The sequence below is a fragment of the Halomonas almeriensis genome (assembly GCF_030409235.1).
GTDB lineage: Bacteria > Pseudomonadota > Gammaproteobacteria > Pseudomonadales > Halomonadaceae > Halomonas > Halomonas almeriensis.
Window position 1 is genome coordinate 1 of sequence record NZ_JAUFPO010000011.1, and the last position, 111,509, is coordinate 111,509.

Here is a 111,509-nt window from a genome sequence, read left to right on the forward strand (position 1 = left end):
CGTCCGACCATGGCAAGCCAGACCATCGAGGTCACCGAGCCCGAGGTGACCGTCAGCGCCCCTGACAATGCGCTTGCCGGGGCGAGCGTCGATATCAGCTGGACCGGCACCGTGGATCCCCACGACTACGTCACCATCGTGCCCATGGGCGCCGACGCGGGGACGCGCCGGGATTACTTCCGCGTCGGCAAGTCGGACGCCACCAAGAGCCTGCGGGCCCCTGCGGAGACCGGCCTCTACGAGGTCCGCTACGTTCTCACCAAGGGCGATCGTCCGACCATGGCAAGCACGCAGGTCGAGGTGCTGGCCGAGGACGCGGCGCTGGAAAAGGGGGCCAGCATCGACGCGCCGGAAACGGCGGCGCCGGGCGAAACGATCGAGGTAAGCTGGAGCGTGGATAGCGAAAGCGCCGATCAGCGGATCACGCTGGCGCGCGGCAACCAGGCGATCTTCACCTGGATCGAGGCGCTCAAGACCGGCGACGGCCCACCGGTGCGGATCACCCTGCCCGAAACGGCGGGCGTCTACGAACTGCGCTTCCTGGACGTGTCGAGCCAGGCCGTTCTGGCGCGCAGGGTTATCAAGGTTAAGTGAGAAAATGGATGAGGGGTCCGGCCCCTCACCCATCATCCGCGACGCCGGGTCTGTCGGGTCCCGTGTGATTGACTACCCGCTTGGTGAATAACTGGCTCTTCGTCGTTGGGTGTGGAATTCGCTCCCTGACCTGGGCCAGGATACGACCTCCACTTGGACAGGAGGCATGGCATGGACGGCACCCAGATTCTGACCCTCGGCCTGGGCCTGGAAGCGCCCTGGATCCTCAAGAACCAACACCTAGATACCTCCTTGTCACCCCACCGCCTGGATCTCTATGTCGAGGCCGAGCGGGGAAGCCTCTACCCCTGTCCGGAGTGCGGCAAGGCCTGCCCGGCTCATGACTTCGCCGACAAGACTTGGCGGCACCTGAACTTCTTCCAGCACCTCTGCTACCTGCATGCGCGGGTGCCTCGGACCAAGTGCCCCGAGCATGGCGTCAAGCGCATCGAGGTGCCCTGGGCACGGCCCGGCAGCGACTTCACCCTGTTGTTCGAGCAGGCCGCCATGTCACTGGTCAAGGAGATGCCGGTGCTGGCCGTCTCCCGGCAACTGGAAGTCTCTGACAAGCGCTTGTGGCGCATCGTGCACCACTACGTCGGCCGCATGCTGGGTGAGCTGGACTTGTCCCGCGTAGCCCGTCGGAGTGGATGAGACCGCATCTCGGCGTGGTCAGCGCTATGTCACGGTGTTTCTCGATATGCAGCGCAAGCAGGAGCCGGTGCTCTTCGCCGTACCCGGGCATGGTAAGGCCGCCATAAAGGCCTTCAGCGCCTTCCTGACGAAACATGGCGGCGACCCGGGTAACGTGGTCGAGGTGGTCTGCGACATGTCTCAGGCCTTCCTGAGCGGCGTAGCCGAGCACCTACTCAACGCCGAAGTGACGGTCGACTGGTTTCACATCGTGCAGACCTTCACCAAGGCGCTGGACGAGGTTCGCAAGAAGGAGCGCCGGGAGAAGGGTCACCCCAAAGCCCTTCGTTGGGCCGTCTTGAAGAATCTGGATAACGGCAACCAGACGGCCAAGCAACTGGCCGCCCTGCAAGAGCTAGTGGCCGATCGAGGCGCCACTGCCGATGCCTGGGTGATCAAGGAAAAGCTGCGCTGGATCCAGAAGGCTGCGACGCCTCGTGCTGCCCGATGGCGCATCACAAATTATCTCAAGGTGATGCGGGAGGCGGTCACCGACCAGCCACTGCTCAAGCCCATGGCGAAGGCTCTGACCACGCTTGAGCGGCATGCCGAGCAGGTCGTGAGGCGCTGGATATCGGGACTGACCAACGCGCGCCTGGAAATCATGAACGGGCTCTTCCAGGCGGCTAGTTCACGCGCACGTGGCTACCGGAACGAGGCCAACTTCATCGCCATGATCTACCTGATTGGGAGCCCCGTGGGGCGCCTGCTGGATCAAGCCAAATCCACATGAAACGTCTAAGAACCCAAGATCACGCCCGGCGAATGGGAGCGACGGCGCGGCCTCCGCCTGCGCTTCGTCTACCGTCGCCGCGGCCCGAGCCTGCTCGTCGCCGACCGCGCCCGGATCAACAAGCGCGGCCAGGCGTTCAGCGGGCTTTCGCGGCGCCACGGTCCCGCTTCACCCTCGCGCGCGAAGACCGGCCGCAACCAGGGTTCGAGCGTCCACAAACGCTCCGGGGGAGCGTTTGCAGCGAAGAACGCGCCGATCTTCCTGCTGGTCCCGCAGGTCAAGCTGCCGAAGCGGCTGAATCTGGACCGGGACGCCGAGCGCGAGCACGACAGCGTGCCGCAACTTATCGTGGCGAACTGAGTGGAGAGGAAAAAACGCTAGGGTCAGGACCCATAAACCTGCTTGAGGCTCCACCGGCTGCGTGATTCAAGCTCCCAAACAGAGGGGGCATGATGAGCGGGCATTTCTGGCTGACCGACGAGTAGATGGAGCGGCTGCGGCCGTTCTTTCCGAAGTCCCGAGGCAAGCCGCGGGTGGATGACCGGCGAGTGCTGAGCGGGATAATCTACATCAAGAAGAATGGGTTACAGTGGAAGGACGCGCCCCAGGCCCGCGAGCTCGAGCGCCTCGGTGTGCGCATGAAAAAGCCGCTGCCCGACGCCCTGGTGCGTGCCGCCGAGGAAACGGATTCCCCGGGGGATGTCGAACACAACGACGCCGCCCCGGAAGGCGGTGACGATGATCAGGATCGGTGATGGTAGATACCGGATCTAGAGGAACTGTGTTCCCTGAACCTTTGGAATACAGGAAGTGCTGATTTATGTCGTGAGCGACGATAGGTTGCCCGCCGCCGGAACGGAATAACCGCAGTTTACTGATAGTAAATGAGGATTATGAGTACCGCCGGCGGTCAGGATGGCTAGGTTCGTTCCCGACGAACCAACGCACTTCCCACCTCCATGTGGGTCGTCGCGCGCAACAATAAATCAGTGCTTCCTCAGCCGAGATAGGCGTTCAGCATCCAGATCGTCTTCTCCTGCTCGCGGATGTAATCGCCCACCTGGGAGGCCGTGCCTTCGTCATCGGCATCGGAGGCCAGCGACAGGATCTCGCGCTGCAGGTCGATCAGCGTCTGATATCCCTGAACGACGCCCCGCACGCAGGCCTGGCCATCATGCACATCCTTCTGCTCCTCGATCTGCGAGAGCTTGAAGTAGTCACTGTAGGCGTGAACCGGCTTGTGGCCGAGGGTCAAGATACGCTCGGCAACCTCGTCGATCTTGGCCAGAAGGTCGGTGTAATACTCCTCGAACTTGGTGTGCAGCTCGAAGAAGTTGTCACCCTTCACATTCCAGTGATAGCCACGCACGTTCATGTAGAAGATTTGGTAGTTGGCCAGCAGGGCGTTGAGACGTTCGGCCAGGTCGCTGGCGCTGCCTGAATGCAGGCCGATGCTGTTGGTATCGCTCATGCAGTACCTCCTTGAATTGGTGCTATCGATTATAGGCGCAATGAAGTGAAGTGTGAAACGAACTCCTTTCATTAACACTATGGGCTTCACATGTTACATGCGGGCGACAGGGCGGGGCTTCAAGGTAGCGAGGCAGGTTGCCTGCTAGACTGACAGAAGACTCCAAGGAGTGCAGCCCCATGATGGGTGGATACGGGAAAGTCCTGGGCGTGATCGGGTGCCTGATGCTGGCGGGCTGTCAGACGACGCCCAACCGCATGCCGGAAGCCGAGCCGTTGCCGGCCGCGGTCTGCCAGTGGCCAGTCACGGAGCAGACCGGGCTGGTGCAGGTGGTCGGGGCGTTGGAACGCCGCGGCTTTCTGGTGCGCGATACGGATACCGATATCGGCCTGGTCAGTGCCGAGCGCGCGCAGCGAACCTTCTACCCGAATGCCATGCCACCCCGGCCACGACTCGGCGGCTTTCTCTTTGGCGGCAGCGGTGGTCACCTTTCCTCTGGCATCGGGTTCGGCATCGGCTTCGGCGGCGGTGGGGGCCATGATGAAGCGACACGTATTGAGCGGGTGTCGGTCCAGGTCGGCGAGCGACAGGTCACCCTGTCCCGGGACATCCGGCTCCATGACTGGCGGGGCCGGCAGGTGCAATCGCGAACCGCCAGTGATGAAGGCTTCTGTCAGATGTTCCGTGATACTTTGGTATCCCGGGAGGTGACACCATGAGCCGGCGTCGATGCATGCGGGGGCTGTCGGCGGTCGTGCTGCTCGCTCTGTTGAGCGGCTGCGCCAGTTCTCGTGCCACGTCACCCGCCGAGCCGCTCGCGGGCCGCCTGACCGGCTCGGTGAGCGAAGTGCTGAATGTTTCCATACAGCTTTTGCTGGAGCAGGGCTATGTGGTGCGGCATGCCGATAGCGACCTGGGCAGGGTCGAGGCCGTGTTGGCCCGCTGGCCCGGCTATGCACTACGGCTCAGGGTCGAGCCCACCGAGCGTGGCAGTCGCATCGAGATGATCGCCCGCCAGCAGGGGCGTCCCCTGCCACCGGGCCTGCTGGAGCCCTGGCTGATGACGCTGCGCTCGCGTCTCGAAGCTGGGTAGCGGCCATTTCCTCAAGGTGGTTCCGCGTCAGACCGCCCACTCCATGGACTCTGCGGCGTTGCGCAGCCGGGCGCCGAGGTCGGCCTGCTGGACGCTGGTATAGGGCTCGGCCTCGCCATGCCCCCAGACGGGCGCCGGCCAGGCCGCGTCATCCCGGCGACGCAGGATGACATGCAGGTGCAATTGCGCGACCACATTGCCCAGGGTGGCGATGTTGAGCTTGTCGCCCGGCACGCAGCGCTTGAGCAGCTCGCCGGCCTGCGTGGCTTCCTGCCACAGCTGACGCTGATCGCGCCCGCTCAGCTCGGTGACCTCACTGACGCCGTGGCGGCGCGGAATCAGCACCAGCCAGGGGAAACGCGCATCGTCCATCAGGCGTAACTGACAGAGGGGCAGGTCGGTGATGTAGTGACCGTCCCGGGCCAGGCGGTTATCGAGCTTGAACTCCGGCATGTGCAGGCCTCCTTCTGGTTCATGGGCGCGCTGGTGTGGGTTATGCTAAATTAAACATGTGGTATCTTGCAGGTGGCTTAGAATGAGACGTTTAGTACTACTCAACCTTTCCTGAACAAGGAGCGTCCAATGAAACGAACACTTTCCCTGGTGATGGTTGCACTTTTTACTGTATCCCTGCTGGCAGGCTGCAATACGGTCCGAGGTGTCGGACAGGACGTCGAAGAAGGCGGTGAAGCTATCCAGGAAACCACCTCCTGACGTTCCCCTGGCCGAGATCACGGCGTGACTCCCGGACCGTGATCGGGACGCGGCGGGATCAGATATTTTCGCTGTGCTCGGCCCTGGCCTGACGCTCTTCCTCTTCCGCCTGCTTGCGCCGTTTCTTGCGCAATGCGGCCTTTTCATGACGCAGGCGCTGCTTGTCGGTTTGCAGTGCCAGCGGCGGCACGCTGGCCGGTTTGCCGTTCGAATCAACCGCCACCATGGTCAGATAACAGCTGTTGGTATGGCGAATCACCTTGTCCTGAATGTCCTCGGCCACCACCTTGATGCCGACCTCCATGGAGGAACTGCCTACATGGTTGATGCTGGCCAGGAAGGTCACCAGCTCTCCAACATGAATGGGCTGCTTGAAGCGCACCTGGTCGACCGACAGTGTCACCACATAATGGCCCGAGTACCGACTGGCACAGGCGTAGGCGACCTCATCGAGCTTCTTCAGGATGGACCCGCCGTGGACCTTGCCGCTGAAGTTGGCCATATCGGGCGTCATCAGGACGGTCATGGTTAGCTCGTGCTGGCCGGGCAGCACATGTTCGGTCATGGTGCATCGCCTCTCGGAATTTACCTGCAGCATAACGCCCGCCCCCGTTGAAGGGGAGCGGACGCGGGCGAAGGTTTGCCCATTGATGCTTCGGCGTTACAGCCAGGTCAGCCCGGCGGCGATGATCACCCCGGTCAGCAGTAGCTGGATGAGGCAGAAGCCCATGATGTCCTTGGCCTTGAGGCCGGCGATGCCGAGCACCGGCAGCGCCCAGAAGGGTTGCAGCAGGTTGGTCCAGGCGTCGCCCCAGGCCACGGCCATGGCGATCCGCGGCACGTCCACGCCGAGGGCTTCGGCGGCCGGCAGCATGACCGGTGCCTGCACGGCCCACTGGCCGCCGCCGGAGGGCACGAAGATGTTGACGATGCCGGCGCTGATGAAGGTCCAGAAGGGTAGCGTGGCCTCGCTGGCCAGCGAGATCAGGGCGCCGGATAACGTCTCGGCCAGGCCGGATTGCACCATGATGGCCATGATGCCGGCGTAAAAGGGAAACTGGATGACGATCCCTGCGCCGCCCTTTATGGCCTCGTGGAGACTCTCCAGCAGGCTGCGCGGCGTGCGGTGCAGCACGATGGCCAGAAACAGGAAGAGGAAGTTGACCACGTTGAGGTTGAGCCCGCCACCGCGCAGGATGAAGTGATCGAGCAGGAACAGCAGCCCCGGGATGCCTACCAGCCAGGCCAGGGTCATGCTGTTCTCGAGCCGCTCGGCGGGGCGCTTGATGCGCACGCGCTGGGTCTCTTCCTCTTCCAGCAGGCCGGGGTCGATGTACACGCTGTCGCGTTCGTCGGGCAGCATCATGCGGTTGATCAGCGGCATGGCGATGAACAGCATGACCACGATGCCCATGTTGAACAGCGAGAAGACGGTATCGCCGGTGCCGATCACCCCGATCTGTTCGATGGCGAAGTGGCCGTCGGTGGCGATGGTCAGTGGCACCGAGCCCGCCAGGCCGCCGTGCCAGACGATGAAGCCCGAGTAGGCGCTGGCCACCAGCAGGCGATAGTCGACGCGAATCTGCCGGGCCAGTTCCTTGGCGAACAGGGCACCGACCACCAGGCCGAAGCCCCAGTTGATCCAGCTGGCGGCCAGCGACACCAGGGTCACCAGGATGATGGCGGCACCGGCGTTGTTAGCAAACCCGGCCAGGCGCTGCAGCATGCGTTTGACGGGCGGGGAGTTGGCGAGCATGAAACCGGTGACCAGCACAAGCAGCATCTGCATCGAGAACGACAGCAGGTTCCAGAAGCCGTCACCCCAGAAGCGCAGCACCGCCAGTGGCGTCTGGCGCTCCACGGCGATGGCGGCGGCCGCCGCAATGATCGTCAGCAGCAGGACGAAAATGTAAGGATCGGGCAGGTAGCGCTCGACGAGCTTGACGGCCGGGCGCGACAGGGACTTGAGCATGGGGGCAGGACCTCGTGGCGGATGTTGGAGAAGGTGCCAAAAAACGTCGTCGAATCAGCAAGTTGTCTTGCCAACTTGCGCCACGGCCGCGATGTTGTCAAAGCCACTATAGTTCAATACGGGCTCAGTCGGCGTGCTCCGCTGCCGGGTCGTCGCGCCAGTGATGACGACGGTGGTGGCGATAATAGGCGATCAGCACGCCCGAGCGGGTCGCGGTAAAGAGCGTGAAGGCCAGCCACAGGCCGTGATTGCCCCAGGGCTGGGTCAACCACCATATCGGCAGATAGACGGCCAGGCCGATGAAGATGCTGTTGCGCATCTCGCGGATGGCCGTGGCGCCGATGAAGACGCCATCCAGCAGGTAGCTCCAAACGGCGATTAACGGCATCACGACCACCCAGGGCAGGTAGGTGGCGGCACTGTCCCGAACCTCCGGCAGACCGGTCAACAGGGCGATCAGCCAGTGGCCGCCGATGGCGAAGGCCAGGGCGGCGATGCCCGCAGTGAGCAGGGAGAAGCCCGCCGCGCTGCGTACCGCCCGGGCGAATACCTGCCAGCGCTGTCGTCCCACGGCATGGCCGGTTAAGGCTTCGGCGGCGTGGGCGAAGCCGTCCAGTCCATAGGAGGTGAGCATGATGAACTGCAGCAGGACGGCATTGGCGGCCAGCACGGTATCGCCCTGGGCCGCACCCCGGGAGGTGAAGAAGGCCATGGCGAACAGCAGGCCCAGGGTGCGCACGAAGAGGTTGGCGTTGACCCGGAAGAGTTCGCGGTAGGCCGCCACCCTGAGCAGTTGAGAGCGCCGGAAGCGCCCGCCGAGCTGTTGCAACTGTCGGCTGACCAGCCAGAGCCCGACGCTCAAGGCGCTGTAGTCGGCGATGACCGTGGCCCAGGCCACGCCATCACTGGTCATGCTCAGGCCGACCACGAACCACAGGTCGAGCAAGATATTCACGGCATTGGTCAGCACCATAATGACCAGCGTCACCCGGGAGTTCTGCTGGCCGAGAAACCAGCCGAGGATGGCATAGTTGGCCAGCACGGCGGGCGCCGACCAGAGGCGAATCGAGGCATATTCACGCGCCAGTGCCGTGGCCTGCTCACTGCCATCCAGCAACCACAGGCCCAGCTCGGCCAGCGGTCGACCGGCCAGAATCAGGGTGACTCCGATGCCCATGGCCAGCAGCAGCGACTGGCCGAGCAGGTTGCGTACCCCCTCGTCGTCGCCGCGCCCTGCGGCCTGGGAGGTCAGGCCGGTGGTTCCCATGCGCAGGAAGCCGAAGCCCCAGTAGAGAAAGCCGAACAGGGTGGCGCCCAGGGTCACCGCCGCCAGATAACGGGAATCCGACAGATGGCCGACCACGGCGGTATCTACCAGGCCGAGCAGCGGCACGGTGATATTGGACAGGATGATGGGCCAGGCCAGCGTCCAGACGCGGCCCTGGGAGAACTCGGCAGATGACACGACGGCTCCGGATGTTCAGCGAGCCGCTCAGGATGGGGGAGATGAGCTGTTCGAGCAAGACGCTTCCCTCGCCATCAGCCAGAGCCGCAGAGGTAGCAGCGAGTGCCGCCGGTGGCCCTACTGGGCGTCTTCCGGCTTGTCGGGATTGGCGTCCGGCAGGCCGTTCACGGTCTCGCCGCCCTCAAGGAGCGTCGGGGGGACAAAAAGGGGTCTCTGAGGCGTTGATGAAACGCCTCGGGCGGATCGCCTTCAGGGTGTCGGGTGGCCTCTGGCCCTCACGCCGCCGTGATGCGCTGATACTTTTCCATCAGGGCGTCACGGGATTCCTCGCGTTCCGGGTCGAGGGGGATGCAGTCGACCGGGCACACCTGCTGGCACTGGGGCTCGTCGAAGTGGCCGACGCACTCGGTGCAGCGCTCTGGGTCGATGACGTAGATCTCCTCGCCGGGGGAGATGGCGTCATTGGGGCACTCGGGTTCGCAGACATCGCAGTTGATGCACTCATCGGTGATCATCAGAGCCATGGTTTACCTCGCGGGCGACGCGCCGGGGCGCGGCGTGGATCGAAACAGGCTGCTCGCGGGAGCAGGGGCACGGGCCAAAAGACCCAGTGCAATAGTCAGCTATTGTAGCGATTCCTGAGCGCCTCGGCGACCTCGGGATGGACGTGTTGCGACACGTCGCCGCCCAGGCGCGAGATTTCGCGCACCAGCGTCGAGGAAATATAGGAGTTCTCGACTTCCGGGGTCAGGAAGACGGTCTCCAGGTCCGGCATCTGGGCGCGGTTCATGTTGGCCAGCTGCAGCTCGTACTCGAAATCCGAGACAGCGCGCAGGCCGCGCAGCAGGATGCGGGCCTGGCGCTGGCGCATGAACTCGGTAAGCAGGCCCGAAAACCCCACGACCTCGACATTGTCGTGCTGGGCCACCACCCGGCGTGCCAGGGCGATGCGTGCGTCGATGTCCAGTGCCGGGGCCTTGCCGGGGTTGGTGGCGATGGCCACCACAACGTGACCGAACAGCCGCGCGGCGCGCTCGATCAGGTCGTAGTGGCCATTGGTGATGGGGTCGAAGGTGCCGGGGTAAACGGCAGTGCTCATGAGTCCTCTCCGTCATCGAGGCGACCGAAGGGGTTGTCCACGGCCAGCGAGACCGGCTGGGCATAGCCCGGAATCTCGATGGCGTCGGCACCCACGTCCAGTTCGGGGCCTTCCAGGACACCCTCGCCGAATCGGTAGCGCGGGGCGAAATGGCCACGATCGGCTGCCTGCTGATAGGCGTTGGCGGCCTTTCGCGTGGTCTCGCGGCGGCTCTTCCAGGCGTCGATCGCGGCCTGGCCATGACGCGCGGCCAGCAGGCGCTCGGTCACCCGGGGCGAGAGCACCACGCCGGTGGCGTTGTTGCCGCCGAAGCCCTTGGCGTTGATGAAGGACGCATCGGCGTCGAAGGCCATCGGGTCGCGGAAGAAACGCAGCCGTTCGGTATTAACGTCCTCGGCGACGGCATCCAGGGTGGCAATGCCGGGCAGCAGGCCATGAGCGAAGCTGCCCAAGGCGCTGGCCAGCTGGTCGCCGGCGGCGCCGCCCTGGGAGTGGCCGACGAAGGCTTTGATGGCGGTGACCGGCCAGTCCTCGATGCCATGCGCCCGGGCGACGCGATCGAAGACATGGGATTCGGTGGTGCGGTTCTTGGGTGTGCTGGTGCCGTGGGCATGCAGGAAGGTGCGATGCCGCAGGGCATCGGCGCCGAGCATGTCGCGCACCAGTGAGGCCGCCTTGCCGAGCGTAATGTAGTTGCCGATACCCGGCGCCGAGATTGAGCGCTTCCAGCCGTCGGCATTGACAAAGACCTCGGGCACGCTGCCGCGCAGCTCGGCGCCGACTTCCAGAGCCAGGCTGTCGTCCATCAGCAGCAGGAACTGGCTGGACTCACCCATGGTGAAGCCACAGTTGCGCGCGAAGGGCCGGCAGGCGCGCTGATAGTCGGCGTCGGTCAGCAGCTCCAGGGCATCCAGTGCCTTCAGGCTGTCGTCATCCGCCAGCGCGCCCATGGCGCGAAAGCCCTCGACGATCTCGGGGGTGATCGGGGCATCCGAGGTGCCGACCATGACCACGCTACGCCGTCCGGCACGAATGTCCTCCACGCCCAGGCGCAGGTTGTAGAGGAAGCTGGCACAGGCCCCCAGGGCGGCGCCGGTGCCGCCGACGCTGCCCAGTACATAGGCGTTGAGGAAGTCGGCAGGCATCTGGCCGTAGCCCAGCGGCATCTGCTTGGAGGTAGTGCGCTTGCCGGCCACGAAGCTCTTGAGCAGACCGCCCCAGCCGTCTTCATCGAGCTGGCCGATGGAGTTGCCGGCATAGACGGCGATCTGATCGGGGTCCAGGCGGTCGCGCAGCTCATCCCACCCTAGGCCGCTGTCGTCCAGGCAGTCGCTGGCGGCGAAGATGGCCATGGACAGGCCGCGCGGGTGGTGAACGCTGCGATAGAAACGGCTCGGCTCGAAGCCGCTAGGCAGCTGGCCGGCGGCCCTGACCTGGGCCGGGCGTGTCTCGGGCAGCAGGACCTCCATCTCGCCGGCGGGTACCGTCACTTCGACGTGGCGGCGGTCGATGTCGCTAACCTGCCAGTCGGGCGAGAGGTCGGTCGGCAACTGGCGGCGACGGACCTGAAAGGTCAGCGGACGGTCCAGCGCCAGGGTGGCGCGGCGATTGGCCGGCAGGCCGGCGTCATTGAACTGCGGGTCTTCGATGCGTCGAACCAGGGTATGGTCCAGTACCTGCTGGCGCGTCTGTTCGACGAGCGTGGCGGCGTCGATGGGATGGCCTGCGGCATCCTGCCAGGCGTCGTCGGCCTGGCCGCTGGCCAGGCGCATCATGGCCGCCAGGCCCAGCAGAGTGCGGGCCTGGTCCTCATCGGGCAGGGCGTCGAGCACGGTACGGCGAAACGCCTGATGGCCCGAGGTACGGCCGGCGGGATTCACGCCGCCCATGCCCACGATCACCGGTAAGTGTGACAAGCCGGGGTCCTCGTTGAAGTGAAAAAACAGGGCATATTCGTCTGAAGACAAGGCGTTGATCATAGCACTGAGCCTGCCATGGCGTCATGCCGGGCGCTGCGCCGGTTCGCCAACGGCTGGTAGGATATGAGGCATCGCTTGCCAACGGCTCTTATTGCTCATGACCGGACTTTCTCGTGCCATTGTTTCCCATCAGCCAGGCCCCCACCAGGATCTGGCACGGCGTGTCGAGCGTGCGCTTCAGCATGCCTGGCGCAAGCCGGTGGCCGACCATACCCGCGAGGCCTTTGCCCGGGCCGAACACTGGCGCCGCCAGCGCGCCGGCCAGCCCCTGGTGCTGGATGCCGGTTGCGGCGTGGGTCTATCGACACGGCGCCTGGCCGATGCCCTCCCGGACTGCGCGGTGATCGGCGTGGATCGCAGCGGGGACCGGCTGTCGCGGGCTCATGGTGAGCCACCGGACAACGCCCTGCTGCTGCGGGCCGATCTGGTGGACTTCTGGCGACTGGCGCTGACCGCCGGCTGGCAGCCCCGACAGCATTATCTGCTGTATCCCAACCCCTACCCCAAGTCGGTCCATCTTAAGATGCGCTGGCACGGCCATCCGGTCTTCCCGGTGATTCCGGCCCTGGGCGGGCGGCTCGAGCTGCGCTCCAACTGGGCGCTGTATGTCGAGGAGTTCGCCCTGGCGCTGCATCAGGCGACCGGCATCCAGGCCGCGGTCGAGGCCTTCGAGCCCGGCGATACGCCGCTCACGCCCTTCGAGGACAAGTATCGGCGCAGCGGCCAGACCCTCTGGCGGCTGGTCGCCGAGCTACCGCATCGCCCTGAGCTGTTGCCCGGCTGAGACCGGTTCAGCGCAGGCGGTGGTTGCGGAAGCGCTCGCCCAGGGTGCGCTGCAGCCATTGGGCGATGGGACTACTGACGTTGTTGCGCCGCCGCACTGTCTCGACCTCGATCACCGGTGGGGTGCTCAGGCTCTCGTCGGCCAGACGGGTCAGGTCTTCGCGAAACGGCGGGTACCGGGCAATTTGCCGAGGTACCAGGGCCCAGCCCAGGCCGCGGGAGGCCAGCTCAGCCATGAAGTAGACGTTATAGTAACGCGAGTCGAGACGCTGTCTCTGGTCAGGCCAATATCACGGCGAGGTCATTATGCGTTCCTGGCAGGAAAGGGTTACACATACGCTGCTCTTCGAGACGGGCGGGTTGATCATGGTCACGCCGCTGGCCAGTTGGCTGACCGGGCATGGCATGGGCAAGATCGGCCTGCTGGCGCTCGGCCTGGCCACGGCGGCAATGCTGTGGAACCTGGTGTGGAACCGACTGTTCGATATCTGGGTGCCCACCCGCCGCCGCAGCTTGATGCAGCGCGCGGCCCAGGCCGGCGGCTTCGAGCTCGGCCTGCTGACCATGACGCTACCGGTGGTGGCCTGGTGGCTGAGCATCGGGCTCGTGGAAGCCTTCTGGCTGGATTTCGGCTTCATGGTGTTTTTTCTGATCTACGCCATGATCTTCAACACGCTGTTCGATTGGATCATGCGTCAACGACTGGCAAGAGGAAAAGGGCAATGAGCTATGTATATCTGGCGTTGGCGATCATCGCCGAGGTAGTGGCCACCTCGGCCCTCAAGGCCTCCGATGAGTTTTCGCGCTTCTGGCCCAGTGTAGTGGTGGTGGTCGGCTATGTGACGGCCTTCTACCTGCTGACCCTGGTCTTTCGTACGCTGCCGGTGGGCATTGCTTATGCTTTCTGGGCCGGGCTCGGCATCGTGCTGGTGACCCTGGTCGGCATGCTTGTCTATGGCGAGCGCCCCGACCTGCCGGCGGTGCTGGGCATTGCCCTGATCATCGGCGGTGTCGTTGTCATCCAGGTGTTTTCCTCGACCACGGCCCACTGAGGCCGACAGGCTCCGGGTCGAAACCCATGCCTCGGCCGGGTAGACTGCCTTCATGTCTGGGGCTCGAGCCGTTACCCGATTCACATTGCACGGATGCCATGATGTTTCACCGCCTGTTGAGCCGTAGCCTGTTGATCGTTGCACTGCTTCCCCTGACGGCCCTGGGGGCGGGATTTCCCCAATTGGGCACACTGGCCGAGGATGGCTTTCGCATCAGTGCCGAAGCGCGCCTGCTGGCTTCCGGCGAGCAGCCGGCCACAAGCCTAGCCAGCATCTCGCCGACGCGCTCGCTTTCGCCGGCCTCGGTCACCAAGGTCTACACCGCGGCCGCTGCGCTGGACCGCCTGGGCCCCCAGCATCGCTTCACTACGCGCCTGGTCAGCACGGCCGCACCCGGTGCCGATGGCGTGCTGGCCGGCGACCTGATCCTCGACGGTGGCGGCGATCCGGCGTTGACCAGCGAGGATCTTTGGCGCCTGGTGCAACGCCTTCATCAGGCCGGAGTGCGCGAGGTGGCCGGGCGCCTGGTGGTCAGCCAGTGGCGCTTCGGGCCGGTGGAGTGCATTACCACCGACCGTTGCCGGACGCGCCGCCGCTCCAGTAATGCCTACAGCGCACTGCTCTCCTCGGCCGGCGTCAACTTCGGCAGTTGGTGCGTGAATGTGGCGCCCGCCGCCTCGGCCGGTAAGCCGGCGGTGCTCACCAGCTGTGACAGCAAGGTGCCGCTGCCGGGCTTCGACAATCAAGTGGAGACCCAACCCGCCGACAGCGGCACCCGTCTGTCGGCGACTCGCGTGACCCAGCAGGCCGGGGATGTGATGCAGGTCAGCGGTCAGATTTCCATCAACGCCTACCCGCGGGACCTGTATCGGGCCAGCGCCGACCCGGCCGGCCAGACCGCCGATCTGCTGCTGGCAATGTTGGAGCGCGCCGGCATTCAGGTGCGCGGAGAGGCCGTCACCAGCACCACCCAGCCTCCGGCTTCGGCGCAACAGCTGGCGGCCGTGGATGGTGAGCCATTGCAGGAAGTCCTGCTGCGCACGCTCAATTACTCCAATAACTTCATGGCCGATGTGCTGGCGCTCAACCTGGCCAATGGTGCCCGGCCCGACCTGGCAGCGGGCGGCGCGGTCATTCAGGCCTTCGCCAGCGGTATCGAGGGCCATGGGCCTTTGACCCTGCGCAGCGGCAGTGGCCTGACAACGGACAATCGCACCAGCGCAAGCGGCGCCAACACCCTGCTGGCCCACATGTTCGAGCAACCGGCGCTGTTTCCCAGTTTCGTCGCCGCACTGCAATCACCGAGTAACGGGGTCATGCGTTTCATACGCAAGGGCCCGGCGACCTTCCAGAACCGCGTGATGCTCAAGACAGGCACCCTCAACGAGCCGGTCCGCGTGCGGGCAGTGACCGGCTACTTCCGCACCCGCTCGAATCGCTGGGGCGCGTTCACGGTACTGGTCAATGGCACCGATTCGACGCCCTACCTCAACTGGACGATGGTGCTGGAGCGCCTTGCCGAGGACCTGACGTCGCTTATCGAGACTCACTAGTTCGTCACCCATCAGGAAGCCGATCATGAAACCCGGATATACCGGCCTGCGCCATCTCATGAACTCCACCCGTTATTCCTTCAAGGGCGTCAAGGCGGCCTACCGTTACGAGGCCGCGTTTCGCCAGGAGGTGGTTCTGTGCGTGATCCTGATTCCGCTGGCCTGGTGGGTCGCGACCTCACCGGTGGAATGGACCCTGCTGGTCGGCAGTTGCCTGATGGTGCTGATCGTCGAGCTGCTCAACACGGCGGTGGAAAGTGTGGTGGATCGTATCGGCCCGGAGCACCACAAGCTGTCCGGGCGTGCCAAGGACATCGGCTCGGCGGCGGTGATGCTGGCGCTGGTGTTGGCCGGCATGACCTGGGGACTGTTGGCGTGGAGCCGCTTCGTCGGTTGATGCCGGGCTCCAGGAAATCCGCCTAGTGTCGGGGGTGTCGGCTTGGTTATGCTGAGGGCATTCGCAACCCGATGACGAGGCGCCCATGGCCCTGTCCTACACCTTTCTGCCGCTGCACGCCATTCCCGAGCCCGTTGCCACGGCACTGCAGCAGTCCTGGGAGCGTCTGACCGCCTCGCTGGAGCAGGCCGACAACCTGGCCGAGATGCAACAGCAGGACCGGCCCAGCGAGAGCTGGCTGGCGCTTTCCGAGTCACGCCGCGAACAGTTGGCGCGGGTGCTGGCGGTATCGAACTTTGCCGTGGAAACCCTAGTGCGTCATCCCCAATGGCTGGCCCATCTGGACGCAGATGGCGAGCTCGATGTGACTCCCGGCGCGGCTGACTGGCGCGAGGCGATGGCCGAGCGTCTGGAGGATGTGAGCGACGAAGCGGCCATGCATGCCGTGATTCGCCGTTTTCGTCAGGCTCGTATGCTGGGCATCATCTGGCGGGACCTGACGCGCCCCGAGGGCATCGATATGTGGCGGACCAGTGGAGCGGTCTCGGCGCTCGCCGAGGTCTGTCTGGACGCCGCCCTGAGCTGGCTCGAGCAGCACTTCGCGGCCCGCTGGGGGCATCCGGCGCCGCGCGCGGACGGCAGCGAGCAACGCCTGGTGGTGCTGGGCATGGGCAAGCTGGGTGCCGGCGAACTCAACCTGTCGTCCGATATCGACCTGATCTTCGCCTTTCCCGAGAAGGGCGAGACCGAAGGAGGGCGCAAGCCCCTCGAGCACCAGGAATACTTCACCAAGATCGGCCAGAAGCTGATTGCCGCCCTGGATGCAGTGACCGCCGATGGTTTCGCCTTTCGGGTCGACATGCGGCTGCGCCCGCTGGGGGATGGTGGCCCGCTGGTCGGCAGCTTCGCTTCGCTGGCCGGTTACTATCAGGACCAGGGCCGCGAGTGGGAGCGCTATGCCATGCTCAAGGCGCGCCCGGTCGCCGGCGACCGGGATGCCGGCGACGAGCTGCTGGCGAGTCTCAAGCCCTTCGTCTATCGCAAGTACCTGGACTTCGGGGCCATCGAATCCCTGCGCGAACTCAAGTCGATGATCAATCGCGAGGTCAAGCGTCGCGGCATGGAAGGCAACATCAAGCTCGGTCAGGGCGGGATTCGCGAGGTCGAGTTCGTGGTCCAGGCCTTTCAGTTGATCCGCGGCGGCCGCGATACCGAGCTGCAGGTGACCTCTCTGTATCGTGCGCTCCAGCGCCTGCCCGACCTGGGCCTGTTGCCCCGTGAGGTGGTCGATGAGCTGGTCCCGGACTATGCCTTCCTGCGCGACCTGGAGCATGTTCTGCAGGCGCTCGATGATCGCCAGACACAGACGCTGCCCGAGGGTGAGCTGGAGCGCGAGCGCGTGGCCCTGGGCCTCGACATGGAGGGCTGGCCGGCGGTGATGGCGCGCCTCGACGAGGTGCGCGCTCGAGTGCGTCAACACTTCGATGCGGTGATCGCCGATCCCGAGGAAGAGGTGGAGAGCGAACAGGCCGACACAGCCTTTGCCACCCAGGGGGTCGACCTCGAGGAGTGGCGGGTACTGTGGCGCGAGCAGGAAAGCGAGGAGGATGCCTTGGCGCTGCTCTCCAGCGCCGGATTCACGGACGCCAGAGCGAGCCTGCGCCGCCTGATGGCGCTGCGTCAGTCGCGTCAGGTGAAGGCCATGCAGCGTATCGGCTATGAGCGTCTCGATGCCCTGATGCCGCTGCTGCTCGAGGCCGCCGCGGAAAGCGACGCGCCGGATATCGCCCTGGAACGCGTCCTGCCGCTGGTCGAGTCGGTACTGAGGCGCACCGCCTATCTCGCTCTTTTGCGCGAGAACCCGGTGGCGCTCGAACATTTGATGCGGCTGTGCAGTGCCAGCCCCTGGATCGCCGAGCAACTGGCTCGCTACCCGATCCTGCTCGATGAGCTGCTGACCCCGGATACACTCTATACCCCGGCGGACAAGTCGCGCCTGGCCGACGAGCTGCGCCAGACTCTGGGGCGCGTGCCCGAGGACGATGAGGAAGGCCATATGGAGGCGCTGCGGGTCTTCAAGCATGCTCAGATGTTGCACGTGGCGGCCTCGGACATCGCCGGCACGCGTCACCTGATGAAGGTTAGCGACTATCTGACCTATATCGCCGAGGTGGTGCTCGAGGCGGTGCTGGGCATGGCCTGGAAGCACCTGACCCGCAAGCATGGCTTCCCCGAGCGACGCGATGGCAGCCGGGCGACCCGAGAGCCGGAGTTCCTGATCGTTGGTTACGGCAAGCTCGGCGGCATCGAACTGGGTTATGGCTCCGACCTCGATCTGGTCTTTTTGCATGATGGCGCCACTCAGGGCAGCACCGACGGCCCCCGGCCGATCGACAATGCCGTCTTTTTTACGCGGCTCGGCCAGCGCATCATTCACCTGCTCACCGCCGTGACGCCGGCCGGCAGCCTCTATGAGGTCGACATGCGGCTGCGGCCCTCGGGCAACTCCGGTCTACTGGTGTCCAGCATCGATGCCTATGCCGAATATCAGCGCCGCGAGGCCTGGACCTGGGAGCATCAGGCGCTGGTGCGGGCGCGAGTGGTGGCCGGCCATGCGGCGCTCAGCGAGCGCTTTGCCGAGGTGCGTGGCGATGTGCTCGGCGGCCTGCGCGACGCCGATGCGTTGCAGGGCGAAGTGATCGCCATGCGCCAGCGCATGCGTGAACACCTGGGCAGCAAGGGCAGCCCGGAAAGCTTCGATCTGAAGCACGACCCGGGCGGCATGGTGGATATCGAGTTTCTCTGCCAGTACGCGGTACTCGCCATGGGCCACGAGACGCCTGAGCTTCTGACCTACAGCGACAACATGCGCATCCTCGAGACGCTCGAGGAAAGCGGCCGGCTGCCGGCGGATGAGTGCCAGCGGCTGCGCGAGGCCTACCTGGCCTGTCGGACGGCCGCGCATCGCTCGGCACTGACCGGGGAGCCGGCACGCGGCAACAAGGCCGACTTCCAGGCGCATCGCGACGCCGTCACGGCCGTCTGGCAGCGGCTGCTCGAGCCGATGACATGATGTCTGACTCTTCGACAAGGAAAGCAATGACATGAACAAGGTACTGGTTCTGCACGGCCCCAACCTCAACCTGCTGGGTACGCGTCAGCCGGAGATCTACGGCCAGGAGACGCTGGCGGATATCGACGATACATTGCGCGCCCGGGCTCATGCGGGCGGCTGGGAGATCGCCTGTCGCCAAAGCAACCACGAGGGCGAACTGATCGACGCCATCCAGGCCGCACGCCTCGACGGCACGGCGGCGATCATCATCAATCCGGCAGCCTACACACACACCTCGGTGGCCATTCTCGATGCACTCAAGGCCTTCGATGGCCGGGTCATCGAGGTGCATCTCTCCAATGTTCACCAGCGTGAGGCGTTTCGGCATCACTCCTATGTCTCGCTGCGCGCCGATGGGGTCATCGCCGGGCTTGGCAGCCAGGGGTATCGTGCCGCGCTGACGGCGGTGATGGAGGACTGAGCGAGGATGACGATGCCAATATCGCGACTTGCCGGGATGATGCGGCGCCCCCTGCAGTGCCTCGGTCTTGGGGCACTCCTGCTGCTCGCCGGTTGCGGTGAGACGCCGACCGGTCGTTCCCAGCTGGCGCTGGTGCCGGAGGTGCTGATGGCCAAAATGGGCGATGACGCTTTCGCCCAGATGCGCCAACAGGGCCAGGAAGTGTCGGGCACACCGGTCAGCCAGCGCGTCGAGTGCATTTCGCATGCGCTGCTGACGGCGACCGAGCGGCTGTATCCCGAGGTCGAGATGCCGGGGGAATGGCAGGTGGTGCTGTTCGAGGAGTCCTCGCCGAACGCCTTTGCCTTGCCGGGTGGCCGGATCGGGGTACACACCGGGCTGTTGCGCGTTGCGGAGTCGCCGGCGCAGTTGGCCGCGGTGATTGGCCACGAGATTGCCCATGTGTTGGCCGACCATGGCAACGAGCGCATGACCCAGCAGCTCGGCATCAAGGCAGCCCTGCTGGTGGTCGGCCTGCTGGGAGAGGGCGACATGGGGCAGCAGGCGATCCTTCAGGCGCTGGGCGTCGGCGCTCGGCTGGGCGTGACCCTGCCGTTCAGCCGCGCCCACGAGGAAGAAGCCGACCTGATGGGGCTACGTATCATGGCGGCGGCGGGCTACGATCCGGCCGAAAGCGTGGCGCTGTGGCGCAACATGGCGAACGCCAGTAGTGGCCAGCCACCGGAGCTATTGTCGACGCATCCGGCTCATGAGTCGCGCATCGAGTCGCTCCAGTCCAACCTGCCGCAAGCCCGTGAGCTCGCTCAGGGCAGTGCTCCCGACTGTGGTCAGGGGCGCTTCGAGGTGCGCTGAGCCTGTTGACTAGAGTTCAGGAGCGCTCGTCCCGGGCTTCATAGTCACCTTCGAGCACCTGGTGTTGCTGGGTGCGCTCCTGGCCGGAGCGCGCTTCGTGATAGGTCGCGCCGCCGACGTCCTGGGCCTGGTCGGCGCGCATCTGTTCCATGCGCTTTTTCATGCGGCGGCGCAGAAAGGGCAGCATGGCCCAGCCGATGAGCAGGAAGAACAGGCCGAGGATGGTGCCGACGATCATCATCACGCCGAACAGTAGCCAGGTGAACAGCAGCTTGATGCCGCTGACCTGACCGCCGGGTTTCGCCTGGCGGGCACGCTGCTGCCATTGTTGGGCAGCGCGCCAAGCGGCGTTGTTGCGCGGGTCGTTGGGGTCGGTCATGAGGGGCTCCGTGGGGGCGTGCCGTCGGTCGGCAGCCGTGGATGTCTGTCTTTTGGAAAGCCGTTCATCAGGAAGGTTCCTTTTGCCAAAGGTCGCTTAGGATCTCGTAGCTCCTCAGCCGATCCTGCTGGGCAAACACGTCGGTATGAATCATCAGTTCATCCGCGCCGGTGCTCTCCAGGAAGTACTCCAGGCCATCATGCACCCGCTGCGGGCCGCCGATGACGGCAGCGCCGAAGAACTGGTCGACCTGGGCCCGCTCCAGCGACGACCAGTCGATACGCTCGACCGGCGGCAGGGCGCGGGTGCGCTGGCCGCGGATCAGCCCCAGAAACTTCTGACGGGCCGTGGAGGCGAGAAACTCGGCGCGTTCGTCGGAGTCGGCGGCGACCACCGGCAGGCCGACCATGGCGTGCGGCGCGTCCAGTACCGCCGAGGGCTGGAAGTGGTCGCGATACATCTTCAAGGCGTGGTGCAACTGGGCCGGGGTAAACTGGGCGGCGAAGGCGAAGGGCAGGCCCTCGCGGGCGGCCAGGCGGGCACTGTAGTCGCTGGAACCGAGCAGCCAGATCGGCACATGCGTGCCCTGGCCGGGGATGGCGCGCACGCGCTGGTCCGGGCGTTCCTCGCCCAGGTAGCCGTGCAGTTCCTCCAGACGCTGCGGGAAGTCGTCCACGCCGGCGCGTGGGTCGCGGCGCATGGCGGCCATGGTAGCGCCATCCGAGCCCGGGGCACGGCCCAGGCCCAGGTCGATGCGGCCCGGGTAGAGGGTTTCCAGGGTGCCGAACTGTTCGGCGATGACCAGGGGCGGATGATTGGGCAGCATGATACCGCCACTGCCGATGCGTAGGCGTGACGTATGCGCGGCCAGATGCCCGATCAGCACCGATGTGGCGGCACTGGCGATACCGTCGATGCTGTGGTGCTCGGCCAGCCAGTAGCGGGTGAAGCCGAGCTGCTCGGTCAGCCGGGCCAGCTCGACGCTTTCGGCGAAGCTGTCGGCGGCGCTGCCGCCGTGTCGGATCGGCGCCAGGTCCAGAACGGAGAGCGGTGTAGTGGCCAGTCGCGGCATGGGTGGCTCCAGAAGTTAGCATGCTTGGTTTTAGACTTGGGGGCGCGAAAGCCCTGATACAAGCTTTGCCCCTGTGATGAAGCGTGCCTTTGTTTATACTGGCGCCGGCATCCTTGGCGGATGCGCTCATCAACCGCAAGAAAAGGTGCGTGGAGCAGCGCGTCATGGCAAAGAACCTCCCCCGCCCCGCAAAGCGCAGCGGCGCTACCCGTCGTCCGCCGCCTCGCGCCCGCCGCGACTGGACTCGCTTTGATCGCTGGCTGGACAATCTGGTCAGCTGGTCGGTGGCCACGGCCCTGTTGGTCGGTGTCGTGGCCATTGTGGTCACGCTGGTCTGGCATCTGCGGGGGTAGCGAAGTCTCGCCCGGCGTCGCATCATGAGGCAGTGCCTTCACGGCTTAGCGGAGGATCGACAACAGCATGCTAGAGTTTCTGCAGGGAGCGGCCTATGGCCTTTTCCTTACCTGCCCGGCCTGGTGCCTGATCGGCTTGATCAAGCCCTCGCTGGCGCTGCCGACCGAGTCGCTGGAGCGCTGGCGGGTGCTGGTGCGCTATGGCGCGCTGATTCCGTTCATCAGTATCGTGATGTGGCTGACCTCGCTGTGGGGCGGCTTCGGCCCCAGTCTGTGGGGCTGGCTGGCGGGGCTTGTGGGAATTGCGGTGGCGCTGCCGGTAGAGCGTCGCTGGCGTCGCTGGCGGGCACGGCGCCAGTCCCGCCAGCTCGAGAAGGCCCGGCGGCGAGAGCGTGCCCGCGCCGAGCAGGGTGTGGTGGCCCTCGATCCGGCCCGGCCACCGGAAGGGGCCGACGACATCGTGCGTGCTCTGTGCCGGGTCAAGGGCGAGCTGTTGAGGATCGATCGTCCCGAGCTGGCCACCCGCGCCGATCGGCTGCATGGGCGCTATCGACACGTCAACGAGGTCCTGGCGTCGCGCTTCGAGCGCGGTGAACTGGCTTTCGAGCGAGCGCGCAAGCTGATTCATCAGGTCAGCCTGGGCGCGATTGATGACTTCGATGCCATGGTCGATCGTGCCCGGGGGATTCGCGGCCTAGATATCGACTATGTGCGCAAGCGCCTGGCCTCGGAGGCACCGCGCTTGTCCGCGGAAGAAACCGAGGCCTTGAGGCGGCGCCTAGCGCTGGCCGAGGAAACCGAGGTCGCCCTACGGCGTCTCGCCGCGCAGAACGAGGCCGCCCTGACCGCCCTGGATGACGCCGCCGTGCGTCTGTCGAGCGTGGCCACGGGCCGGCCCAAGGCGGCGCTGGGGGCCGAGCGTGCCTGTGAAGACCTGCGTCGCTTCATCCAGGGCGCCGAGCGCTATGGCCAGTCGACCTCGAACACCACCGCCAGGCATGGCGACAAGGGAGCCTCATCATGACCGATACTGACTCCGACAAAGCTTCGCAGAGCTTGTCACTGCCGCCGGTGGAGCGCATTGCCGAAGAGCTGGGGCAGGATGCCGGAGACTCCCGGGAAGCGCTGGACAGCGAGCTCGAGGCGGCGGCTGCCTCCTTCGTCGCCGAGATACTGGGCGAGTCGGCGGGCAGTGCGGCCGAGCAGCGACGCGCCGTCGACGAGATGGGGCTAGATCTGCAGCGCCAAGCCGCTCACCAGAGCGAGATGCTCAAGACGCCGCTGCACCAGCTGGCCCAGGAGGGTGACGAGGGCGGCCCGGTGGCCAAGGCGCTGGGCGAGCTGCGCGGCCGCATGAACACCCTCGACCCGCGCCACCACCGCCTCGAGCCGAGTGCCGTGGATCGTATCCGCCGCTGGATTCCGGGGCTGGGGACCCGCCTGCAGCGCTACTTCCAGCGCTTCGAGACCGCCCAGCAGGCGCTGGATGCCATCATTGCCGAGCTCGAGGGCGGCCGGGACCGCCTGGAGCGCGACAACATCACCCTCAACGACGACCAGCAGGCGCTCAATGAGACGCTCAAGCAACTGGAGCGGCAGGTCGCCCTGGGGCGCGCCATTGACGAGCGCCTGGTGAACAACCTCCCGGAACTCGATGAGTCACGGCGGCAATTCGTCGAGGAGGAGCTGCTCTTCCCGCTGCGTCAGCGGATTCTCGATCTGCAGCAGCAACAGGCGGTCAGCCAGCAGGGCGTGTTGGCCCTCGAGGTGATCATCCGCAACAACCGCGAGCTCATGCGTGGTGTCGACCGGGCGATCAATGTCACCGTCTCGGCGCTCAGCGTGGCGGCCACCGTGGCACTGGCGCTGGCCAATCAGCGCATCGTGCTGGAGCGCATCGAGTCGCTCAATACGGCGACGTCCGAGACCATCGCCGGCACCGCCGAGGCGCTCAAGCGTCAGGGAGTGGACATTCAGACCCGGGCCTCCCGGGCGACCCTGGACATGCAGTCACTGGAAAACGCCTTGAGCGATGTGATGGGCGCCATCGATGACCTGGCGAACTATCGCCGTGATGCCCTGCCGCAGATGGCCAGTCAGATCGAGCGCCTGGAGGGTCTGGCCCGACAGGGGCGCACAGCGGCCGAGCGACTCGATCGCGGCGAGGCGGCCAGCGATGATGCTCGCTGAGCGGCCCGCCGAGGCCGTTACTTGAAGCGCGAGCTGGCCTTGTCCCAGGCCTCGCCTAGCTGTGACCAGGCCCGGTCGGTGCCCTGGCGCATGTCGTCCCAGGCTTCTTCACTGGAGGCCTGAAGCGCGTCCAGGCGCTTGCGGGCCTCATCGCGCCGCGCCTTCAGGTCGTCGATGTCTTCCTGATGCTGCTGTCGGGTGTCCTCACCGGCCTGCCGAGCGCGCTTGGTCAGCTCCTCGATCTCGACATTCCAGCGGGCCAGGCTGTCCTTCAGCCGTTCGATGAATGCGTCGCGCTGATTCATGAGAGTTGCCTCGTCGCATGTGGCGGGAATTCCCGTAGGTATGTATCAGACAGGCATGGCCGCCTGTTTGTTCGGCCTGCTATCTTGATGCTCTCACTTTGACAGGGATGCCGCCATGAGCACGACGACCGCTGCTGCGGCCGAGACGCCCTGGGCTTCGCGCCGGGAAATCCTCGGCTGGGCGATGTTCGACTTCGCCAACCAGGCCTACACCCTGCTCATCATCACCGTGGTGTTCGGCGAGCTGTTCACCACGGTGATCGTTGGTGATCGCGGCGATGGTTATCGGCTGGCCAACCTGCTGTGGAGCCTGGCGCTGGCCATCAGCTATCTGCTGGTGGTCGTCACCGGCCCCCTGTGCGGTGCAGTGATGGACTACCGCGCCGACAAGAAGCGCTTCCTGTTCGCCAGTTATCTGGCGACCATCGGCACCACCGCTATGCTGTACTTCGTCGAGCCGGGGTTTGTGGTGCTGGGATTGGTGCTGATCATCCTCTCCAACTACGCCTACTCCATGGGCGAGTCCTTTATCGCGGCCTTCCTGCCGGAACTGGGTCCACCGGAGTCGCTGGGTCGCATCTCCGGTTTCGGCTGGGCGCTGGGTTATGTGGGCGGGCTCTGTGCCGCGGGCTTCACGCTGATGGTGCTGGGCGAGGCCACGGCGGAGAATTTCGAGCGTATCCGCTGGGTCGGGCCCTTCGCCGCCGGCTTCTTTCTGGTGGCGGCCATTCCCACCTTCCTGTGGTTGCGTGAGCGCGGCACACCGCAGCCGCCGGGTCAGCCCTATCACCGTATCGCCTTGCAGCGGGTCTCCACGACCCTGCACGAGCTGCGTCGCTTTCGCGACCTGGGCCTCTTTCTGGTGTCGCTGCTGTTCTCCATGGCCGGGGTCTACATCATTATCGCCTTTGCCTTCATCTATGGTGCTCAGGTCATCGGCTGGGACGCGGCGACGCGCAATATCATGTTCATCATCGTGCAGATCACCGCGGCGGCCGGTGCCATCGGCTTCGGCGCTATTCAGGATCGCATTGGTACCCGCGAGACCTATCTGATCACCCTGGCGCTGTGGGTCGCCGCCATCCTGGCCATCTGGGCCACACCGGGGATGACCGCCTGGCTGAATGCGGCCCTGGGGCTCGACTGGCAGGCCCAGCACGTCTTTCTGGTGGTGGGCTGCCTGGCGGGGCTCAGCCTGGGCTCCAGCCAGTCCGCCAGTCGCGCCCTGGTGGGGCTGTTCTCGCCGCGTCGCAAGGCCGCCGAGTTCTTCGGTTTCTGGGGGCTGGCCAACAAGCTGGCGGGCGTCTTCGGCATCATCGGCCTGGGGCTGTTGCAGTCGGTGGTCGGCCTGCAGGCCTCGATCCTGCTCTGTGCCGTGCTTTTTCTCATCGCCATCGCTATCTGCCTGGGCGTCGATCAGGCGCGGGGCATGGAGGCTGCCCGGCAGTGGGAAGCGGATGATGTGCAGATGTTGTGAGGTGTGAGGGGTGAATGGTGAGGTGTGAAGGGTGAGGGGTGACAAGATTGGGGGCATAGCAGGGAGCCGCGTAATGGCGGGAGGTGAGCTTGGCAAGTGAGACACGCCGTGCCGGCCTGGGCATGATGCTGCTGTTCTGGTTGCTGCTGATCGGCCTGGGTACCTGGTGGTGGCAGGGCTGGTTGCAGGAGCGCGAGAACCCGAACGCCGATCTGGCGCAAATGGCCACTGGTGATCCCCTGACCCTGGAGCGCAACCCGGCGGGGCACTTCGTCGCCACCGGGCGGATCAATGGCGAGCCCGTGGACTTCCTGCTGGATACCGGCGCCACCTATGTGTCGGTGCCCGCCGAGCTGGCTGATCGGCTCGATCTGGAGCGCCAGCGCGAAGTCTGGTTCTCCACCGCCAATGGCCGCGCCCGCGGCCACCTGACCACTCTGGACGAGGTCGGCCTGGGCGGGCTGACGGCCAGTGAGGTGCGTGGCTCGATCAGCAAGGGGCTGAGCGGTGATCAGGCGCTGCTGGGCATGAGCTTTCTGGGGCGCTTCGATATCGCCATCAGCGGCGAGCAGATGACGCTGCAGGTACCCACAGGGTCAGCCGTTGATGGTTGAATACCCGGGCGAGTGTGGCCTGCTGAGCCAAGCTGTTAATATGTATGCATGAACAGTACCTCCGCTGAGCGCGTCTCGGCCTCGCTGGATGACCCGCGCTATTACCTGAGCAACTTTCAGTTCGTGCTGGACTGGGTGGCCGCACGCCATCATGACCTGCTCGATGACGCCGAGCTGGCCTTTCTGCGCGATTTCCCCGAGCTGCCGTTGGCATCGCGCGCCCTGCTGGCCCGCATGGTGATGCGCCGTGGCGAGGTGTTTCGGCTCTCGCGTCTCGATTATGCCGAGATCGGCGATACCACGGCGGCTCTGGCGCCACTGCAGGAGGCCGGCTGGGTCGAGGCGGACCCCGAGTGCGAACTGAGCGAGCTGTTCCGCCAGTTGCGCCTGCCCGAGTTGCGTGAAGCGCTGGCCGGCGAGATGACCGCCGCCGGCATCTCACGCTCGGCGAGCAAGGCGACGCTGCTCGAGGCCCTGCAGGCCCGATTGACCCGACCGCGACCACTTAGCGAATGGTGGCCACAGGCCTCGGACCGGCTGGTGCGTGTGACGGTGATGCCACTGTGCGATCGGCTGCGGCTGATGTTCTTCGGCAACCTGCGCCAGGACTGGGCCGAGTTCGTGCTCACCGAGCTGGGCATGCAGCGCTTCGAGAGCGTGGCCTTCGATGCCGCCTCGCGGGCCTTCGACCGACGCGCCGAGGTGGATGAATACCTCTTCCTGCACCATCTGCGCGAACGCCTCGACGTGGGCGAGAGTCCGGTCGTGCTGGGCGAGATGCTGGCCGAGTCGCCCAGCGCCGAGGCGTCCGCCAATGCCTGGCTGGCCAGTCGGCGTGCGCGCCTGCTGGTGCACCTGGGGCGTGAGGCTGAACGCCAGGGCGAGACACAGGCCGCCCTCGAACTCTATGCTCGCGCCGGTGACGGTGAGGGGCGCATCCGCCGGCTTCGGTTGCTCGAGCGTTGCGGCGAGCATGCCCGGGCGCATGCCTTGCTCGAGCAGGCCGGGGAGGTGGGAGAACGCGAGGCCCAGGCCCTGGCGCGACTGCGCACTCGGCTGCGCCGCCGACTCGGGCTGACGGCCGAGCCGCCACCTCGCGAGGCGAGCCCCGAGCGGCTCGATCTGACCCTGCCGCCCACGGGAGGGCGCGTCGAGCTGGCCGTGGCCGAGCACCTTGCCACGCCCGAGGCACCGGTGTACTACGTGGAAAATGCCCTGATCGGCGGGCTGTTCGGCCTGTTGTGCTGGGAGGCGCTGTTTGCGCCTCTGCCGGGGGCCTTCTTTCATCCCTTCCAGAGCGGCCCGGCGGATCTTGGCCGAGAGGATTTCCTGAGCCGCCGTCGCGAGCACTTCGAGGCCTGTCTGGCCGAGCTCGAGGACGGCCGCTACCGCCACACCATTGCCGAGCACTGGCAGACCAAGCGGGGGCTGTCGGCCACCTTCCTGCACTGGGAGCGCCTGAGCTGGCCGCTGATCGAGCAGGCCCTGGACTGCCTGCCCGCCGCGCATCTGCGTGCTTGCTTCGAGCGCATCCTGGCGGACCCGCGGGCCAACCGAAGCGGTCTGCCGGACCTGATCCAGTTCCTGCCGGACGGGCCGGCGCCGCACTATCGGCTCATCGAGGTCAAGGGGCCGGGCGACCGCCTGCAGGACAATCAGCGCCGCTGGCTGAGCTTCTTTCAGGCCCGGCGGATGCCCGTGGCGGTCTGCCATGTTGGGTGGCAGAAGAGCGTCGGCTGGCAGGAGGCGCCATGAGTCGCGAGGCGGACGGGGCGGCGCCGGGTTACCGGGTGGCGGTGCGCACCCTCTGCGAGTTTACCGCGCGTAAGGGCGATCTCGACTACCGCTTCACGCCGGCACCCAGTGCGCGGGAAGGCATCGAGGGCCATGCGCGGGTCGTGGCGCGTCGCGGGCCGGACTATCGCACCGAGGTGCCGCTGGCCGGCGAGGTCGAGGGCCTGCAGTTGGTCGGGCGCGCGGACGGTCATGATCCCCGGCGCGGCGAGCTGGAAGAGATCAAGACCCATCGCGGCGATCTCTCGCGCATGGGCGAGCACCAGCGCGCCCTGCACTGGGCACAGGTCTCGGCCTATGGCGCCCTGCTGTGCGAAGCCGAGGCGCTCGAGCGCGTGACCCTGGTGCTGGTGTATCTGGATGTGGTCAGCGGTGCCGAGACGCGGCTGACCCGTGATGCCGAAGCCGGCGAGCTGCGCGACTTCCTGGCCGGCCTGTGCCGGCAGTTCCGCGACTGGGCCGAGCAGCAGGCCGCGCATCGCCAGCGCCGCGACCGGGCGCTGGCCGAGTTGGTCTTTCCGCATGACGACTTTCGCCCCGGCCAGCGTGAGCTTGCCGAGGATGCCTATCGCACGGCCGCCAGCGGACGCTGCCTGCTGGCCGAGGCGCCCACCGGCATCGGCAAGACCCTGGGGGCGTTGTACCCGACCCTGGTGGCCATGCCGCGTCGCGGCATCGACCGCCTGGCGTTTCTGACCATGAAGACACCGGGGCGCCGTCTGGCGCTGGATGCCCTGTCGGCCCTCGGCGCCGCTGCCGAAGCCGCGGACCGCCTGCCACTGCGGGTTCTGGAGCTGGTAGCACGCGACAAGGCCTGCGAGCATCCGGACCTGGCCTGCCATGGTGAGGCCTGCCCGCTGGCGCGGGGCTTCTATGACCGTTTGCCGGCAGCGCGTCAGGCCGCCGTCGAGCATGGCTGGCTCGACCGGGAAGGCCTGCGTGAGGTGGCGCTGGCGCATCAGGTCTGCCCCTATTACCTGGGGCAGGAGCTGGCGCGCTGGAGCGATGTGCTGATCGGCGACGTCAACCACTACTTCGATGACAGTGCCCTGATTCACGGCCTGGCCCAGGCCGAAGACTGGCGGCTGGCGCTGCTGGTCGACGAGGCCCACAACCTGGTGGAGCGGGCCCGCGGCATGTACAGCGCGGCGCTGTCCCAGAAACGCCTCAATCGACTGCATCGCCTATCGCCGCCGGCATTGAAACGGCCACTGGGCAGCCTGGTACGCCGCTGGCGCGAGTTGCTGCGCGAGCAGCCCGATGTGGAGTGGCAGGCGCTGGCTTCGATCCCCGAGGGCTGGCTGGGTGCCCTGCAACGCGCCGTCTCGGCGGTGGGCGACTATCTGGCCGAGCACCCGGAGGGGGGCGATCCGAGCCTCCGGGAATTTCTGTTCGAGGCGCAGGCCTTTGCGCGTCTCGCCGAGCGCTTCGGCGAGCATTCGCTGTGCGAGCTGCGGCGCGCCGGTCAGGGTCAGGCCGTCATGGCGATTCGCAACCTGGTGCCAGCGGACTACCTGCGCTCCCGCTTTGCCGCGGCCCACTCGACAATGCTGTTCTCGGCCACGCTGAGCCCGCCCGCGTATCACCGCGACCTGCTCGGGCTGCCCGACAACAGCGTGGTGCGTCGCGTGGCCTCGCCCTTCATGGCGGAGCAGCTGGAGGTGCGCTGCCGTGCGGATATCTCGACGCGCCTCAAGGATCGTGACGCCTCGCTCGGCCCCATTGTCGAGGAACTGGCGGGGCAGTATCGCCGTCAGCCCGGCCACTATCTGGCCTTTTTCAGCAGCTTCGCCTATCTGGAAGCGGCCCGGGCCCGCCTGGAAGCAGCCTACCCCGAGGTGCCGCTGCGCGCCCAGCAGCGCGGCATGAGCGAGGCCGAGCGCGAGGCCTTCCTGGCCGGTTTCAGCCCCGAGGGCAGCGGCATCGCCTTTGCGGTGCTCGGCGGCGCCTTTGCCGAAGGCATCGACCTGCCCGGGGAACGCCTGGTGGGCGCCTTCGTGATCACCCTGGGCCTGCCGCCCTTCGACCCGCTCAACGAGGCATTGAAGCAACGCCTGCAGGCGCGCTTTGGTCGCGGTGATGATTACGCCTATCGCATTCCCGGCATGATCAAGGTGGTGCAGGCCGCCGGCCGAGTCATCCGCGGCCCGCAGGATCGTGGCGTGGTGGTCTTGATGGATGACCGCTTCGCACGGACGGAGAATCGGGCGTTGTTGCCGGACTGGTGGCGGCAATAGGCTTGAGCTACGAGCTACGAGCTACGAGCTACGAGCTACGAGCTACGAGCTACGAGCTACGAGCTACGAGCTACGAGCTACGAGCTACGAGCTACGAGTTACGAGCTACGAGCTACGAGCCACGAGCTACGAGTCACTCTTCTCAATGTCGCTGGGAGCGCTCGGCCTGGATGGCGGGTGGTTCGGTGACCACATCCTTGTCGGCTTCGAAGAGCTCCTCCAGTTCCTGGGCGGCCTGCTGGAGGGTCTGGATCTGCTGGGCTTCGTCGCCGGGCACTTCCATCTGCCGCAGCAGGGTGGTGGCGTCGTGCTGGCGGAAGGTGGCCACGGTGTGCCGGGCCCGCTCGCGGTCGACGCCCAGGGCCACCAGTATTTCCTGGGTCAGTTCGAGGCTGGCCGGCAGCAGGTCGCGAACAATGTCGAGGACACCGTGGCGCATCAGCAACTGGGCATGGTGGCGGTTGCGGCCACGAGCGAAGAGGCGCAGCCGGGGAAAGCGCCGCTGCACCTTCTCGACGATGCGCAGCGACGTTTCGACATCGCCGATCGCTATCACCAGGATGTGCGCGCGGTCGGCACCGGCGGCTTCCAGCAGGTCGAGCCGCGAGGCATCACCGAAGTAGATCTGATTGCCGTAACGGCGCACGAAGTCCACATGCTCGGCATTGATATCGAGGATGGTGTAGGGAATCTGCAGGCCCTGCAGCGTTCGGCCGATGACCTGGCCGAAACGCCCGAAGCCGGCAATGATGATGCGCGGCGCATGATCGTCCGGCTTGTCGAATTCCCGCGGCGCGCTGCCGGCCACGAAGCGGGGCCGTAACAGCCGGGCGTGCAGCTGGAAGAGCAGCGGGGTGGCGGCCATGGACAGCGATACCACCAGCACCAGCAGGCCGACCAGGTCAGGGCCGACCAGGCTGGCACTGGCAGCGGCGGTGAGCAGCACAAAGGCGAACTCACCGCCCTGGGGCAGCAGTGCCGCCAGGTTGAGGGTGTCGCGCCAGTCCACGCCATAAGCCCGGGCGGCCACCACGACGCCCAGCCACTTGGTGGCCAGCAGCAGGGCGGTCAGGCCCAGCACCACACCCGGCTGCTCGACCAGCTGGCCGATCGGTGCGGTCATGCCCACGGCCATGAAGAAGAGCCCCAGCAGCAAACCGCGGAAGGGCTCGATATCGGCCTCGATGCTGTGACGATATTCCGAGTCGGCGAGCAGCACCCCGGCCAGAAAGGCCCCCAGGGCCATGGAAAGGCCGACCAGCTCCATGGCCAATGCCGCACCGATCACCACCATCAAGGAGGTGCCGGTGAAGACCTGGCGACTGCGCGTGGCGGCAGCCGCCCGAAACAGCGGACGCAGCAGATAGCGGCCCCCAATGATCAGGGTAGCGAAGGCCGCCAGGCCGATCAGCGCCTCGCGTAACATGACCTGCCAGCCACCGGCCACGGCCGCACCACCGGCAAGCAGCGGCAACAGCGCGATCACCGGGATGGTTGCCATGTCCTGGAACAACAGGTCGGCGAAGCCCAGCCGGCCGTGGCGGGTGTTCAGCTCGCCCTGCTCACCCAGCAACTGCAGCACCAGTGCCGTGGAACACAGGGCCAGGCTGAAGCCGACGACCAGTGACACCACAGGGGGCAGTCCGAACACCAGGGCCAGGCCGGACAATGCCAGGGTGCCGATCAGCATCTGCAGGCCGCCGAAACCCAGCACCGGCTTGCGCATCAGCTTGAGGCGGGCCGGCTTGAGCTCCAGGCCGATCACGAACAGCAGAAAGACAATGCCCACCTCGGAAAAGTGCAGGACCTCCTCGGCATCGGGCACCAGGCCCAGCGCGGAAGGGCCGATGATCACCCCGGCGATCAGATAGCCGAGCACCTCACCGAGTCCCAGGCGTTTGACCAGCGGCACGATGATCACCGCAGACGCCAGAAAAATCAGAGCATTGAAGAGCAGGTCGATAGCCACTCGGTCACTCCATGAGGCAGGGGCAAGGGGTCAATGTCGGGCACGCGGCAGGATGATATCGCGAGTCAGTGGTGCCAGCGGCATGGTGTCGGCCTCCTCGAGCGTCACCCAGCGCATCTCGGCGATTTCCGCGGCCGCCCGTGGTTCGCCTTGCAGCCTGGCACGAAACAGGTGAGCAACGAGCTGATGGCCGGGCTCGTTGGCCGCCGGCGCCTTGAACTCGCCGAGAGGTTCGAGCCAGCGCGGCGTGCAGCCGAGCTCTTCCTGTATCTCGCGGGCCAGGGCCGCCGCCGGCGCCTCATCGGGCTCCAGCTTGCCACCGGCCTGCATGACGGCACCGGTACCCTGCTTGCGTACCAGCAATAGGCGACCGGCGTCGTCCTGAATCAGGGCTGCGGCAATATGCAGGGTCGGGGTGGTGACAGGCATGGAGGGCTCCGTTGGCTGGGGGACTATGTTATCACCCAGTGCTATCGTGCGTGCTGTCACGCGTCCGGCTCGAATAGCCGCAGATGCGAGACCACCACCTCTTCCATGGCTTCAAGGGTGTTGTCATCGATCTGCTGCAGGGAAAGTCGACGCAGCAGTGGTTCGCGGGCGATCAGGAAGAAAACGATCTGGCCGACCAGGGTGTGGGTCTCCAGCGTCGTGACGGGGTCCTCGATACCCCGGCCGGTCAGGCAGGCGATGTGCTGGCTGAGGGTGAGCTGCACCACTCCGAAGGCCTGATGCTGGAGGACCTCGAAGGCGTCGCTGGGGTGAAGCTGCTCGCGCATGACCATCAAGAGCCACTGGCGGCATTCGACGTCGGTGGCGAAGGTGCGCACCATGCGCCGCACCAGGCGTTCGAGCTCGCGGCGTGCCATGGCGCGGTCTTCCGGCACGGCGGCGACTGCCTGGATGCCCAGGCGCTCGCGCAGGGCGCCGGCGATGTAGCGGGCCGCGGCCAGGTAGAGGCCATGCTTGTTGTCGAAGTAGTAGGCGATGGAGCCGATATTGGCCTGCGCCGCGTCGGCGAGCATACGGGTGGTGGTGGCCTTGTAGCCATGTTCGCCGAATAGCTGAATGCCGGCGCGGATCAGCCGTTGGCGTGTACTCTCATCGGTCATGGCGACACTCCCGGGCGCGTGTCGATACGGAAGAACAGGGTGTAGAGCATAGGGACGACGCCGAGGCTCATGATGGTACCGATGCCCAGACCGCCGGCCATGGCGGCCGCCATGCCGTAGAACAGGGGATCCCGTCCGAGGATCAGGGGCAGAAAGCCCAGCACCGTGGTGATCGCCGACATCAGTATCGGCCGCAGGCGACGCGCCGCGGCCTTGATCACGGCATCGCGTTGCGTTTCATGGTCTTCCAGTTGGAGGCGTTCGATATCGATGCGGTCGATCAGCACGATGGCATTGTTGATGATGATACCCGCCAGGCTATAGAGCCCTAGCATGACCATGAAGCCGAAGTCGGCGCGACTGGCCAGCAGGCCCAGGGCGACCCCGACGATCACCAGCGGGATGGTGGTGGTGATTAGCAGCGGTCGCTTGAAGGAGTTGAACTGGGCGACCAGCAGGATGAAGATCAAGCCGATGCACAGCGGCAGGTTGGCCTGCAGCGCGGCCTGGCCTTCCGCCGATTCCTCGACCACGCCGTCGAACTCGATCCAGTGCCCCGGGGGCAGTTCATCTTCCAGCTGGCGCAGTGCCGGGGTGACCAGCGGCACCATATCCTCGGCCGTACGGTGCTGGTTGCGGCCCTCGATGGTGATGGTGCGTACCAGGTTTTCGCGATCGATGCGGTAGTAGCCCTTATCCAGGCTGACTTCGGCGACCTGGTTGAGCGGCACCCCGGCCGCGGCGCCGGCCTCGGGATAGACGACCATGGATTTCAGGCGCTCCAGGCTGCCGCGTTCGGTGTCGTCGTAGCGCAGCATGATCGGCACCCGGTCGTCGCCCTCGCGGTAGTCACCGAGCTGGAAGCCATTGAGGCCGCCCTCCAGTGAGCGGGCGATATCCCGGGAGGTGATATCGGCGCGGCGGGCCTGTGCCTGGTTGACCTCAATGGTCAGGGAGGCGATGCGGGCTTCCCAGCTGTGGCGAATGTCCCGGGCGCCATCGATGCCATGCAGGATGTCCTCGACCCGCCGGGCGGTCTGAAACAGTACACCACGATCGGGCCCCTTGACCTGGACTTCCAGCAGGGTGCTGTCGGAGGGGCCCAGAAACATCCGTGTGACCTGAGGCGAGATATCCGGGTGCTGGCTGGCCAGATAGTGCCGCGTGGCCTGGATAACGGCATCCACCCGGTCGCGATCATGCACGTTGAGCACCATGACCCCCTTGTTGGGCGCCGGGTCGATGGGCGTCAGCGACAACACGAAGCGCGGACCGCCGAAGCCGGCGTAGGCGGCCACACTGGCGAGGTCGTCGCGCAGCGCCGGAACATCGAGCAGTGCTTCGCTCAACTGGCGGACGCGACGATCGGTGGCATTGGCGGCAATGTCGGAGGGAAAGTCGATGGTCACCAGGACCTGGCTGCGATCCGAGTCGGGAAAGAACTTCTGGGGCACCAGCTGCATCATGAAGACACCGCTGGCCAGCACGCCGGCCATCAGCATCAGAAAGAGGATCCGATGATGCAGCAGGTGGCGCAGCAGGCTGGCATAACGGGCCGCGACCCAGCCGAAGGCGCGGTTGGAGATCGACGGAGCTTCGGTTGCAGCGGAGGCCGGCCGCTTGAGAAAGCGGTGACACAGCGCCGGGGTCACCGTCAGCGACAGGAACCACGAACTCAGCAGGGTGATGGCGATGACAATGGAAATCGAGCGGGTGTATTCGCCGGCCTCGTGTTCGGCCAGCATCAGGGGCAGAAAGACCAGGATGGTGGTCAGGGTGGAGGAGAGCAGTGGCATGGCCAGCTCACTGCCGGTTTCGGCCAGCGCCCGGTTGCGTGAGGCGCCTGCCTCCAGTCGGGTCTTGAAGTCTTCGGCGACGACGATCGCGTTGTCCACCAGCAGGCCCAGGGCGATGACCAGGGTGGCCAGGCTGGCGCGTTGCAGGGTCATCTCGGTCAGTCCCATGACGGCGAGCGTGACCAGCATGACGGCAGGTACCAGGGAACCCACGATGAGCCCCGTGCGCACGCCAAGGAACAGCACCACCACGGCCAGCACGATGGCCAGTGTCTGGATGACACTGGCCGTCACCCCGTAGACCGCATTGGCGACCTGGTCGGGCTGGAAGGTCATGATGTCCAGGGAGTAGCCGGCCGGCAGGGTGGTGCGCAGGTCATCCAGGCGCGCCTGGATGGCGTGGCCGAAGTCCAGAACACTCTGGCCTTCCAGCATGGAAATGGCGAAGACGATAGCCGGCTCGCCGTTGAAGTAGGCCGTGCGGTGGGCGGGGTCCTGGTAGCCGCGCCGAAGCTCGGCCAGGTCGCGCAGGCGCAGTGTGCTGCCGTCGGGCAGGCGAATCTCGCTATTGCCCAGCGCCTCGAGATCCTCGAACTCGCCGCTGACTGCCAGGGCCAGGCGCTGCTCGCCGGTATCCAGCACGCCGCCCGGTGGATAGATGTTGCGCCCCTCGATCTGGCTGGCCAGCGACGAGGGCGACAGGCCGCTCTCGACCAGGCGGGCGGCGTCCATGTCGACGAAGATGCGCTGCTCCTGGATGCCCAGCAGCTCGACCTTGCCAGTGCCCTTGACGCCATAGAGGGCGGCCCGAATGTGTTCGGCCATTTCCTGCTGAGCGGCCTGGGGGAAGTCCTGCGCGGTCAAGGCGGCGGTGACCACCGCTACGTCGCCGAAGTCATCGTTGATCACCGGCTCCTGAGCGCCGGCAGGGAGCCGAGGGCGAGCGGCGTCGACCTGCTGGCGAAGCTCGTCCCAGATCTGATCCAGATCGAAATAACGGTCCTTGATCTCGACGTGAAGAATCGAGCGGCCGCGCATCGAGGTGGAGCGAATGCGCTCCACTTCGCCGATGGTGCGGATGCTTTCTTCCAGCGGCTTGCTGATGTGCTGTTCGACCTGCTCCGCCGGCAGGCCGGGGTATTCAGTGGTCACCAGAGCCTCGCGGATGGTGATCTTCGGATCTTCGCGGGCCGGCATGTCGAAGTAGCTGAACAGGCCATAGAGCATGGCAATCAGTGTCGCCAGATAGAGAACCGGGCGGCGGCGGTGAGCAAGCTGGCTGAGGTTCATGACACTTCCCGGTTGTCAGGCGCGTCGGCGGCGCTCAGTTGTAGCGTTCCGGCGCCTTGTCGAGCAGGCTGACCACCTGGCCGGGCGCCACGAATTCCGCGCCGCGCGCGACGATACGCTGCCCCGGCGCCAGGTCGCCTCGTACCCGCGCCTGTTCGTCGCCGAGCTCGATCACCCGAACCGCGACCCGCATCAACTCGCCACTTTCCGCAATACGCAGCACATGGACCTGTTGGGCGTCGTCATGGACCAGCGCGGTCAGCGGGATCGACAGAGTCTTGGTGTCGTCGGCATCCGTGGCGGGCGTGAGCTGCACGTCGGCGGTCATGCCGGCGCGCACGCCGGGTGGCGGACTATCCAGGGCGAGCGTGACCGGGTAGGTGCTGGACGCGCCCGGCTGGGTGCCCAGTCGGGCCAGGGTGGCGGAGAGCCCGCTAGCGTCCAGTGCCGGTAGGCTGACGCGCTGTGTCGAGCCGATCTCGAGACGGTCGATGAGGGTCTCGGGCACCCCGGTGGTGACCTCGAAGCCTTCGCGATGGGAGATGACCTCCAGAATGGTCTGGTTCGCCGCGACGCGCTCCGCCGGCTCGGCCCGGCGTGCACTGACCGACCCATCGTACGGCGCTTCGAGGATGGTCTGTTCGAGGTCGCGCTCGGCGATCTGCACAGCGGCCTGTGCCGAGGCATGGCGTGATTGGGCCGTGTCCAGTGCCGACCGGGCGCTGTCGAGCTGACTGTCGCTGGCGTAGTCGCTCTCGGCCAGGCGCGACTGGCGGCGAAAGGTCTGGCGAGCTTCTACCAGCGCGGCCTTGGCCTCGCTGGCCTCGGCCTGGCGCTGGCCGGCCACCAACCGGTAGCGCGCGTCGTCGAGCCGTGCCAGCACATCGCCGGACTGGAAACGCTCGCCGGCGTCGACCTCGAGCTGCGCGAGCTGGCCGGGGACCTCGAAACTCAGGGTGGCGTGTTCGGCGGCCTCTACCCGGCCCGCGAGATGCGTGACCGTCTCGCCGCTGCCGCGCTGAATCACGTGGCTATCGACGACTCGTGGGGTCGCTGAATCCTTGGGCTCTTCCGCTGTACAGCCGCTCACTCCCGCGGCGAGCAGGATGAACCCGAGCAGGAGCCACATGGGGCGATGCGAGGAACGGCGAGGTGCGCAGGGCATGGCAGCAGTCCGTTAAGAGACAGGTAGCCGGTGAGGGCGTCAAGTGAGCCTCATTTTATTAATCATTTGATTAAACCGCAAGCCAGCATCGGCCCGCCAGGTCGTTGGCCGCCGGTGGCATCGGTTGGCTGGCAGGGCCTGAGAGTGCTCTCAGGCCCGGGCGTGCGGCATGGCAGTGGTCGTTGCGGCCTCAGTTGTCATCGGGCTTGCGGTAATGCCCGGGGACGGTGACACGGTCGCCGTTGGCGGTGTGACGTACATGGGTAGGGACATAGACGCGCTTGATGACGCTCTTGCGTTCGGTCATGGGAGGTCTCCTTGACACTCGACTCGATGCAACGGACCCCCATAGCCTAGCGTCATGAGCGGATGAGAATCAATATTGTTAATCTTCCTGATAGTCTCGATTTTTGCTTTACCGGCGAAACCAGGGGGTTGACTCGCTCATTCTAGAGGGTGGTGAGCAGAATGGCGCTGGCTTGCCAGGGGACAAACGACATCTTGAGCACGCGGCGGGGCCAGCGTGGCGGGGGAGTCACCATGCCGGCCCCGCCTGGCCATGGGGCGTCGAGTTAGTGGAAGCGTCGTGATTCGTCTTCCAGGCGGGTGAAGCGCACCGGCGGGTTATACTTCTCGTCGTCAGAGGCGCGCTCGGGTGCCGGACGCACTCGCCAGCCTCGGCAAGTGGCCCATTCCTTCAGGCCGCTGTAGTCGAGCAGCGGGAATTCACCGGTGTAGGGGTTGGGCCGGTTGGAAGGAAAGGCGTTGGCCACATGCGGATAATGGGCCAGTGCAGCTTCTCCACCATGGGCTTCCAGGGCGCGGTCCAGTGCGGACTGCCAGTCCTGGGCTTGGCGTTGCGTTTGCTTGCCTTGATGTACCTGCATCGAACTACCCTCCGTTTTACACCATTCGTCGTGTCTTCTGTGAGTAACGTGCCTGGTTTTGCCAGGGGCTGCCGGCGAGCCGGTCAGCCCCCGGCGAATCAGTCCCAGCTCAATGCACCACCGACCTGATATTCGGTGACGCGGGTCTCGAAGAAATTCTTCTCCTTGCGCAGGTCGATGATTTCGCTCATCCACGGGAAAGGGTTGGCCGCTCCCGGGAACTGTTCCTTGAGGCCGATCTGCGCCAGCCGGCGGTTGCAGATGAAGTGCAGATATTCCTCCATGATGGCGGCGTTCATGCCCAGCACGCCGCGCGGCATGGAGTCCCGGGCGTAGGCGATCTCGAGCTCGGTGCCCTCGAGGATCATCTGGGTGCACTCGTCCTGAAACGCGGGCGTCCACAGGTGCGGGTTCTCGAGCTTGATCTGGTTGATCATGTCGACGCCGAAGTTCAGGTGCATGGACTCGTCGCGCAGGATGTACTGAAACTGCTCGGCCACGCCGGTCATCTTGTTGCGCCGGCCCATGGAGAGGATCTGGCTGAAGCCGCAGTAGAAGAAGATGCCTTCGGTCACGCAGTAGAAGGCCACCAGGTTGCGCAGCAGCTCCTGATCGGTCTCGGGCGTGCCGGTGTGAAAATCCGGGCGCGCCAGTGACTGGGTGTGCTTGAGGCTCCAGGCCGACTTGGCGGCCACCGAGGGAATCTCGCGGTACATGTTGAAGACTTCGCCTTCATCCATGGACAGCGACTCCACGCAGTACTGATAGGCGTGGGTGTGGATGGCTTCCTCGAAGGCCTGACGCAGCAGGTACTGGCGGCATTCGGGGTTGGTGATCAGGCGGTACAGGGCCAGTACCAGGTTGTTGGCCACCAGCGAATCGGCGGTGGAGAAATACCCCAGGCTGCGCTCGACGATGCGCCGCTCATCCTGGGTGAGGCCATCGGCGCTCTTCCACAGGGCGATGTCGGCGTTCATGTTCACTTCCTGGGGCATCCAGTGGTTGGCGCTGCCGTCCAGGTACTTCTGCCAGGCCCATTCGTACTTGAAGGGCACCAGCTGGTTGAGATCGGCGCGGGCATTGATCATCTGCTTGTCGTCGACCTCGATGCGCGCCGCGCCCATCTCAAGCTCTTCCAGCCCGGCCGCGACATCCAGCTCCTCGAGGGACTGCCGGGCCCGCGCCAGACGGTCTTGCTCAGCCACCTGGTACATCGCCGCACTGTCACGCACCTCACCCACCGCCGAAGACGCCGGCTCGTCAGACGTCATGGCCCCCGAAGCCAACGGCTGCTCCGGCTTTTCCTGAGGCTTGTGTTGCGGCTTCGGCGCCTCCGTCGTCGCCGTATCATCCTCGTGAAACTCATCCCAGTTGATCATGCTCTTCCTCGTTCCTCGGAAGTGAAGAGGTCAGAGGGAAGGCGCCCTGCGGGCGGAAGAAAGGCCATTCTCTTCCTTCTTCATCGGCGCAAAGCGCCGTCTTCTCTCTTCACTCTTGATGTTATTGGTACGCCTCGCAGCCGAGTTCGTCGATATCGCCGGCGGAGGGCGCTCGGGAGCCGCCGCCGCTCTTGCCCTGCAGGAAGTCGTCGATGCCGCGGGGCTCCTCGGGCCGTGGCGCCGTCTCGGCGGGCGGGGCCGCCGAGGGCGCGGCGTTGCTCACGGCGTTGAGGTTGCCGCGCTCGACGGTGGATTTCTCCACCGCGGTGGCCCCCAGGGCGCGCAGGTAATAGGTGGTCTTCAAGCCGCGGAACCAGGCCATGCGATAGGTCACGTCGAGCTTCTTGCCGGAGACGCCCTGGATGTAGAGGTTCAGCGACTGAGCCTGGTCGATCCACTTCTGGCGGCGCGCGGCGGCCTCGACCAGCCACTTGGGTTCGACCTCGAAGGCCGTGGCGTACTTGATCCTGAGGTCCTCGGGCACCCGGTCGATGGCCGCCACCGAGCCGTCGTAGTACTTGAGGTCGTTGATCATCACCTCGTCCCACAGGCCGCGGGCCTTGAGGTCGTTGACCAGGTAGGCGTTGACCACGGTGAACTCGCCCGAGAGGTTCGACTTGACGAAGAGGTTCTGATAGGTGGGTTCGATGGACTGCGACACGCCGCAGATGTTGGAGATGGTCGCGGTCGGGGCGATGGCCATGATGTTGGAGTTGCGCATGCCCTGGGCGCCAATCTTGTCGCGCAGTCGGCCCCAGTCCTGGGTGGTCGAGGTGTCGACCTCGAGATACTGGGCGCCGCGCTCGGTCTTGAGCTTGTCGATGGAGTCGATCGGCAGCAGGCCCTGGCTCCACAATGAGCCGTCATAGCTGGCGTAGCGGCCACGCTCGGCGGCCAGGTCGCTGGAGGCCTCGATGGCGTGGTAGCTCAAGAGCTCCATGGAGCGGTCGGCGAACTCGACGGCCGCCTCCGAGGCATAGGCGATGTCCAGGCCGTAAAGGGCATCCTGAAAGCCCATGATGCCGAGCCCCACCGGGCGGTGCTTGAAGTTGGAGCGCTCGGCCTGGGGCACCGCGTAGTAGTTGATGTCGATCACGTTGTCGAGCATGCGCACGGCGGTGCGCACCGTCTTCTTCAGCTTCTCGGCGTCGAGGCGGCCCTCGGTAACGTGCTGGGCCAGATTGACGGAGCCCAGGTTGCAGACCGCCACCTCGTCGGCGGAGGTGTTCAGGGTGATCTCGGTGCACAGGTTGGAGCTGTGGACCACGCCGGCATGCTGCTGGGGGCTGCGCAGGTTGCAGGGGTCCTTGAAGGTGATCCAGGGGTGGCCGGTCTCGAACAGCATCGACAGCATGCGGCGCCACAGGTCCTTGGCGCGCACCCGCTTGAACAGCTTTAGCTCTCCCGTGCGGGTCATCGCCTCGTATTGCAGGTAGCGCGTTTCGAAGGCCGCGCCATACAGGTCGTGCAGGTCCGGGCAGCTGGCCGGCGACAGCAGTGTCCATTCGCCATCCTCGAAGACACGCTTCATGAACAGGTCCGGCACCCAGTTGGCGGTGTTCATGTCGTGGGTGCGGCGGCGGTCGTCACCGGTGTTCTTGCGCAGCTCGAGGAACTCCTCGATATCCAGGTGCCAGGTTTCCAGATAGGCGCAGACGGCGCCCTTGCGCTTGCCGCCCTGATTGACGGCCACCGCGGTGTCGTTGACCACCTTGAGGAAGGGCACTACGCCCTGGGACTTGCCGTTGGTGCCCTTGATCCAGGAGCCGAGCGCGCGCACCGGCGTCCAGTCATTGCCCAGGCCGCCGGCCCACTTGGAGAGCAGGGCGTTGTCGCGGATGGCGCTGTAGATGCCATCCAGCTCGTCCGGCACCGTGGTCAGGTAGCAGGAAGACAACTGGCTGCGCAGGGTGCCGGCGTTGAACAGTGTCGGCGTGGAGGCCATGTAGTCGAAGCTGGACAGCAGCTCGTAGAACTCGATGGCGCGTGCCTCGCGGTCGTCTTCGTCGAGGGCCAGGCCCATGGCCACGCGCATGAACATGACCTGGGGCAGCTCGTAGCGTACCTCGTCGCGGTGGATGAAGTAGCGGTCGTAGAGGGTCTGCAGCCCCAGGTAGGTAAACTGGGCGTCGCGGGTGTGGTCCAGCGCATCCCCCAGGCGCTCCAGGTCGAATTCGGCCAGACGCGGATCGAGCTGCTCGAACTCGATGCCCCGGGCGATGTAGGCCTTGAAGGCGGGGCGATAGAAATCCGCCATCTGTTGGTAGGTGGCCTCGTCGGCGACGCCCAGAAAGGACAGGGCCTCGCGACGCAGGTTGTCCTGCAGCAGGCGTGCGGTGACGTAGGTGTAGTTGGGCTCTTTCTCGACCAGGGTGCGCGCGGTCATCATCAGCGCCTGGGAGACGCCCTCGACACTGACCCCGTCGTAGAGGTTCTTGAGCGACTCCTCGACGACGCGGGCCGGCTCGACATTGGCGAGGCCCTCACAGGCATCGAAGACCAGGGTCTCGATACGCCCCAGGTCCAGCGGGCGGGTAGTGCCGTCCGGGCCGGTGACGTTGAGGGTTGGATGCGGCTTTTCAATGTGCGTGGCGGATTCGGCCCGGGCACGGGCGTGTTCCTCGCGATAGAGCACATAGGCGCGTGCCACCTTTTGCTCACCGGCACGCATCAGGGCGAGTTCGACCTGGTCCTGGATGTCCTCGATATGCAGGGTGCCGCCATCCGGCAGGCGACGCTGGAAGGCCTGCTCGATGCTTTGCGAGGCTCGCTGCACGAAATCACGCACACGCGATGAGGTGGCGGCGTGATCGCCTTCCACCCCAATGAAGGCCTTGCTCAGCGCCACGTTGATCTTGCTGCTGTCGAAGGGCACCACATCGCCGGTGCGCTTGATGACCCTCAGGGTCCGCGGCGCGGTGACGGAGACAGAAGAGCGATCCGGAGTGGCGGTGGAGTCCATGGTGGTGAGGTCCCTGGCGTGATGGCAATGAGTGGATGGCGAGTCCTGAGGCGTGTCGATGGACGTTGAAGGCCGCCGTTGTGCGCTTGTTGACAGTCTTGCTGCCTTCTGCTTCCAGTTACTCCATATAGTGATTCGCAAGGCTTGAAGCACAAAATAGTGTGCTCCCTTCGGGGCTTCAAGTGGATAAGTTTGTGGATGACCTGTGGTCAACTGCCCGATTGGCCAGCTGTCGGCATGGGGGACGCATGGTTGCGGCGCTTGGCGAGAAGGTGAATTTTTTTGTTGGTATTTCCCGCTGAGATGAGGACGCATCATGGTCCACGAAGCGGCGCCCTTTGAGGGCATCGACGCGAAAGACAGGTTGTCAGTGGGGCACGAACAGGAGGGCGGGGCCATCGGGGGCTTGCGTTCCTGGAGCCGTTGTAGCCTGGAAGATGTAGCCAGGAAAAGACGGCTCAGGCCGGCTTGATACCTTCCAGCACGGCAAAGGAGGTCTCGCGTGCGGTGCGCAGGAAGTCCACCATCCAGGGCGTCTCGCGCGTCTCCTCACGGATTGCCGCGAACAGCGTGCTCCAGACGCCGTGCTCGCCCAATGCGACCGCCTTGACGTAATCCCGCTCCAGGTACTCGGTCAGGGCCCAGTTGGGCAGGGCGCAGACGCCCCGGCCACTGGCCACCAGCTGCATCATCATGATGGTCAATTCGGCGGTGCGCACTTCGCGCGGGGTGACGCCGGCCGGGTCGAGAAACTGCGTGAAGACATCCAGCCGGGCATGTTCCACCGGGTAGGTGATCAGGGTTTCCTCGGCCAGCGAGGCGGGGCTGACAAATGGCTGGCCGGCGAGAGGGTGATGACGCGACACGGCGAGGAGTCCCTGGTAGCGGAACAGCGGCTCGTAATGCACGCCGGGCAGCGGCTGCGGGTCCGCCGTGATGACCAGGTCGAGTTGTTCCCTGGGCAGCGCATCCAGTGGCTCGAAATGATGACCGCCGGGAATGTCGACCTCGACTTCCGGCCAGTGGTCGCGGAAGTGGTCCATGGTTGGCATCAGCCACTGAAAGCAGCTATGACACTCGATGGCCATGTGCAGCCGGCCCTGCTCGTTGCCGGCCAGGCGGGCCAGATCGCGCTCGGCCATGCGCACCTGGGGCAGCACCTGTTCGGCCAGCTCCACCAGGCGCTGCCCGGCCCGCGTGAAGGTGACCGGGCGCGTCTTGCGCTCGAACAGTGGACTGCCCAGGCGCTCCTCCAGATCCTTGAGCTGGTGGGAAAGCGCCGACTGGGTCAGGTGCACACGCTCGGCGGCCTCGACCAGTGAGCCGGCGTCACGCAGGGCAATGAGGGTGCGAAGGTGGCGTAGTTCGAGCATTGTCTTGAGAATCGTTCATGCTAATGAAGGAAAAGCTTAGTGTGATTCAGTCGGTTTGGCCAGCGAGAGCGGCGCTGCGAACCCGTGTTGACGAGTCAGGGGCTGGTCGTCGGAGTCAAAGCATCCGCTGCCTGTTATGCTTTCGACACCATGGATCGTCAATGTACAGGGAATACTGCCATGCTGTGTATCTCTCCGTTGGGCCGCGTTGTCCTGCCTTCTCTTCTGGTTCTGGGGCTCGCTGGTTGTGCGAGCTCGCCGAGCAGTTCGTCTTCCGCGGGGGCGCCACTCCCGCCGGTGACAGACAAAAGCGACGCAGCCGCCGACAAGTCGGGCGCCACGGAAAGCCAGGCTCCCCTCCTGCCGTCCACGTTATTTCCGGGGGAGGCCGAGCGCTTCGAAGGCTGGCAATGCGACCCGGATCAGAGCCTGGTGACCGCGCATGGTGAGGAAGAGCTGCGGCTCTGGTCGGCGCATGGGGCCTACCGTCTCATCCCGGCGGTGGTGGCCAGCGGGGCGCGCTATCAACAGGGTGATCTGAGCTTCTGGTCAAAAGGCAGCGAGGCCACGGTGGAGAGTGACAATGGGCGCCTGACATGCGAGCAGCAAAGCCGCCACCAGGCGCTGACCCGCGAATCCTATCCCGGTGTGATGTTCCAGGCTCGCGGCAACGAGCCGGGCTGGACGGTAGAGCTGGCCAATGACCAACCACGCATCAGCATGTCACTGGACTACGGCAATCGCGAGGTCACGCTGCCCTACCAGGTCGAGGTGCTCGATAACGACTCAGGAAGTGTGGTGCTGGCCAGTGGCCAGGCTGCACGGCCCTTCGAGCTGCGCATCGAATCGCGGGCCTGCTTCGATGACATGAGTGGGCAACCCTGGCCGGCCAGGGTCACGCTGACGATCAATGACGAGGTCTATCGAGGCTGTGGTCAGGGGATCGCTCCCTAGGAGCCTGTCGGATTTGACCGATCGTCGCGAGAATCACGGATTTCGAGACAAGTTTATCGATCTGATGAGGCGAATAGCCCGCTATTTAACGAATCAGATCGAATGAAATTGGCCGAAAGCCCGGGTTTCGTAGCAAATCAGCGTTAAGTCCGACAGGCTCCTAGTCCGGGTCGGTTGGCGGCCGGGGTCTTGCCGGGCAGTCGGCGCGGAGATGGCGTGCGGGTATGATCATTTCGTTTTTGTCGAATGATTCCTGCGTTTTTTCGCGCTTATCATCGAGAAAAACGAATTTATACTGAGGCTGTTCTTCATTGATGCCGCATTCAGGGAGGTCATCATGACCCGCAAGATTCTCGTTCTGACATCGTCGATTCTCGACGGTAACTCGCTCGCCCTGGCCGATCACCTCTCCGCACAACTATCCGGTCGGGATGAAGTCGCGGTGACCCGGCGTGACCTGGTGGCCGATGACCTGCCGCACCTGGGGTTTGCCGAGCTCTCCAGCTGGCAGGTGCCGGCGGCGGAGCGCAATGCCGAGCAGCAGGCGCTGGCGGCTCACTCCGATACGCTGATCGATGAGCTGCTGGCGCATGATGTGCTGGTGCTCGCCGTGCCCATGTACAACTTCGGCCTGCCGACCCAGCTGAAGGCCTGGTTCGATCGGGTGCTGCGTGCCGGCGTGACCTTCCGCTATACCGAAAGTGGCCCCGAGGGCCTGGTCGATGGCAAGCGTGCGCTGATTCTGGCGGCACGAGGCGGTCAGTATGTGGGCACCCCGATGGATACCCAGACGCCGCATCTGCAGCATATGCTGGCGCACATCGGGATTACCGAGGTCGACACCGTGTTTTCCGAGGGGCTGGCGATCGGGGAGTCTCAGCGCGAAGCCGCCATGGGGGAAGCGCGTCAGGCGATTGACGCCCTGGCCCAGCAGATCTGAGGCGCCGGACAGTGAGGTGTGCAGCGGGCGGCCCTTGGGTCGCCCGCGTCGTTTCCTACCCGCAGCGGGGCGGGACCCGCTCCACCCAGTGTGACGCGATGTGGTCGCTGAGACAGAAGCCGACGTCCGGCGCGAACATGCGCTCGACCAGGTGACGCATGGCGCCGCGCCTGTCACCTTCGCCGGCGGGCAGCTGGCGTGTTGTCGCCAGAGGCTGCCAGCGGTCGGATTGTCGTTCGGCCAGGGCAAAGTTGAACGGTTGGAAGCCGGGAAATCCCAGGCGTAGGTCGGTGGCCATCAGCACCTGCCGATTCTCGAGAGTGGCGGTGTCATAGCGCAGGAAGGGGCCGGCGAACCAGTCCAGGCGCTTCCCGGCGGCGCTCCCCATGGCGACCGGCTCCAGCTCGGCACCCCGCGAGAAGGTTTCCAGATAGGGCGGTTGGCCGCCGTCCAGCACCCCTATCAGGGACTCATGGTAACGGTCTCCCTCCACGATGGTGGCGCGCCACAACAGGATATTGAAGGGAGTGGGCTGCACCATGCGCGGCGCGCTGATCAGGCCGCGTTCGGCCAGCACCGGCTCCAGGCGGTGTTCGACCAGGCTCTTGGCGCCCAGTGCGGCCAGCAGATAGACGCAGGACAGGGTCAGCCCCCGGGTCGGGGCGCGTCTGCCATTGCCGGTGAACATTGCAATGATGATGCCGATCAGCAGGGGCAGGCTGAAGAAGGGGTCGATGATGAAGACCAGTGGCTCGGCGCTGGGTCGTACCGTCAGTGGCCACCAGATCTGAGTGCCGTAGGCCGTCAGGGCATCCAGCAGCGGATGGGTGAGCAGGCATAGCCCGAAGAAGGCCAGCCAGCGGCCGGCACCGATATCACGCCAGGGGGTCAGCCAGCGGCTGAGCAGTGCCAGGGCCGTCGCCAGGCCGGCGAGCACGAACAGCGAGTGGCTGAAGCCGCGATGCTGGGTGACGTTGGCCACGGCATCGCCATAGTCGATGACCACATCCAGATCCGGCAGCGTGCCGAGCACGGCGCCGAACAGGATGGCGCGTCGTCCGAGGCGCCTGCCCAGCACCACGCCCCCGATGGTGGCTCCCAGGGCGGCCTGAGTAACGGAGTCCATGTGCTTACCTCGTCTGCGCCCAGGGCGGCCGGCTGGCCAGTATACGCGCCTGCACCGGGCAGCTATCCCGGTGGGCGCCGGGCAGGTAGCCGGCACTCATCAGGAATTCGCCGACGATTTCCGGGCCGGTGAAGCGGAAGGTGCGCTTGAACAGCTTGACCCAGTCGGGATGGGCCAGCGGGTGGTGGTCATCCAGCCAGGCCTTGAAACTGCCGTGGTCGCGTTGCAGCTGTTGCACGACCCGGGCGTTATGAATGGCGGCATCGACCTTGAGGCGGTTGCGGATGATGCCGGCATCGTTCAGCAGGCGGGCTCGCTGATGCTCACCATAGGCCGCTACCCGGGGGATGGCGAAGGCCTCAAAGGCGGCCTGGAAGGCGGCGCGTTTCTTGAGCACGGTCAGCCATGAAAGGCCGGCCTGATTGATTTCCAGTATGAATCGCTCGAAAAGGGCGTCATCGCTCTCCACGGGAAAGCCATACTCGTGGTCATGATAGGGGCCATGAAATGCATGACCGGGCGCCAGATCACAGTAATCACTCATCAAGCATCGCTCTTCGGGGGAGTGGCGGCGTCGCCAGAGCCGCGGAACAATGACAGAATGCCCGCAACGCTGCGCATTGTGAACAAGGAGATAGGCATGCAATACCTGCACACCATGGTTCGGGTCGCCGATCTGGAGGCGTCCCTGCACTTTTATTGCGACCTTCTGGGGCTTCAGGAGGTGCGCCGCAAGGAGAATGAAAAGGGCCGCTTCACTCTGGTCTTTCTGGCGGCGCCGGCCGATGAGCCACGCTCGACGGAGCAGCAGTCGCCCGAGCTCGAGCTTACCTGGAACTGGGACCCCGAGACCTACACGGGCGGACGCAACTTCGGTCATCTGGCCTATCGTGTCGATGATATCTATGCGCTGTGCCAGCACCTGCAGGATAATGGCGTGACCATCAACCGGCCGCCGCGCGACGGGCACATGGCCTTTGTGCGCAGCCCGGACGGCATTTCCGTCGAGCTGTTGCAGGCGGGCGACGCACTTGCGCCCAGGGAGCCGTGGGCTTCCATGGACAACACCGGCAGCTGGTAAGGAATCTCGACGATGATCGCCGTTTTACGCCATTTTTCGTGCATGACGCTCCTGGCGCTGGGCCTGGGGCTGGCGGGTTGCGCCAATGATGCGCCGACCTCTTCCGTGGAGCCCACCGAGGAGGTTTCCGGCCCCATGGTCGGGCCACGCTGGAACCTGCTGCTGGTGGGCACCAGTGAGCGGCTCGAGCTTTCGCCGACCCCTTACTTTCAGATCGGCGCGGATGGTCGGGTCAGCGGCCATGACGGCTGCAATGCCTTCAAGAGCAATGTCTCGCTGGGCGACAACCAGCGCATCGAGTTCGGTCAGCTGGCCTCCACACGCAAGGCCTGCCCGGACATGCAGGACGCGCAGCGGGTCACCGCCATGCTCGATGATGCCTACCGTTATCTGATCGATCACGGTCGGCTGGTCTTTTTCGGACCGGATCAGCGTGTGCTGGGCGGTTTCCGGCGCGTCGACTGACGCCCCGTCCTGCCGCCCAGGAAAACGCCCGCCCCGAATCGGGGCGGGCGTTGATGCATCCGCGGCTGCTCTTGCGCCGGAAGGCGCAAGGCTCGGGAGTCTCAGTAGAGCAGCGCAAACAGCTGGCGGCGATAGGTCACGGTCAGCGGGTGGTCCGCGCCCAGGGCATCGAAGACACGCAACAGCGTCTTGCGGGCGGCATCTTCACCGTAGGCGCGATCCGAGCGCATCAGCGCCAGCAGGCCTTCCAGTCCGCTTTCATAGTGACCATCGGCCACCTGGCGCAGGGCACGTTGATAGCGGGCCTCGCTGTCATCGCGCTCGCCCAGCGCCGCGATATCGTCGGCTGAGAGGGCTTCCTCGCCGAACTCGATGCTGGCGCGCACACCGCGGGCCGGCGCGGCATCACGCTCTTCCGGCGGCAGGGCGTCGAGGAGTTGGCGGGCCTGCTGGGCCTCACCATCGGCGACCAGTGCCCGCGCCAGTTCGATCTGGTAGCTGGTGTGGTCCGGCCACTGTTGCGACAACTCTTCATAGATGCGGCGTGCCGTGGCGCTATCGCCCGCTTCCAGTGCTGCGGCGGCCTGCTCTTCCGGGGTCTGCTGCGCGCCTTCCGGGGCCTGAAAGTACTTACCGAGCCACTCGCGTATCGACTGTTCCGGCTGAGCCCCCTGTAACTGATCGACCAGGCCGCCCTGGCTGACCAGCTTGACGTCCGGGGCCGACTGGACGCCCAGCTGGCCGGCGATATCGGCATTGTCATCGATATTGAGCTTGCCGAGCAGAAAGGCGCCATTATGCTCGCGCGTCAACTTCTCCAGCACCGGTAGCATCTGCTTGCTCTGCTCGGAAGCCGGCGACCAGCAGGTCAGCAACACCGGCACCTGCATGGACATCTCGAGCAGCTGCTGGATATTGCTGCGGTCGACGTCGAGAATCAGGTTGGCATCCGACTCTTGGTTGGCGCCTGCGTTGGCGCCGGTATCCGCGTTGCCGCCCGAGGAAAGCGGCTCACCGGTGCGTGGATCGACAATTGCCATGATATTCCGGCCTTGTGGGTGGTGACTTTGCCTACTAGATGCGGGCTGGGCCGGCAGGATTCAAGGGGACGCACCGAGAGACGATCAGCGAGTGGCGAGAAACGAGCAGCGAGCACCGGGTACCGAGAGACGAGCAACGAGAAACGAGCAGGGGGTAGCCAGTCGGCCGCGAGAGGGTAACCGCCGCCGGGAGCAGGGAAGCGGCTTGCTCGAGGCGGGGGAGTGGGCCGCGGGTTTTCAACCAGAGCGAACCGATGACCTTCGGGTCATGAGCTCGCGGCCCCATCGGGTACCGAGAGACGAGCAACGAGAAACGAGCAGGGGGTAGCCAGTCGGCCGCGAGAGGGTAACCGCCGCCGGGAGCAGGGAAGCGGCTTGCTCGAGGCAGGGGAGTGGGCCGCGGGTTTTCAACCAGAGCGAACCGATGACCTTCGGGTTATAGGCTCTTAACTTACCTGCGTGAACACACTTCCTGATGTTTGGTAGCGGGGACCGCGGGTCTTGAAACAAGAGTGAACCGATGACCTTCGGGTCATGAGCTCGCGGCCCCATCGTGTGGCCACTCCTCTTGCTTGCACACAAAAAAACCGATCCCCTGAGGAATCGGCTTTCTCGATGTTTGGTAGCGGGGACCGGATTTGAACCGATGACCTTCGGGTTATGAGCCCGACGAGCTACCAGACTGCTCCACCCCGCATCAACGTGAGGCGTATTTTACACACCACGCTCACCACGTCAACCGCTGCTTTAGCAGGTGCTTTCGTTTCGGCCCTGATGGTCCATACTTTCCTCGGTGTCACGCGGGTGTCCATTTCATCGCCTAGACTCGTGACTCCTGTGTGGGTGCCATCACCCGGACAAGCCGAGAACTGTCATATCTAGGGAGCCAATCATGACAAACAATACGACCGTCGCCTGGGTAACCGGAGGTACCGGAGGAATCGGTACCGCTATCTGTCGTGCGCTGGCCGATGCCGGATATCATGTGGTGGCCGGCTACCGGAATCCCGACAAGGCCGAGACCTGGCTCGAGGCACAAAAGGCGGATGGTTACGCGAATATCTCGCTGTCTGGAGTGGATCTCTCCAGCTACGACGAGTGTGTGAAGGGGGCTCAGGAGATCGAACAGGCTCACGGGCCAATCGGCGTGCTGGTGAACTGTGCCGGTATCACGCGTGACGGCACGCTCAAGAAGATGTCCTCCGATCAGTGGAACGACGTGATCGACACCAATCTCAACAGCGTGTTCAACACCTGCCGCAGCGTGATCGAGGGCATGCTGGAGCGTGGCGCGGGACGCATCATCAATATTTCGTCAATCAATGGCCGCAAGGGGCAGTTCGGACAGGCCAACTACGCGGCCGCCAAGGCGGGCATGCATGGATTGACCATGTCGCTGGCGCAGGAAACCGCGACCAAGGGCATCACCGTCAATACGGTGTCGCCGGGCTACATCGCGACCGACATGATCATGAAGATTCCCGAGAAGGTACGTGAATCGATTCGCGAGACCATCCCCATGAAGCGTTTCGGCAAGCCGGAAGAAATCGGCCAGCTGATCGTCTATCTGTCGGGGGAGGACTCTGCCTTCATCACCGGCGCCAACATCGATATCAATGGCGGCCAGTTCATGGGCTGAGCTTTGACGCCCACGTCCCTCGAGGCGTGGGCCAGTTGTTGCGTGGTCATGGAAGCGGAAGCTGAGTCAGGCTTTCCAGGGTATGGTCAAGCTCGCCGACTTCGCGCTGCCAGAGTTCTTCCGCGACCGGCCCGGTCGCCAGCAACTCGCATAGCACCTCCCGCAATTCTTCACGACGCGTTGCGTTCTTGCCGAGATTGTCGTTCAGGCGCTCGACTTGAATGGCCAGACGAAGCGGATCGTCTCTCTGGGCGATTTGCCCTCCAGCCAGCAGTGCCAGATGGACCCTGACGCGTTGCAGACGCTCCTCTATCTCGTCGGCGGCCGCCGGGGATTGACGTGCCTTGTTGCGGCGGTGGTGTGCCTGCGCCAGGTCGTGGGCCAGTGTCGGGGCCTCGGGCAGGGCGACATCCTTGGCAGGTGCCGCGCCCAAGCAGGCCACATCGGCCTGCAAGTGGGCCTCTAGCAGTGGGCGGAGCTGATGAAAGCGGTGGACTTCCTCCGCCAGTGCCAGGCGTTCCAGCCGGTCGCGCTTGGCACGCAGGATGCCTGACCAGCGCTTGCGCATGCCGTCGCTGCGTCGTCCGTGGGGCAGCGGCTCGAGCGCCGTGGCGTCGTTGATGAAGGTGTCGAGCGTGTTGGCATCGTCGCTCGAGGTCGGCTGCCAGGCATCCAGGCGCTCCACCAGGCGTTGCATGGCGTCCAGTCTCGACTGGTCTGTCCTAGCCTGGTCCTGCCGGGCGGCATCGCGGCGCGCGAAGATGTCATCACAGATGTGCCGAAACTCCTTCCAGAGGGCCCGTTCTTCCTGCCGCGGGGCGCGACCCAGGGCACGCCAGCGCTTCTGTAGCTGCTTGGTGAGTTCCGCGCGCCTGGCCGGTGGCTGTTCGCTGTCGCGCAGTTGGCGCGCCTCTTCGATGATGCGGCGCTTGGCCTCGGCCACATCACTGGCACGCTGCTCGATCAGGGCCTGTAGCCGATGACGAATCCGGCCGAAGCGCCGCCCAATGGCTTCGGACTGGTCGCGGGGCACGGGCGAATAGCGGCGCCACTGTTGGCGGGCGCGGTCGCGTATTTCGCGCAGCGCATCGGGGTCGGCCTGCTGCGAGGGTTGCTCGATCAATTGCTCGAGTTGTTCGCAGAGGGCTTGGCGGGCTTCGAGGTTGTGCTGGCGCTGTGCCTGCTGCTGGTCCCGCCAGGATGCCAAGCGTTCGTGAATCCGCTCGGAGGCGCTGCGGAAGCGTGCCGACTGATGCGGGTTGGCGGCGGCATCGCCCAGCCCTTTCCATTCCTTGACCAGGCGCCGGTGTTGCCGGTCAAGCTCGGCCGAGCCGAGGGTCTCGTCCTCGGCCAGAGCCTCGATTTGCTGGCATAGCTGGTCGCGCTTCGGGCCGGCCACGAAGCCACGCCAATCGCGCAGTTCGGCCAGCCTGGCGCCCAGGCGCTTGAGGCGAGCGCGGTCGCCCTGTGTGTCGGGTAGGGTGTCGGCCTGCTGGCGCAGGCGCTGATGCAGCCGGCTGGCACCCTTGAAAGCGCCGCTCTCGAGGAGGTGTTCGAGCTGATCCAGGCCGTCTTCAAAGCTTGCCAGTCGTGTCGCCAGGTCATCATCGGCAGCCGCCTGCCGCCGAGCCAGCTGCTCCTCGGCTCGGCGCAGCAGCGGCGAGGGAGGCAGGTCCGCTGGCCATTGGCAAGCATCGATCAGGGAGCGCAGCCGCTCGTCGTCACCATTGTGGATGGCCTCCTCGATGGCGTCGGCGCGCTGATCCAGCCGGACACGTGCCTGAACGATGCGGTCGAAGTCGCGCAGTGCCGCATCATAACGTTCGCGCAATGTGTCGTCGGTCAGGTGCCGGTCGGAGAGCGCCTGCCAGCGGCTGGCCATCAACTGCTTCTGAGAGCGCAGGCTGGCGATATCCTGATCGGCCAGTCTGTCACCATGGCGCAGCCCCTGGAGGCTTTCCTCCAGGGCTTCGACCAGCGACTCGCGGGCCTGGTCGGCGTCCTCGCGCTGCCGCTCGGCGACGTCCTGGGCGTGTTCATGCGCTTCGTGGTCGCTGATCACTTTGCGGCAGCGCAGGCAGGCATCCTGGAAGCGATGCTCCTGCTCGCTGTCGGGGATATCCTCGAGCTGGCCCCATTCGCGGGTGAGGTGACGGAAGCGTCCGGCGTACAGCGGCTCCCAGGAACTGGCGGCATGTGCCTCGAGCTGTTCGAGAAGGTGCTCCCGGCGCTGGCGCGCCGCGGCCAGGGAGGCCGCATCCGCCCGTGCCTGATTAATGCGCTCGCGCGCCCGCTTCATCACGTGGCGGTCGCGGCGCGCCTCATGGGCCAGGCGCGACAGCCCCTGCTCGCTGGTGACGCGCTCGGCCGCGGCGTGGCGGACGGCAGCGATGCCGTTGTCGCAGGCTTGGCGAATCAGCTCGTCCTCGGTGTCAAGGCGACTCAGGGCGGCGAGGCGCAGCTGCTGGTTATCGCCTTCGAGCGCGATGCGTGACAGCAGGCTAGTGTCGTCAATTCTCTTGATGAGCTCGGTGCGGCCTTCCAGGCCGTGGTGGCCGGCACGGCCGATGATCAATTGCAGTAGGCGCTCGCGCAGCTCCCGGTTATCCCCTTCGCGCTCCCGCAGACTCAGCAGGCGCGAGGCATCCTCGATCTGTTCCAGGGCCGCATGTCGCACGCTGTCGTCTGTATCGACGGCCAGCGCCTCCAGCATCGGGTACTGATGGTCGTTGGCGGCATCAAGGCTCATGGCCGCCTGGCGGCGGACCCGGGGGTCGGGGTGTCGCCAGCGGGGGGCGAAGAGTCGACGTAGCAATCCTGGCATGGTGTTCCCGAGACTGTCGCGGCAGCGCCGCGGCATTGAGTTATGGGCGCATGATGTGGCCTAACACTATATCTAAGCATGCGTCCACGAGGGTGAAAAGGGGATCGTTGGCAGGAACCGGTTGACCAGATACTGACAAGAGTGGGGTTCGGGGCTTATGATCTGCTGCAGGGTCAGGAAGTCCTGCCTGGTGTGAGACCTGCACCTGACTATCACCCGACGTGGAGTTCGGCAATGAGTCTCAGAGTGGAAAGAGACAACATGGCATTCACCTTCAAGGGCGGCATGTTGCCGATGACGGTCATGGAATTGGCCAGCGCCGATCCCGAGCACATTCGTGAACAGCTCGCCGACAAGTTGAGCCAGTCCCCGGCTTTCTTTCATCATACGCCCGTGGTGCTCAGCGTCGAGCACCTGGATGAGCCGCATCTGGCATTGGAACGCATTTGTGCCGTGTGCCGCGACCATAAACTTCTGCCGGTGGCGGTGCGCGGCGGTTCGGACCCAGTCAAGCAGTCGGCCTGGGCCCTGGGGCTTGGCTGGTTCCCGCCCCAGGAGTCCGAGCGCCCGCGCGCGCTTGAGAGCGTGAGCTCCGACGAGGCGGTACCGCCCGTGGAGCCGGAAACACCGTTGAAGGCCGAAGATATGTCCGGTGGTCGAATCTTCCGTGGCACCGTGCGTTCCGGCCAGCAGGTCACCTCGCCGGAAGGCGATCTGGTTGTGGTCGGTGCCGTGAATGCCGGCGCCGAGGTGCTGGCCGGAGGCAGCGTGCATGTCTATGGTCCGTTGCGTGGCCGTGCCCTGGCGGGGATTCACGGCAATCATCAGGCGGGCATCTTCTGCCGTGAACTGCGTGCCGAGTTGCTTTCGGTGGCAGGCAATTACAAGCGCCTCGAGGATATCGATCCGCGCTTGCTGGATTCGGCGGTACAGGTGCGGCTGACGGAAGAGCAGCTGAGCATCATGTCGCTGGATTGACACGGATGGACAACGACGATTGGAGACGGCATGACTGTCCGCTCCTTTTTTCCAACATGACAGACAGGATGTGACACTTGGCCAAGATCATCGTTGTGACCTCCGGTAAAGGCGGGGTCGGCAAGACAACCAGTGCAGCCGCGGTTGCTACAGGGCTCGCCCTGCGTGGCCAGAAAACCGTGGTTATGGATTTTGACGTCGGGCTGCGAAATCTCGACCTGGTCATGGGCTGCGAAAGACGCGTGGTTTACGACTTGGTGAACGTGATCCAGGGCGAGGCCGGGCTCAGCCAGGCATTGATTCGCGACAAGCGGGTCGACAACCTGCATATAATGCCGGCTTCCCAGACCCGGGACAAGGATGCCCTCACCATGGAGGGCGTCGGTGAGGTGCTTGACGAGCTCAACAAGCAGTTCGACTACATCATCTGCGACTCACCGGCGGGTATCGAGCGCGGGGCCCAGCTGGCCATGTACTACGCCGACGAGGCGATCGTGGTCACCAACCCCGAGGTGTCCTCGGTGCGCGACTCGGACCGGATTCTCGGCCTGCTGTCCGCAAAGACGCGGCGCGCCGAACAGGGCGAGGATCCGATCAAAGAGCACCTGCTGATCACTCGTTACAACCCGAATCGGGTCGACCAGGGCGACATGCTCAACCTCGAGGACATTCGCGAGATTCTGTCCATCGATCTGATCGGTCTGATCCCCGAATCCGAGGCTGTCCTGCGCTCCTCCAACCAGGGCGTGCCGGTTACCCATGACGATGATAGTGATGCGGGGCAAGCTTACGCGGATGCCGTCTCGAGGCTACTGGGCGAAGACGTCCCGCTGCGCTTCCACGAGTATCAGAAAAAGAGCCTGTTGAGCCGCATGTTCGGAGGAGGCCGCCGGTGAAGTTACTTGATTTTCTGAAGCGTGAACGCAACAAGGAGTCCGCTTCTGTCGCCAAGGAAAGGTTGCAGATCATCGTTGCGCATCAGCGCAATCAGCGCGGGCAGCCGGACTACATGCCGCTGCTCGAGCGTGAGCTGCTGGAAGTGATCCGGCGTTATGTGGAGGTTGACGATGACGCCATCAACATCAATCTGGACAGTGAAGATAACTGTTCCGTTCTGGAGCTGAACGTGACCCTGCCGCGCAGTTGAGACGGCGGCTGAGCCCCGATCGAGGCTGTGCTAGGCTGGTACTCTATTGTCCCAGCCTGATCGGAGTGCACGTCCATGGCGCAAAAGAAAGCCGCCCCGCTGACTTTTCTGTGGCACGATTACGAGACTTTCGGTGCCGACACGCGCCGTGATCGCCCGTCGCAGTTTGCCGCCATTCGGACCGATGCCGACTTCAATGAAATCGGTGAGCCCATCGAGCTTTTCTGCAAGCCGGCCGACGATTATCTGCCTCACCCCCAGGCGTGCCTGATTACTGGCATCACTCCCCAGCAGGCCAAGCGTCGCGGCCTTCCCGAGGCGGAGTTTGCAGGCCGTATCCAGGCCGAAATGAGTCAGCCGGGGACCTGTGCCCTGGGCTATAACAATCTGCGCTTCGATGATGAGATCGGGCGACACCTCTTCTATCGCAATCTGCTCGACCCTTATGCCCGCGAGTGGCAGAACGGCAATTCGCGCTGGGATCTGATCGACGTCGTGCGGGCTTTTCATGCCTTGCGGCCCGAGGGCATCAACTGGCCGACCCGCGAGGATGGCTCCCCCAGCTTCAAGCTCGAGGACCTGACGGCGGCCAACGGCATCGAGCATGCCGGGGCGCATGATGCACTGGCCGATGTCCGCGCGACCATCGCTCTGGCCCGCTTGTTGCGCCAGAGCAATGCCAACCTCTTCGATCACCTGCTGAACATGCGTGGCAAGCGGGCCGTGGGCCGGGCACTGGATGTTCCGGCCCGCAAGCCGGTGCTGCACATCTCGCGCCGTTACCCGGCCAGCCGAGGCTGCAGCGCACTGGTCATGCCCCTGGCCGAGCACCCGACCAACCCCAACGGGGTCATTGTATATGACCTGGCGATGGACCCGACGCCCTTGTTGTCGATGGACGCGCAGCAGATCCGCGAGCGGGTCTTCGTCAGCAATAATGACCTGGCCGAAGGTGAGTCGCGAATCCCGCTCAAGGTGATTCATCTTAACAAGTGCCCGGTGATCCTGCCGGCGAACGCCCTCAAGGATGCCAGTGGTCCACGGCGCGGCGAATACGGCGAGATCGTCGAGCGCCTGGGCGTGGATGTGGCAGCCTGCCGACGCCACTGGAAGACACTGGTGGATCATCCGGACGTGACCGCTCGCGTCGCCGAGGTGTTTGCCGGCCCCCCGCCGGAGACGCCCCAGGACCCGGATCTGATGCTGTACTCCGGCGGCTTCTTTGCTCCCTCCGACCGGCAGCAGATGCAGCGCGTGCGGGATACGGACCCCTGGGACCTGGTCGGGGCCAGTTTTGCTTTTCAGGACCCGCGGCTCGAGGAAATGCTGTTTCGCTACCGAGCGCGCAACTACCCGGACACCCTCACCGGCGAGGAGGTGGCGCGCTGGGAAGCTTTCCGCTGGGAGCGCATGCAGGACCCGGCGGTGGCAGGCTTCGTGCTGAGCGATTTTGCCCGCGAGATCGAGCGGCTGAATCAGGTCGATCTGACCGACAAGCAGCGCCAGATTCTCGAAGAGCTGGTGATGCATGTGGAGGCCATCATGCCCGCCCAGGCTTTCGAGTAGGGGCGATGCCCGCGGCGGTGTCCTGTCTTCCGCCCCTGGGCGGTACCCTGCTTGCCCGAACGAGATCGCCCGGCCTGATGCCGGGCGATGTGCGTTGTGGTGTCCGTGAGAGTGACCTCGGCCGGCAGGATTACTCCGCCGGGCTCGGCAAGGGGGCCAGGTCCGTCTTCAGCGTCATCACGTCGCTGGCAGCGTCCTTGGGGTCGTGGGCGATATTCAGGGCCGGGTCCTGCATCAGCTGCTGCCAGGCATCGCGCAGCGCTGCCGGGCTCACGTTCATGACCCGCTCGGCGAGACGCTGGCGATGATCGAAGTCAGTATCCTCCAGCGCCAGTGCTCGCCATAGCCGGTTGGTACGCTGAGCCAGACTGGTATCGCGCTGCTGCAGGTTGTCGCGGACTGCTTGGCGATAGGGTGCCAGGTCGCTTTCCTCAAGGCTCTCGAGCCGCTTAGCAAAGCCTTTCATGAAGTCATCGATACGTGCCTGAAGGGTCTGGCTGTCGGTGTCAGGTGACTGAACCAGGAAGCTGATGCCCGGCGCCTGGAGCAAGGGACTGTAACCGGCCGTGACGATGTACCCCAGCTGCTGCTCGGTGCGCAGCTGCTGGTAGAAGGGCGTTGCCAGCAGGCGGCCGAGCACGGCCAGGCGGGCCTGGGTGTCCAGCGATTGTCTGGCGCCCTGGAGGTAACGCAGGGCCAGGGATTCAGGGCGTTGCGAATCGGGCACCAGGGTAGGCAGACCCTCGTTGACGTTCAGGGTGATCAGTGGCGGTGTCGCCTCGCGGTCCAGTTGTGGTGCCAGCGTCTCGGCCACGGTGCGGGCGTGTTGCGCTGCCAGGTCATGGCTGATATCGCCGATCGCCATGCTCTCGATATGCAGCTCGCCGAGGAAGCGCTCGCGAAAGTCCTGCAGTGCCTGGGTGTCCAGGTCTTCACTGGCGTTTAACAGGGCCTCGGGCGACCACTGAGGGCGGATCAAGGCCTCTGCCAGGGTGCGCCGGGCCTGCTGGTAGAGGTCGTTCTGGGGCGCGTTGCGCCAGCCACGGCGCAGGCGTTCACGCACGCGCTCCACGCTGTCGGCACGGATCTCACCATTGTCGAGCTGTTCGAGTACGCGCTCGATCAACTGGCGCTGGCCATCCCGCCAGCCCGAGAAGGACAGGGTGATGCCACGGGCATGGGCATAGGCCTCGAAGCCGTGACCGGCCAGGCGCGCCGGGTAGAGCGCCTCGTTGAGGCTGTCCTGCAGCCAGCCGGCGAGCAGGCGCGACAGCGCGGCATCTCGAGCATTCTGGCTGGATGCCGGATGCTGCAGGCTGAAGCGCCACTCGACCTTGGGAGTGTCGAAGCTGGCATCGCGCATCTGCCAGAAGGAGAAAGCGGGTTCGTCGATACGCTGGCGCGGCTTGTCATCCTGAACGCCCAGCAGGGTGAAGTCTTCGGCGATATAGGAGTTGCGTCCGGGCAGTGAGAGGCCGCTCAGGGGTGTCGCCTCGGCGTCTCGAGAGCCCTGCGAGGCGTCATCGAGGGCCACCGGGGTCCAGGGCGTGTCGAACCAGGGCGAAGTCTGCTCGCCCTTCACCTCAGGGCCACTGTACAGCCGGAGCATGTTGTCCGGGCGCAGGGCCGACAACCAGGTGTCGATCATGTCGGCGTCGAAGCCATCCATACGGTAGGGCGCATAGTTGACGTCCTCGACAGGATAGCGCGAGAGGTTCATCGACAGACGCATGGCATCATCCAGGGCCGACCCATGCTGGGGGAAGCGGAAGGACTGCTCGGCCAGTTCGGCCTGCTCGTCATACCGCCAGGCCTCGACGCCGTTGTCCCGAATGGCGCGGATGGCCTCGAACAGAGTGGCCTGGATGCGCTGGCGGTGCTTGGTTCCTTCCGGGGTGAGGCTGATGTCGATCTTCAGCAGGGCGCTTCGGCCGTCGCGACGGCCGATACTGGCCACCAGGCCGTCGGCCCAGCCGGCATCGCGCAACACCGACAAGAGGCTGCCTTCGCCTTCGTGGCCAAGCAGGTTGGTCAGGTAGCTGGCCGGCTTGTGACGATACGCGGTGATGGGGTCGGGCACCGGAAAGTAAAAGCTCAGTTGGCGGCTGTCGCGCAGCGATGCCAGCTCGGCGGCCAGCGGCAGTCGCGAGGCGTCGACCAGCGGCGTGTCGATGAGCGGACGCTTGAGGTCACGATCGGGGACATCGCTGAAATCCTCGCGCACCAGGGCTTCCAGCTCATCCAGTGGCTTGGGGGCCACCACGGCCAGGTGCATGACATTGGCGTCGTAGTGCTGCCGATAGAAGGCCTGAACGCGCTCGCGCAGCCCGGGCTCGCCCTCGGGGCGGTCAGCCAGGGTCTCCAGGCTGCCCACCGAGAAACCGGTAGCCGGATGCGCGGGGTTGAGCAGCTGGTCCAGGACATCGTTGCGGCGACGCGCTTCGTTGCGCTTGCGGGCGATGTACTCGGAATGGACCACCTTGCGCTCGCTTTCCAGCTTCTCGGCATTGAACAGCGGGCTGACGAAGAAGCGGCTGAAGCGGTCCAGGGCGCCGGACAGGGCATCGGGCTCGATGGAGAAGAAGTAGTTGGTGTCCCGGGGTGCGGTGAAGGCGTTGTGCTGGCCGCCGTGGCGGCTCAGGAAGCTCTGATAGGCATCAGTCTCCGGGTAGCGCTCGGTGCCCAGGAAGAGCATGTGCTCCAGGTAGTGGGCCAGCCCCGGCAGATCCTCCGGGTCCTGGGCATTGCCCACGCCGACGTTGACCGAGGCGGCCGCCTTGTCGGCCTCGTTGTCGCTGATCAGCAGTGCCTGGAGACCGTTGTCGAGGGTCACGACACGATAGTCGCGATCATCGTGAGGGCTGACACGTGGTGTCATGACGTCATTCGCCTCCTGGTCGGGGGTTGACTGGGCAGCGCCGATACCGGGCAGCAACAGCGTGACGGCCAGGGTGGCGGTCAGGCATGAGCGTAGGGAAGGAATCATCATGTCTCCTGTGGCGATGTCCCGCGCAACATGGGGCCGATGGGGTAGGCGCAGGACGCTTCCTGATTGTCGGGATCGTTGACGCCTTTTGATACCGGGAATGCCCCCAATAGTTCCGTGGGCGCCGTGGCCAGTTGGCGGCGCACGCTCTCGAGGGGGGTCTGGGCATCGAGCCAGGTGGTGGCGGCATTACCGCCAATGACCGCGGGAAGACGGTCGGTGAGCGGGCTCAAGAGGTTGTTGCTGGGCACGGTGATCAGCGCCAGAGAGTCGTTGTACGCCGTCAGCGTGGTGTGAAAGCGACACCATAGCGCGGCCAGCAGTAAGGGACCCCGGTCGGCGCGGGTGACCAGATAGGGTTGCTTGGCGCGGGGCATGGGCCGCCACACATAGACGCCCCCGACCGGCACCAGGCAGCGCCTGGCGCTGAAGGCCTCGCGAAACATGGCGCGCGACTCGAGCGACTCGGCGCGTGCACAGTGAGGCGCGTGGTCGAGTACCTTCAGCCAGGGCGGCGTCAGTCCCCAGAAGGCGCGGCCGAGGCGCGGCCGGCCGGCTTCCAGGCGAATCAGCGGAACCGGTTGACGCGGGGCCAGGTTGGGGCTCGTGACAGGGGTTTCCTCGACCACCATGCGCGGCAGCAGATGGCCCCAGGATAGGGTGGGTATGTAGAGTCGGCCGGCCATGTGACCTCCGGAGAGCGGTGAAACATCGTAACACCCCGCCGCCGGGACGAGAAAAGCCTGCGGGGCTTGCGTTGCAGCGCAGGCCATATATGCTATTGAAAACAGTGTTCGCCCAAGAGGGTGTTGACAAACGACCCTTTGTAACCCCCCTCTAACAGCCTCGTCGCGCAGCACCTTCTGTTGGGTGCTCGCGCGTCTGCCCCATGCCCGAGAGGAAGCCAATGGCTCGACCGAGACAGCACGCCCCTGAGACGCTTCACGCTCGGGTCATGGCGGCGAGTGATGCCTGGCTGAAGGAGCAACCGGTGCACACGCTGTCGTTGCGCTCCCTGGCGCGCGAGGTCGGCTGCGCCCCGAGCACCCTGCTCAAGCTCTACGGAAGCTTCAACAACCTGCTTCAGCACGTCAACATCGAGTCTCTCGGCCGCCTGCGGGTGGCCATTGATCCTCTGCTCAGTGACGGCTCGCCACAGGAGCGACTTCAGGCGCTGGCCAAGGCCTACTGGGAGTTCGCTCACAGCGAGCCCTATCGCTGGCAGCTGATGTTCGATTATCCGCTGGCCCAGGAAGGTGAGCTGGACCGGCGTCAGAGCGACATGATCGAAGCGCTTTTCCTGCGGGTGGAAAATACCCTCAAGGAGCATCAGCCGGCCCTCGACGACATGCAGGCGCGCCGACTGGGACGCACCCTCTGGGGGAGTGTGCATGGGCTGGTACAGCTGGGACTCAATGAGCGCCTGGGTTACTGGCAGAGCGAGCCGCTGGATGTCGAGGAGCTGCTGGACGAGCTGACCACGACCATGCTGGCGGGCCTCAAGACGATGCCCGAGGTGTCGTGAGCAGCGCCTGGCCATGGCTGGTGGCGCTGGCGGCCGGGCTATGGGCCATGCGGGCGCCTCGCCAGTTGGTGCGGCGGTTGGTGTTCCTGCTGGTGCAGCTGCTGTATCGCATGCGCTACCAGGGGCGTCGCCACATTCCGGCGCACGGGCCGGCCCTGGTGGTCTGCAATCATGTCAGTTTCATGGATGCCCTGGTGATCGGCGGTGGCAGTCCGCGTCCGCTGCGCTTCATGATGGATCGCCATATCTATGAATCGCCCTGGCTGAACTGGCTGTTTCGGCTCGTCGGCGCCATTCCGGTGGACTCCGAGCGGCGTGATCCCGGGGGCCTCAAGCGGGCCCTGCATCAGGTCAGCCAGGCGCTGCGTAACGGGGAAGTGGTGATGGTGTTTCCGGAGGGTCGCCTGACCCGGGATGGAGAGGTCCAGCCGTTTCGCCGTGGGCTCGAGCTGATTCTGGCACGGGACGCGGTGCCCGTAGTGCCCGCCAGCCTGTCCGGCTTGTGGGGCTCCTGGACCTCCAATTGCGGCGGGCCGGCACTCGGTAAGTCGCCGCGGCGCTTTCGTGCTCGCGTGGCGCTCTACTTTGGTGAGCCGCTGGCCCCCGAGCAAGCCGAGCTTGGCCTGCTGGAGGCTCGGGTCAGGGAGCTCAAGTCCGAGGCCGATATCTGGGTCAGCACCGGCCGTCGTGCCTGAGCCGGGATGCGGCGCTCAGGTCTCCACCATGGCGCGGCGCACCGACTGCCAGCATCGTGCCGAGGTGATCAGATTCTCGCGGACCTCGAGAATCTCCATGCGCACCGGCCCGATTTCCAGACAGACCGGACCTTCCGGGAAGGACTCGAGATGCTCGAGCACCAGGCCGTTGAGGGTCTTGGGGCCGTCGGTGGGCAGCTGCCAGCCCAGTGACTTGTTGATGTCACGGATATTGGCGGTGCCGTCGATGACATGGCTGCCATCATCCTGGACATGAATGTCCTGGTCCTGACTGGCCACATCGGTGGTGAACTCGCCGACGATCTCCTCGAGAATGTCCTCTAGGGTCACCAGCCCTTCCACGTCACCGTATTCGTCGACCACGATGCCGATGCGCCGCTTCTGTTTCTGGAAGTTGAGCAGCTGGGTGTGCAGTGGCGTCGACTCGGGGATAAAATAGGGTTCGCGAGCTTCTTGAACGATGGCCGCCTTGGTGACCTCGCTGCGGGCCAGGAAGCGCGCTGCATTGCGCAGGTGCAGCATGCCGATGATGTTGTTGATATCCCCCTTGAAGACCGGCAGCCGGGTGTGCTGACTCGTGCGGATCTGACTGAGTATCGTATCCAGGCTATCGTCCAGGTCAATCCCTGCCACTTCGTGGCGGGGGACCATGATGTCGTTGACGGTGACGTTTTCCAGATCGAGGATCGATACCAGCATAGCCTGGTGGCGCCGCGGAATCATGGGGCCGGCTTCATGCACCACGGTGCGCAGTTCATCGCGGGTCAGGTTGTCGGCATCGCCCTCAATGTTCTTGACGCCCATCAGGCTCAGAAGCCCGTTGGAGATGGCATTGACCAGCCATACCAGCGGGTACAGCAGCTTGAGCAGCGGCTCGAGCACCAGCGAGGCCGGGTAGGCGATGTTCTCCGGCTTGACGGCGGCGTAGGTCTTGGGCGTGACCTCGGCGAAGATCAGAATGATGATGGTCAGCAGGGTGGTGGCCACGGCCGGCCCGGTAACATCGCCGAAGAAATGAATGGCGATAATGGTGGCAATCGACGCCGCCAGGTTGTTGATGAAGTTGTTGCCGATCAGGATGACGCCGATCAGCCGATCCGGACGGCCGAGCAGGCGCAGGACCCTCTGGGCGCGGCTCTCTCCACTACCGGCACGATGGCTCAGGCGATAGCGGTTGAGGGACATCATGCCGGTTTCGGAACTGGAGAAGAAGGCGGAGAGGCAGATGAGCAGTGCCAGCAGTCCGAACAGCAATCCCAGAGGGAAATCGTCGTTCAAGGCTAAAAGTCCTCAAGTTGAGTCAGGTAGAGTTGTAGGGACTGGGGGGGTGGCCTGTCAAGACAGGGTGTCAGGCCCCGGCGAGCAGTACTTCCAGCACGAACTTGCTGCCGAAATACGCCAGCAGCAGCACCCCATAACCCAGCAATGTCCAGCTGACCGCGCGCATGCCGCGCCACCCCAGCCAGTGATGACAGCCCAGCAGGATGGCGAATATCAGCCAGGCGAGCAATGACAGCACCGTCTTGTGCACCAGGTGCTGGGCAAACATGTCGTCGAGAAAGACAAAACCGCTGGCGACCGCGACCGCCAGGCTCAGTAGCGCCATGCCGGCCCAGATCAGCTCGAACAGGATGCGCTCCATGCTGGTCAGCGGGGGCAGTGACTGTACCACCCCCCGGATATGGTGATGGCGCAGCGCATGGTTCTGGATGCCCAGCAGGACGGCCTGGAAAGCGGCGATGGCGAGCAGGGCGAAGGCCAGCGCGGAGCTCAGCGCATGCACGGCAATGCCCGGTGTCATGCCGGGGTGCCGCTCGGGGCTCGGCAGGCCGACCGCCAGCAGCAGGATCAGGCCGGTCAGCGGGAAGAGTCCCACGGCGACATTGAGCACCGGCTTGAAAAGGCTGACGACCAGCAATGTGAGCACCGCCAGGCCGCTGATCAGCACCGCGCTGGTGGTGATGCCGGGCAGCATGGAGGCGCCCCGATCGAGCAGGCCCAGCGCCAGCGGCACCTGGCAGGACAGTGCCAGCAGGCCGAAGCTGCGTACCAGGGCGCTGCGCGCCGAGACCCGGTGGGCCAGCGTCAGCGCCTGCCAGGAAGCGGCTGCCACGTAGAGAATGAATGCCATGAGGGCAAGGGGGAGCGCTTGCATCAATGCTGTCCATGCGCCTTCGCCAGCGCCTTGGGGTAAGACTTGAGCTTTCACTATACCGAAACGTCACGGCCTTGACAGCCACTGACACAAGATAACCGGCCATGCATGGAGACTGGCGAGCACAAGGCGTATAATTCTCCCCCATTGCAGGGAAGTCGTGGCTTCCCAGGCTATCGTATTCGGAGAGGCCCATGTTCCAGAACCTCAGTGACCGTCTGTCGCAGACGCTCAAGTCCATCAAGGGTCAGGCGCGCCTGACCGAAGACAACGTCAAGGAGACCCTGCGTGAGGTGCGTCGTGCGCTGCTCGAGGCGGACGTCGCCCTGCCGGTGGTCAAGGCCTTTGTCGACCGTGTCCGGGAGCGGGCTGTCGGCCAGGAAGTTTCCAAGAGCCTGTCGCCGGGGCAGCAGTTCATCAAGATCGTCCAGCAGGAGCTCGAGGCGATCATGGGCGAGTCCAACGAGAGCCTGGCGCTCAAGAGCTCGCCCGCGGTGGTGCTCATGGCCGGCCTGCAGGGCGCGGGCAAGACCACCTCGGTGGCCAAGCTGGCGAAATACCTGCGTGAGCGCGAGAAGAAAAAGGTGCTGGTGGTCTCGGCGGACGTCTATCGACCGGCGGCTATCGATCAGCTGGAAACCCTGGCCGGTGAAGTCGGGGTCGACTTCTTTCCCTCGAACAGTGCCCAGCAGCCGGTGGATATCGCCGGGGCGGCCATCAAGCATGCCAGGATTCAGTTCCATGATGTGGTGCTGATCGACACGGCAGGTCGCCTCGCCATCGACGAGGCGATGATGGCCGAGGTTAAGGGGCTTCATAAGGCGGCGCAGCCCGACGAGACCTTGTTCGTGGTGGACGCCATGACCGGCCAGGACGCGGCCAATACGGCCAAGGCCTTCCATGAAGCCCTGCCCTTGACCGGTGTCATCCTGACCAAGGCCGATGGTGACGCCCGCGGTGGTGCGGCGCTGTCGGTCCGTCACATTACCGGCAAGCCTATCAAGTTCATGGGCATGGGCGAGAAGGTTGATGCGCTCGAGCCCTTCCACCCGGACCGCGTGGCCTCGCGCATCCTCGGCATGGGCGATGTCCTGTCATTGATCGAGGAAGCCGAGCGTACCGTCGACAAGGGCAAGGCCGACAAGCTGGCCAAGAAGGTCAAGAAGGGTGATGGCTTCGACCTGGAAGACTTCCGCGACCAGTTGCAGCAGCTCAAGAAGATGGGCGGCATGGGCGGTATGCTGAGCAAGATGCCCGGCATGGGCCAGATGGCCGAGATGGCCCAGGGCCCCGGTCCCGAGAAGGAGTTCGGCAAGCTCGAGGCGCTGATCAACTCCATGACACCCAAGGAGCGCCGCAGCCCGGATATCATCAACGGCTCGCGCAAGCGTCGCATTGCAGCTGGTGCGGGCTTGCAGGTGCCGGACCTGAACCGTCTGCTCAAGCAGCACAAGCAGATGCAGAAGATGATGAAGAAGGCTGGCAAGAAGGGTGGCATGGAAAAAATGATGCGCGGCATGCCCGGCATGATGGGCGGCCAGGGTGGTCCGGGTGGCATGGGCGGCCCCGGCGGCATGGGCGGACCCGGCGGAATGCCGAGGCGTCGTTGAGCGGCCAGGGAAGTAAAACGCTTCCCAAGCAGGGCCGATTTCCGTAAAATGCTGCCTCTTCACTGGTGGGTCCGTGTGTTTTTGCGGGCCCTGTCGTGACGCAATCTTGCAGTGGTGGGCCTGCCGGCCGCCTCTGTCGTGATGCTATCGAGGGTCGAGCCCTCGGTCGAAAACCTCTGTAACTCAACCGAAGGACAGTCAACGCATGGTTACCATTCGTCTGGCACGGAGTGGCGCCAAGAAGCGTCCCTTCTACCATCTCGCCGTGACCGACTCGCGCAAGCCGCGCGACGGTCGTTTCATTGAGCGTCTGGGCTTTTTCAACCCGGTGGCGCGTGGTCAGGAAGAGCGTCTGCGCATCGACCTGGATCGTATCAGCCAGTGGCAGGAGCAGGGTGCACAGCTCTCCGCTCGCGTGGCCGAGCTGGTCAAGGAAGCCCGCAAGCAGGCGTGAGCCGCTTGAGGCGAGCGCATGGCCGATGCAGAGTCGACAACACGCATGAGTGCTGAGCAGAAGACATCGTCCGAGTATGTCGTGTTGGGCAAGCTGACCAGCCCCTACGGCGTCAAGGGCTGGCTCAAGGTGTATTCCTACACCAGCCCCATGGAAAGCATTCTCGAGTACAATGACTGGGTGTTGCGCCATCAGGGCAAGTCATCGCGCTATCGCTTGATTCAGGGGCGCCTTCACGGCAAGGGCCTGGTGGCCCGCCTGGAAGGGGTCGACGGCCGTGATCAGGCCGAGGCGCTGGCCGGTGCCGAAATCCTGCTGCCGACAGCCGAGCTGCCTGAACTGCCCGGCCACGACGATTTCTACTGGTATCAGCTCGAGGGGCTGGCGGTCGAGACGATCGAGGGGGTGGACCTGGGCGTCGTGGACTACCTGTTCGAGACAGGTGCCAATGATGTCCTGGTGATCAAGGCGCGCGAGGACGACAGCCACGGGGTGCGAGAGCGCCTGCTGCCCTTCCTGCCGGAAGAGGTGATCAAGCAGGTGGATCTCGATGCCGGGCGCATGGTGGTCGACTGGGACCCGGCATTTTGAGCCGGGGTGATGCGACGATGTGGGTCGGCGTCGTTTCACTCTTCCCGGAAATGTTCGACGCACTGACGCGCCAGGGCGTGACCGGGCGAGCCGTGGACAAGGGGCACATTGACCTGGTGTTCTGGAATCCTCGGGATTATGCCCAGGATCGTCATCGCACTGTGGATGACCGACCCTATGGCGGCGGCCCCGGGATGTTGATGAAGGTCGATACCCTGCGCGCCGCGATCCATGATGCGCGGGAACAGGCCGAGCTTGCGACCGGGCAGCGGCCGCGGGTGATCTATGTGTCGCCCCAGGGGCGCCGCCTCGATCAGCGCGGTGCGCAAGAGCTGGCGTCAGGCCCGCCGTTGGTGGTGGTGGCCGGACGCTATGAAGGCATCGATGAGCGGGTGGTGGAAGCCGACATCGATGAAGAATGGTCGATTGGCGATTATGTGCTGAGCGGTGGTGAGCTGCCGGCCATGGTGCTGATCGATGCCGCGGCCAGGCTGGTCCCCGGTGTGCTGGGGCATCAGGACTCCGCGGTCGAGGACTCCTTCAATGATGGGCTGCTGGATTGTCCGCACTACACGCGGCCGGAAGACGTCGAGGGACGTCGGGTACCGGACGTGTTGCTGAGCGGGAACCACAGTGCCATTCGACGCTGGCGATTGAAGCAGTCGCTGGGGCGTACCTGGTCAAGGCGCCCCGATCTGCTGGAAGGCAGGGTCTTGAACGATGAGCAACAGCAACTGCTCAAGGAGTTCATCGACGAATACGCCCCGACATCCACCGACCAGGTCGGGGCGGAGGTGCAGGACGCCGACAGGTCATGACGTCGGACGGACCTGTGTCACCAACGACACTCCCGCGCTCCGCGGTGTTCGGGCGCCGGGATCACGACTCGCTGGCCATTCATATGCCGGTCCGGCGGGTCACGTAACGTTATCGAGGAGTTGGTTATCATGAGTAGCAAGAACAAAGTGATCCAGGCGCTTGAAGCCGAGCAGATGAGCAAGGAAGTGCCGGAGTTTGCCCCGGGCGACACGGTTTCCGTGCAGGTCAAGGTCAAGGAAGGCAGCCGCGAGCGTCTCCAGGCCTTTGAAGGTGTGGTGATCGGCAAGCGCAACCGTGGTCTTAACTCGGCTTTCACCGTGCGCAAGGTGTCCAATGGTGTTGGCGTCGAGCGGACCTTCCAGACCTACAGCCCTCTGGTTGAATCCATTCACGTCAAGCGTCGCGGTGATGTGCGCCAGGCCAAGCTGTACTATCTCCGCGAGCGCAGCGGCAAGTCCGCACGCATCAAGGAAAAGCTCAGCTAAGGTCGGCCAGGCGGCGCTTGTGCGCCCGTCCCCTGCTGCCCCGTCACCGCTTCTGCGGGGCGGGGTTTTGTGTATACGGTGACCCGCAATGATGTCCCAGGCGAGGCAAGACCACATGTCGGCAGCACACGATGACTCTGCCCTGATCGATGCCTTCCTCGATAGTCTCTGGCTGGAGCGAGGGGCCAGTGACAATACCCTCAGTGCTTACCGTCATGACCTTCAGGCCTGGCAGTGGCAACTTGCCGAGTACCAGGCAAGCCTGCTCGCGCCCCCGGGGAAAGCTCTGGCCAACTGGCTGGAGCGGCGTCGCCAGGAGGGCTACAAGCTCCGCAGCAATGCACGCCTCTTGTCCAGCCTGCGCGGTTTTTACCAGTGGGCGCTGGGGGAAGGGCGCATCGACCATGATCCTCTCGCCGAGGTTCGCCTGCCCAGAGTGGCCCCTTCCTTGCCCGACACCCTGGAGGAGGACGAGGTGGAGCGCCTGCTCGAGGCGCCGGATGTGAAGACCGGACTGGGGCTGCGTGACCGCGCCATGCTCGAGGTGCTGTATGGGGCGGGGCTGCGCGTCACCGAACTGGTGGGGCTCACCACCGACGCCCTCAATCTGCGTCAGGGCGTGGTGCGTGTGCGCGGCAAGGGCGACACAGAGCGCCTGGTGCCGCTGGGCGAAGAGGCCGTGGACTGGCTGTCGCGCTATCTGCGCAGCGGCCGTGGCGCCCTGATGCAGGATGTCACACGTCCCGCCCTGTTTCCCGGCAGAGGGGATGCCTGCCTGACGCGCCAGGCCTTCTGGTATCGTATCAAGGCGCATGCCCGCAGCGCCGGCATCGAGCGCGGCCTGTCGCCGCACACCCTGCGGCATGCCTTCGCAACGCATTTATTGAATCATGGAGCCAATCTGCGTGTCGTACAGTTGTTACTGGGTCACAGCGACCTTTCCACGACCCAGATATACACCCATGTGGCGCAGGTCCGGCTCGAGGCCCTGCACGCCGAACATCACCCTCGAGGCTGAATCATGAGAAAACCCTTCCTCCCCCGGGCCAGCGGTCTGTTCGCCGCCCTCCTGGCGTTGCCTTCCCTCGGCTGGGCAGCGGTGCCCGAGTCCCTCGAGTCCATCGAGGTCTCCGGGCACAGCATGCCGGTGAAAGACGTGCGCGAGACGACCATGACGGATATCTACGAAGTCCGTCTGGAGACCGGGGAAACCTTCTACACCAATGCCGAGGGCAATTATTTCCTGGTCGGCGACCTCTATGAGAAGACCGACACCGGGCTTGTGAACCTCACGGAAAAGACGCGCAATGCCGAGCGCCAGGAACGCCTTGAGGCGGTGCCCGACGACAAGCGCGTCACCTTCCGCAGTACCGACGAGACGCGGGCCCGTGTCGTCGTCTTCACCGACACTACCTGCCCGTACTGCGAGCGGCTGCATGACGAGATGTCGCGTTTCAATGAGCTCGGGATTGAGGTCGATTACCTGGCATTTCCACGTGGCGGGCTGGAATCTCCGGGGGCGCGGGAGCTTCAGAAGATCTGGTGCGCCGAGAATTCCAGCGAGGCCATGTCGGCCGTGTTTGGTGACGAGTCGCTGGAAAGTGACGCAAACTGCGACAATCCGGTCGAGGAACAGTATCATCTGGGTCTCGAGCTCGGTGTCCAGGGGACACCGGCTATCATCATGCCCGATGGCAGCCTGGTGGCCGGCTATGTGCCGGCGGAGCGTCTGGCCAGCATGCTAGGCCTGAAATAATCGACATGACCGGTCCCACCTGGATCGGCGGCGAGCCCTGCCTCGCCAAGCTTGGATACACGCCAGAATGAAAGGGGAATGACATTGAATCCGGTGAGAGTGGGAATCTGTGGCCTGGGCACTGTCGGAGGTGGGACCTTCAACGTGCTGACGCGTAACGCCAATGACATCGCCCGGCGGGCGGGGCGGCCCATCGTGATTGAGCAGGTGGCCTATCGTAGCTCCAATCCCGAGTGCGACATCACCGGCATCAAGACGACACAGGATGTCTTCGAGCTGGCCGCCAATCCGGATATTGATGTTGTCGTCGAGCTGATCGGTGGCTATGACGTAGCGCGTGAGCTGGTGCTGGCCGCGATCGACAACGGCAAGCACGTGGTCACCGCCAACAAGGCACTGATCGCGGTTCACGGCAATGAAATCTTCCAGGCGGCGCATGAGAAGGGCGTGATCGTGGCCTTCGAAGCCGCCGTGGCGGGTGGCATCCCGGTTATCAAGTCGCTGCGCGAAGGCCTCGGCGCCAACCGCATCGAGTGGCTGGCCGGCATCATCAACGGCACCGGCAACTACATTCTCACGCACATGCGTGATGAAGGCCGGGCCTTCGAGGACGTGTTGGCCGAGGCGCAGGCACTGGGCTATGCCGAGTCCGACCCGACCTTCGACGTCGAGGGCATCGACGCCGCGCACAAGCTGACTATCTTGGCGTCCATCGCTTATGGCCTGCCGCTGCAGTTCGACAAGGCCTTTACCGAGGGCATCTCGCGGGTCACCGCCGAGGACGTCGAGCAGGCCGACAACCTGGGCTATGTGATCAAGCACCTGGGTATCTCCAAGCGCACCGAGACGGGCGTCGAGCTACGCGTGCATCCGACGCTGATTCCCAAGGAGCGCCTGCTGGCCAATGTGCATGGGGTCAAGAATGCCATCGCCGTGATGGGCGACGCCGTGGGGCCGACGCTCTACTACGGACCGGGCGCCGGCGCCGAGCCGACGGCTTCTGCCGTGGTCGCCGATATTCTCGACGTGGCGCGGGACATCTCCACCGATCATCGCTATCGCGTGCCCTATCTGGCATTCAGCGGCATCGACGAGGTCGATGATCAGCCGCAGATCATGCCGATGGAAGAGATCGACACCGCCTACTACCTGCGCCTGCTGGCCGTGGACCGCCCCGGCGTGCTGGCCCGCGTGGCGACCATCCTTTCCGAGGAAGGCATTTCCATCGAGGCGCTGGTGCAAAAGGAAATCACGGAAGGTGAGTTGGTGCCGATCATCCTGCTGACGCACATGACCCGCGAGAAGCACATGAACGAAGCCATCCGCCGCATCGAGGCCATGGCCGACATCGCCGGCTCGGTCACGCGCATCCGCGTCGAAAGCCTCGACGAGCAGGAATAATCCAGGACGGAAGAAGGAAGAGGGAAGAGGGAAGAGGGAGCCAGGCTAGTCTAGCGACCTGGGTGCCCAGGGTATTCTTCCCTCCTCAAGGCGCGAAGCGCCGTTCTTTGCTCTTCACTCTTCCAGCCCGGACGCAGTCCGGGCGCTCTTCCTTCTAGCGAGGAAACCGAGCATGCGTTATATCAGTACCCGCGGGCAGGCGCCTGCGCTTTCCTTTGAAGAGGTCGTGCTGACCGGCATGGCCAGTGATGGTGGGCTCTATGTGCCGGAGCAGGTCCCGCAGCTCAGCTACGAGGAGCTGGCCGACATGGCGGGCTGCTCCTATGCCGAGATTGCCTTCCGGGTCATGAAGCCTTACGTGGGCGGGGAGATCGATGACGAGACCTTTCGGGAGATCGTCCGCGATGCCTACTCGACCTTCAACCACGACGCCGTGGTGCCGCTGAACCAGCTGGATGCCAATCATTACCTGCTCGAGCTGTTCCATGGCCCGACGCTGGCGTTCAAGGATGTGGCCCTGCAGTTGCTGGGGCGCCTGCTCGATCATTTCCTCGCCAAGCGTGGCGAGCGGGCGGTGATCATGGGGGCGACGTCCGGGGATACCGGCTCGGCGGCCATCGAGGGCTGCCGGCACTGCGACAACCTGGATATCTTCATCCTGCATCCGCACCAGCGGGTCTCCGAGGTCCAGCGCCGTCAGATGACCTCGGTGCAGGCCGACAATGTCTTCAACATCGCCATCGAGGGCAATTTCGACGATGCCCAGGCGATGGTCAAGGCCAGCTTCGCCGACCAGTCCTTCCTCAACGGCACGCGCCTGGTGGCGGTCAATTCGATCAACTGGGCGCGCATCATGGCCCAGATCGTCTACTACGTGGCCTCCGCCGTGGCACTCGGCGCGCCACATCGCAAGACCGCCTTCTGTGTGCCCTCGGCCAACTTCGGCAATGTCTTCGCCGGCTACATGGCGTTTCGCATGGGGCTGCCGGTGGAGCGATTCGTGATTGCCACCAATGCCAACGACATCCTGCATCGGACTCTGGCCGACAACGACTTCTCGAAGAAGGAGCTGGTCGCGACCCTGGCGCCGTCCATGGACATCGTGGTGTCGTCCAACTTCGAGCGTTTGCTGTTCGAGGCCTATCAGCGTGACGGCGATGCCGTGGCCGAGCTGCTCGAGCGCTTCCAGCACGAGCCGTCGGCCCTGGCCGATGCCCCGCTGACGCGCCTGCGCGAGATGTTCGTCAGCCACAGCATCGATGACGCCACGATTCTGGAAGTCATCCGCGAGGCGCACCAGCGCACCCAGGAGACCCTGGATCCGCACACGGCCACCGGCTATCGTGCCGCCGAATGCCAGCGTGGCGACCCGAGCGTGCCGATGGTGACCCTGGCCACGGCGCACCCGGCGAAGTTCGCCGAGGCGGTGGTCAAGGCCGGCTTCCCGGGCGTGCCCTTGCCGCCGCACATGGAGGACCTGCTGGAGTGCGATGAGCGCTACACGGCGCTGCCGGCGGAGCTTGCCGAAGTGCAGAAGTTCGTCGCCGAGAAGCGGCGTTAAAGCCTTAAGCCGTAAGCCGTAAGCTGTAAGTGAAACGCAGCGAGGGTGGTGGGGCAGGCCTGTCCCCGGCGCCTCTCGCTTGCGGCGGTGCCATCTTGCATCCATTGCCTCGTGAACCCAGAGGAGCCAGGTGTGAACGCCCCTGTCGATCTGCATGAATGCCTCAAGCCGCGTATCCAGCCTCGCCCGCGTGACGAGGCAGTGGAGCAGCGTGCGCTGGCCGAGGGGCTGACGCCGTTGCAGGCGCGTATCCTGGCCGGCCGGCTGGCCGGGCATGAGGGTGAGCTGGGGCCTCTGGTCGCCCCCAGTCTGCGTCATCTGGCGCATCCCGAACGGCTCCAGGATGCTCGCCGCGCCGCCGAGCGTATCGCCCAGGCGGTGACCGAGGGTGAGCATATCGGCATCCTCACCGACTACGACGTGGATGGCATCACCTCGCATGTGGTGCTTCGGCGCACCCTCAACGAACTCTTCGGCATCCCCGAGAACCGGCTGCACAGCCTGATTGGCCACCGCATCCATGACGGCTATGGCATCAGCCTGCCGCTGGTCGAGCGCACCCTGGCGCTGTCGCCACGCCCCAGCCTGGTGATCACCGCCGACTGCGGCAGCAGCGACGAGCCGCGGATCGCCCGGCTGCGCGACGCCGGCATCGACGTGGTGGTCAGCGATCACCATGCCCTGCCCAGCGAGGGGCCGCCGGCGTCGGCCTATGCCACCGTCAACCCGACCCGCGATGACTGCCACTATCCCGACCCGACCATCGCCGGCTGCATGGTGGCCTGGCTGGTCATGTCGCTGACGCGCAGCGTGCTGATCGACTGGGGCGTGCTCGAGTCCTCCACGCCCAAGCTCTCCCCCTGGCTCTCCTATGTGGCCCTGGGCACGGTGGCCGACTGCGTGTCGCTGGGCGCCAGTGCCTCGAATCGTGCCGTGGTCGCCCATGGCCTGACCCTGATCAATCGCATGGAAGCCGCCTGCTGGCGCACCATGGCCCAGCGCCTGGGGGATGACAGCGTGCCCTTCGATGCCGAGACCCTGGCCTTCCAGATGGGGCCGCGCATCAACGCCCGCTCGCGTCTGGATGACCCCTATGCGGCGCTGCACTTCATGCTGGCGGCGGATGACAGCACGGCGGCGCGGCACCTCGAGACGCTGGATCAGGACAACCAGTCGCGCAAGGCCATCGAGGCCGACATGACCGAAACGGCACGCAGCCTGGCCATGGCCGAGCTGGAAGCGGGCTCGCCGCTGTTGCTGGTGCTGCTCGAGGACGGTCATCCCGGCGTGCAGGGCATCGTCGCCTCGCGGCTGGTGCAGGCCTATGGCCGGCCGGCCCTGGTGCTGACCCAGGCCGCCCAGCCCGGCATGCTGACCGGCTCCGGGCGCTCCATCGAGGCGCTGCATCTGCGCGACGCTCTGCAGCGCGCCCATGATCTGGCGCCTCACAGCCTGCCGCGCTTCGGCGGCCATCGTGGGGCGGCCGGCGTCGGGGTGCCGCGCGAGGCCGTCGAGGACTTCCGCCAGGCCCTGCTACAGGCTGTGAGCGAACAGCTCGGCGACCTGGAGCTCGCTCCGCGGGTCTTCACCGACGGCGAGCTCGAGGCGAACCAGCTGGGCCTGCACACCCTGGATGAACTCGAGACCCTCGGCCCCTTCGGCCGCGAATTCGATGCGCCACTGTTCGAAGGCGTACTGCGGGTGGAAAACCTGCGCCCCGTGGGCGCCGACGGCAGCCACCTGATGCTCGAACTGTCGCTGGGCGCGGTCAGTGTGCGCGCCATCTGGTTCCGCGCCCTGACCCCGGGCGAGGTACCGGCCTTCGAGGTTGGTGACCGGATTCGCTGCGCCTACAAGCTGAACCGCAATCGCTGGCGGGGGCGGGAGTCGTTGCAACTGATGATCGAGCATGCAGAACCAGTCGAAGGCTGAAGAAGGAAGAAGGAAGAAGGAAGAAGGAAGAAGGAAGAAGGAAGAAGGAAGAAGGAAGAAGGAAGAAGGAAGAAGGAAGAAGGAAGAAGGAAGAAGGAAGAAGGAAGGGCCTTGCGGACTGTCGCTTACTGGGCTTCACTTGCTGACCTCTGACCTCTGACCTCTGACCTCTGACCTCTGACCTCTGACCTCTGACCTCTGACCTCTGACCTCTGACCTCTGACCTCTGACCTCTGACTTCTGACCTCTGACTTCTTCCCTCTTCCCTCACTTCCCCTCTTCTTTCAGTAATTCGGCCAGACGCCGGGTGTAGCGAGTTCCAGCAGGTGGCCGTCCGGGTCGCGGAAGTAGAGGCTGTGACCGCCGCGTGTCCAGTGCGTCTGTCCTTCGATTTCGACGCCATGCCCCGTCAGGTGCTGCTCCCATTCGGCCAGGACGTCGGCGCTGATGGCGAAGGCCATGTGCACGGGCCCGTTGCCGTCATGGGGCGGGATGGTGCCCATGCTGTCGGGCAGCACCACGGTCTCTGTGGTCGTTCCCTGGAGAAACAGCAGCAGTATGGTGCCACTCCCGGCGTCGTAGGCGGTCATGCGCTGATCGGCGGTAAAGGCGGAGAGCCCCATGACTTCCTCGAAGAATTGACGGGCCCTGACCATGTCAGTGACGTAGAGGGCCGTTTCCAGTACACCATCGAGTCGTGGCATGCCGCTTCCTCCCTAATCCGAGTATCTCTCAGCCTAGCAGTCGCTGGCTTCAGTCCAGCCAGAACCACCAGACGATCAGCGCGATCAGCGCCAGGCCGAGGAGGTTGATGATCCAGTTCATTTGGCGCTCTCCTGTGTCGCGCTGGCGTCGCGCGGAGTGAACAGGCGCAGCCGGCTGGCGTTGCTGACCACGGTGATCGACGACATCGACATGGCGACGCCGGCGATCATGGGGGACAGCAGGCTGCCGGTCAGCGGGTAGAGCACGCCGGCGGCGATGGGGATGCCGATCAGGTTGTAGCCGAAGGCACCGACGAGGTTCTGGCGGATGTTGCGCAGGGTGGCGCGGCTGATCTCGATGGCCGCCACCACGCCATGCAGTGAGTCGCGCATCAGGGTGACGCCGGCACTCTCGATGGCCACGTCAGTGCCCTGGCCGATGGCGAAGCCCACGTCCGCCAGGGCGAGTGCCGGGGCATCATTGATGCCGTCGCCGACCATGCCGACTACCTCGCCCTGTTCCTGCAGGTGCTGGATCTCGGCGTGCTTGTCCTCGGGCAGCAGGTCGGCGCGGAAGTCGTCGATGCCCACGTCGCGGGCAATGGCCGCGGCGGTGTGGTGGTTGTCACCGGTCAGCATGACCACCCTGAGGCCATCCTCACGCAGCCGCTCGATCGCCGCCCGGCTGTCCTCGCGCAGCGGGTCGCTGATGCCGAAGAGGGCGGTCAGGCGGCCATTCACGGCCAACATGACCACGCTGCGCGCCTGTTGCTGAAGTCGCTCGATGACGGCCGCGCCGGGGTCGAGCTCGACTCCCTGCTCCCTGAGCAGGCGCGCATTGCCCAGCAGCAGCTCGGTGCCTTCCCCGGTGCGCGCTTTGACGCCGCCGCCTGTCACCGACTGGAAGCCGTGAATCTCGGCGGCCTCAACATTCTGCTGTTCGGTGTAGGTCAGCAAGGCGCTGGCCAGCGGATGTTCGGAGCCGCGCTCCAGCCCGGCCACCAGGGCGAGCGCGGTGGCCTCATCGCCGGCGAGGATCTCGGCTTCGGTGACTCTGGGCCTACCCTCGGTCAGGGTGCCGGTCTTGTCGACCACCAGGGTGGTCAGTCGGCTGGCGGTCTGCAGGGCCTCGCCGCTGCGCACCAGGACGCCGTGCTCGGCGGCCTTGCCGATACCGACCATGGTGGAGATCGGCGTCGCGAGTCCCAGGGCGCAGGGGCAGGCGATAATCAGAATCGTCGTGGCGGTGACCAGCATGTGAATCACCCGTGGCTCGGGCCCCAGGTTGAACCACACCAGAGCGGTAAGGACGGCGAGGATCATCACCGCTGGCACGAAAATGCTGGAGATACGGTCGGCCAACCGGCCAATCGGCGGCCGTGAATTCTGGGCGTTGGCGACCTGCTCGGTGATGCGGCCGAGGCGGGTGTCGGCGCCCACCCGAGTGGCCCGGTAGACCAGCGAGCCCTTGCCGTTGACGGTGCCGGCACTGACCTCATCGCCAATCGCCTTGGCTACTGGTGCTGGCTCGCCGGTGAGCATGGATTCGTCGACATGGCTGGAACCCTCCAGCACCTCGCCGTCCACTGCGAAGCGCTCGCCGGGTCGTACTCGCAGGTGATCGCCGGCGCCTACCGCATCGATGTCGAGCTCCTGTTCTTCGCCGTCTCGGATCACCCGCGCGGTTCGGCTCTGCAGATCGAGCAGGCGTCGCAGGGACTCACTGGTCCTGCCGCGGGCGCGCAGCTCCAGGGCATTGCCCAGCAGTACCAGGCCGATGACCATCGACGAGGCCTCGAAGTAGATGCCCCGTGCCGCTTCAGGCAGGGCGCCGGCGAAGGCCACTACCGCCATCGAGTAGAGCCAGGCGGTGCCGGTGCCCATGGCGATCAGGGTATCCATGTTGGCCTGCCGGTGACGCAGGCTCTTCCAGGCATTGGCGAAGAAATGGCGGCCGGGCAGGATCAGGACCCCTAGGGTCAGCAGGCCGACCACCAACCAGTAGAGCCTGCCGCCGCCCACCGGCGGCGGGTGGAAGAACCACATGCTGAGCATCAGTGGCACGGCCAGGGCCAGCGCGCCGCCGGCACCGCGCATCAGGCGTCGATACTCGGCCTTGTCACGCTCGGCACGAGTCTTTTCCGCCTGACGCATGTCGACCACCGGCTCGGCGCCATAGCCGACGCCTTCCACGGCCGTGACCAGGTCCTCGGTGCTCGCCGTACCCGTGACCCGGGCGGTATGGGTGCCGAAGTTGACGCTGGCCGCGCTCACGCCCGGCGTATTTTCCAGGGCGCTCTGCACACTGCGCACACAGCCGGCACAGCTCATGCCGGTGATCGACAGTCGCTGCGTGGTGCCGGCATCCGCGCTGTCTGTCGCCGCCGAGTTTTCGTCATCGGGGGCTGTCGCCGCGTCGTTCTCACGAGCCCCGGGCGGGTAGCCCGCGTCTTCGAGGGCGGCATCCAGGGCCTCGCCGCTCAGCGCGGTGGTGACCGTCAGCCGCTTGTCGGCGGGCTCGCCGCTGACCTCGGCGTCGGCGTCCTGTGAGCGGATGGCGTGACGCATGCGCCCGACGCAAGCCTGGCAGCTCATGTCGGGAATCCAGCGCTCGAACAGAGTGCTCATGAGGATGCCTCCGGTCGTTTTTCAGCGTCGCTCGAAAGCGGCTCGGGGAAGCTCTCGATCAGCCGGCACAGACTATGGCCATCCGGTGTGCCATCCGGCATCTCGGACCAGGCCGCCAGCGCTTGCTCCATGCGCGCGGCCAGCTCCTCGAGTTCACGGATGCGGGCGCGGATCTGCGGCAGGCGCTCGGCCATCAGGTCTCGCACCAGCGGGCAGGGCGAATCGCCCTGATCGGCATGCTCGAGGATCTGATGGATCTCGGCGATGCTGAAGCCCAGGGTGCGGGCGCGCTGGATGAACTGCAGACGCTCCAGATCGGTGTGATCGAAGAGGTGATAGCCGTTGTGGGGGTCCCGCCGCGGGGCCAGGAGGCCCTCCCGGGTATAGTGGCGCACCGTCTCGGCGGTAACGCCGGCCTTGCGAGCCAATTCGCTGACTTTCATCTTGCCCTCGTCCAGGGGTGGCGATGACAGCAGTGTAAAACCCTTGGGTTACACAAGGGTCAAGTGCACGGGGAAATGCCTTCCGTTGAAACGTCTTTTGCCGCAGCACTCGTAGCAGTGTAATACATTGAAAACGTGTGCTATTTACTGGCGTATGACTAAAGTATGAGGCCATTTGGCGTTAAAACAAACGTTTGGACTTGCGACTTTGCCGAGGTTTCGCAAACACTGTTGCCATAAGGTCGTGCTGCGACTGGTGTCATAACAATCATCGATCATGTTTAGGGATGTCCGCTCATGCATAACAAGCTCAACAAGATCACCGTTGCCGTGACCCTGGGGTCCGCCCTGCTGGCCGCGAGTCAGGCGTCGGCGTCCGGTTTCCAGGTGCGTGAACAGAGCGCCAAGGCGCTGGGTAACGCCATGGCCGGTGCCGCGGCCGGTGCCGAGGATGTCAGTTACATGACCTACAACCCGGCGGCCATCGGCAATGCCGAGGGCACCCAGCTGGCTGGCGGCATCTCTTTCATCGACGCTCAATTCGAGCTCACCGATGCGTCGGCGAGCCCGGCCGATAAGGACAACAGTTATAACCTGGGAGTCTCCCGCCAGGGCGGCGAGGAGGCCTGGGTGCCGAGCTTCGCCTTCAAGACCGACCTCAATGAGCGCATGGACTTCGGGCTTTCGGTCTCGGCGCCCTATGGTCTGTCGACCAAGTACGACAATGACTGGATCGGTCGCTATCACGCCATCGAGACCGAGCTCGAAACCATCGACATCCAGCCGACATTCAATTATCAGGCCACCGACCGGCTCGACCTGGCGTTTGGTCTGCGGGCGCAGTACGCCGATGCCACCCTCTCCAGAGCCATTGATCTCGGTTATGCCGGCGCGAAACTCGGTCAGCTGCCGCAGGCGGCGATCGGCAATGCTGATGGCATGGTTGAGGTGACCGGCGATGACTGGGGCTACGGCTACACCCTGGGGGCGCTGTTCCAGGCCACCGACCAGACCCGACTGGGCATCAGCTATCGCTCGGAAGTCGACCTGACGCTGGAGGGGGATGTCCGCTATCGATCCGACAACCCGACCGGCCAGCAGGTGCTGGCCGGCGTACAGGCCATGGGGAAGCGGCGTGATGCCGGTGGCACGGCCGACCTGACCACCCCGGCCAACATGAACCTGGGCATCTATCATGAGGTGAGTGACCGGTTCGCGCTGATGGCCAATGCCGAATGGACCGAGTGGAGCAGCTTCGATGAGCTGGTCGTCGAGTCCGGCGGTCAGGACATCAGCACCACCGAGGAAAACTGGAACGATACCTGGGCGTTCTCCGTGGGGGCCAACTACAAGGTCAACCGCCAGTGGCTGCTGCGGGCCGGTGTTGGTGTCGACGAGTCGCCGGTGCCGGATGCCGAGCACCGCACGCCGCGCGTACCGGATGCCGACCGTCAGTGGGCGACCCTGGGGGCGACCTGGATGCCGACCACCGACCTCAGTGTGACCGCGGGCTACATGCGGGTCTTCGGTGACGATGGCGATATCAACCAGTCCGGTGCCAAGCCGGAAAACGCCACCCGCGGCGATCTCTCCGGTACCTATGAGGTCTCGGCGGATGTCTTCGCGCTTTCGCTAGGTTATCGCTTCTGATCCCACCCGATCCATGTGCAGAGATGATGAACCCCGGCCTGCCGGGGTTCGTTATTTTCGGGGCGCGTTAGGGTGACAGCCGCGGTTTCGGCTCAGGCGGCGGGGTCGACGAAGGCGGCGCGCATCAGCTCCCGGGTATAGGCCTCTCGCGGGTTGGCGAATACGCTTTCGGTGGCGCCCTGTTCGACCACCATGCCGTCCTTCATGACCAGCACGGTATCGGACAGGGCACGCACCACGGCCAGGTCGTGGCTGATGAACACATACGTCAGCCCGTACTTGTCCTGGAGATGGCGCAGCAGCTCGATCACCGTGACCTGCACCGAGCGGTCCAGCGCCGAGGTGGGTTCATCGAGCAGCAGGAAGTCGGGCTTGAGGACCAGGGCGCGGGCGATGGCGATGCGCTGGCGTTGGCCGCCGGAAAACTCATGCGGATAGCGCTTGCGCATCAGCGGATCCAGGGCGACGTCCTCCAGCGCCTCGATGACGCGGCGCTCGCGTTCCCGGCGGTCCAGCTCGGGGAAGTGCACTCTCAGCCCCTCGCTGATGATCTCGCCTACGGTCAGGCGTGGCGAGAGCGAGCCGAAGGGGTCCTGAAAGACTACCTGCATGCGTGAGCGCAGCGGGCGCATCAGTGCCTTGTCGAAGCCCGAGATGTCCGTGTCCTCGAAGCGTAACTGGCCCTGGCTGTCGAGCAGCCGCAGCAGGGCGCGGCCCAGGGTCGACTTGCCGGAGCCGGACTCGCCGACGATGCCGACCGTCTGGCCGCGCTGCACGTCTAGCGTGATGCCACGCACGGCCTCGAAGACGTCGTCGGCCGCGAAGAGCCGCTTGCGGGTCGTGAAGCGCACCCGCATGTTCCTGGCCTGCAGCAACAGGGGCGCGTCCGCGGCTACCGGTGGCTTGTGGCCGCGTGGCTCGGCCTCCAGCAGCATGCGCGTGTAGTCGTGCCGGGGGGCGGCGAAGACCTCGGCGGTGCTGCCCGACTCGACCAGCTCGCCATGACGCATGACGCAGACGCGCTCGGCGAACTGTCGCACCAACCCCAGATCGTGGGTGATGAAGAGGATGGCCATGCCATAGCGCCGCTGGAGGTCGCGCAGCAGCTCCAGTATCTGCGCCTGCACAGTGACGTCCAGGGCGGTGGTCGGCTCATCGGCGATCAGCAGGCGGGGCTCGCAGGCTAGTGCCATGGCGATCATCACCCGCTGGCGCTGGCCGCCGGAGAGTTCGTAGGGATAGCTGTCGATGCGGCGTTGCGCTTCGGGAATGCCCACCTGCTCGAGGAGTTCCAGCACCCGGGCCCGTGCGGCCTTGCCGCTCATGCTGCGATGCTTCTTCAGCACTTCGGCGACCTGGCGGCCGATGCGCTGCAAGGGGTTGAGCGAGGTCATCGGCTCCTGAAAGATCATCGAGATGTCGTTGCCGCGCAGCTGGCGAATGCGTGATGCCGATGCCTCTGTCAGGTCTTCACCGGCGAAGCGTATCTTCCCGGAGATGCGAGCCATCTCGGGCAGCAAACGCATCACGGCGGTGGAGGTGACCGACTTGCCGGAGCCGGACTCGCCGACGAGTGCCAGGGTCTGGTTCTCGCCGATCGAGAAGCTGACGTCCTTGACCGCGGTGACGGGCCCCGTGGGCAGATCGAAGTCGACCCTGAGGTTATCGATCTCGAGCAGCGGTGTGGTCATCTCGGCCTCCCCTGGCGAGTGGTGTCGAACGTTGCGGCCGGCCTGGGCGTGCGGTAGAGGCGCGGTTCAACGGGTGCGTGGGTCGAGGGCATCGCGCAGTCCATCACCGAGAAAGTTGAGACAGAACAGGGTCACCGCCAGGAAGACCGCCGGCACGATCAGCATCCAGGGCGCGCCCTGCATGTTGGCGGTGCCCTCGCTGATCAGTACCCCCCAGCTGGTCAGCGGCTCCTGCACCCCGAGCCCCAGAAAGGACAGGAAGCTCTCCAGCAGGATCACCTTGGGCACGGTCAGGGTGACATAGATGATCACCGGCCCCACGGAGTTGGGGATCAGGTGGCGCAGCACGATGGTCGAGTCCCTGACCCCCAGGGCATGGGCGGCCTCGATGAACTCGCGGCGCTTCAGCGAGAGCGTCTGGCCGCGCACGATGCGCGCCATGTCGAGCCATTCCACGGCACCGATGGCGGCGTAGATCAGCAGGATGTTGCGGCCCAGCACCACCATCAGCAGGATCACCAGGAACATGAAAGGCAGCGAATACATGATGTCGACGAAGCGCATCATCAGGCTGTCCACGCGGCCGCCCATGTAGCCGGCGATGGCACCGTAGAGCACGCCGATCACCAGGCTGACCAGGGTTGCCACCAGCGCCACCGACAGCGAGATGCGGCCGCCGTACAGGCTGCGGGTCAGCAGGTCGCGGCCATTGGCGTCGGTGCCCAGGAAGTGGTTGCCCTCGAGCGTCGGCGGCACACCGAAGGCGTTCCAGTCGACCTCGGCCAGTCCCCAGGGCAGCAGCCAGGGGCCGACGACGCAGGCCAGAGTGATGACGCCCAGCATAATCAGGCTGGCCATGGCGGCGCGGTTTTGACGCAGGCGGCGCCAGGCCTCGCGGCCCAGGCTCTCACCGGCGACGGTGGTGCTCGGGTCATCAGTGCTGGCGTGGGAAGAGGATGTCATGGCGCGCTCCGATCAGTCGTCATAGCGGATCTGCGGGTCGAACAGGGAATACAGCAGGTCGACGATCAGGTTCATCAGCACGATCAGCACGCCGTAGAAGACCACCGTGCCCATCACCAGGGTGTAGTCGCGGTTGAGGGCGCCCTGCACGAAATAGCGGCCGATGCCCGGCAGGCCGAAGATCTGCTCGATGACCACCGAGCCGGTGATGATCCCCGCGATGGCGGGCCCCAGGTAGGAGAGTACCGGCAGCATGGCCGGCCGCAGCGCATGGCGCAGGATCACCTCGTGCTCGCGCAGCCCCTTGGCCCTTGCGGTGCGGATGTAGTGGCTGCCCAGCACCTCGATCATCGAGGCGCGCATCATGCGCGCCACATAGGCAATCTGCTGGATGGCCAGAGCCACCACCGGCAGGACCAGGTTGGGCAGGGCGCCGCCGTTCCAGCCGCCCACCGGCAGCCAGCCGAGCAGCACCCCGAACAACAGCGCCATCAGCGGGGCGATCACGAAGTTTGGAATGGCGATGCCGCCCAGCGCCACGCCCATCAGGCTGTAGTCCAGGGCAGTGTTGCGCTTCAGCGCGGCCATCACGCCCATCGGCAGGCCCAGCAACAGGGCCAGGCCAATCGCCAGGGCACCCAGCTCGAGGCTGACCGGGAAGCCCTGCATGATCAACTCGGTGACCGAGAAGTCCTTGTACTTGAACGAAGGCCCGAAGTCGCCCTGCAGGAGGTTGCCCATGTAGCGCAGGTACTGCATCCACAGGGGCTCATCCAGGTGATAGGCGGCCATCAGGTTGGCCTCGATCTCCGGCGGCAGCTGGCGTTCGCCATCGAAGGGGCCGCCCGGGGCGAGCCGCATAAGGAAGAACGACAGCGTGATGACGATCCACAGGGTCGGGATCGCCATGGCCAGTCGTTTGGCAATGTAGTTCAGCAAGGACTCACTCCTCGAAGCTGATCCAGCGCGAGGGATGGTCATCCTCGATGTTGTTCTGCCAGCCATCCAGTGCCGGGTTGACCAGGTTGCGGCTCACATAATAGAGCAGCGGTGCCACGGCATGGTCCTGCATGGCCAGCGTCTCGGCCTCTTCCAGCAGGGCCTGGCGGGCATCGGCGTCCTGGGTCCGGGCAGCCTCTGCCAGCAACTCATCGAATGCCGGGTTGGCGTAGGCGCCGTAGTTGTTGCCCACGCCGGACTCGAGCAGGGTGAGGAAGTTCTCGGCGTCATTGTAGTCGGCGACCCAGCCGGCCCGGGCTACATCGAAGTCGCCTTCGGCGATGGTCTGGTAGTGCACCGTGGCCTCGGCATTGATCAGCTCGACCTCGACGCCCAGCGGCCGCCACATGGCGGCGATGGCCACGGCAATGCGCTTGTGCTCTTCACTGGAGTTGTAGCGCAGGCGCAGCTCCAGGGGGTTGTCGGGACCATAACCGGCCTCTTGCAGCAGCTTTCTGGCCTGCGCCATGCGGGCTTCCATCTTGCCGGCGGTGGGCGCCTCATCGACCCCTTCGTAGTGGTTGACACCGGGTGGCACGAAGGCGTTGGCGGGCTCGAAGGTGCCCTGCATCAACTGCTCGGCAATGACCTTGCGGCGAATCGCCAGGCTGAGGGCTTCGCGTACCCGGGCATCACCGGTGGGATGGCCGTCGCGGTGGTTGAAGACGTAGTAATAGCTGCCCAGGTAGGGCGCCATCCGGGTGGCCTCCGGCAGGTTCTCCTGCAGCCACTGATAGCGCTCCGAGGCATATTCGCGGACGATATCCAGCTCCCCGGCACGAAAGCGCGACAGCGCGGCACTGCGGTCTTCGCTGGTGTGGTAATTGACCCGCTCGAGGCTGACTTGCTCGGCGTCATAGTACTGGCTGTTGGGCTCCACGCTGATGCGCGACTGGGAGACCCATTCCACCGGCGTGAAGGCGCCATTGGTGGCGGTATGCTCGAGGTCGACCCAGTCGCTGCCGTGCGCTTCGAGCAAATGGGTGGGCAACGGGTAGGCCGTGTAGTGGGTCAGCAGCTGCGGGAAGTAGGGGGTGGAATGCTCCAGCTCGACGCGCAGGGTGCGCCCGTCATCCAGCGCCTCGACCCCCAGCTTTTCCGGGGGCATCTCGCCGCGGTTGATGGCCTCGGCATTGACCACCGGATACAGCATGTAGGCTTACTTGGAAGCATTGCGGGGCTTCAGCAGATGGCGCCAGCCGGTGACGAAATCCTCGGCGGTGACGGGCTCGCCATCCGACCAGCGGGCGTCCTGGCGCAGGTGGAAGGTGTAGGTTCGGCCGTCCTCGGAGACCTCGTGATCCGTCGCCATGCCTGGCAGCAGCTTGCCATCGGGAGCGAGCTTGAAGAGCCCCTCGTAGACGTCCATCAGCACCTGGGACTCCCAGACGCCGCCCGCCACCTGAGAGGTGTCGAAGGACGCCAGCTCGCCCATGACACCGATGTCCAGCGTCTGTGCCTGGGTGGTGGAAGCGAAGAGGGTCGTGGTGGCCATGGCCAGGCCGAGCGCCAGGCCGGAAGCATTCCGTTGCAGTGGTAAGGCGGACATGAAGACTCCTGATCAGTGAAGCGCAGACACACCGCTGCGCCCCGCAGTAGCGGGGGCGCAGGTCGGTCGGCTCAGTTGGTTTCGTCGAGCGAGACGTAACGCGACGGATGCATGTCCAGTGCGTTGTTCTCCCAGCCGTTCAGGGCCGGGTCGACCAGGTTGCGAGCACTGTAGAGATAGATGGGTGCCAGCGGATAGTCGGCCAGCGCCATGGCCTCGGCGCGCTCCATCATGTCGCGCCGCGCGTCGTCGTCCGACTCGCGGTCGGCCTCGCCGAGCAGGCGGTCGAATTCCGGGTTGGCATAGTTGCCGTAATTGTTCGTGCCTTCGCTGGAGAGCAGCTGAAGGAAGTTCTGGGCATCGTCGTAGCTGGAGATCCAGGCGGCGCGGGCGACCTGGAAGTCGGCCTCCATGAGCTCGGAATAGTGCACATTGGCTTCGCTGGCGCGCATCTCGACTTCGACGCCCAGCGGCTCCCACATGGCGGCTACTGCTACCGCGATACGCTGGTGCTCTTCGCTGCTGTTGTAGCGCAGGGTCAGCTCCAGCGGGTTGTCCGGGCCATGGCCGGCTTCCTGCATGAGCTCGCGGGCGCGGGCCATGCGGGTTTCCATGTCCTCGTCGAGCCCCGGCTGCACGGCGGGGGTGTAGTGGTTGACGCCGGTGGGCACCAGTGAGTGGGCCGGGGTGACGGCGCCATCGAGCAACTGGTTGGCGATCACCTCGCGGCGAATGGCCAGCGACAGGGCTTCGCGGATGCGCCTGTCGGCGACCGGGGAGTTCTCGGCCAGGTTGAAGGCATAGTAATAGCTGCCCAGCGAGGGCGTGATCCGGGTGGCCTCCGGCAGGTTGTCCTCGAGCCACTGATAGCGGGCCGCCGGGAAGTCGCGCAGGATATCCAGCTCGCCGGCCCGGAAGCGCGAGATACCGGCGTTCTTGTCCTCCACCGGAAAGAAGTTGACGCCCTCCAGGCTGACGCTGTCGGCGGCGTGATACGCCGGGTTGCGGGCGGTTTCCAGGCGGGTGTTGGCGACCCGGCTGACGGGCTTGAAGGCGCCGTTGACGACGATGTTCTCGGGCTTGCTCCAGGCGTCGCCATGCTCCTCGACCGCGTGCTCGGGCAGCGGGTAGCCGAAGGGCAGGATCAGGGTCTTGAGGAAGTAGGCCGCGGGCTCCTCGAGGTGGATGACCAGGGTGCGGCCGTCATCCCGGCTTTCCACGCCGAGCGCATCCAGTGGCTTGTCGCCGGCGTTGACCGCTTGGGCGTTGACCACCGGATAGAGGCGATGTGCATAGTTGGAGGCGGTTGCCGGGTTCACCTGGCGGCGCAGGGCGAACACGAAGTCCTCGGCGGTCAGCGGTTCGCCGTCCGACCAGCGCAGCTCATCGCGCAGGGTGAAGGTCCAGCGCTTGCCGTCCTCGCTGACGGTCCAGTCACTGGCCGCGCCGGGGATCATCTCGCCCTGGGCATTGACGGCGATCAGGCCCTCGAAGATGTCGCGCAGCACGTCCTCTTCCCAGACACCGCCGGTGATTCGCGAGGGATCTAGTGAGCTCGGGTCGCCGCTGATGCCGATGTCTAGGGTCTGTGCCGCCACGGGCGACGCCATCAGGGCAGAGGCAAGCGCTATGCCGCTCATCAGGGACGTGCGTTGATGCATCTTGAGTCCCTTCTTTATTGGGATGTCATGGGCGAGTGAAACCCGCTCTGTCATATCAGCGTGCCATGTGCCGCGGTGCGATGCGAGAGGGCGCGACGGCAAGACGGGATGACGCTGTGACGGCATTTGGCTACAATACCTGATCCTTCCTTGGCCGCCGACACGCTTTAGGGTGTGGCGGACATTTTCAAAAACTAGGCGAGCGTCATGCAGGAAGTCAATCCTATCAATAACCTCATCAAGGACCTGTCTGAACGGACAGACGTCCTGAGGGGGTATCTTTGACTATGCCGAAAAGAAAGAACGGCTAGAAGAAGTCACTCGTGAGCTCGAGGACCCCAACGTCTGGAGCGATCCTGATCATGCCCAGAAGCTTGGCAAGGAGCGGGCGACCCTCGAGATGGTGGTGGAGACCATCGATGAACTGGAGCGCGGTCTGAACGACAACCGCGACCTGCTCGAGCTGGCCGAGATGGAAGATGACACGGACACGGTCGATGAAGTGAGCCGTGAGCTCGAGGGCCTCCAGGCCAATCTCGAGAAGCTCGAGTTCCGGCGCATGTTCTCCGGCGAGATGGACCCCAACAACGCCTATCTGGATATTCAGGCGGGTTCTGGCGGCACCGAGGCCCAGGACTGGGCCAATATGCTGCTGCGCATGTACCTGCGCTGGGCCGAGCATCACGACTTCAAGACCGATCTGATCGAGCTCTCGGCCGGTGATGTGGCCGGCATCAAGTCGGCCACCGTGCACATCCAGGGCGAGTACGCCTTCGGCTGGCTGCGCACCGAGACCGGCGTTCATCGTCTGGTGCGCAAGAGCCCGTTCGATTCCGGCGGCCGGCGTCACACCTCCTTCGCTTCGGTGTTCCTGTCGCCCGAGGTGGACGACAGTTTCGAGGTGGAGATCAACCCCTCGGACCTGCGCGTTGACACCTATCGCTCCAGTGGCGCCGGCGGCCAGCACGTCAACACCACCGATTCCGCAGTGCGTGTGACTCACGAGCCCACCGGTATCGTGGTGGCCTGCCAGAGCCAGCGCAGCCAGCACGCCAACCGCGACTTCGCCATGAAACAGCTGCGGGCGAAGCTGTGGGAACTCGAGATGGAAAAGCGCAATGCCGCCAAACAGGAAGCCGAGGACTCCAAGTCCGACATCGGCTGGGGAAGCCAGATCCGTTCCTATGTGCTGGATGACCAGCGCATCAAGGACCTGCGGACCGGCGTGCAGTCCAGCAGTTGCGAGAAGGTGCTGGACGGTGACCTGGATCAGTACATCATCGCCAGCTTGAAGCAGGGGCTGTAACGCGCCCCGCGAGGCGAGCTGCGAGGGACGAGCTACGAGAAACGAACTGTGAGAAACGAGCCAACCCCGAAGCTTGAAGCCGGAAGCTGCAATGAAACCGCCTCACAGCTCGAAACTCGCAACCCGCAGCTCGAAGCTCGAGGCCCGCAGCTCGAAACTCGTAATCCGCAGCTTGAAGCTCGAGGCCCGCAGCTCGAAACTCGCGATCCGAAGCCCGTAGACCACTTATGACAGGTAGCAATATGGCCCACCAGGAGAACTCACAGGCCTCCGCGGCGACCACCGACGAGAATCACCTGATCGCGGAGCGCCGTGCCAAGCTGGCCGAACGCCGTGAACGTGCTGCCGTCGAGGGAGGCAGTGCCTTCCCCAATGACTTCCGGCGTGACAGCCTGGCCGCGGAGCTGCAGGAAGAGCTGGGCGAGAAGGACAAGGCCGAGCTCGAGTCCCTGGGCCGTCCGGCGGCCGTGGCCGGGCGTATCCTGCGCAAGCGCGGGCCCTTCATCGTCATCCAGGACGTGTCCGGTCAGATTCAGCTGTATGTCGACAAGAAGGGCCTGCCGGCCGAGCTGCTCGAGGACATCAAGGGCTGGGACATCGGCGACATCGTGGCCGGCAGCGGGCCGGTGCACAAGTCGGGCAAGGGCGATCTCTACGTGATGATGGAGCAGGCGCGGCTGCTGACCAAGAGCCTGCGCCCGCTGCCCGACAAGTTCCATGGTCTGACCGACATGGAGGCTCGCTATCGTCAGCGTTATGTCGACCTGATCATGAACCCCGGCTCGCGGGATGTCTTCAAGACCCGCGCCGGCGTGATCAGCGCCATGCGCCGCTTCTTCGAGGACCACGGTTTCATGGAAGTCGAGACGCCGATGCTGCAGCAGATCCCCGGCGGCGCCACGGCACGGCCCTTCATCACCCACCACAATGCGCTGGACATGGACATGTACCTGCGCGTCGCCCCGGAGCTTTACCTCAAGCGACTGGTGGTGGGCGGCTTCGAGAAGGTCTTCGAGATCAACCGCAATTTCCGCAACGAAGGGCTGTCCACGCGTCACAACCCCGAGTTCACCATGGTCGAGTACTACCAGGCCTATGCGGACTACCATGACCTGATGGACTTCACCGAGGCCATGCTGCGTCAGGTGACGCGCACGGTGCTGGGCGACTCTCTGGTGATCAATAGCGTGAGGGACGCCGAGGGCGAGGTGCTTGACAGCGTCGAATATGATTTCGGCAAGCCCTTCGAGCGTCTCAGCGTCTTCGATGCCATCCTGGCCTATAACGATGACATCAGCGCCGAGGCGCTGGCCGACGCATCCGCCGCCCGCGAGATTGCAAAGCGACTGGGTATCAAGCTCCAGGAGGGCTGGGGGCTCGGCAAGGTGCAGATCGAGATCTTCGAGGAGACCGTCGAGCATCGTCTGCAGCAGCCGACCTTCATCACCGACTATCCCACCGAGGTCAGCCCGCTGGCGCGTCGCAAGGACAGCAATCCCTTCGTCACCGAGCGTTTCGAGTTCTTCGTCGGTGGCCGCGAGCTGGCCAATGGTTTCTCCGAGCTCAATGATGCCGAGGACCAGGCCGAGCGCTTTGCCGCTCAGGTGGCCGAGAAGGAGGCCGGCGACGACGAGGCCATGTACTATGATGCCGACTATGTCCGGGCCCTGGAGTATGGCATGCCGCCGACGGCGGGCGAGGGCATCGGCATCGACCGGCTGGTGATGCTGCTCACGGACAGCGCCTCGATCCGCGATGTCTTGCTGTTTCCGGCCATGCGCCCCGAGGGAAGTACTGCTTAAATGCCTGCGCGCGCAAATCGCGGCGTTGCGCGGGGCGCTTTGCTCAGCAACCAACCGTTGGCGCGGGGCTGATCCGGTGACAAGCCCTCGAGGAGGCGCTATGAACCCCTCCCTGGGCGCTACCGACGCCTTTCATGGCGTCGGACCTCCTCTCCGGTTTGTCCCCGGCGCCCTTGCTCCTTCCCGGGTGGTGAGGATGCTGGCAAGTTGCAGACTGATGGCGCTGCGTTGCAGAAATGTTGGTAAGGGGCGCCTCTGGCGCCCATAATGGTCAGCGTTTCGACGTCGAGGAGACCGTGATGAAACTGCTCAACCGCTCCGCCCTGAGTGTCAGGCCGACCCAGCACTTCGTGGACTGGATCAATGCGCTGGAACCCACCGTCGGGGATGACGATCTGGCGCTGGAAGACGTCGAACGGGAAAGTACCGTTTACCTGATTCCCGAGATGGATACCCCGGAAAATCTCGACGCCTTCGTGCGCGAACGTTACCTCGAGATTCTCGAGACCGAGCTACGCGCCTGGGAAGAAGACGAGCGCCAGTGGCCCGAGACCCTGGACTGGTCGCTCTTTCAGCGTTTCGTGCGGGTCGAGCACAGCTACCTGGCCATCGATCTGGATAACGAGGCCGCGCTGGAAATCGCCGAGGTAGACGACAGCATGCTGCTGGAAACTGATCAGGACTGATGCCCTGACGCACCGCGCCACTCCGCCCGCGGCGGTGTGTGGTGCGAGTGGATCACGCTGAAGCCGGCCCCGTGCCGGTTTTTGCATGTTATGGACCCTGACGCATGAGCCGACTCTTTGCGACCCGCGAGGGCGATGACGGCCTGCCCGGCCCGGAACGCCGGCTGGCCGTGCTGGCGCTGATCTGCGGCACCACCATGGCCGTGGTCGATGCCACCATGATCAACCTGGCCCTGCCCTCGATTGCCGCTGGCCTGGAGGTGCCGTCCTCCAGTGCGGTCTGGGTGACCAATATCTTTCAGGTGGTCTGTGCCGCCTTTCTGCTGGTCTTTTCGGCACTCAGCGAGATCATCGGCCGGCGTCGGCTCTATGTGGCCGGGCTGAGTCTGTTCGTGGTGGCGGCGGCCGGCAGTGCCCTGTCCCGGGATCTCGACATGCTGCTGGGTTTTCGGGCGCTGCAGGGCATGGGAGCGGCAGCGACCCTGTCGATCGGCCCGTCGCTGTATCGCAGCATTTTCCCCACGCGGTTGCTGGGAAGTGCCCTGGGGTTGAGCTCGCTGGTCGTCGCCACCGGCTATACCGCCGGGCCGGCGATCGGCGGGCTGGTGCTGTCGGTGGCCGATTGGCCCTGGCTGTTCGCCCTGCCGGTGCCCATCGGCATGCTGGCGGTACTGCTGGCCTGGCGGGCCTTGCCCCGTGAGCGAGGGCGGCGTGGCGGTTTCGATGGCCCCGGGGCCTGCGGGGCGATACTCATGCTGGGCGCGCTTTTCCTGGCCCTGGATGGCGTGGGGCACCAGACGCCGCTCTGGCGCACGCTGGGCTGGCTGGCGCTGAGCCTGATCGCCGGCGGGCTCTTCGTGCGGCGCCAGCAGCGGGTGGCTTTTCCCATTCTGCCGTTGACGCTGTTTCGTCAGCCGCGTTTCAGCCTGGCCGTGGTATCCCAGGGGCTGGCGTTCGTCGGCCAGGGGCTGGCCTTTGTGGCCCTGTCGTTCCTCTATCAGCAGGGCATGGGGTTTTCGCCGCTGGAAACCGCCTTTTTGTTTACCCCCTGGCCCCTGATGATCATGCTGGGCGGGCCGCTGGCGGGGCGCCTCGCCGATCGGGTCAACCCCGGACTGATCGCCAGCCTGGGCCTGGTGGTGCTGATCGCCGGCCTGCTGGCGCTGGGAGGCCTGGGGGAGCAGGCCGGGATACTCGACTGCCTGTGGCGTACTGCCCTCTGCGGCCTTGGCTTCGGCCTCTTTCAGCCGCCCAACAATCGCGAGCTGATGACCAGCGTGCCGGTCGAGCGCAGCGCCAATGCGTCAGGCGTGATGAGCACCACGCGCACCGTCGGTCAGGCCATGGGGGTGGCGCTGGTCGGGGCCTGCCTGTCGACCGGAGCACCGGTACAGTGGGCCCTGTGGGGTGGTGCGGTGGCCGGCGGGCTGGCCCTGCTGACGAGCCTGGCACGTGTCTCGCGCGCGCAGGGCGCGATGCGTGCCCGTCGTCGCGACGCTTCTGAAAGCGTACAATGAGAGCCTGATTGTGCATTCACCACTCATCATCGGGGAGCCGACATGAGCACCCAGTCGACCATCGAAGAGAAGCTCCAGGCCCTCGAACCCACCTTTCTGACGGTGGAGAACGAGAGTCATCGACACAATGTGCCGGCCAATGCCGAGACCCACTTCAAGGTCACCCTGGTGTCGGCGCGTTTCGAAGGCCTGATGCCGGTCAAGCGCCATCAACAGATCTATGCGTTGCTGGCCGATGAACTGGCCGGGCCGGTACATGCCCTGGCCCTGCACCCCTACACGCCCGGCGAATGGCAGTCACGTGGCGCTTCGCGGCCGGACTCGCCGGACTGCCGGGGCGGTGACGGATCGTGACCAGCGAGCCGCATCGGCTGCAGTACCTGGAGGCCATGGGGCTCACGGCCTGGGTGGCGCGTTACCGGATGCCCAATGCGCTGGAAACGCCATCCTGTGAGTGGGAGTCGCCCGCCTCGGAGACTGCCAGCGCTCCCGGTGAGCGGCTGCATGCCCTGCTGGACGACGCCGGTGACGCCCGGGCTCAGCCCAGCCAGCCGCGGCAAGACAGCGTGCGACCACCGGCCGGGCCGCGCAAGGCGCGGGCCCTGCTGGGGGATCTGGTGCCGGGGCAGGCCGCCGAGCAGGCCGTTGAGGACCCCGCGACATCGCCTTCACTCGCCGAGTCTGCCGAGGCGGCCGCATCTCCCGGGCATGCCACGCCCGCGCAGGCCCTGCGTTTCACCTGGCAGATCAGCTGTCTGGATGGTCGTTGGTTGGTGGTGCTACCCACAGAGCACGGGCCCAGCGACACCGAGTATCGCCTGCTGGGCAATCTGCTGCGCGCGGCTGCCGTGGTGCCCGGCCAGGCGCCGCGCTTCGAGAGCTTTCGCTGGCCACAGCTCGAAGGCCTGCCGGTGGAGTCACCGCTGGATGAGGCTCAGGATGGGCTGCGCGCCTTCCTCAATGGCCGTCGCCAGCGCGGCTGGCAGCCCGAGCGCCTGCTGCTGTTCGGCGAGGCCTTCGCTGATCCCGGCGTGCTGGGTCAGTTGCTGAATCTGGGAGATGGCTGGAGCGAGTTGCTGTCATTGCCGGTCTGGCATGGGCCTGACCTGCAGACGCTCAGCGCGAGCGCCGAGGCCAAGAGGCGCCTGCTGCCGGAGCTGGCCGACTGGCCAGGGCTGTGGAGCACAAGCGATGCCGGCCGCTGAGGTGCGCCCGCTGGACGCTGCCGATCTGGCCGCGGTGGTCGAGCTCGAGCGGGTCTCGCAACCCTTCCCCCTGGCGGCGGGCCGCTTGAAGCCGGCCCTTCTGGATCGCAGTGAGCGGCTCCTGGGGATCCAGGCGGACGGGCGCTTGCTTGCCTATGCCCATGTGTCGCGTCTGCCCTTCGATGCCGAGCTGCAGTCTCTGCTGGTGGCGCCCGGGGAGCGCCGGCAGGGCCTGGCCGGGCGGTTGATGCAAGCGGTGCTGGGTGAGGCACGCGGCTGGCGCAGTGAATCTCTGCAGCTCGAGGTCAGGGTCGGCAATGCCGGGGCCATTCGCTTGTATCGGCACTGGGGGTTTGTCGAGGACGGGCGCCGTCGCGATTATTATCCATCGCTGGACGGCGCCGGGCGGGAGGACGCCTTGCTGATGTCACGCCGCATGCGCGAGGCGTGAGCCAAGGCTCAACCGTGCTGGTGGGCCGGTTGCTGCTGTGCTTCCTGCGACGATGACGCGCTGCCGGTGTCGATCTCGTCGAGCTTGCCCAGCAGGGCGGACAAGCGACGTTCCCATTCCTCGCGTTCCTGCTTGAGGCGGGTGTTTTCCTCGCGCAGCTCCTCGGCTTCCATTTTCATCAACTCCAGAGCCTCCACGGCGCTGGAGACCTTCTGTTCGAGCTGGTTGAAGAGTTCGTTGCTCATCCGTTTCTCCTGGTGATGTCTAGCTGAGTCGGGCTCGGCCCGTTGAGCGCTTCCTGCAGTCGGCAGCGTAACTCCGCCGGCGGGGCTCAGCAAGCGTCTTTATCGCCGCAATCGTGGTGGCCGGGATGGCGTCGATAGAGTCGCCCCGTGCCTTCTCCCGCGCGTACTTCGCGATGCAGTGTCCAGTTGTCGGGCACCCGTGGCTCGAGTGATGTTTCGGTTTCCACATAGATGCTCGCCTCTTCGCTAAGCCAGCCCTGCTCCAGGGCGGCACAGCAGGGCGCGGCGAGGTCCTGATGGAAGGGCGGGTCGACAAACACCAGCGAATAGGCGGCCGGCTCGCCCTCGAGAAAGCGGCGGGCGTCGCACTTGACCACCTCGGCCCGAGCGATGCCCAGGCTGGCCAAGTTGTCGCTCAGGGTGCGGCTGGCTCGGGCGTCGAGCTCGACCAGGGTCGTGTCACCGGCGCCGCGTGACAGGGCTTCCAGGCCCAGGGCGCCGCTGCCGGCGAAGAGATCCAGCACACGACAGCCGGCGAGCGTCGGCCCCAGCCAGTTGAACAGGGTTTCGCGCACCCGGTCGGGCGTGGGGCGCAGCCCGGGTAGGTCGAGGACCGGCAGCTGGCGGCGGCGGTATTCGCCGCCGATGATGCGCAGCTTGCCCTGAGGCTGGCCGGCCGGGCGGCCACGCGCGGCAGGTGGCGTGCGTCGGGAACGTCGTCGAGTCATGTGCGCGATTGTAGCGGGCCCTGTGTCCACAGTCATGATGCGCGATGGTAGGATGTGGGCATTCGTTCACCCGCGAGGCTGAATCCCCCCATGTTCGGTTTTTTCAAGCGCAAGAAGAAGCAGCAGGATCAGGCGGTCGAAACGCCTGAGCAGGAGGTCGAGCGCGACGAGTCAGCGCCGGCCGAAGAGCAGCCCGCCGCGGCAGAGCCCGAGTCGCTCCGAGAGGCCGAGTCTGAGACGCCGCCGGATGTCGAGTCTCGCCGCGAGCCGCAGGCTGCCGAGCCCCTGTCCGAAGTCGAGCCGGCGCCGGTGCCGGAAGGTGAGCCCGAACCGGAGCCGATTCCCGAGCCCGAGCCGACGCCCGAACCGGAGCCGAACCCTGAGCCTGAGCCGACGCCCGAGCCTGAACCGGAACCGGAACCGGAACCCGCCGCCGTGGCGCCCAGGGACAAGCCGCGCAGCGAGAAGAAAGGCTGGTTTGCCCGCATCAAGCAGGGGCTGGGCAAGACCCGAGCCAATCTGGCCGATGGGCTTGCAGGGCTCTTCATGGGGCGCAAGCAGATCGACGATGATCTCATGGAGGAGCTCGAGACCCAGCTGCTGATGGCGGATGTGGGCATCGAGGCAACCACGGAGATCATCGAGCGCTTGACCGAGCGGGTGTCGCGCAAGGAGCTCAAGGATCCCCAGGCCCTTTATCATGCCCTGCAGGAAGAGCTCACCGCCCTGCTGGAGGGCGTGACTCAGCCTCTCGAGCTGCCGCCCAAGGGGCAGGGGCCCTTTGTCATCCTGGTGGTCGGCGTCAATGGCGTGGGCAAGACCACCACCATCGGCAAGCTGACCCAGCGCTTCCAGCGCGAGGGGCGCAGCGTGATGCTGGCCGCCGGCGATACCTTCCGGGCCGCCGCCGTCGAGCAGTTGCAGATCTGGGGCGAGCGTAACGATGTGCCGGTGGTGGCTCAGCATACCGGGGCCGACAGTGCCTCGGTGGTCTATGACGCCCTGGCCGCGGCCAAGGCCAGGGGTGTCGATGTGCTGATCGCCGACACCGCCGGGCGCCTGCACAACAAGTCGCACCTCATGGAAGAGCTCAAGAAGGTGCGCCGCGTGCTCGGCAAGCTCGATGCCGAAGCGCCCCACGAGGTGATGCTGGTGCTCGATGCCGGTACCGGTCAGAATGCGCTGTCCCAGGCCTCGACCTTTAACGAGGCGGTGCCGGTCACCGGCATCACCCTGACCAAGCTGGATGGTACCGCCAAGGGCGGTATCATCTTTGCCCTGGCGCAGCAGCTGGGGACGCCGATTCGCTTTATCGGGGTCGGCGAGACCCTTGACGACCTGCGGCCCTTCGCCGCCCGTGATTTCGTGGATGCCCTCTTCGACAAGGGTGACGCCTCGGAATGATTGCCTTCGAGCATGTCGGCAAGCGCTATGGAGGGCGCTTCGAAGCCCTGGCCCACCTCAACTTCCGAGTGAAGCGGGGCGAGATGGTCTTTCTGACCGGGCATTCGGGCGCGGGCAAGAGCTCATTGCTGCGCCTGATCATGCGCCTGGAGCGTCCCAGCCGCGGGCGCATCCTGGTGGCCGGCCATGACATCGACCAGCTCCATGCCACCCAGGTGCCCTTCTACCGGCGCCAGATCGGCGTGGTCTTCCAGGACCACCAGCTGCTGTTCGACCGCTCCATCTATCACAACGTCGCCCTGCCGCTGGAGATCCAGGGCATGGAGCCGCGCGAGGCGGCCCGTCGAGTGCGTGCTGCCCTCGACAAGGTCGGCCTGCTGCATCGAGAAAAGGCGCTGCCGGTAGAGCTTTCCGGTGGCGAGCAGCAGCGCGTGGGCATCGCCCGCGCCGTGGTCAACAAGCCGGCCCTGCTGCTGGCCGATGAGCCCACCGGTAACCTCGACCCTCAGTTGTCCGCCGATATCATGTCGCTGTTCGAGGATTTCAATCGCATCGGAACGACGGTCATGGTCGCCAGTCACGATCTGGCGCTGATTGCCCGTCTCCGGCACCGTACCCTGCGCTTGCAAGATGGCCGCCTGGTCGGCGACGAGGAGGGAGGGTGAGCCGCCAACCACAGGAAGCGTCACGGCGTGGGGCGCGCACTCAGCGTGCCGGTACCAGCGGGCGCTGGCGCAGCTGGGGGCGTCATCATCGCGCCATGGCGCTGGACAGCGTGCGGCGTTTGCTGCGCTATCCGGTGGGCAGTCTGCTGACCATGCTGGCGATCGCCATCGCCCTGGTGCTGCCCGCGGCCCTGTGGTTGACGCTGGACAGTGCGCGGCTGCTCGATGCCGAGCTTGAGGAAAGCGCGACCCTGACGGCCTACCTCGAGACCCGAGTCGATGCCGCCGAGGCCGGTCGTATCGAGGAGGCGCTGGCGGCCGAGCAGGGCGTGGAAGCGACGCGCCTGATCACCGCCGAGGATGGCATGGCCGAGTTTCAGCAATCGCTGGGCCTCGAGGATGCCCTGGCGCGCCTGCCGGGCAACCCCTTGCCGGCCAGCGTGGTGATTTCACCGTCGGACCCGGCACCCAAGGCAGTGCGCCGACTGGCCGAGCGGCTCGGCGGTGTCAGCGGGGTCGAGGAAGTGCGTCTCGACCTGGCCTGGCTGGAGCGTTTACGGCATCTCGCCGAACTCGGGCAGCGCGTGACCCTGGCGCTCGGCGTACTGTTCGGCATGGGCGTGCTGCTAGTGGTGGGCAACACCATACGCCTGGCCGTGGAGAATCGGCGCAAGGAAATCGAGGTGGTGACCCTGATCGGTGCCACCCACCAGTTCGTGCGGCGCCCTTTCCTGTACAGCGGTGCCTGGTACGGCCTGGGCGGTGGGCTGCTGGCCTGGGGGCTGCTGACGCTGGGGGGTGACTGGCTCGCCGGGCCGGTATCGGCACTGGCCTCGAGCTATGGCGCCAGTTTCGTGCTGCCGACGCTGGGGCCGGGGGGGTCGGCAACACTGCTTGCGTGTAGTACAGTATTAGGCTGGCTGGGTGCCTGGATTGCGGTCAGTCGTCATCTGGCACAGATTCGGCCCCGCTGATGTCACGCTGTACGGGTTTGACACCAAAAGCAGGTGACAAATTTATCGTTAGCCGGAACCAAATGAACCCTTTGCCGTCCAAGGCAGCAATTGCCGATTCACACATGGGTTTCGAGGAGACAATCTGCACATGAGCACCAGTCTTCTGCCGGTGGGGTACCTGTCACCGGGTCATGACCTCAATGGCTACATTCAGGCGGTGAATGGCATCCCCATGCTCACCGTCGACGAAGAGCGTGACCTGGCCTACCGTCTGCACGACGAGGGCGACCTCGAGGCGGCGCGTCGCCTGGTCATGTCGCATCTACGCTTCGTCGTGCATATCGCGCGCAGTTATTCCGGCTATGGTCTGGCCCAGGCCGACTTGATCCAGGAAGGCAACGTTGGCCTGATGAAGGCGGTCAAGCGCTTCGACCCCTACCAGGGCGTTCGGCTGGTGTCTTTCGCCGTGCACTGGATCAAGGCCGAGATTCACGAATACGTGCTGCGCAACTGGCGGATCGTCAAGGTGGCGACCACCAAGGCTCAGCGCAAGCTGTTCTTCAACCTGCGCGGTGCCAAGAAGCGCCTGGCCTGGCTGAACACCAACGAAGTGGATGCCATTGCCAAGGACCTCGACGTCAAGCCCGAGGTGGTCCGCGAGATGGAAGGGCGGCTGTCGGCGCACGATGCCGGCTTCGATGTTCCCCCGGGTGGCGAGGATGAAGATTCCGCCTATCAGGCGCCGGCCCAGTTCCTGGACGATGCCTCCCAGGACCCGGCGACCCAGCTGGAAGACAGCGACTGGGAAGAGGATTCCACTCAGCGCCTGCGGGTGGCCCTTGCGGATCTCGACGAGCGGTCGCGGGACATTCTTCAGCGCCGCTGGTTGAGTGAGCACAAGTCGACCCTCCATGACCTCGCCGACGTCTACGGCGTTTCCGCCGAGCGCATCCGCCAGCTCGAGAAGAATGCCATGAAGAAGGTGCGTCAGCACCTCGGGGATGCCCTGGTGGCCTGATCAGGCGCTGCCGGTCATCGTCGACTCTCTATCAATGCCCCGGTCTTCAGGCCGGGGCATTGGCGTTTCAGGGCAGGGTCATCGGGCGGATGGCGAGGGGGCACGCAGCAGCTGGCCGGCGAGCGCCTGCCACTGGTCGTCCCAGTGCCGCGTTGGCAGATGCTTGAAGTCGGAGCGCACGTATTGCGAGATACGGCCCTCGATCACGGCGGTCAGCAGGTTGGCGGCCGCCGCCACCGGCAGGGCCGGGCGGCGGTGCTCGTGAATCTCGGCCTCGCGCAGGATCTGCTTGAGCTGGGTTTCCAGGCGCTCGAACAGTTGATGAATGCGCTGGCGCAGTCGCGGCGTTTCGCCGGTCAGGGCGTCGCCCCCCAGAACCCGGGAGAGCCCCGGGTTCTTTTCGGCGAAGGCCAGCACCAGCATCATCAGGCGTTCGCAGCGCGGGATGGCGTCCTGAACCTCGTCGAGGATGCGTGTGATGCGCTCGAAAAGGGTCTGTTCGATGAACTCGATGAGCCCCTCAAACATGCGCGCCTTGCTCGGGAAGTGGCGGTACAGCGCGGCTTCCGAGAGGCCCACCTGGCGCGCCAGGGCGGCCGTGGTGATGCGCTTGCCGCTGTCTTCCTCGAGCATCAGCGCCAATCCCTGCAGGATATGATCGCGTCGGCTGGAAGCGGGTGCTTGCTGCGTCATGGTCGTACTAGCCTAATCGAGAGAACCTGGAGTGTGGTGCTGCGGGGCTGACCCGTTGGCAAGCCTGCGAGGAGGCGCTATGAATACTTCCCTGTACGCTACCGACGCCCTCCCTGGGCGTCGGACCTCCTCTTAGGCTTGCCCCCGGCGCCCCGCTTCAGCAGGACGACGCTGGTTGTCATGCATTCTCACCACCAGTATCCGTGATCAGGGTGCCGACGCCGGCATTGGTGAAAATCTCCAGCAGGGTGGCGTGGGCGACCCGGCCGTCGACGATGTGGGCACTGGCCACGCCGCCCTTCACGGCATCCAGGGCGCAGCGGATCTTGGGCAGCATGCCGCCATGGATGGTGCCGTCGGCGATCAGGGCATCGACCTGGGCGGTGCTCAGCCCGGTCATCACCTCGCCTTCGGTATTCATCAGGCCGGCCACATTGGTCAGCAGCATCAGCTTCTCGGCATCCAGCGCCTCGGCCACCTTGCCGGCCACCAGGTCGGCATTGATGTTGTAGCTGCGTCCCTGCTCATCGACGCCGATGGGCGCGATCACCGGAATGAAGTCGCGGGCGGCGAGCATCTCGATGAGGTCGGTGGAGATGCTTTCAACCACGCCGACGTGGCCGATATCGATGATCTCCGAAGCCGCCATGTCGAGCGTCTGCTGCTCGACCTGCAACTGATGGGCGCGAATCTGGCCGCCGTCCTTGCCGGTCAGGCCGATGGCCTTGCCGCCGCTCTGGTTGATCAGGTTGACGATGTCCTTGTTGACCAGGCCTCCCAGCACCATCTCGACCACGTCCATGGTTTCCGCATCGGTGATGCGCATGCCATTGACGAAGCGCGACTCGATATTGAGCTTGCCGAGCAGCTCGCCGATCTGCGGCCCGCCGCCATGCACCACCACCGGGTTGATGCCGACTTCCTTCATCAGGACGATGTCGCGGGCAAAGGAGTCGATCAGTGTGTCCTCGGTCATGGCGTTGCCGCCATACTTGACCACCACCGTCTTGCCCGAGAAGCGCTGGATGTAAGGCAATGCCTCGGACAGTACTTCCACGACCTGGCGTGGGTCACGCGTCGTATCGCTCATGGCGAACTCCCTGTGTATCGGTCAGCCGGACTCAAAGGTCGATGTCGAGAGATGGAGCGACCTGCTGAAGCGCATCGGCGAAACGGGCGCGAATGCGTGCCAGGGCCTCGTCACTCTTGCCCTCGAAGCGCAGCACCAGCACCGGGGTGGTGTTGGACGCGCGGCACAGGCCCCAGCCGTCCGGGTAGTCGACGCGAATGCCGTCGAGGGTCGTTTTCACGCCATCATCGCCGAAGTCGCCGTCCCGGGCGAGGCGCTCGACCAGGTCGAACTTGGTCTCGTCGGTCACCGTGACATTGATTTCCGGCGTCCCGATGTCCTGCGGATAGCGCGCGAAAAAGGCGTCGGCGTCGGCGTCCTGCCGCGACAGGACTTCCAGCAGGCGCGCGGCCCCATAGAGGCCATCGTCGAAGCCGTACCAGCGCTCCTTGAAGAAGATGTGGCCACTCATCTCGCCGGCCAGCAGTGCGCCGTTCTCCTTCATGCGTCCCTTGATCAGGGAGTGTCCGGTGCGCCACATCTCCGGGGTGCCGCCCGCCTTCTCGATCACCCGGGCCAGGTTGCCGGTGCACTTGACGTCGAAGATGACCCGGGCGCCGGGGTTGCGCTCGAGCATGTCCTCGGCGAAGGCCATCATCAGGTGGTCGGGGTAGATCAGCTTGCCAGCGGGCGTGATCACCCCCAGGCGGTCGCCGTCGCCGTCGAAGGCCAGGCCGATATCGGCGCCGCTGGACTGCACCTCGGCGATCAGGTCCTGGAGATTTTCCGGCTTGCCGGGGTCGGGATGATGGTTGGGGAAGGTGCCGTCGATCTCGGCGAACAGCGGGATGGTCTCGGCGCCCAGGCGCTCGATGAGCTTCGGCCCCAGCTCGCCGGCCACGCCGTTGCCGCAGTCGACCACGGCCTTGAGGGGGCGTGCCAGGGAGACATCGCCGAGGATGCGTTCCAGATAGGCATCGCGCAGGTCCTGCTCGCTGACCTCGCCAGCGCCCTCGCTCAGGTCGCCTTCCTGCAGGCGGCGGTGCAGGTCGGTGATGGTCTCGCCGGAAAGCGTCTCGCCGCCCAGCACGATCTTGAAGCCATTGTAGTCGGGCGGGTTATGACTGCCGGTGACCATGACACCCGAGGTCGTGCCTTCCACGACATGGGTGGCGAAGTAGAGTACCGGCGTCGGCACCATGCCGATGTCGATGACATCGCAGCCTGCCGCGGTTAGGCCACGGGTCAGGGCGCCGAGCATGCGCGGGCCGGAGAGGCGGCCATCTCGCGCCACGACGACGCGATTCTCGCCCCTGGCTCGGGCGGCACTGCCGATGGCGTGGCCGATGCCCTCGACGCCGGGCTCGGTCAGGGTGTCATCGACCACGCCGCGAATGTCATAGGCACGAAAAATCGAGGCGGGCGCGTGTTGCAGGTAATCAGTGGTCATGCGGTCAGTCCTTGAGCGTCCAGAGAGTAAAGGAGAAGGCGTGCCGTCAGTGGCGGCCGGAGCTGCCAAAGCCGCCCGGGCCGCGTGCGCTGGCGTCAAAATCGTCGACGAGCTCGAGCTCGGCCTGCACCACCGGCACGACAAGGTACTGGGCCAGGCGTTCAAAGGGCTCCAGCGTGAAGGACTTGCTGCCGCGGTTCCAGACGGAGATCATCAGCTCGCCCTGATAATCGGAGTCGATCAGGCCGACCAGGTTGCCGAGCACAATGCCGTGCTTGTGGCCCAGCCCCGACCGCGGCAGCACCAGACCGGCCAGCTTTGGGTCGGCGATGTGGATGGCCAGGCCGGTATGGATGAGCTCGCAGTCGCCCGGCTCCAGGGTCAGGGGCGCATCGAGCAGGGCTCGCAGGTCCATGCCGGCGGAGCCACTGGAAGCGTAGTGGGGGAGATAGTCGCGCATGCGCTCGTCGAGCAGTTTGACGGCAAGGCGAGGACGATCAGTGGGGGTCGGCATGTGTGGGGTTTCCGCAATGGTTCATTCAGGGCTCGCGCAGGACAGGCAGTGCAGCGCCTGCTCGAGGATGGCATCGGCCAGGCACGTCTTGGGCTGGGGTGGCAGGTGGCGCTGGTCGATGGTGTCGCCGCGCTGCCAAAGCAGCATGGCCGCGTTGTCATCGGCGCCGAAGCCCAGACCGGCACTGGAGACATCATTGGCTACGACCATGTCGAGGCGCTTGCGGGTCAGCTTGTCGCGCCCGTAACGCTCGAGATCGCGGGTCTCCGCGGCGAAGCCGATGACGAAGGGGCGGTCGGCCCGGGCGGCGATGGTGGCGATGATATCCGGGTTTCTGACCAGCGCCAGGGTCATGCCGCTGCCGTCATCACCTTTCTTGAGCTTGTGCTCGGCGGCACTGGCAGCACGGTAATCGGCCACGGCGGCACAGCCGATGAAGATGTCCGCCCCGTCTGCATGAGCCTCGGCTGCGGCCAGCATCTCGCTGGCGCTCTCGACATCGATTCGGGTTACGCCTGCCGGGGTAGCCAGCGCCACCGGGCCGCTGATCAGCACCACATCGGCCCCCAGAGCCACGGCACGCGCGGCCAGGGCATAGCCCATCTTGCCGGAGCTGTGGTTGGAGAGGTAGCGCACCGGGTCGATGGCCTCACGCGTGGGACCGGCGGTGATGACCAGCCGCAGGCCGCGGGCCGGTAGCTCGCGGGGGGAGAGCAGCCGCTCCGCCAGCGCTTCGGGCTCGAGCATGCGACCGGCCCCCACATCGCCACAGGCCTGGTCGCCATGCCCCGGGCCGAGCAACTGCCAGCCGTCCTCGGCGAGCTGACGGGCATTACGGGCAGTCGCCGGGTGGGCCCACATGGCCTGGTTCATGGCCGGCGCCAGGAACTTCTCGGCGCGGCTGGCCAGGCACAGGGTGGTGAGCAGGTCATCGGCCATGCCATGGGCCAGGCGCGCCATCAGATCGGCCGTGGCCGGCGCGATGATGAGGCGATCGGCCCAGCGCGCCAGCTCGATATGGCCCATGCCGGCCTCGGCTTCCGGGTCGAGCAGCGAAGTGCGTACGTTTTCGCCGGTCAATGCCTGAAACGTCATGGGGGCGATAAAGGCCTGGGCGCCTTCGGTCATGACCACTCGCACCTCGCAGCCGGCCTGCTTGAGCAGGCGCGCCAGCTGGGCGATCTTGTAGGCGGCAATGCCGGCGCCGATCCCGATCAGGATGCGTGTTCCGGGGAGTGCAGACATGATGAAGTCCAGGCCATGATTCGGCCTCCAGCTTATCACTCGCAGCCAGGCTTGCGTAGCCGGCCCCGCTGACGTCCATTGTGACTACACTGATGGCGAGAGAAAGGAGGTGGCATGGCCCGAACAGGGACGACAGGGTCGTCGGGAGGCAAGGATGTCGATTCGTGACTGGCCGGAGGGCGAGCGCCCCCGGGAAAAACTGCTGACACTGGGTACCGAGGCACTTTCGGATGCCGAATTGTTGGCCATCTTTCTGCGCGTCGGTGTCAGTGGGCGCTCCGCGGTGGACCTGTCGCGGGATGTGCTGTCGTCCTTCGGCGGCCTGCGGCCGTTGCTGGAGGCCGATGAGAGGACCTTCTGCGCCGAACGCGGCCTGGGGCAGGCGAAGTATGTGCAGCTACAGGCGGTGCTGGAGCTGGCCCGTCGTCATCTGGCCTCTCGGTTGGACCGTGAGGGGGCGCTGACCTCGCCGGGGCTGGTGCGCGACTATCTGATGTCGCGCCTGCGTCACCTTGGGCATGAGGAATTTGCTGCGCTCTTTCTCGACAGCCAGCATCGGGTCATTCGTTACGAGTCGCTGTTTCGTGGCACTCTGGACAGCGCCTCGGTCTATCCCCGCGAGGTGGCCCGCCGGGCCCTGGAAGTTGGGGCCGGGGCGGTGATCTTTGCCCACAACCATCCTTCCGGGATTGCCGAGCCCAGCCAGGCCGACGAACGCATCACCGAGCGGTTGCGCCAGGCCCTGGCGCTGTTCGAGGTGCGGGTGCTGGACCATTTCGTGGTGGGCGATGGAGAAGTGGTGTCCTTTGCCGAGCGAGGCCTGTTATAATCCTGTTTCTCGCTTGTCTGGCCCCGCCAACTCTGGTATAAAGTGCACCCTTTGAATTCCCTTGGGTCAAGTCGTCCCGGTTTGCCCGACAGGTTTTGAACACTCAGGTTATATCCTGGCCAAGCGGTTGGAGGCTCTCATGTCCAAAGTATGTCAGGTTACCGGCAAGCGCCCGGTGACTGGTCACAACGTATCTCACTCTCAGCGCAAGACACCTCGTCGTTTTGTGCCGAATCTGCACACGCATCGCTTCTGGGTCGAGTCCGAGAAGCGCTTTGTCCGGCTGCGCGTCTCCACCAAGGGACTGCGCACCATCGACAAGAAAGGCATCGAAGCGGTGCTGAGCGATATCCGCAAGCGTGGCGAAACCGTCTGAAGACGCTCAACGCGACTCAAGCGCTCGATTGATTAGGGAGAAGAGCTATGCGTGACAAGATTCGAATGGTGTCCAGCGCCGGTACCGGCCACTTCTACACCACCGACAAGAACAAGCGGAACACACCGGACAAGCTGGAAATGAAAAAGTTTGACCCGGTTGTCCGCAAGCGTGTTACCTATAAGGAAGCCAAGATCAAGTGAGGGCGTGCCGGTATACCCGGCATCCGCCCCACAGCCCCTTGCCCGCCCGACCGCTCGATGACATCGCGCCGGGTCGCTGGTTGATAGCAAGGTGCTGCACGAGGCTTTCCTTCCGCAGGTGCAAGCCTGTCCGCGAGAACCCGGCCCGATGGTCGGGTTCTCGCGTTTGTCATCTTCCCCCGAGGGTAGAATGTCACCATGCCAGAATTGCCCGAGGTAGAAACGACTCGTCGGGGGATTGCACCGCATGTCGAGCAGCGCGAGGTGCGCGAGGTCATTGTGCGCCAGTCCCGTCTGCGCTGTCCGGTGCCCGAGGACCTGGCCGAGCGCCTGGTGGGGACCCGCCTGGGACCGCTCTGGCGCCGCGCCAAGTATCTGTTGATGCCGGTCGACGGCGGCGCGGGCGGCACCCTGCTGTGCCACCTGGGCATGTCCGGCAGCCTGCGCATGGCACGCCTGGGCGAGCTGCCCAGAAAGCACGATCATGTCGACCTGGTGCTCGATGACGGTGCCATCCTGCGCTATCACGACCCGCGGCGCTTCGGGTTCATCGATTGGCTGGATGGCTCGGTCGAGCAGGACCGGCGCCTGGCGAAGCTCGGCCCGGAGCCGTTGTCGCCGGATTTCGATGGCCAGCGGCTCTACTGCTGTTCGCGCCGGCGGCGCCTCGCCGTCAAGCCATTCCTGATGGATAATGGCGTGGTGGTGGGCGTCGGCAATATCTATGCCGCCGAAGCGCTGTTCCTGGCCGGTATCGACCCGCGCCGCGAGGCGGGGCGCATTTCCCGCCAGCGGTATCTGCGGCTGGCCGAGGCGATCCGCGAGGTGCTGGGCGCTGCCATCCATCAGGGGGGAACGACCCTGAGAGACTTCGTCGGTGGCACCGGCGAGCCGGGTTATTTCGCCCAGCGGCTCAATGTCTACGGCCGCGACGGTCAGCCCTGCCGACGCTGCGGTGCCGAACTGCGACTGGTCACCCTAGGCCAGCGTGCCAGTGTTTTCTGTGCCGCCTGTCAGCGCTGACCGGGTGGCCTGGAGCACTGCCTCCCATTCCTTTCACGCACGAGATTTACCATGACCGCCCTACGCTCCCTGCGCCTTAAGAAAAACGCCGACCGTCGCCTCAAGGCGGGTCACCTCTGGTTGTATTCCAACGAGATCGATACCAGGACCACGCCCCTCAAGGACTTCGCCGCCGGCGAGCAGGCAGTGGTGGAAGCCGCCAACGGCAAGGCGATGGGTGTGGCCTATGTTAATGCCCATTCACTGATCTGCGCGCGCATGGTGTCGCGGGATGCCGGGATGACCCTTGACCGTTCGCTGCTGGTGCATCGCCTGAATCAGGCACTGTCGCTGCGTCAGCGCCTCTTCACCAGGCCCTTCTATCGCCTGGTGCACGGTGAGGGCGACCTGCTGCCGGGACTGGTCATCGACCGCTTCGACGATGTGCTGGTGGTGCAGCTCAATACCGCCGGCATGGAAGCGCTGCGCGAGCCCTTGGTGGATGCCCTGGACAAGGTGATGTCACCGCGCGCCATCGTGTTGCGTCACGATACCAGCGGGCGCCGCATGGAAGGGCTCGAGGGCGGCGTCGAGGTGCTGGGCGAGGCGCCCCCCGAGCACGTGGAGCTGGAAGAGAACGGCGTGCGTTTCATGGCGTCGGTGCGGGAGGGGCAGAAAACCGGCTGGTTCTATGACCACCGGCCCAACCGGGCCTGGCTCAATGCTCAGGTGGAAGGCAAGCGGGTGCTCGACCTGTTCAGTTATGTCGGGGGCTGGGGCATCCAGGCGGCGGCTCATGGGGCCAGCGAGGTGCTGTGCGTGGATGCCAGCGAGCGCGCCCTGCAGGGGGTGGCGGAAAATGCCGAGCTCAACGGCCTGCAGGACAGGGTCGCCGTGGCCGAGTCCGATGCTTTCGAGGCCCTGGCGGCGCTCAAGGCCGACGACGAGCGCTTCGATGTGGTTATTCTCGACCCGCCGGCCTTCATCAAGAAGCGCAAGGACATGCCTGCCGGTGAGCGCGCTTATGGCCGCCTGAACCGCGAGGCAATGCGGCTACTGGGGCGGGACGGCCTCCTGGTCTCGGCGTCGTGTTCCATGCACCTGGGCATGGATCGCCTGACCGACGTGGTGCGTGGTGCCGCCCGCCATCAGGACCGTCACGCCCAGGTGATCTACCAGGGCCACCAGGGGGCGGACCATCCGGTGCATCCGGCGATCCCCGAGACCTCCTATCTCAAGGCGTTGGGCGTGCGGGTCTTCCGCGACTGACCGGGCCCCTTGTCCGGCCACTCGGCCTGATCCGCCAGGGAGACGAGCAGAATGACGGCTTTCGGTGTGGTGCGCGTCTTTGCTCACTCGAACCCGCTGCTGGTGGGGCATGTGGCCAATCTGCTGGAAGCGGACGGCATCCCGGTGGAGCGGCGCAACATGACCCTGGGCGGTGCCGCCGGCGAGCTGCCGCCCATGGAGTGCGAGCCTGAAGTCTGGGTGGCGGCCCAGCATCAGGCCTGGGCCGAGTCACTGATCGAGCAGATGCGTCGCCGAACATCACGGCCCGGCTGGGTCTGCCCCGTCTGCGCAGAAGCACTCGACGGGGTGTTCGACTGCTGCTGGAATTGCGGCACCGACAGGCCCTGACCACCGCCCTGGCGTACCATCTGCCCCCATCAACCTTTTGTCATGCCGGAAGGAATCGCCATGTCCTGGGACCTGCCTGCGCCCTTCGTGCTGGATCTCGAGGTCGAAGACTCGAGCATCGATCACTATGGCCACGTCAACAATGCCGAGTATCTGCGCTGGGTCGAGCGCATCAGCTGGGCCCACTCCGAGCATCTCGGCCTGAGTCTCGCCGATTATCGCCATCTGGACCGGGCCATGGTGGTGCATCGTCATGAGCTCGACTATCTGTCACCCGCTTTCGAGGGCGATGCCCTGCAGCTGGCGACCTGGATCGTCGCCTGCGATGACCGCCTGACGTTGACCCGGCGCTTTCAGCTTCAGCGCGCCGAGACGCGGCGAACGCTGCTGCGGGCGTGCACGCGGTTCGCCTGTATCGAGCTGTCCAGCGGCCGCCCTCGACGCCTGCCCGAAGCTTTTCGGCAGTGCTATGGCGGGGCTCTGGTCAGGCAGTAGCCAGGCGGCGGAAGACTTTCTGTTTAATGTGCCTTTAACAGTCGTATTTTCGATGCTCTGGCGGTAAAGTCCGAGATTTTTTTGTTTTTCATGGCGCATCTCTGCGTGGAATCACTGTTGTGCTGTAATGGAGTTCAAATTGCTTCGACATCATCGTTCACGCAGCGGAGGACCCCATGAAGATCGCCGTCCCGAAGGAAATCAAGAATCACGAGTACCGTGTCGCCCTGACGCCCAGTGGCGCCCGCGAGCTGGTCGGGCGTGGCCACGACGTCATCGTGCAGACATCGGCCGGTGAGGGTGCCGGCTTCAGCGACGCCGATTTCGAAGCCGCCGGTGCGCGACTGGAAAGCGATGTGGCCACCCTCTGGGCCGATGCCGAGCTGATCCTCAAGGTCAAGGAGCCCCAGGCCGAGGAAGTCGCGCGGCTGAGCAGCGGCCAGACCCTTTTCACCTATCTGCACCTGGCCGCCGAGGAAGAACTGACCAAGGGGCTGCTCGACAGCGGCGCGACCTGCATTGCCTACGAGACCATCACCGCGGCCGAGGGCGGCCTGCCGCTGCTGGCGCCGATGAGCACCGTCGCCGGCCGCATGGCGGTGCAGGCCGGTGCGCACAGCCTCGAGAAGGCCCAGGGTGGCTCCGGCATCCTGCTGCCCGGCGTCCCGGGTGTCGCCCCGGCCAAGGTCACCGTCATCGGTGGCGGCGTGGTCGGCGAAAACGCCGCGCGCATGGCATTGGGCCTGGGTGCCGAGGTGACCGTGCTGGACAAGTCCATCCCGCGCCTCGAGACCCTGGATGACCGTTACCAGGGCCGCATGAAGACCGTCTTCTCCACGGCCGATGCCATGGAAGAGGCGATTCGCGAGTCGGATCTGATCATCGGCGCCGTCCTGGTGCCGGGGGCGGCGGCGCCCAAGCTGATCACTCGTGACATGCTGTCCGACATGAAGCCGGGCAGCGTGCTGGTGGACGTGGCCATCGACCAGGGCGGCTGCTTCGAGACCAGCAAGCCGACCACTCATGCCGAGCCGACCTATGTGGTGGACGGCGTGGTGCACTACTGCGTGGCCAACATGCCGGGCGCGGTGGCGCGCACCTCGACCCAGGCGCTGACCAACGCCACCCTGCCGTTCGTGCTGTCGCTGGCCGACAAGGGCTGGCGCCAGGCGCTCGCCGAGGACAAGCACTTTGCGGCGGGCCTCAACGTCCATGATGGCAAGCTGACCTATCGTGCCGTGGCCGATGCTTTTGGCCTGGAGTACGTGGAGGCGGCGCAGCTGATCGGCTGACCCAGCGCTCACCCACGTTGCGAAGCCGCTGAAAAGCAATGCGACGGGCCAGAGTCTCTCCAGGGGCTCTGGCCCTTGAGTGTCCGACATGGCGTTGGCGGCGTTGGTGCCCGGGCAGGTCGCCTTGGCCGGGGCCTCGCGTTACCATGACGGTATTCCCGAGTCAGCAGAGTCACGTCTTCATGACCGCAACATCCGACAAGACCCGTGTGCTCACGGGCATCACCACTACCGGCACCCCGCACCTGGGCAATTATGTCGGTGCCATCAAGCCGGCCATCGCG

At 65.2% G+C, this 111,509-nt stretch carries 106 protein-coding genes, 1 tRNA gene and 3 pseudogenes (1 of these 110 running past the window's edge); 65 read left to right on the top strand and 45 right to left on the bottom strand.

What is annotated here, in order from left to right; translation table 11 throughout:
- The 4 genes and pseudogenes from QWY74_RS10285 to QWY74_RS10295 form a co-directional block, all read left to right on the top strand.
- Positions 1 to 594 (top strand): hypothetical protein (locus QWY74_RS10285; protein WP_290314261.1); only part of this gene is annotated, 594 nt, incomplete at its 5' end.
- 171 nt (positions 595 to 765) lie between these two features.
- A pseudogene (locus tag QWY74_RS10290) lies at positions 766 to 2,020 on the top strand (ISL3 family transposase).
- Positions 2,021 to 2,038: 18 nt separating this feature from the next.
- Positions 2,039 to 2,380 (top strand): DUF6441 family protein, encoded by a 342-nt coding sequence (locus tag QWY74_RS13055; RefSeq protein ID WP_353960324.1) that lies wholly within the window; start codon positions 2,039 to 2,041, stop codon positions 2,378 to 2,380.
- Positions 2,381 to 2,505: 125 nt separating this feature from the next.
- Positions 2,506 to 2,628: pseudogene (locus QWY74_RS10295) on the top strand (transposase); the annotation flags it as partial.
- Positions 2,629 to 3,017: 389 nt separating this feature from the next.
- On the opposite strand, the gene QWY74_RS10300 reads toward QWY74_RS10295, so the two are convergent.
- On the bottom strand, positions 3,018 to 3,491 hold the full coding sequence (locus tag QWY74_RS10300; protein ID WP_264826474.1) for a Dps family protein: 474 nt from the start codon (positions 3,489 to 3,491) through the stop codon (positions 3,018 to 3,020).
- A gap of 179 nt (positions 3,492 to 3,670) precedes the next feature.
- Here QWY74_RS10300 and QWY74_RS10305 point away from each other — a divergent pair, with 179 nt between their 5' ends.
- The gene (locus tag QWY74_RS10305; RefSeq protein ID WP_290314262.1) at positions 3,671 to 4,210 is read left to right on the top strand and encodes a hypothetical protein; all 540 of its coding nucleotides are present in this window, start codon (positions 3,671 to 3,673) and stop codon (positions 4,208 to 4,210) included.
- On the top strand, positions 4,207 to 4,584 hold the full coding sequence (locus QWY74_RS10310; protein ID WP_264826472.1) for a hypothetical protein: 378 nt from the start codon (positions 4,207 to 4,209) through the stop codon (positions 4,582 to 4,584). The genes QWY74_RS10305 and QWY74_RS10310 overlap by 4 nt, the downstream gene beginning before the upstream one ends.
- 27 nt (positions 4,585 to 4,611) lie before the next feature.
- Here the strand turns inward: QWY74_RS10310 and QWY74_RS10315 are convergent, their stop codons facing one another.
- Positions 4,612 to 5,037 (bottom strand): HIT domain-containing protein, encoded by a 426-nt coding sequence (locus QWY74_RS10315; RefSeq protein WP_264826471.1) that lies wholly within the window; start codon positions 5,035 to 5,037, stop codon positions 4,612 to 4,614.
- A 129-nt stretch (positions 5,038 to 5,166) separates the two neighbouring features.
- Between QWY74_RS10315 and QWY74_RS10320 the strand changes: the two genes are divergently transcribed.
- Complete coding sequence (locus tag QWY74_RS10320) at positions 5,167 to 5,298, top strand: entericidin A/B family lipoprotein (RefSeq protein ID WP_264826470.1); 132 nt, start codon at positions 5,167 to 5,169, stop codon at positions 5,296 to 5,298.
- A gap of 58 nt (positions 5,299 to 5,356) precedes the next feature.
- Here QWY74_RS10320 and QWY74_RS10325 read toward each other — a convergent pair whose 3' ends face one another.
- The 6 genes from QWY74_RS10325 to QWY74_RS10350 all read right to left on the bottom strand — a co-directional run bounded on the left by QWY74_RS10325 (position 5,357) and on the right by QWY74_RS10350 (position 11,723).
- The gene (locus QWY74_RS10325) at positions 5,357 to 5,863 is read right to left on the bottom strand and encodes an acyl-CoA thioesterase (RefSeq protein ID WP_264826469.1); all 507 of its coding nucleotides are present in this window, start codon (positions 5,861 to 5,863) and stop codon (positions 5,357 to 5,359) included.
- 96 nt (positions 5,864 to 5,959) lie between these two features.
- A complete protein-coding gene (locus QWY74_RS10330) occupies positions 5,960 to 7,270 on the bottom strand; it encodes a short-chain fatty acid transporter (RefSeq protein ID WP_290314264.1) in 1,311 nt (436 codons plus the stop codon).
- A 124-nt stretch (positions 7,271 to 7,394) separates the two neighbouring features.
- Positions 7,395 to 8,735 (bottom strand): MATE family efflux transporter, encoded by a 1,341-nt coding sequence (locus tag QWY74_RS10335; protein WP_264826467.1) that lies wholly within the window; start codon positions 8,733 to 8,735, stop codon positions 7,395 to 7,397.
- 275 nt (positions 8,736 to 9,010) lie between these two features.
- Complete coding sequence (locus QWY74_RS10340) at positions 9,011 to 9,259, bottom strand: YfhL family 4Fe-4S dicluster ferredoxin (protein WP_141321402.1); 249 nt, start codon at positions 9,257 to 9,259, stop codon at positions 9,011 to 9,013.
- Between the two features lie 95 nt (positions 9,260 to 9,354).
- Positions 9,355 to 9,834, bottom strand: coding sequence for a pantetheine-phosphate adenylyltransferase (coaD, locus tag QWY74_RS10345; protein WP_264826466.1), 480 nt, complete (start codon positions 9,832 to 9,834; stop codon positions 9,355 to 9,357).
- Positions 9,831 to 11,723, bottom strand: a complete 1,893-nt coding sequence (locus QWY74_RS10350) for a beta-ketoacyl synthase (protein ID WP_264826491.1) — start codon at positions 11,721 to 11,723, stop codon at positions 9,831 to 9,833. Before QWY74_RS10350 ends, coaD begins: the two co-directional genes overlap by 4 nt.
- 187 nt (positions 11,724 to 11,910) lie before the next feature.
- Between QWY74_RS10350 and trmB the strand changes: the two genes are divergently transcribed.
- Positions 11,911 to 12,597, top strand: a complete 687-nt coding sequence (trmB, locus tag QWY74_RS10355) for a tRNA (guanine(46)-N(7))-methyltransferase TrmB (protein WP_264826465.1) — start codon at positions 11,911 to 11,913, stop codon at positions 12,595 to 12,597.
- 7 nt (positions 12,598 to 12,604) lie between these two features.
- Here trmB and QWY74_RS10360 read toward each other — a convergent pair whose 3' ends face one another.
- A complete protein-coding gene (locus QWY74_RS10360) occupies positions 12,605 to 12,832 on the bottom strand; it encodes a hypothetical protein (RefSeq protein WP_264826464.1) in 228 nt (75 codons plus the stop codon).
- Between the two features lie 70 nt (positions 12,833 to 12,902).
- On the opposite strand from QWY74_RS10360, the gene QWY74_RS10365 reads away from it, so the two are divergent.
- The 7 genes from QWY74_RS10365 to QWY74_RS10395 all read left to right on the top strand — a co-directional run bounded on the left by QWY74_RS10365 (position 12,903) and on the right by QWY74_RS10395 (position 19,986).
- The gene (locus tag QWY74_RS10365) at positions 12,903 to 13,322 is read left to right on the top strand and encodes a PACE efflux transporter (protein WP_264826463.1); all 420 of its coding nucleotides are present in this window, start codon (positions 12,903 to 12,905) and stop codon (positions 13,320 to 13,322) included.
- The gene (locus QWY74_RS10370) at positions 13,319 to 13,648 is read left to right on the top strand and encodes a DMT family transporter (RefSeq protein ID WP_264826461.1); all 330 of its coding nucleotides are present in this window, start codon (positions 13,319 to 13,321) and stop codon (positions 13,646 to 13,648) included. Before QWY74_RS10365 ends, QWY74_RS10370 begins: the two co-directional genes overlap by 4 nt.
- A 98-nt stretch (positions 13,649 to 13,746) precedes the next feature.
- Entirely contained in the window at positions 13,747 to 15,201 is a 1,455-nt protein-coding gene (dacB, locus tag QWY74_RS10375; protein WP_494337331.1) for a D-alanyl-D-alanine carboxypeptidase/D-alanyl-D-alanine endopeptidase, read from the top strand.
- A gap of 25 nt (positions 15,202 to 15,226) precedes the next feature.
- Complete coding sequence (locus QWY74_RS10380; protein WP_290314266.1) at positions 15,227 to 15,598, top strand: diacylglycerol kinase; 372 nt, start codon at positions 15,227 to 15,229, stop codon at positions 15,596 to 15,598.
- Positions 15,599 to 15,683: 85 nt separating this feature from the next.
- Positions 15,684 to 18,671, top strand: coding sequence for a bifunctional [glutamate--ammonia ligase]-adenylyl-L-tyrosine phosphorylase/[glutamate--ammonia-ligase] adenylyltransferase (gene glnE / locus QWY74_RS10385; RefSeq protein WP_264826458.1), 2,988 nt, complete (start codon positions 15,684 to 15,686; stop codon positions 18,669 to 18,671).
- 31 nt (positions 18,672 to 18,702) lie between these two features.
- A complete protein-coding gene (gene aroQ / locus QWY74_RS10390; RefSeq protein WP_264826457.1) occupies positions 18,703 to 19,134 on the top strand; it encodes a type II 3-dehydroquinate dehydratase in 432 nt (143 codons plus the stop codon).
- A gap of 12 nt (positions 19,135 to 19,146) precedes the next feature.
- The gene (locus QWY74_RS10395) at positions 19,147 to 19,986 is read left to right on the top strand and encodes a M48 family metallopeptidase (RefSeq protein ID WP_264826456.1); all 840 of its coding nucleotides are present in this window, start codon (positions 19,147 to 19,149) and stop codon (positions 19,984 to 19,986) included.
- Between the two features lie 16 nt (positions 19,987 to 20,002).
- On the opposite strand, the gene QWY74_RS10400 is transcribed toward QWY74_RS10395, so the two are convergent.
- Together QWY74_RS10400 and QWY74_RS10405 are read right to left on the bottom strand one after the other, a co-directional pair.
- Positions 20,003 to 20,365, bottom strand: a complete 363-nt coding sequence (locus QWY74_RS10400) for a hypothetical protein (RefSeq protein ID WP_264826454.1) — start codon at positions 20,363 to 20,365, stop codon at positions 20,003 to 20,005.
- A gap of 67 nt (positions 20,366 to 20,432) precedes the next feature.
- Positions 20,433 to 21,437 carry an LLM class flavin-dependent oxidoreductase gene (locus tag QWY74_RS10405; protein ID WP_264826452.1) on the bottom strand — a complete coding sequence of 335 codons (1,005 nt, stop codon included), beginning with the start codon at positions 21,435 to 21,437 and terminating at the stop codon, positions 20,433 to 20,435.
- A gap of 164 nt (positions 21,438 to 21,601) precedes the next feature.
- On the opposite strand from QWY74_RS10405, the gene QWY74_RS10410 reads away from it, so the two are divergent.
- From QWY74_RS10410 to QWY74_RS10420, 3 genes are all read left to right on the top strand, one after another.
- Positions 21,602 to 21,790, top strand: coding sequence for a hypothetical protein (locus QWY74_RS10410; protein WP_264826451.1), 189 nt, complete (start codon positions 21,602 to 21,604; stop codon positions 21,788 to 21,790).
- A 67-nt stretch (positions 21,791 to 21,857) separates the two neighbouring features.
- Positions 21,858 to 22,814 (top strand): cobyrinic acid a,c-diamide synthase, encoded by a 957-nt coding sequence (locus tag QWY74_RS10415; protein ID WP_264826450.1) that lies wholly within the window; start codon positions 21,858 to 21,860, stop codon positions 22,812 to 22,814.
- Positions 22,811 to 23,980, top strand: a complete 1,170-nt coding sequence (locus QWY74_RS10420) for a toxic anion resistance protein (RefSeq protein WP_264826449.1) — start codon at positions 22,811 to 22,813, stop codon at positions 23,978 to 23,980. Before QWY74_RS10415 ends, QWY74_RS10420 begins: the two co-directional genes overlap by 4 nt.
- Before the next feature lie 17 nt (positions 23,981 to 23,997).
- Here the strand turns inward: QWY74_RS10420 and QWY74_RS10425 are convergent, their stop codons facing one another.
- Complete coding sequence (locus QWY74_RS10425; RefSeq protein WP_264826448.1) at positions 23,998 to 24,285, bottom strand: sll1863 family stress response protein; 288 nt, start codon at positions 24,283 to 24,285, stop codon at positions 23,998 to 24,000.
- A 115-nt stretch (positions 24,286 to 24,400) separates the two neighbouring features.
- Here QWY74_RS10425 and QWY74_RS10430 point away from each other — a divergent pair, with 115 nt between their 5' ends.
- From QWY74_RS10430 to QWY74_RS10445, 4 genes are all read left to right on the top strand, one after another.
- Entirely contained in the window at positions 24,401 to 25,762 is a 1,362-nt protein-coding gene (locus tag QWY74_RS10430) for an MFS transporter (RefSeq protein ID WP_290314270.1), read from the top strand.
- A 122-nt stretch (positions 25,763 to 25,884) separates the two neighbouring features.
- The gene (locus tag QWY74_RS10435; RefSeq protein WP_290314305.1) at positions 25,885 to 26,376 is read left to right on the top strand and encodes a retropepsin-like aspartic protease family protein; all 492 of its coding nucleotides are present in this window, start codon (positions 25,885 to 25,887) and stop codon (positions 26,374 to 26,376) included.
- A 48-nt stretch (positions 26,377 to 26,424) separates the two neighbouring features.
- Positions 26,425 to 28,131 (top strand): VRR-NUC domain-containing protein, encoded by a 1,707-nt coding sequence (locus QWY74_RS10440; RefSeq protein ID WP_290314271.1) that lies wholly within the window; start codon positions 26,425 to 26,427, stop codon positions 28,129 to 28,131.
- A complete protein-coding gene (locus tag QWY74_RS10445) occupies positions 28,128 to 30,407 on the top strand; it encodes an ATP-dependent DNA helicase (RefSeq protein ID WP_290314272.1) in 2,280 nt (759 codons plus the stop codon). The genes QWY74_RS10440 and QWY74_RS10445 overlap by 4 nt, the downstream gene beginning before the upstream one ends.
- A 142-nt stretch (positions 30,408 to 30,549) precedes the next feature.
- Here the strand turns inward: QWY74_RS10445 and QWY74_RS10450 are convergent, their stop codons facing one another.
- The 9 genes from QWY74_RS10450 to QWY74_RS10490 form a co-directional block, all read right to left on the bottom strand.
- Positions 30,550 to 32,376 (bottom strand): monovalent cation:proton antiporter-2 (CPA2) family protein, encoded by a 1,827-nt coding sequence (locus QWY74_RS10450; RefSeq protein WP_290314274.1) that lies wholly within the window; start codon positions 32,374 to 32,376, stop codon positions 30,550 to 30,552.
- 30 nt (positions 32,377 to 32,406) lie between these two features.
- A complete protein-coding gene (locus tag QWY74_RS10455; RefSeq protein ID WP_290314275.1) occupies positions 32,407 to 32,805 on the bottom strand; it encodes an NUDIX hydrolase in 399 nt (132 codons plus the stop codon).
- Positions 32,806 to 32,861: 56 nt separating this feature from the next.
- Entirely contained in the window at positions 32,862 to 33,485 is a 624-nt protein-coding gene (locus QWY74_RS10460) for a CerR family C-terminal domain-containing protein (protein ID WP_264826441.1), read from the bottom strand.
- Entirely contained in the window at positions 33,482 to 36,571 is a 3,090-nt protein-coding gene (locus QWY74_RS10465; RefSeq protein WP_290314276.1) for an efflux RND transporter permease subunit, read from the bottom strand. Before QWY74_RS10465 ends, QWY74_RS10460 begins: the two co-directional genes overlap by 4 nt.
- A 34-nt stretch (positions 36,572 to 36,605) precedes the next feature.
- Positions 36,606 to 37,598: an efflux RND transporter periplasmic adaptor subunit gene (locus QWY74_RS10470; protein WP_290314277.1), complete on the bottom strand. Its 993-nt coding sequence runs from the start codon at positions 37,596 to 37,598 to the stop codon at positions 36,606 to 36,608.
- Between the two features lie 710 nt (positions 37,599 to 38,308).
- Positions 38,309 to 38,623 (bottom strand): hypothetical protein, encoded by a 315-nt coding sequence (locus tag QWY74_RS10475; protein ID WP_290314278.1) that lies wholly within the window; start codon positions 38,621 to 38,623, stop codon positions 38,309 to 38,311.
- Positions 38,624 to 38,721: 98 nt separating this feature from the next.
- Positions 38,722 to 40,002, bottom strand: a complete 1,281-nt coding sequence (locus tag QWY74_RS10480) for a ribonucleotide-diphosphate reductase subunit beta (protein WP_264826435.1) — start codon at positions 40,000 to 40,002, stop codon at positions 38,722 to 38,724.
- A gap of 121 nt (positions 40,003 to 40,123) precedes the next feature.
- Positions 40,124 to 43,024, bottom strand: a complete 2,901-nt coding sequence (locus QWY74_RS10485; protein ID WP_290314279.1) for a ribonucleoside-diphosphate reductase subunit alpha — start codon at positions 43,022 to 43,024, stop codon at positions 40,124 to 40,126.
- Positions 43,025 to 43,482: 458 nt separating this feature from the next.
- Positions 43,483 to 44,397 carry a LysR family transcriptional regulator gene (locus QWY74_RS10490; RefSeq protein WP_264826432.1) on the bottom strand — a complete coding sequence of 305 codons (915 nt, stop codon included), beginning with the start codon at positions 44,395 to 44,397 and terminating at the stop codon, positions 43,483 to 43,485.
- 180 nt (positions 44,398 to 44,577) lie between these two features.
- Between QWY74_RS10490 and QWY74_RS10495 the strand changes: the two genes are divergently transcribed.
- Together QWY74_RS10495 and QWY74_RS10500 are read left to right on the top strand one after the other, a co-directional pair.
- Positions 44,578 to 45,351, top strand: a complete 774-nt coding sequence (locus QWY74_RS10495; protein WP_264826431.1) for an MliC family protein — start codon at positions 44,578 to 44,580, stop codon at positions 45,349 to 45,351.
- A 337-nt stretch (positions 45,352 to 45,688) separates the two neighbouring features.
- Positions 45,689 to 46,291: an FMN-dependent NADH-azoreductase gene (locus QWY74_RS10500; protein WP_290314281.1), complete on the top strand. Its 603-nt coding sequence runs from the start codon at positions 45,689 to 45,691 to the stop codon at positions 46,289 to 46,291.
- Positions 46,292 to 46,346: 55 nt separating this feature from the next.
- On the opposite strand, the gene QWY74_RS10505 is transcribed toward QWY74_RS10500, so the two are convergent.
- Both QWY74_RS10505 and QWY74_RS10510 read right to left on the bottom strand, forming a co-directional pair.
- Positions 46,347 to 47,417: a metal-dependent hydrolase gene (locus QWY74_RS10505; protein WP_264826429.1), complete on the bottom strand. Its 1,071-nt coding sequence runs from the start codon at positions 47,415 to 47,417 to the stop codon at positions 46,347 to 46,349.
- A 4-nt stretch (positions 47,418 to 47,421) separates the two neighbouring features.
- Positions 47,422 to 47,961: a DNA-3-methyladenine glycosylase I gene (locus QWY74_RS10510; protein ID WP_264826428.1), complete on the bottom strand. Its 540-nt coding sequence runs from the start codon at positions 47,959 to 47,961 to the stop codon at positions 47,422 to 47,424.
- 96 nt (positions 47,962 to 48,057) lie between these two features.
- Between QWY74_RS10510 and QWY74_RS10515 the strand changes: the two genes are divergently transcribed.
- Positions 48,058 to 48,498, top strand: coding sequence for a VOC family protein (locus tag QWY74_RS10515; RefSeq protein ID WP_264826426.1), 441 nt, complete (start codon positions 48,058 to 48,060; stop codon positions 48,496 to 48,498).
- A gap of 12 nt (positions 48,499 to 48,510) precedes the next feature.
- Positions 48,511 to 48,963, top strand: coding sequence for an META domain-containing protein (locus QWY74_RS10520; RefSeq protein WP_264826425.1), 453 nt, complete (start codon positions 48,511 to 48,513; stop codon positions 48,961 to 48,963).
- 101 nt (positions 48,964 to 49,064) lie between these two features.
- Here QWY74_RS10520 and QWY74_RS10525 read toward each other — a convergent pair whose 3' ends face one another.
- Together QWY74_RS10525 and QWY74_RS10530 are read right to left on the bottom strand one after the other, a co-directional pair.
- Positions 49,065 to 50,003 (bottom strand): co-chaperone YbbN, encoded by a 939-nt coding sequence (locus QWY74_RS10525; RefSeq protein WP_264826424.1) that lies wholly within the window; start codon positions 50,001 to 50,003, stop codon positions 49,065 to 49,067.
- Positions 50,004 to 50,623: 620 nt separating this feature from the next.
- A tRNA-Met gene (locus QWY74_RS10530) sits at positions 50,624 to 50,700 on the bottom strand.
- A gap of 195 nt (positions 50,701 to 50,895) precedes the next feature.
- On the opposite strand from QWY74_RS10530, the gene phbB reads away from it, so the two are divergent.
- The gene (gene phbB / locus QWY74_RS10535) at positions 50,896 to 51,642 is read left to right on the top strand and encodes an acetoacetyl-CoA reductase (RefSeq protein WP_264826423.1); all 747 of its coding nucleotides are present in this window, start codon (positions 50,896 to 50,898) and stop codon (positions 51,640 to 51,642) included.
- 46 nt (positions 51,643 to 51,688) lie between these two features.
- Here phbB and QWY74_RS10540 read toward each other — a convergent pair whose 3' ends face one another.
- Positions 51,689 to 54,466 (bottom strand): DUF349 domain-containing protein, encoded by a 2,778-nt coding sequence (locus QWY74_RS10540; protein ID WP_264826422.1) that lies wholly within the window; start codon positions 54,464 to 54,466, stop codon positions 51,689 to 51,691.
- A 234-nt stretch (positions 54,467 to 54,700) separates the two neighbouring features.
- Between QWY74_RS10540 and minC the strand changes: the two genes are divergently transcribed.
- From minC to sbcB, 4 genes are all read left to right on the top strand, one after another.
- Complete coding sequence (minC, locus tag QWY74_RS10545) at positions 54,701 to 55,444, top strand: septum site-determining protein MinC (protein WP_264826421.1); 744 nt, start codon at positions 54,701 to 54,703, stop codon at positions 55,442 to 55,444.
- 77 nt (positions 55,445 to 55,521) lie between these two features.
- Entirely contained in the window at positions 55,522 to 56,340 is an 819-nt protein-coding gene (gene minD, locus QWY74_RS10550; RefSeq protein WP_290314285.1) for a septum site-determining protein MinD, read from the top strand.
- Positions 56,337 to 56,591, top strand: coding sequence for a cell division topological specificity factor MinE (gene minE / locus QWY74_RS10555; protein WP_141321609.1), 255 nt, complete (start codon positions 56,337 to 56,339; stop codon positions 56,589 to 56,591). The genes minD and minE overlap by 4 nt, the downstream gene beginning before the upstream one ends.
- 75 nt (positions 56,592 to 56,666) lie before the next feature.
- Positions 56,667 to 58,157, top strand: a complete 1,491-nt coding sequence (gene sbcB / locus QWY74_RS10560) for an exodeoxyribonuclease I (RefSeq protein ID WP_264826417.1) — start codon at positions 56,667 to 56,669, stop codon at positions 58,155 to 58,157.
- 130 nt (positions 58,158 to 58,287) lie between these two features.
- On the opposite strand, the gene QWY74_RS10565 is transcribed toward sbcB, so the two are convergent.
- Positions 58,288 to 61,143, bottom strand: a complete 2,856-nt coding sequence (locus QWY74_RS10565; protein ID WP_264826416.1) for an insulinase family protein — start codon at positions 61,141 to 61,143, stop codon at positions 58,288 to 58,290.
- Positions 61,143 to 61,829 (bottom strand): SOS response-associated peptidase, encoded by a 687-nt coding sequence (locus QWY74_RS10570; RefSeq protein ID WP_264826415.1) that lies wholly within the window; start codon positions 61,827 to 61,829, stop codon positions 61,143 to 61,145. The genes QWY74_RS10565 and QWY74_RS10570 overlap by 1 nt, the downstream gene beginning before the upstream one ends.
- A 221-nt stretch (positions 61,830 to 62,050) precedes the next feature.
- On the opposite strand from QWY74_RS10570, the gene QWY74_RS10575 reads away from it, so the two are divergent.
- Entirely contained in the window at positions 62,051 to 62,668 is a 618-nt protein-coding gene (locus QWY74_RS10575) for a TetR/AcrR family transcriptional regulator (RefSeq protein ID WP_264826414.1), read from the top strand.
- A 47-nt stretch (positions 62,669 to 62,715) separates the two neighbouring features.
- Positions 62,716 to 63,363 carry a 1-acyl-sn-glycerol-3-phosphate acyltransferase gene (locus tag QWY74_RS10580; RefSeq protein WP_264826487.1) on the top strand — a complete coding sequence of 216 codons (648 nt, stop codon included), beginning with the start codon at positions 62,716 to 62,718 and terminating at the stop codon, positions 63,361 to 63,363.
- A 15-nt stretch (positions 63,364 to 63,378) separates the two neighbouring features.
- Here the strand turns inward: QWY74_RS10580 and QWY74_RS10585 are convergent, their stop codons facing one another.
- Positions 63,379 to 64,662, bottom strand: a complete 1,284-nt coding sequence (locus QWY74_RS10585; protein WP_264826413.1) for an HlyC/CorC family transporter — start codon at positions 64,660 to 64,662, stop codon at positions 63,379 to 63,381.
- A 70-nt stretch (positions 64,663 to 64,732) separates the two neighbouring features.
- Positions 64,733 to 65,539: a cytochrome C assembly family protein gene (locus QWY74_RS10590; protein ID WP_290314288.1), complete on the bottom strand. Its 807-nt coding sequence runs from the start codon at positions 65,537 to 65,539 to the stop codon at positions 64,733 to 64,735.
- A 194-nt stretch (positions 65,540 to 65,733) separates the two neighbouring features.
- On the opposite strand from QWY74_RS10590, the gene ffh reads away from it, so the two are divergent.
- From ffh to QWY74_RS10645, 11 genes are all read left to right on the top strand, one after another.
- Complete coding sequence (ffh, locus tag QWY74_RS10595; protein WP_264826411.1) at positions 65,734 to 67,149, top strand: signal recognition particle protein; 1,416 nt, start codon at positions 65,734 to 65,736, stop codon at positions 67,147 to 67,149.
- Between the two features lie 205 nt (positions 67,150 to 67,354).
- Positions 67,355 to 67,603: a 30S ribosomal protein S16 gene (gene rpsP, locus QWY74_RS10600; protein WP_264826409.1), complete on the top strand. Its 249-nt coding sequence runs from the start codon at positions 67,355 to 67,357 to the stop codon at positions 67,601 to 67,603.
- Positions 67,604 to 67,621: 18 nt separating this feature from the next.
- On the top strand, positions 67,622 to 68,194 hold the full coding sequence (rimM, locus tag QWY74_RS10605) for a ribosome maturation factor RimM (RefSeq protein ID WP_264826407.1): 573 nt from the start codon (positions 67,622 to 67,624) through the stop codon (positions 68,192 to 68,194).
- Positions 68,195 to 68,211: 17 nt separating this feature from the next.
- Positions 68,212 to 69,012, top strand: a complete 801-nt coding sequence (trmD, locus tag QWY74_RS10610; protein ID WP_290314289.1) for a tRNA (guanosine(37)-N1)-methyltransferase TrmD — start codon at positions 68,212 to 68,214, stop codon at positions 69,010 to 69,012.
- A 129-nt stretch (positions 69,013 to 69,141) separates the two neighbouring features.
- Positions 69,142 to 69,498, top strand: a complete 357-nt coding sequence (gene rplS, locus QWY74_RS10615) for a 50S ribosomal protein L19 (protein WP_264826405.1) — start codon at positions 69,142 to 69,144, stop codon at positions 69,496 to 69,498.
- Positions 69,499 to 69,613: 115 nt separating this feature from the next.
- Entirely contained in the window at positions 69,614 to 70,516 is a 903-nt protein-coding gene (gene xerD / locus QWY74_RS10620; RefSeq protein ID WP_264826404.1) for a site-specific tyrosine recombinase XerD, read from the top strand.
- 3 nt (positions 70,517 to 70,519) lie between these two features.
- The gene (locus QWY74_RS10625; protein ID WP_264826403.1) at positions 70,520 to 71,254 is read left to right on the top strand and encodes a DsbC family protein; all 735 of its coding nucleotides are present in this window, start codon (positions 70,520 to 70,522) and stop codon (positions 71,252 to 71,254) included.
- A gap of 84 nt (positions 71,255 to 71,338) precedes the next feature.
- Entirely contained in the window at positions 71,339 to 72,655 is a 1,317-nt protein-coding gene (locus QWY74_RS10630; protein ID WP_264826486.1) for a homoserine dehydrogenase, read from the top strand.
- Positions 72,656 to 72,827: 172 nt separating this feature from the next.
- Positions 72,828 to 74,216 (top strand): threonine synthase, encoded by a 1,389-nt coding sequence (gene thrC, locus QWY74_RS10635; protein ID WP_264826402.1) that lies wholly within the window; start codon positions 72,828 to 72,830, stop codon positions 74,214 to 74,216.
- Between the two features lie 132 nt (positions 74,217 to 74,348).
- The gene (gene recJ / locus QWY74_RS10640) at positions 74,349 to 76,148 is read left to right on the top strand and encodes a single-stranded-DNA-specific exonuclease RecJ (RefSeq protein ID WP_264826401.1); all 1,800 of its coding nucleotides are present in this window, start codon (positions 74,349 to 74,351) and stop codon (positions 76,146 to 76,148) included.
- Positions 76,126 to 76,308: a hypothetical protein gene (locus QWY74_RS10645; protein ID WP_290314293.1), complete on the top strand. Its 183-nt coding sequence runs from the start codon at positions 76,126 to 76,128 to the stop codon at positions 76,306 to 76,308. Before recJ ends, QWY74_RS10645 begins: the two co-directional genes overlap by 23 nt.
- Positions 76,309 to 76,432: 124 nt before the next feature.
- Here the strand turns inward: QWY74_RS10645 and QWY74_RS10650 are convergent, their stop codons facing one another.
- The 3 genes from QWY74_RS10650 to QWY74_RS10660 all read right to left on the bottom strand — a co-directional run bounded on the left by QWY74_RS10650 (position 76,433) and on the right by QWY74_RS10660 (position 79,923).
- A complete protein-coding gene (locus QWY74_RS10650) occupies positions 76,433 to 76,852 on the bottom strand; it encodes a VOC family protein (RefSeq protein WP_264826400.1) in 420 nt (139 codons plus the stop codon).
- 117 nt (positions 76,853 to 76,969) lie between these two features.
- On the bottom strand, positions 76,970 to 79,480 hold the full coding sequence (locus QWY74_RS10655; RefSeq protein ID WP_264826399.1) for a heavy metal translocating P-type ATPase: 2,511 nt from the start codon (positions 79,478 to 79,480) through the stop codon (positions 76,970 to 76,972).
- On the bottom strand, positions 79,477 to 79,923 hold the full coding sequence (locus QWY74_RS10660) for a MerR family transcriptional regulator (protein WP_264826398.1): 447 nt from the start codon (positions 79,921 to 79,923) through the stop codon (positions 79,477 to 79,479). Before QWY74_RS10660 ends, QWY74_RS10655 begins: the two co-directional genes overlap by 4 nt.
- Positions 79,924 to 80,220: 297 nt before the next feature.
- Between QWY74_RS10660 and QWY74_RS10665 the strand changes: the two genes are divergently transcribed.
- Positions 80,221 to 81,573, top strand: coding sequence for an OmpP1/FadL family transporter (locus QWY74_RS10665; RefSeq protein ID WP_290314294.1), 1,353 nt, complete (start codon positions 80,221 to 80,223; stop codon positions 81,571 to 81,573).
- Between the two features lie 92 nt (positions 81,574 to 81,665).
- Here QWY74_RS10665 and QWY74_RS10670 read toward each other — a convergent pair whose 3' ends face one another.
- The 5 genes and pseudogenes from QWY74_RS10670 to QWY74_RS10690 form a co-directional block, all read right to left on the bottom strand.
- Positions 81,666 to 83,264: an ABC transporter ATP-binding protein gene (locus QWY74_RS10670; RefSeq protein ID WP_264826396.1), complete on the bottom strand. Its 1,599-nt coding sequence runs from the start codon at positions 83,262 to 83,264 to the stop codon at positions 81,666 to 81,668.
- 66 nt (positions 83,265 to 83,330) lie between these two features.
- Entirely contained in the window at positions 83,331 to 84,227 is an 897-nt protein-coding gene (locus QWY74_RS10675; RefSeq protein WP_290314295.1) for an ABC transporter permease subunit, read from the bottom strand.
- A gap of 12 nt (positions 84,228 to 84,239) precedes the next feature.
- Positions 84,240 to 85,166, bottom strand: coding sequence for an oligopeptide ABC transporter permease OppB (gene oppB / locus QWY74_RS10680; protein WP_264826394.1), 927 nt, complete (start codon positions 85,164 to 85,166; stop codon positions 84,240 to 84,242).
- A 4-nt stretch (positions 85,167 to 85,170) separates the two neighbouring features.
- Positions 85,171 to 86,775, bottom strand: a pseudogene (locus tag QWY74_RS10685) (peptide ABC transporter substrate-binding protein).
- Between the two features lie 71 nt (positions 86,776 to 86,846).
- Complete coding sequence (locus QWY74_RS10690) at positions 86,847 to 88,436, bottom strand: peptide ABC transporter substrate-binding protein (protein WP_290314296.1); 1,590 nt, start codon at positions 88,434 to 88,436, stop codon at positions 86,847 to 86,849.
- Between the two features lie 207 nt (positions 88,437 to 88,643).
- Between QWY74_RS10690 and prfB the strand changes: the two genes are divergently transcribed.
- The 7 genes from prfB to QWY74_RS10725 all read left to right on the top strand — a co-directional run bounded on the left by prfB (position 88,644) and on the right by QWY74_RS10725 (position 95,403).
- Positions 88,644 to 89,742 (top strand): peptide chain release factor 2 gene (gene prfB / locus QWY74_RS10695; protein ID WP_264826391.1). Its coding sequence is split into 2 segments (ribosomal slippage): positions 88,644 to 88,718 and positions 88,720 to 89,742, totalling 1,098 coding nucleotides; the frame shifts between segments, so codons are not numbered across the junction.
- Positions 89,743 to 89,984: 242 nt separating this feature from the next.
- A complete protein-coding gene (gene lysS, locus QWY74_RS10700) occupies positions 89,985 to 91,544 on the top strand; it encodes a lysine--tRNA ligase (protein WP_264826390.1) in 1,560 nt (519 codons plus the stop codon).
- Between the two features lie 299 nt (positions 91,545 to 91,843).
- On the top strand, positions 91,844 to 92,230 hold the full coding sequence (locus tag QWY74_RS10705) for a hypothetical protein (protein ID WP_141321184.1): 387 nt from the start codon (positions 91,844 to 91,846) through the stop codon (positions 92,228 to 92,230).
- Positions 92,231 to 92,334: 104 nt separating this feature from the next.
- Positions 92,335 to 93,747 carry an MFS transporter gene (locus QWY74_RS10710; RefSeq protein WP_264826388.1) on the top strand — a complete coding sequence of 471 codons (1,413 nt, stop codon included), beginning with the start codon at positions 92,335 to 92,337 and terminating at the stop codon, positions 93,745 to 93,747.
- A gap of 42 nt (positions 93,748 to 93,789) precedes the next feature.
- Positions 93,790 to 94,101 (top strand): BolA family protein, encoded by a 312-nt coding sequence (locus tag QWY74_RS10715; protein ID WP_264826387.1) that lies wholly within the window; start codon positions 93,790 to 93,792, stop codon positions 94,099 to 94,101.
- A complete protein-coding gene (locus QWY74_RS10720; RefSeq protein ID WP_264826386.1) occupies positions 94,098 to 94,952 on the top strand; it encodes a hypothetical protein in 855 nt (284 codons plus the stop codon). Before QWY74_RS10715 ends, QWY74_RS10720 begins: the two co-directional genes overlap by 4 nt.
- Positions 94,939 to 95,403 carry a GNAT family N-acetyltransferase gene (locus tag QWY74_RS10725; protein WP_264826385.1) on the top strand — a complete coding sequence of 155 codons (465 nt, stop codon included), beginning with the start codon at positions 94,939 to 94,941 and terminating at the stop codon, positions 95,401 to 95,403. The genes QWY74_RS10720 and QWY74_RS10725 overlap by 14 nt, the downstream gene beginning before the upstream one ends.
- Before the next feature lie 8 nt (positions 95,404 to 95,411).
- Here QWY74_RS10725 and QWY74_RS10730 read toward each other — a convergent pair whose 3' ends face one another.
- Both QWY74_RS10730 and rsmD read right to left on the bottom strand, forming a co-directional pair.
- Positions 95,412 to 95,648 (bottom strand): cell division protein ZapB, encoded by a 237-nt coding sequence (locus QWY74_RS10730; RefSeq protein WP_264826384.1) that lies wholly within the window; start codon positions 95,646 to 95,648, stop codon positions 95,412 to 95,414.
- Between the two features lie 86 nt (positions 95,649 to 95,734).
- Positions 95,735 to 96,376, bottom strand: coding sequence for a 16S rRNA (guanine(966)-N(2))-methyltransferase RsmD (gene rsmD / locus QWY74_RS10735; RefSeq protein ID WP_264826383.1), 642 nt, complete (start codon positions 96,374 to 96,376; stop codon positions 95,735 to 95,737).
- 90 nt (positions 96,377 to 96,466) lie between these two features.
- On the opposite strand from rsmD, the gene ftsY reads away from it, so the two are divergent.
- From ftsY to rpoH, 4 genes are all read left to right on the top strand, one after another.
- Positions 96,467 to 97,780 carry a signal recognition particle-docking protein FtsY gene (ftsY, locus tag QWY74_RS10740; protein ID WP_264826382.1) on the top strand — a complete coding sequence of 438 codons (1,314 nt, stop codon included), beginning with the start codon at positions 96,467 to 96,469 and terminating at the stop codon, positions 97,778 to 97,780.
- Entirely contained in the window at positions 97,777 to 98,445 is a 669-nt protein-coding gene (gene ftsE, locus QWY74_RS10745; protein WP_264826381.1) for a cell division ATP-binding protein FtsE, read from the top strand. The genes ftsY and ftsE overlap by 4 nt, the downstream gene beginning before the upstream one ends.
- Complete coding sequence (ftsX, locus tag QWY74_RS10750; protein WP_290314298.1) at positions 98,442 to 99,419, top strand: permease-like cell division protein FtsX; 978 nt, start codon at positions 98,442 to 98,444, stop codon at positions 99,417 to 99,419. Before ftsE ends, ftsX begins: the two co-directional genes overlap by 4 nt.
- A gap of 130 nt (positions 99,420 to 99,549) precedes the next feature.
- The gene (gene rpoH, locus QWY74_RS10755) at positions 99,550 to 100,419 is read left to right on the top strand and encodes an RNA polymerase sigma factor RpoH (protein WP_264826379.1); all 870 of its coding nucleotides are present in this window, start codon (positions 99,550 to 99,552) and stop codon (positions 100,417 to 100,419) included.
- Between the two features lie 78 nt (positions 100,420 to 100,497).
- Here the strand turns inward: rpoH and slmA are convergent, their stop codons facing one another.
- The 5 genes from slmA to coaBC form a co-directional block, all read right to left on the bottom strand.
- Positions 100,498 to 101,112 carry a nucleoid occlusion factor SlmA gene (slmA, locus tag QWY74_RS10760; RefSeq protein WP_264826377.1) on the bottom strand — a complete coding sequence of 205 codons (615 nt, stop codon included), beginning with the start codon at positions 101,110 to 101,112 and terminating at the stop codon, positions 100,498 to 100,500.
- Positions 101,113 to 101,290: 178 nt separating this feature from the next.
- Positions 101,291 to 102,202: an acetylglutamate kinase gene (gene argB, locus QWY74_RS10765; RefSeq protein WP_264826375.1), complete on the bottom strand. Its 912-nt coding sequence runs from the start codon at positions 102,200 to 102,202 to the stop codon at positions 101,291 to 101,293.
- A gap of 31 nt (positions 102,203 to 102,233) precedes the next feature.
- On the bottom strand, positions 102,234 to 103,631 hold the full coding sequence (locus QWY74_RS10770; protein ID WP_264826373.1) for a phosphomannomutase/phosphoglucomutase: 1,398 nt from the start codon (positions 103,629 to 103,631) through the stop codon (positions 102,234 to 102,236).
- Positions 103,632 to 103,677: 46 nt separating this feature from the next.
- Positions 103,678 to 104,145, bottom strand: coding sequence for a dUTP diphosphatase (gene dut, locus QWY74_RS10775; protein WP_264826371.1), 468 nt, complete (start codon positions 104,143 to 104,145; stop codon positions 103,678 to 103,680).
- A gap of 21 nt (positions 104,146 to 104,166) precedes the next feature.
- Positions 104,167 to 105,390, bottom strand: coding sequence for a bifunctional phosphopantothenoylcysteine decarboxylase/phosphopantothenate--cysteine ligase CoaBC (gene coaBC / locus QWY74_RS10780; protein WP_264826370.1), 1,224 nt, complete (start codon positions 105,388 to 105,390; stop codon positions 104,167 to 104,169).
- A gap of 154 nt (positions 105,391 to 105,544) precedes the next feature.
- Between coaBC and radC the strand changes: the two genes are divergently transcribed.
- The 9 genes from radC to QWY74_RS10825 form a co-directional block, all read left to right on the top strand.
- The gene (gene radC, locus QWY74_RS10785; RefSeq protein ID WP_264826369.1) at positions 105,545 to 106,219 is read left to right on the top strand and encodes a RadC family protein; all 675 of its coding nucleotides are present in this window, start codon (positions 105,545 to 105,547) and stop codon (positions 106,217 to 106,219) included.
- A 139-nt stretch (positions 106,220 to 106,358) separates the two neighbouring features.
- Positions 106,359 to 106,595 carry a 50S ribosomal protein L28 gene (rpmB, locus tag QWY74_RS10790; RefSeq protein ID WP_264826368.1) on the top strand — a complete coding sequence of 79 codons (237 nt, stop codon included), beginning with the start codon at positions 106,359 to 106,361 and terminating at the stop codon, positions 106,593 to 106,595.
- A gap of 47 nt (positions 106,596 to 106,642) precedes the next feature.
- Positions 106,643 to 106,798, top strand: coding sequence for a 50S ribosomal protein L33 (gene rpmG, locus QWY74_RS10795; RefSeq protein WP_141321147.1), 156 nt, complete (start codon positions 106,643 to 106,645; stop codon positions 106,796 to 106,798).
- A 198-nt stretch (positions 106,799 to 106,996) separates the two neighbouring features.
- Positions 106,997 to 107,821, top strand: coding sequence for a bifunctional DNA-formamidopyrimidine glycosylase/DNA-(apurinic or apyrimidinic site) lyase (gene mutM / locus QWY74_RS10800; RefSeq protein ID WP_264826367.1), 825 nt, complete (start codon positions 106,997 to 106,999; stop codon positions 107,819 to 107,821).
- Between the two features lie 51 nt (positions 107,822 to 107,872).
- Positions 107,873 to 109,069 carry a class I SAM-dependent rRNA methyltransferase gene (locus tag QWY74_RS10805; protein ID WP_290314301.1) on the top strand — a complete coding sequence of 399 codons (1,197 nt, stop codon included), beginning with the start codon at positions 107,873 to 107,875 and terminating at the stop codon, positions 109,067 to 109,069.
- 51 nt (positions 109,070 to 109,120) lie between these two features.
- A complete protein-coding gene (locus QWY74_RS10810; protein WP_264826365.1) occupies positions 109,121 to 109,438 on the top strand; it encodes a putative signal transducing protein in 318 nt (105 codons plus the stop codon).
- A gap of 60 nt (positions 109,439 to 109,498) precedes the next feature.
- Positions 109,499 to 109,933 (top strand): acyl-CoA thioesterase, encoded by a 435-nt coding sequence (locus tag QWY74_RS10815; RefSeq protein ID WP_264826364.1) that lies wholly within the window; start codon positions 109,499 to 109,501, stop codon positions 109,931 to 109,933.
- A 176-nt stretch (positions 109,934 to 110,109) separates the two neighbouring features.
- Positions 110,110 to 111,225, top strand: coding sequence for an alanine dehydrogenase (ald, locus tag QWY74_RS10820; RefSeq protein WP_264826363.1), 1,116 nt, complete (start codon positions 110,110 to 110,112; stop codon positions 111,223 to 111,225).
- Positions 111,226 to 111,407: 182 nt separating this feature from the next.
- A protein-coding gene (locus QWY74_RS10825; protein ID WP_264826362.1) for a tryptophan--tRNA ligase crosses the window boundary here: on the top strand, positions 111,408 to 111,509 show its beginning. It continues 924 nt past the right edge of the window; the window shows 102 of its 1,026 coding nt (coding positions 1-102); the start codon lies at positions 111,408 to 111,410; the stop codon falls past the right edge of the window.

Excerpts from the sequence above, each read along its gene's own strand:
- QWY74_RS10300 (WP_264826474.1), bottom strand. The coding sequence starts at position 3,491 with ATGAGCGATACCAACAGCATCGGCCTGCATTCAGGCAGCGCCAGCGAC.
- QWY74_RS10305 (WP_290314262.1), top strand. The coding sequence starts at position 3,671 with ATGATGGGTGGATACGGGAAAGTCCTGGGCGTGATCGGGTGCCTGATG.
- QWY74_RS10310 (WP_264826472.1), top strand. The coding sequence starts at position 4,207 with ATGAGCCGGCGTCGATGCATGCGGGGGCTGTCGGCGGTCGTGCTGCTC.
- QWY74_RS10315 (WP_264826471.1), bottom strand. The coding sequence starts at position 5,037 with ATGCCGGAGTTCAAGCTCGATAACCGCCTGGCCCGGGACGGTCACTAC.
- QWY74_RS10320 (WP_264826470.1), top strand. The coding sequence starts at position 5,167 with ATGAAACGAACACTTTCCCTGGTGATGGTTGCACTTTTTACTGTATCC.
- QWY74_RS10325 (WP_264826469.1), bottom strand. The coding sequence starts at position 5,863 with ATGACCGAACATGTGCTGCCCGGCCAGCACGAGCTAACCATGACCGTC.
- QWY74_RS10330 (WP_290314264.1), bottom strand. The coding sequence starts at position 7,270 with ATGCTCAAGTCCCTGTCGCGCCCGGCCGTCAAGCTCGTCGAGCGCTAC.
- QWY74_RS10340 (WP_141321402.1), bottom strand. The coding sequence starts at position 9,259 with ATGGCTCTGATGATCACCGATGAGTGCATCAACTGCGATGTCTGCGAA.
- coaD (WP_264826466.1), bottom strand. The coding sequence starts at position 9,834 with ATGAGCACTGCCGTTTACCCCGGCACCTTCGACCCCATCACCAATGGC.
- QWY74_RS10350 (WP_264826491.1), bottom strand. The coding sequence starts at position 11,723 with ATGGGCGGCGTGAATCCCGCCGGCCGTACCTCGGGCCATCAGGCGTTT.
- trmB (WP_264826465.1), top strand. The coding sequence starts at position 11,911 with ATGACCGGACTTTCTCGTGCCATTGTTTCCCATCAGCCAGGCCCCCAC.
- QWY74_RS10360 (WP_264826464.1), bottom strand. The coding sequence starts at position 12,832 with ATGGCTGAGCTGGCCTCCCGCGGCCTGGGCTGGGCCCTGGTACCTCGG.
- QWY74_RS10365 (WP_264826463.1), top strand. The coding sequence starts at position 12,903 with ATGCGTTCCTGGCAGGAAAGGGTTACACATACGCTGCTCTTCGAGACG.
- QWY74_RS10370 (WP_264826461.1), top strand. The coding sequence starts at position 13,319 with ATGAGCTATGTATATCTGGCGTTGGCGATCATCGCCGAGGTAGTGGCC.
- dacB (WP_494337331.1), top strand. The coding sequence starts at position 13,747 with ATGATGTTTCACCGCCTGTTGAGCCGTAGCCTGTTGATCGTTGCACTG.
- QWY74_RS10380 (WP_290314266.1), top strand. The coding sequence starts at position 15,227 with ATGAAACCCGGATATACCGGCCTGCGCCATCTCATGAACTCCACCCGT.
- glnE (WP_264826458.1), top strand. The coding sequence starts at position 15,684 with ATGGCCCTGTCCTACACCTTTCTGCCGCTGCACGCCATTCCCGAGCCC.
- aroQ (WP_264826457.1), top strand. The coding sequence starts at position 18,703 with ATGAACAAGGTACTGGTTCTGCACGGCCCCAACCTCAACCTGCTGGGT.
- QWY74_RS10395 (WP_264826456.1), top strand. The coding sequence starts at position 19,147 with ATGCCAATATCGCGACTTGCCGGGATGATGCGGCGCCCCCTGCAGTGC.
- QWY74_RS10400 (WP_264826454.1), bottom strand. The coding sequence starts at position 20,365 with ATGACCGACCCCAACGACCCGCGCAACAACGCCGCTTGGCGCGCTGCC.
- QWY74_RS10405 (WP_264826452.1), bottom strand. The coding sequence starts at position 21,437 with ATGCCGCGACTGGCCACTACACCGCTCTCCGTTCTGGACCTGGCGCCG.
- QWY74_RS10410 (WP_264826451.1), top strand. The coding sequence starts at position 21,602 with ATGGCAAAGAACCTCCCCCGCCCCGCAAAGCGCAGCGGCGCTACCCGT.
- QWY74_RS10415 (WP_264826450.1), top strand. The coding sequence starts at position 21,858 with ATGCTAGAGTTTCTGCAGGGAGCGGCCTATGGCCTTTTCCTTACCTGC.
- QWY74_RS10420 (WP_264826449.1), top strand. The coding sequence starts at position 22,811 with ATGACCGATACTGACTCCGACAAAGCTTCGCAGAGCTTGTCACTGCCG.
- QWY74_RS10425 (WP_264826448.1), bottom strand. The coding sequence starts at position 24,285 with ATGAATCAGCGCGACGCATTCATCGAACGGCTGAAGGACAGCCTGGCC.
- QWY74_RS10430 (WP_290314270.1), top strand. The coding sequence starts at position 24,401 with ATGAGCACGACGACCGCTGCTGCGGCCGAGACGCCCTGGGCTTCGCGC.
- QWY74_RS10435 (WP_290314305.1), top strand. The coding sequence starts at position 25,885 with ATGATGCTGCTGTTCTGGTTGCTGCTGATCGGCCTGGGTACCTGGTGG.
- QWY74_RS10440 (WP_290314271.1), top strand. The coding sequence starts at position 26,425 with ATGAACAGTACCTCCGCTGAGCGCGTCTCGGCCTCGCTGGATGACCCG.
- QWY74_RS10445 (WP_290314272.1), top strand. The coding sequence starts at position 28,128 with ATGAGTCGCGAGGCGGACGGGGCGGCGCCGGGTTACCGGGTGGCGGTG.
- QWY74_RS10455 (WP_290314275.1), bottom strand. The coding sequence starts at position 32,805 with ATGCCTGTCACCACCCCGACCCTGCATATTGCCGCAGCCCTGATTCAG.
- QWY74_RS10460 (WP_264826441.1), bottom strand. The coding sequence starts at position 33,485 with ATGACCGATGAGAGTACACGCCAACGGCTGATCCGCGCCGGCATTCAG.
- QWY74_RS10465 (WP_290314276.1), bottom strand. The coding sequence starts at position 36,571 with ATGAACCTCAGCCAGCTTGCTCACCGCCGCCGCCCGGTTCTCTATCTG.
- QWY74_RS10475 (WP_290314278.1), bottom strand. The coding sequence starts at position 38,623 with ATGCAGGTACATCAAGGCAAGCAAACGCAACGCCAAGCCCAGGACTGG.
- QWY74_RS10480 (WP_264826435.1), bottom strand. The coding sequence starts at position 40,002 with ATGATCAACTGGGATGAGTTTCACGAGGATGATACGGCGACGACGGAG.
- QWY74_RS10485 (WP_290314279.1), bottom strand. The coding sequence starts at position 43,024 with ATGGACTCCACCGCCACTCCGGATCGCTCTTCTGTCTCCGTCACCGCG.
- QWY74_RS10490 (WP_264826432.1), bottom strand. The coding sequence starts at position 44,397 with ATGCTCGAACTACGCCACCTTCGCACCCTCATTGCCCTGCGTGACGCC.
- QWY74_RS10495 (WP_264826431.1), top strand. The coding sequence starts at position 44,578 with ATGCTGTGTATCTCTCCGTTGGGCCGCGTTGTCCTGCCTTCTCTTCTG.
- QWY74_RS10500 (WP_290314281.1), top strand. The coding sequence starts at position 45,689 with ATGACCCGCAAGATTCTCGTTCTGACATCGTCGATTCTCGACGGTAAC.
- QWY74_RS10505 (WP_264826429.1), bottom strand. The coding sequence starts at position 47,417 with ATGGACTCCGTTACTCAGGCCGCCCTGGGAGCCACCATCGGGGGCGTG.
- QWY74_RS10510 (WP_264826428.1), bottom strand. The coding sequence starts at position 47,961 with ATGAGTGATTACTGTGATCTGGCGCCCGGTCATGCATTTCATGGCCCC.
- QWY74_RS10515 (WP_264826426.1), top strand. The coding sequence starts at position 48,058 with ATGCAATACCTGCACACCATGGTTCGGGTCGCCGATCTGGAGGCGTCC.
- QWY74_RS10520 (WP_264826425.1), top strand. The coding sequence starts at position 48,511 with ATGATCGCCGTTTTACGCCATTTTTCGTGCATGACGCTCCTGGCGCTG.
- QWY74_RS10525 (WP_264826424.1), bottom strand. The coding sequence starts at position 50,003 with ATGGCAATTGTCGATCCACGCACCGGTGAGCCGCTTTCCTCGGGCGGC.
- phbB (WP_264826423.1), top strand. The coding sequence starts at position 50,896 with ATGACAAACAATACGACCGTCGCCTGGGTAACCGGAGGTACCGGAGGA.
- QWY74_RS10540 (WP_264826422.1), bottom strand. The coding sequence starts at position 54,466 with ATGCCAGGATTGCTACGTCGACTCTTCGCCCCCCGCTGGCGACACCCC.
- minC (WP_264826421.1), top strand. The coding sequence starts at position 54,701 with ATGAGTCTCAGAGTGGAAAGAGACAACATGGCATTCACCTTCAAGGGC.
- sbcB (WP_264826417.1), top strand. The coding sequence starts at position 56,667 with ATGGCGCAAAAGAAAGCCGCCCCGCTGACTTTTCTGTGGCACGATTAC.
- QWY74_RS10565 (WP_264826416.1), bottom strand. The coding sequence starts at position 61,143 with ATGATTCCTTCCCTACGCTCATGCCTGACCGCCACCCTGGCCGTCACG.
- QWY74_RS10570 (WP_264826415.1), bottom strand. The coding sequence starts at position 61,829 with ATGGCCGGCCGACTCTACATACCCACCCTATCCTGGGGCCATCTGCTG.
- QWY74_RS10575 (WP_264826414.1), top strand. The coding sequence starts at position 62,051 with ATGGCTCGACCGAGACAGCACGCCCCTGAGACGCTTCACGCTCGGGTC.
- QWY74_RS10580 (WP_264826487.1), top strand. The coding sequence starts at position 62,716 with ATGCGGGCGCCTCGCCAGTTGGTGCGGCGGTTGGTGTTCCTGCTGGTG.
- QWY74_RS10590 (WP_290314288.1), bottom strand. The coding sequence starts at position 65,539 with ATGCAAGCGCTCCCCCTTGCCCTCATGGCATTCATTCTCTACGTGGCA.
- ffh (WP_264826411.1), top strand. The coding sequence starts at position 65,734 with ATGTTCCAGAACCTCAGTGACCGTCTGTCGCAGACGCTCAAGTCCATC.
- rpsP (WP_264826409.1), top strand. The coding sequence starts at position 67,355 with ATGGTTACCATTCGTCTGGCACGGAGTGGCGCCAAGAAGCGTCCCTTC.
- rimM (WP_264826407.1), top strand. The coding sequence starts at position 67,622 with ATGGCCGATGCAGAGTCGACAACACGCATGAGTGCTGAGCAGAAGACA.
- trmD (WP_290314289.1), top strand. The coding sequence starts at position 68,212 with ATGTGGGTCGGCGTCGTTTCACTCTTCCCGGAAATGTTCGACGCACTG.
- rplS (WP_264826405.1), top strand. The coding sequence starts at position 69,142 with ATGAGTAGCAAGAACAAAGTGATCCAGGCGCTTGAAGCCGAGCAGATG.
- xerD (WP_264826404.1), top strand. The coding sequence starts at position 69,614 with ATGTCGGCAGCACACGATGACTCTGCCCTGATCGATGCCTTCCTCGAT.
- QWY74_RS10625 (WP_264826403.1), top strand. The coding sequence starts at position 70,520 with ATGAGAAAACCCTTCCTCCCCCGGGCCAGCGGTCTGTTCGCCGCCCTC.
- thrC (WP_264826402.1), top strand. The coding sequence starts at position 72,828 with ATGCGTTATATCAGTACCCGCGGGCAGGCGCCTGCGCTTTCCTTTGAA.
- QWY74_RS10645 (WP_290314293.1), top strand. The coding sequence starts at position 76,126 with ATGCAGAACCAGTCGAAGGCTGAAGAAGGAAGAAGGAAGAAGGAAGAA.
- QWY74_RS10650 (WP_264826400.1), bottom strand. The coding sequence starts at position 76,852 with ATGCCACGACTCGATGGTGTACTGGAAACGGCCCTCTACGTCACTGAC.
- QWY74_RS10655 (WP_264826399.1), bottom strand. The coding sequence starts at position 79,480 with ATGAGCACTCTGTTCGAGCGCTGGATTCCCGACATGAGCTGCCAGGCT.
- QWY74_RS10660 (WP_264826398.1), bottom strand. The coding sequence starts at position 79,923 with ATGAAAGTCAGCGAATTGGCTCGCAAGGCCGGCGTTACCGCCGAGACG.
- QWY74_RS10665 (WP_290314294.1), top strand. The coding sequence starts at position 80,221 with ATGCATAACAAGCTCAACAAGATCACCGTTGCCGTGACCCTGGGGTCC.
- QWY74_RS10670 (WP_264826396.1), bottom strand. The coding sequence starts at position 83,264 with ATGACCACACCGCTGCTCGAGATCGATAACCTCAGGGTCGACTTCGAT.
- QWY74_RS10675 (WP_290314295.1), bottom strand. The coding sequence starts at position 84,227 with ATGACATCCTCTTCCCACGCCAGCACTGATGACCCGAGCACCACCGTC.
- QWY74_RS10690 (WP_290314296.1), bottom strand. The coding sequence starts at position 88,436 with ATGCATCAACGCACGTCCCTGATGAGCGGCATAGCGCTTGCCTCTGCC.
- lysS (WP_264826390.1), top strand. The coding sequence starts at position 89,985 with ATGGCCCACCAGGAGAACTCACAGGCCTCCGCGGCGACCACCGACGAG.
- QWY74_RS10705 (WP_141321184.1), top strand. The coding sequence starts at position 91,844 with ATGAAACTGCTCAACCGCTCCGCCCTGAGTGTCAGGCCGACCCAGCAC.
- QWY74_RS10710 (WP_264826388.1), top strand. The coding sequence starts at position 92,335 with ATGAGCCGACTCTTTGCGACCCGCGAGGGCGATGACGGCCTGCCCGGC.
- QWY74_RS10715 (WP_264826387.1), top strand. The coding sequence starts at position 93,790 with ATGAGCACCCAGTCGACCATCGAAGAGAAGCTCCAGGCCCTCGAACCC.
- QWY74_RS10725 (WP_264826385.1), top strand. The coding sequence starts at position 94,939 with ATGCCGGCCGCTGAGGTGCGCCCGCTGGACGCTGCCGATCTGGCCGCG.
- QWY74_RS10730 (WP_264826384.1), bottom strand. The coding sequence starts at position 95,648 with ATGAGCAACGAACTCTTCAACCAGCTCGAACAGAAGGTCTCCAGCGCC.
- rsmD (WP_264826383.1), bottom strand. The coding sequence starts at position 96,376 with ATGACTCGACGACGTTCCCGACGCACGCCACCTGCCGCGCGTGGCCGC.
- ftsY (WP_264826382.1), top strand. The coding sequence starts at position 96,467 with ATGTTCGGTTTTTTCAAGCGCAAGAAGAAGCAGCAGGATCAGGCGGTC.
- ftsE (WP_264826381.1), top strand. The coding sequence starts at position 97,777 with ATGATTGCCTTCGAGCATGTCGGCAAGCGCTATGGAGGGCGCTTCGAA.
- rpoH (WP_264826379.1), top strand. The coding sequence starts at position 99,550 with ATGAGCACCAGTCTTCTGCCGGTGGGGTACCTGTCACCGGGTCATGAC.
- slmA (WP_264826377.1), bottom strand. The coding sequence starts at position 101,112 with ATGACGCAGCAAGCACCCGCTTCCAGCCGACGCGATCATATCCTGCAG.
- argB (WP_264826375.1), bottom strand. The coding sequence starts at position 102,202 with ATGAGCGATACGACGCGTGACCCACGCCAGGTCGTGGAAGTACTGTCC.
- QWY74_RS10770 (WP_264826373.1), bottom strand. The coding sequence starts at position 103,631 with ATGACCACTGATTACCTGCAACACGCGCCCGCCTCGATTTTTCGTGCC.
- dut (WP_264826371.1), bottom strand. The coding sequence starts at position 104,145 with ATGCCGACCCCCACTGATCGTCCTCGCCTTGCCGTCAAACTGCTCGAC.
- coaBC (WP_264826370.1), bottom strand. The coding sequence starts at position 105,390 with ATGTCTGCACTCCCCGGAACACGCATCCTGATCGGGATCGGCGCCGGC.
- radC (WP_264826369.1), top strand. The coding sequence starts at position 105,545 with ATGTCGATTCGTGACTGGCCGGAGGGCGAGCGCCCCCGGGAAAAACTG.
- rpmB (WP_264826368.1), top strand. The coding sequence starts at position 106,359 with ATGTCCAAAGTATGTCAGGTTACCGGCAAGCGCCCGGTGACTGGTCAC.
- rpmG (WP_141321147.1), top strand. The coding sequence starts at position 106,643 with ATGCGTGACAAGATTCGAATGGTGTCCAGCGCCGGTACCGGCCACTTC.
- mutM (WP_264826367.1), top strand. The coding sequence starts at position 106,997 with ATGCCAGAATTGCCCGAGGTAGAAACGACTCGTCGGGGGATTGCACCG.
- QWY74_RS10805 (WP_290314301.1), top strand. The coding sequence starts at position 107,873 with ATGACCGCCCTACGCTCCCTGCGCCTTAAGAAAAACGCCGACCGTCGC.
- QWY74_RS10810 (WP_264826365.1), top strand. The coding sequence starts at position 109,121 with ATGACGGCTTTCGGTGTGGTGCGCGTCTTTGCTCACTCGAACCCGCTG.
- QWY74_RS10815 (WP_264826364.1), top strand. The coding sequence starts at position 109,499 with ATGTCCTGGGACCTGCCTGCGCCCTTCGTGCTGGATCTCGAGGTCGAA.
- ald (WP_264826363.1), top strand. The coding sequence starts at position 110,110 with ATGAAGATCGCCGTCCCGAAGGAAATCAAGAATCACGAGTACCGTGTC.